Consider the following 94,765-nt stretch of genomic DNA (forward strand, 5'->3'; position numbering starts at 1 on the left):
CGCGCAGGGCCGGCGTGTTCTCGCCCGCCTTCAGCGACGACACGGCGTCGGCGAACGCCGGCGGGACTTCGTCGAGGCGCCGCCAGCCGAGGTCGCCGCCATCGAGGGCGTCGGGGGCATCGGAGTAGCGAATGGCCGCGGCGTTGAAATCCATGCCGCCCTGGATCGCCTTGATCGCTTCCTCGGCCTTCGTCTGCGCCTGCGCGATGTCGCTGGCGCCGCCGCCGGCCGGGGTGCTGATCTGGATATGCGCGAGGTGGACTTCGCCGGCCTTGTAGGTCGGGCTGGCCAGCAGGTTGTTCACTTCGGCGTCGGTGACCGTGACCTGGTCGCGGACGATGCTCTCGTGCAGCTTCTGCGCGACGATCTGGTCGGACAGCTGCTGGCGGAAGGCGGCATAGCTGTAGCCGTCCTGCTCGACCGCCGCGCGCAGCTGGTCGAGGCTCATCTTGTTCTGCTGGGCCACGTTGCCGGCGGCCTGGTCCACGTCCTGGTCGGACACGCGGATGCCCTGGTCGTTGGCACGCTGGACCTGCAGCTTCATGAGGACCAGGCGGTCGAGCACCTGGCGGGCCAGGACGTCCTTGGGCGGAAGCTGGGCCGGATTCGATGCGTACTGCCGCACGATGGCGTTGATCGCCTCGTCGAGCTCGCTCTGCAGGATGACGTCTTCTTCCACGACCGCGACGATGCGGTCGAGCGAGCCGTTGCCGACGCTCGCGCCTTGCGACGGCTGGGCCGAAGGCATCAACTGGGCCTGGGCGGGAGGCACGGCCACGAGCAGGGAAGTGGCGAGCAGGGAGTACGCGAGGATCTGCTTCATCGAATAGGGAGCCCGGGGCGCCTGCCCCATTTATTGATAGCCAAGGATAGCACGCCGCAGGTATTGGCCCGATTGCGGGTTGAGCGAGCCAATGCCCTTGAATTCCACCTCGAACATGATCGCGTTGGCCGTGGAACGGGTGTAGTCGTGTACGTAATGGCGGCCGAGTATGCGGATGGCTACGCAGCAGCTGTCGTATTCGACGCCCGCGGCCGCCTCGAGCGTCCGGTGCGAGAACGTGAAGGTATTGAAGGTGCCGACGCCGGTGACGGTGGTGGGCAGGATGTCGCGACGGGCGTACACCCACCGTGCCAGCGCGCGCCAACGATCGGACACCGGAAAGACCACCGAAGTGTCGAATTGTTCCATCACGTTGCGGCGGTACCGGTACGAGAAGTTGAGGATGCCGTCGCCCTTGATCCGGCGCTGCAGCTGGATCGTCGCCAGGTCCGTGTCACGGCCCTGCTGGAAGGCCTGGCCATCCTCGTTCAGGTACGGGCTGGGCTTCTTGTTCGGGTTCCACTGGTAGGAGCTGTTCAGGCGCCACTTGTCGTTGAACTGGATGCCGAGTTGGGCGATATAGTCCGACCGGCTGAAGTCGGTCGGCAGGACGCCGGGCATCTGCACTTTCTGGTCGCTGAAGTACTTGATCTGGCCGACGCTGGCCGACAACCGCTCCACGCCGTTGTCGTCGAGCAGGCGCGTGGTCAGGGCCGCGGTCAGGTTATTGGCGTCCATCTGGCGGTCGGCGCCGGAGAACCGGTTGGTCGTGAACAGCTGCCAGAAGTCGAACGACATCTCGTTGGTGTCGAACGTCGGCAGGTTGGTCTGGTTCCGGTACGGCACGTACAGGTAGTAGAGGCGCGGCTCGAGCGTCTGTGTATAGGTGTTGCCGAACAGGCTGGTCTGCTTGTCGAAGATCAGGCCGGCGTCGACGCTGCCGATGGGCAGGGAGCGCGACGGGCTCTGTTCGGCATAGTTGAAGTGCTGGTAGTCGGAATCGAGCCGGTACGCCGTGTAGCGATACTCGACGCGCGGCCGGACGAACCACGACGCGCCGGAGAAGTCGGCGGCGAGGAAGGGGGCGATGTCGAGACGGTTGCCGTCGACCTGGCCGGGGAAGCCCGGTGAGATCGGCGCGGGATCGCTCTTGCGGAAAGCCACCGCCTCGGTGTCGACGCCGGCATCGAGCCAGCTGTTGAGCGGCGTGTCCAGGTTGAACGTGGCGCGCGGCCAACGGCGGTACGGCTCGACGTAGTTGGGCAGGCCCGCGTCGACGTTCTGGTAGTCGTCCGCGCCGATGGCGGCACTCCAGTACTTGCCTCCGGTGTGGACGTAGGCGCTGGACGTAAGCAGGCCCGTCGCCGATGAGTAGAGGTCGTTGCTGAAATCGCGGAAGTACTGGTTGTCCGAGGCCCGGTTGATGTTCGCCGACAAGGTCCAGCCCTTCGCGATCGTCGTCGAATTGGCGATCTGCAGCAGCCAGCGCTGGGTCGAGCCGTCGCGGTCGCTGGTACCGCTGATGTCGTCGTCCGGGCCCTTGTCGTGCGGCATGTACTGGAAGTCGAACGTGCCGTTGGACCGCGGCAAGAGATAGCGGAACTCACCGCCGAGCATGGCGCCGCGGTCGGAGTAGTAGCCCGGCGTGATCGTCGCGTCGTAGTTCGGCGCGAGGTTCAAATAATAGGGCAGGTTGAGGAAGGTGCCCGAGTGGCTCGACGAACCGAAGGTCGGATAGAGGAAGCCGCTCTTGCGCCGGTCGTCCAGCGGGAACGTGAAGTAGGGCAGGTACATGAACGGCACGTTCTTGTAGCGCATGGTCGCGCTGCGCGCCGTGCCGACGCCCGTTTCCTTGTTCAGGTTCATCGTCTTCGCACGGAACTCCCACTGGTGGTTGCCCACGTCGCAGGTGGAGTAGGTGGCGAGGGTGAAACGGCCGTGCTGCGGGTCCATCACCTTGGCGTGGTCGGCCACGCCGTTGCCGCGCGATTGCAGCAGCTGGTAGCGGACATGGTCGGCATCGCCCTGGTTGGGCGTGGTCGTACCGGTCATCCGGTCGGCGGACACCAGCATGCCCGCTTCCTGATAGCGGACATTGCCGCGAGCGTCGTAGGCCGTGGAATCGGAGTTGTAGGTGACGTCGTCGGCGCGCATCACCTGGTCGGCGCGCTCCAGGCGCACGCCGCCGGTCATGTGGTAGAGGTTCGGTTCGGGGCTCTCGACCTTGATGCCGCCGGTGTCGCCATCGAGGCCCGAGTGGATGTCGGTGACCGCGGTGTCGCGCAGCGTACTGTCCTTGGTGATGCCCGGCTCGTAGAAATCGAGCATCGCATTGGGACGGCAGAGTACGTAGCTGACCGGCCTCGGCGGGCAGACGAACGAACCCAGGGCGCAGGTTTCCGCCGGCGTCGGCGCGTTAGCGCGGCTTTCCCCCTGGGTTGGCGCGGCCGTCTGGGCCGATGCGTCCCAGGCGGCGCCCGAAACGATGAGGGCGACGGCGGTCGCCAGCAGGCGGCGTTTAGGCAGGATGCTGATGCGTGACGTCACAGGCTCGGTCTTGTCCGTTCGAAAGGCCGCCAACTTAGCAGAATCGCCAACCCCACCGCACGATGGCACGTCGCCCATGAGCATGATCCCTCGAAGGATGCGGCGGCGATCGCCGCACCGGCCGGACGAGCTTACACCGCCGGATCAGCCGCGCGGACGGCGTTCGTGCTGCCAGAGCACCTCACCGTGGCCGCTACGGCGGGCCAACACGCGGGCGATGACGAAGAGCAAGTCTGAAAGCCGGTTCAGGTAGCGCTGCGCTTCTGGACGCACCTCCTCGACCCGGCCGAGGGCGACCACCTCGCGCTCGGCCCGGCGGCAGACCGTGCGGGCCAGGTGACAGGTGGAAGCGGCCATGCCGCCGCCGGGCAGGATGAAGTCCTTGAGCGCGGGAAGGTCGGCGTTGAAGGCATCGAGCACCGTCTCGAGGCGGTCGATGTCCCGTGCCTGGACCATCGCCATGCCCGGAATGCACAGTTCGCCGCCCAGGTCGAACAACTCGTGCTGTATCTGGACGAGGGCCTCCCGGATGTCGTCGTCCACGCCATCGGAGGCCATGACCATGCCGATGGCGCTGTTCAGTTCATCCACGGTGCCATAGGCCGCGACACGGAGGGAGTCCTTGCGGGTGCGGCTGCCATCGCCCAGGCCGGTGCTGCCGTCGTCGCCGGTGCGTGTATAGATCTTCGAAAGTCGATTGCCCATCGGGCCATTCTATCGGGGTGCATCATCGCTGCGGCAGGGGGCCGCAGGATCGGCGCCTTCACCCGGCGAGGGTATGATCCGCGGATGAGCCCGTCCGAACCCATCCTCATCGTCGGCGGCGGCCTGGTCGGCGCCAGCCTCGCCATCGCGCTAGACACCGCCGGCCGGCCCGCTGTCCTCGTCGAAGCATCCGCGCCGCGCGTGGGCGAGCAGCCCAGCTACGACGAGCGCAATCTCGCCCTTGCCCGTGCGACCGTGAACGGCCTGGAGGCCATTGGCGTGTGGGACCTGGCCCGGCACCGGGCCACGCCGATCACGCATATCCACACGAGCCGTGCCGGCGACTTCGGCAGTGTTCGCATGGATGCCGCCGCCGAGGGCGTCGACGCCCTCGGCTGGACCTTGCCGGCACGGGAACTCGGCGCGGCCTTGCTCCAGCGGCTGGAAACATGCCGGCACCTGACTCGCCTGGCGCCCGCAAGGGTCGAGGCCATCGAGCCGGTCGACGGTGGGTGGGCGGTCACCATCGCCTCGGATGGGCAGCGGCGTCGCCTGGAGACACCGTTGCTGGTCGGGGCGGATGGCACGGCGTCCGGCGTTCGCGCGCAGCTGGGCATCGGCACCCGCGAGCACGATTACGGGCAGGCCCTGTTCGTCAGCACGATGACGCCAGGGCGGGACCCTGCGGGCCGCGCATTCGAGCGCTTCACCGACGAGGGGCCCGTCGCGGTCCTGCCGCTCGCCGAGCGGCGCATCGGCGTGGTGCTGACCGTGCCCGCCGAACGCGCCGACGAGGTGTCGGCCATGGATGATGCAGCCTTCCTGGCCCTTGCCCAGGAGCGTTTCGGTTGGCGCCTCGGCCGCCTGGGCCGCCCGGGCAAGCGCTCGCCCTATCCGATTCGCCGGGTCGCCGCGGAATCCCTGACGGCACCCCACGCGGTGCTGGTCGGCAATGCCGCACAGACGGTGCATCCCATCGGGGCACAAGGGTTCAACCTCGGCCTGCGCGATGCGCTGACCCTGGCCGAGTTGGTGGTGGCCGCCGACGACCCCGGTGCCTCCACCCTGCTTGACGAATATGTACGCCGGCGCACGCCGGATCGCGAGGGGACGATGGCGATGAGCCATGGCCTCGTGCGCCTGGCCTGCCTGGACCAGCCCTTGCTGGGGCCGTTGCGTTCGCTCGCCATGCTCGCGCTCGATCGCGTGCCGCCGCTGCGTCACGCCCTGAGCCGGCGCGGCATGGGGTTCCGCGCGAACGCGCCTTTCGCCGTGCGGGAGAAGACGCCGTGAGCGATATCCGGACCAACCCCGTGTCATCGCGCCGGCGTGGCGGTGATCTCCTCGACGTGGCCGTGGTGGGCGGTGGCATGGTCGGCGCGGCGGCGGCGCTGGCCCTGGCTCGCGCCGGTTTCTCGGTGGCGCTGGTCGACGCGCGCGAACCCGCTCCCTGGGCCGCCGCGGACGAGGTGGACCTGCGCGTGGTGGGTCTCGCCCCGTCGTCCATCGGCCTGCTCGATGCGCTGGGGGTATGGACATCCATCCAGGCCGCGCGTGCGTCGGCCTATGAACGCATGGTCGTATGGGATGCGGAGAACGGCGCCACGATCCGTTTCGACGCCGCCGACGAAGGGCGTGACGTGCTCGGCTACATCGTCGAGAACGGGCTCGTGCAGGCGTCGCTCTGGCACGCGTTGGACGATGCCGGGGTGCGCCGTATCGTTCCCGCCGAGGTGGTCGCGTATGCGACGCGCGACGATCGGGCCCAACTGGACCTGGCCGATGGACAAGTCGTTGCCGCCCGCCTGGTCGTCGCCGCGGATGGCGCGGAGTCGCCATTGCGCACGATGGTGGGTATCGGTACGCATGGGCGCGACTATGCCCAGCGCGCGGTGGTCGCGCATGTGGAGACGGCGCGTCCGCATGAGCGGACGGCGTGGCAGCGGTTCCTGCCGACAGGCCCGCTGGCGCTCTTGCCGCTCGCCGATGGGCGCAGTTCCATCGTCTGGTCGTTGCCGGATGCCGAGGCGGCGCATGTGCTGGCGCTCGATGACGACGGCTTCCGCGACGCCCTCGGCGTAGCCAGCGACTTCCGCCTGGGGCCCATCGGCAAGGTCAGCCGCCGTGCCGCCTTTCCCCTGCGCCTGAAGCTCGCCGACCGGTACGAAGCGGAGCGGCTGGTCCTCCTCGGCGATGCCGCCCATGCGGTCCATCCGCTGGCGGGGCAGGGCGTCAACCTCGGCCTGCGCGACGTGGCCGAACTCCGAGACACCCTGGTCGAGGCACGCGAAGCGGGCCGCGATATCGCCGCCGCGCACGTGCTGCGCCGCTACGCACGCCGTCGCCGGAGCGCGGACGGGCTCGATGCCTGGTCGTTCGACGCCCTGGAGCGCGTCTACGGATGGAAGGCGATCCCGCTGGTCGCCGTGCGAGGCGTGGGGGTGCGCCTGCTCGATGCGTTCGGGCCTCTGAAACGAAAGCTGGCCCGGCACGCCGCAGGACTCTGAGGGCGGCTGCCACATTCCCTCGCCCGGGGAGGACGCCTATGCTTGGCGAACCTTCCATGGGAGCCACGCCGATGCGCCGTTCGCTGCTTGCCTTGTCCTTGCTGGTCCTGGGTCACGTCGGTGCCGCCTCGGCGGCGATGGTCGCCAAGCCGGTGCAGTGGACCGACCACGGAGTGACCTACAAGAGTTTCCTCGTGTATGACGATGCGGTCGCGACCAAGCGGCCCGGCCTGCTCATGGTGCCCAACTGGTTCGGGGTGAATGACATGGCGGTGGCTAAGGCCAAGGAGATCGCGGGGAAGGACTACGTGATCCTGTTGACCGATATGTACGGCGGCGGCACGCGGCCGACATCGGAAGCCGAGGCGTTGGCCGCCGTGAAGCCGCTCTATGCGGATCGCAAGGTGATGCGGCTGCGCGTATCGCGGGCATTCGAAGAGTTGAAGGCGCAGGCGAAACACGCGCCCATCGATACGGCGAAGCTCGCCGCGATCGGTTTCTGTTTCGGTGGCTCGGCCGTACTCGACCTCGCCCGTGCCGGCGCGGACGTCGCCGCGGTGGTCAGTTTCCACGGCCTTCTCTCGACCGACGATCCCAAGCTTGCGTCGAACATCCACGCGAAAGTGCTGGCGCTCAATGGGGCCGACGATGCCAACGTCCCCGCCGAACAGCGCGCCGCGTTCGAGGCGGAGATGCGTGACGCGAAGGTGGACTGGGCCTCCGAGGACTTCGGCGGCGCGGTGCACTGCTTCACCGAGAAGGAAGCGACGGCGGCGACGGGCAATTGCCGTTACGACGCGAAAGTCGCCGGCCGTGCGTACGCCGCCATGCGGTCCTGGCTGAGCGAGGCGTTCTAGAAGCGCCTTTCGACCGAGTAATCAGCCAGTGCCGCGAGCGCGTCGCGGTAAGCGGACGCCGGCAACTCGGCGAGCGCCTCGCGTGCCGCCGTGGCGTGTGCCACGGCTTTTTCGTGCGTGCGCTCGATCGCGCCGGAGTCGCGTATGGCGGCGACGATGCGATCCAGTGAATCGAGCCCGCCGTGCTCGATCGCGTGCCGCAGCGATTTCAGCTGGTCGGCGTCCGCCACCTGCATCGCGTAGATCAGCGGCAGGGTGGGCTTGCCTTCGGCGAGATCATCGCCGATGTTCTTGCCGAGCGTCTCCGCATCGGACACGTAGTCGAGCAGGTCGTCGGCGATCTGGAACGCGTAGCCGAGTTCCATGCCGTAGCGGCGCAGCGCGGCGACCTGCGTCTCCGGCAAGCCGCCCAGCACGCCGCCGAGTTCGGTGGCCGCCGCGAACAGCACGGCCGTCTTCCGTTCGATCACGGCGAGGTATGCGTTTTCGTCGACGTCGGCGTTGCCGATATTCAGTAGTTGCAGCACCTCGCCTTCGGCGATGGTGTTGGTGGTGTCGGCGAGGATGCGCATGATCCGCATGTCGTCCAGTTCCACCATCAGCTGGAACGAGCGCGAGTAGAGGAAGTCGCCCACCAGCACACTGGCGGCATTGCCCCAGAGGGCGTTCGCCGTCTTGCGCCCGCGACGCATGTCGGACTCGTCGACGACGTCGTCGTGCAGCAGGGTGGAGGTATGGATGAACTCGACGATCGCCGCCAGCTTGGCGTGCTGCTGCCCGTGGTAGCCCGCGGCGCGCGCCGCCAATACATGGAGCATCGGGCGAAGGCGTTTGCCGCCGCCGGCGATGATGTGATCCGCGATGCGGTTGATCAGGACGACATCCGATGAGAGCCGGTGGCGGATCAGTGCATCGACCTCCTTCATGTCTTCCGCCGCCAGGGCACGGACGCCAGCGAAATCGAGGGGGGTGGAGCGAGCGGCGATGGATGACATGGACCAGGGTCGTGTGTGGCAGGTGGATCGCATTATAGGGGCAGCCCGGTCCATTCCGTGTCCATGGCTCCGTGGCAGCCTCGTTCCAGGTGGGAGGGACATGCATCGTCCTTCACCTTCGCCGGCTGGGGTGGGGCGCTCACGAACGCCGAGGGGCGAGTCCGCGGGATGCCGCTGAAGGGGCATTTTTTTCAGAATTTACGTATCGCAACGGGGGTTTGGGATACGCAGACTTTCTGGGCGCGCCGACGATTCCATCGTTGGCACGCCATCCCTTTTCCAGGAAGCCGCCATGTATAGAAAACGTAGCGCCATCGCCTTGCTCGCCACGGCCCTCATCGTCTCCGCCCCCCGTTCCCATGCGGCGAACGACGGCATCATCGACATCACCGGCCGCATCGTCGCCACGACGTGCCAGGTGGACGGAAAGCCTCCTGGTGGCGGCGCGGTGAAGGCCGTGGCCCTGGGCAGCATCAGTGCGGGTGCGCTGGCCAAACTCGGCGATACGGCCGGAGACCGGGGCTTCGTCATCCGTATCGGCGGCAACGACGAATGCGCCAACGACATCACGGCCAAGATCCGTTTCGACCCCGCGAGCCCGGCGCTGGATCGCACCACGGGCCGTCTCAACGTCGACGCTGGCGACACCGCGGCCACGAACGTACAGATCCAGATGACGAACCAGGACGGGACGCCCATCAACATGTACACCGAGGACTCCCAGGGCGTGAAGGTGACGGACCACGTCGCCGAGATCGGCCTGATCGCACGCTACTACAGCATGGGCGGTGTCACGAGCGGCACGGCCGCCTCCAGGGTCGGCTTCCAGGTGGTCTACAACTAAGCAGCCCGTGCAGTGGTTGCCGGCCGGGCCGTCGTGCCCGGTCGGCTCATGGAAGCGAGACGAAGGATTCCCTCATGTTTCGAACGAAGCCGACGATCCTGGCCATCGTCCTGGCGCTGTGTGGCACATCGACGGCGAATGCAGCCGTCGTCATCGGTGGTACGCGAGTGATCTTTCCCGCACAGGCCCGCGACGTATCGCTGCGCCTGGAAAACAAGGGTGGCGATCCGGCGCTGGTCCAGGTCTGGGTCGACGATGGCGACGAGCGCTCCACGCCCACGAGCGCGCACGCGCCGTTCGCCATCACGCCGCCAGTATTCCGTATCGATCCCGGCAACGGTCATGCCCTGCGTATCGTGCACGTAGGTGACGGCATGCCCAGCGACAAGGAAGTGCTCTACTGGCTCAACGTATTGGAGATCCCACCCAAGGCGTCGGACGTCGAAGGCAAGAACGTGCTGCAATTCGCCTTCCGTCATCGCCTGAAGCTCTTCCACCGGCCGAAGGGTCTTCCGTCGTCTCCGGACCGCGCGGCGGCGGCCTTGCGGTGGTCGATCGAGCGGGGCGCGAATGGGTCGTCGCTAAAAGTCGTGAATCCCTCGCCCTATCACGTCTCCTTCAACGCGGTCGACTTGCATGCAGGAGCCGATTCGCCCGTGTCGCTGGGCGGTGGAATGGTGGCTCCGGGCGCGTCGTTCGGGTTTCCGCTGTCGAAGGACAAGGCCAGCTTCGATACCGCCAAGGTCGCTTTCGTGACCATCAACGATTTCGGAGCCACGGTCCGTGGTTCCGCAGCGGTGGACCGGTGAGCGGGGAACGCGCATGCCGGTTGCCGTCAATGGGCGATGCCATGAGGGATTGCCGTCACGCTTCGTGGTCTCGCGGAGCATCGCCCTTGCCGGATGCCTTGCCATGGGATGCGCGGTTCATGCGCAAGAAACGCCCGAGGTGGAATTCGATGCCGCCTTCCTTCCCGTGGAGGAGCGTTCGACGCTCGACCTGTCGCGTTATTCACATGGCAATCCCGTGCTGCCGGGGAGCTACGAAGTGGACATCTGGATGAACGGCGAATGGCAGGTGCGCAAGAACGTCCGCTTCGAGTCGAAGACAGGTCGCGCGGACGCCACGCCATGTATCGCGCATGACGAACTCTTGTCATTCGGTCTCTCCCTGGATGTACCGGCGATGCCTGTGGATGACCCATGTCGGTCGATCGGCGAGCGCATCGATGCCGCTACGTCGCGGCTCGACATTGGCGAGCAGCGTCTTTACATCGAAGTGCCGCAGGCGGCGATGATGCGTCGTTCGAGTGCTGCGGTTCCGCCCGCTCAATGGGATCAAGGTATCGATGCGGGATTGCTTGCGTGGCGTACGAACGTTCGCCACGTGTCTTCCGCGAACCGCCGCCGTACCTCGGCTTTCGTAGGCGCCGACGCTGGCCTGAACCTAGGCGCCTGGCGCGTGCGCCATGCCGGCGCATGGTCGGGCCGGCGCTATCGCAGCCGATACGGCTTCGTGGAACGGCAGTTGGGAGCGTGGCGATCGCAGCTGCGTGTCGGTGACATCGCGCCGGCCGACGATTTGTTCGCACCTTTGCGGTTGCGCGGGCTCAGTGTCGCCAGCGACGCACGCATGTCCGTCGATGCATCGGCCGGTTATACGCCGCGGGTAACGGGAACGGCAGCCAGCCATGCGACGGTCAGGGTGACGCAGAACGGCATGCTGCTGCGCGAGTTGACTGTTCCGCCGGGAGCCTTCGTGATCGACGATTTGCACGCCGCGGGGCGTGGCGGCGACATCGAGGTGGACGTACTTGAAAGCGATGGTGTCCACCGGACCTTCCGAATACCTTTTTTCCCGGTACCCGAACTTCTGCGCGAAGGGCATACGGGCTACGCGCTCAGTGCCGGCCAGGCCCTGCTGGGGCGCGGACGTGCCGTGTCGCTGGTCCAGGCGAGTTGGCGGCATGGATTTCCACACGACACCACCTTGTATACCGGCTGGCGGCAATGGCCACACCAGGCATCGGTGGTGTTGGGTGGGGCGGTCGATACCCTGGCGGGGGCCCTCGCCATGGATATCACCCATTCCGCATTTCAGAACGGCCGGAATGGACGATTGTGGCGCCTGCGCCACGGCAAACAATGGCGGGACGGGACCCTGGTCTCGCTCAGCTTGGCGCGTGGCCGGGAAACCTCGCTGCCCACGCCGCCCACTGACAGGAGCCGTCTCGCATCGATGCGCCGTACCGATCTGGTTGCCCAGCGGGATCTCGGCGATGAGCGTGGTTCGCTGAGCGCGAGCATCAGTCACGTTTCGCGAAAGCGTGATGGAGGCACGACGGTCGATCATGCGATGTCATGGACCCGCGGTTGGCGGGGCGCCACGATGGATCTCTCCCTGCGCAGATCGCGTCACGATACGACGGGGCAATGGACGCTCTCGGTACCGCTCGGTACGCCGGCGTCGTCGACGAACTTGCATGCATCGCTGCTCGGCGAACGTTCGGGTGGCGCTCGTATCGGTGTCAGCGGAAGCGTGGGTGACGATGGGACGCTTTTGTACGGCGCAGCGCTGGCTGGGCACCGCCACGAAGGGCAGCGGCTCGACGCATCCTTGACCAAGGCGCTGCCGATGGGGGAGGTCTCCGCGAGTATCGAGCGCACCGATTCCGTACGGGGCGGCTCCCTATCGGCAGCGGGAGGCGTCGTGTTCCATGCCGGCGGCATCACGTTGGCACAACGCCTGGGAGAAGCGACCGCCCTGGTTCGGGCCCGGGGAGCCGGCGGAGCCCGTGTGGGAGCCGGCCCGGGTATTCGTATCGATCGCAGCGGCCATGCTGTTGTCTCCCACCTCACCCCCTTCCGCTGGAACAGCGTCGATCTCGATCCTTCGGGCCTGCCGTTGGACGTTGCCCTGGCGTCTACCCATCGGCGCGTGGCACCGACATCGGGTGCCGTGGTCCTCGTTCCATTCGTGACGGACGTGGCTACGACCTTCCTTGTGACCGCGGCTTTCGCCGATGGCACCCCCCTGCCATTCGCGGCTGAAGTGGTCGATGACGGGGGCCGCTCCGTGGGTGTCATCGGCCAGGCGGGCCGTGTCTTCCTGCGCGGGAAGGACGCCGGCGGCCGCTGGACGGTGCGCTGGGAGGGAATCGGGGGCCGGTGCGACCTGCAGTTGCTTACCACGACGAAAACCGCCGCCGGCGACGTCCGGCACATTGGAGTATGTAAATGAACAAGATCAGGACGCACGCCCGGGGACGCCTTTTGACGACCACGGTCCTCGCCATGGGCATGGCCACCATCGTCCACGCCGAAGATAGCCTCGATTTCGAGGTGCAAGGGGCGGTGACCCCTTCCTGCGGCCTCGCGCTCAGCCGCGTCCGAATCGACCTGGATACGGTGGCGGCGTCCGAGTTGGGTGCCGTGGGCGATGGCAGCCGTTGGCGTGAGGCCAGTTTCACCGGGGTGGACTGCATAGGGGCGACCAAAGCCAGCGTCACGATGCGTGCCGCGGCCCACCCGGCCGATCCCCGTTATATCGCTCCCGTGGGTGGGGCCGAGGGGGTGGCCATCGAGATGCGCACGGCGGACGGCCAGTCCCTGCCACCCGACGGCTCTTCGCCGGTGGAATTCAGCTGGATGGGCGGTGTTCCGGCGCTTGCCTTCCAGGCCCGCTATATACGCGTGGGTCCGCTCAAGGCCGGGGACGCCGTTGCCACGGCCCTGGTCCAGATCCAGTGGGAGTGAGCCCCGGCCCTACGGGGCTCGCTGGACTCCGCCGTCACCCTACGGTTTGCCCTCCGCGCGCCCTTCGACCAAACTAGCCGGTCCGACCCGCAGCCCCCCGCCTCCGCGCCGGCTCGCTATCATGGGCGGGAAAGACACGCATACGAGGGAAATCCATGGCACGTGGCATCAACAAGGTCATCATCGTCGGCAATCTCGGCGCGGACCCGGAAACCCGTTACACCGGTAGCGGCACGGCGATCACGTCCTTGCGCATCGCCACGTCCGAAGCCTGGACGGACAAGCAGTCCGGCGAGAAGCAAGAGCGCACCGAATGGCACCGGGTGAAGCTCTTCGGCAAGCTCGCGGAAATCGCGGGCGAATACCTGAAGAAAGGCCGCCAGGTCTACATCGAGGGCTCGCTGCGCACCGACAAGTACACCGACAAGGATGGCGTCGAGCGTTATTCGACCGACATCATCGCCAACGAGATGCAAATGCTCGGTGGTCAGGGCGGCGGTGAAGGCGGCGGTTTCGCCGGTGGCCAGGGCGGCGCTCGCCCGCAGCAGTCGCGCGGCAACTTCGGTGGTGGCGCAGGTGGCGGCGGCGGTGGCCAGCAACGCGGCAACTTCGGTGGTGGTGGTGCGCGTGGCGGCGACGATTATGGTCAGCCGCGAAGCGGCAATGCCCCGCAGCGCTCGGCTCCGCCGGCCAACGAAGGTTTCGACGACGACGATATTCCGTTCTGATTTGCATCATCTTTCATATCGTCGCGTTTGATCAAAAGGCCATGATTCTTCATGGCCTTTTTTTACACGGCTCAAGTTGGGCGAATGGGTATGGGCATTGGAACTATGGATGCCTTGAAAAATGCGAGCGATGCGTCGCCGGATTAGTGCCGAATTGCCGTTGAAAAGCACGGCGAAGCTTCTGTTCGCTGCCATAGCCCGATTGTACGGCGATGGTCTTCAGGGGCAGGTCCGTTTCCTCCAACACGCGGCACACCGCCTCGAGCCGCATCAACTCGACCGTCTTGGCAGGCGTGCGTCCCACCTTGGCAGCATAGATCCGCGCGAAGGTCCGTGGCGCCATGTTCGCGCGCTCCGCCAGCCGCATGACGGACAGGTCCATCGCGAGGTTTGCGGCCATCCATGCGTGAAGCTCGACAAAGCTATGATCTCGTGTCTGCATGGCCAGGGGCGCGCTGAATTGCGACTGGCCGCCCGCGCGTTTCATGAACACGACCATCTGCCGGGCGGCATCGATCGCGACACGAGGGCCATAATCCTGCTCGATCAATGCAAGTGTGAGGTCGATGCCCGAACTCACGCCGGCTGACGTCCAGAGGTTGCCGTCCCGAATGAAGATACTGTTCGAATCGATATCCAGCGCTGGGTGCCGGTGCCGCAGTTTGTCGATCCACGCCCAATGCGTCGCTACCCGTCGGCCGTCCAGCTGGCCAGCCGCCGCGAGCAGGAACGCACCGGTACAAACGGAGCAAAGCCTGCGCACCGAGCCGGCTCGCGCGGCAATGAAATCACGCAACGCAGGCGTGACCTCGAATTCGTCGCCTGGACAACCTCCCGGCGCGATCAGCGTGTCGATCGGTCTGTTCGCCAGTGATGAGACCGGGATGGTGACCACGGGCAAGCCCGATCCGGTAATGACCGGGCCGCCCTGTTCCGACGCCACAACCGTGTCATAACGCGGCGGCGCACCGGGCTCCGTGCTCCGGTTAGCCGTGGTCAGCGCCTGCAGCGGTCCGGCAAGATCAAGCAGGTTCATCCCGTCATAGGCGAGAAGCACCACTGGCAACGGTCGTTGCGGCTGCGCGCCGCTATCGGCGTCGATCGATTCTCCAGCCAGGGTCGGTAAAGCTGTCGAAGTCATCGGTCCGCCTTCAGGTCGCCCCAAGGATATTCCATGCCGAGCGCGGACAGACGCGCGGTGCGGCTTCCATAGCGCTGGGCGATCAGATCAAAGGTAGCAGGCAGCGCCGTGCCGGCAGGGGCGGACTCGGCCAACGCGATGCGTACGTCGGGAGTTACGGACGAAGCTGCCTGTGTCTGCACACGCAGGCCGCCGCGCATCCTTACCGGGCTGGCCGTATCGGAGACAATATGTACCTTGTCGCGCATCGTGCGCGACCAAGCCTCCGCTTGCAGTGACAGCGCCACCTCGTCGTCACCGTCGCGCACCTTCAACGTCACGACATCGGCGTGCTTGAGGCGCATGTTGGCGCTGTGCACGGCGAGGTCCGTCAGACGTACCTTGAACACGTCGCTGTCATGCGCGGCGCTCCATGACTCGACACCCAGGCGGTCGGCGCTCGCACGCGCGACCTGCGGCCCTGCGATCGTCTCGACCAGTGCCAGACTGATCGGCAGCGCGGCCGAAACGCCGGCACTGGACGCGACATCGCCGTCGGCCACGTAGCGCAGGTTCGTGAGCCAAGTGACCTGCGGATAGTGCTTCCGACGATCTTTCAGGGAGGACCAGTGGCCGGTAGCACGGCGGCCATCGAGCGCGCCGATCTCCGCCAGGAGTTCGACGCCGTCGCAGATCGACACCAATGCAGCCCCATGCGCGTGCTGCGTACGCAGCCAGGCCGATTCCTCGGCATGCTTGTCCGCCGTTGCCGGCACGATCACATAGTCGGCGCCGTCGGGATAGGCGCGATCGAACGCGGCGGCGTTCATGTCGGGTAGCAGGGTGACGGCGCCGGCCGTCAGCGGACCGTCCGTCATGTTCACGGCGATCACCTTCGCCGCTCCAGACTGTGACAGCACGCCGTACGGCACGACGAAGTCCGACAGGACGGCCTTGTCCTGGGCGACTACGACCACCACGGGGAGTGTGCCCGGGTGCTTAGGGACATGGGCGATCTGCAAGCCCCCAACCGGAGCATTCTGAGGCTGTGGCGTCGACGACGAGTGAGCGGCGGCGGCCGGTCCGCCAGTGGCCACGAGACTGGCGAAGGTGAGAAGGAGGGTGCGCGAGCTGAGGACCATGGTGAAATCCAGTGTGGTTGTGTGGTCCTCACCATCCACTGGATCACCTTTGGCTCAAAGGTCAATCTTCTTTCATTTTCTGCCAAGCGAGGAGCTTCCTCCTCCGGCCTTCGCAATCGTCTTCCAAAACGCTGCGAGCAATGACGGATTTTTTGCCTTTCGGCGTAAGCTTCGCCAATAACGCCGCGCCGATAAAGCCAAAATCGCCACTACCGGGCAGGCCCGTGTGTCCGGACTCCTTCCCCCGAGGCCCCATCCCGATGAACAGCAAGAAAGGCGCGACCCTGCTCCTCTCCGCCGCGATCCTCTTCGGAGGCGCCCTGGCCGGCGGTTCAGCCCTGGCGGCGACCCCTGTGCGAAACATCGTCCTGGTCCACGGCGCGTGGGCGAACGGGGGTGGCTGGAAGCCGGTCTACGACATCCTGGTGAAGAAGGGCTATCACGTGTCGGTCGCGGAACACCCGCTGACTTCGTTCGCCGATGACGTGACCGCCGTCAAGCGCATCGTCGACATGCAGGACGGCCCGACCATTCTCGTGGGACACAGCTACGGCGGCGCGATCATCACCGATGTCGGCAACGATCCGAAGGTGGTGGGCCTGGTCTACATCGCCGCCCACGCGCTCGACCAGGGAGAGACCGAAGTGGCCAACGGCAAGCGCTTCCCCAGCGCCACCAGCCAGACCAAGGACATCAAGAAGACCGCGGACGGTTTCCTTTATCTCGACCCCGCGAAATACCCCGCCGATTTCGCCGCCGACCTTCCGCCGCAGCAAGCCACCTTCGAAGCGAACGCCCAGGGTTTCACCGCGGCGTCGGTGTTCGACACGCCCGCCGGTCATCCCGCCTGGAAGGACAAGCCGAGCTGGTACGCCGTGGCGACGTCCGACAAGATCATCAATCCCGACCTGGAGCGCATGTACGCCAAGCGTGCGCAGAGCCATACGATCGAGGTGAAGGGCGCCAGTCACTCGGTCTATCAATCACGCCCGAAAGAAGTGGCGGCACTGATCGAGCAGGCCGCCACCCAAGCCACTCCGTGACGGAGTGGCGCTGGATCAGTGCGCGGCGCCGTGCAGGGAGTGCTTAAGGTCGCGCATCTGGTCGTGCCCGCTCTTCACCGTGACGTAGGCTTCGTTGATCAGCGAGCGTGTGCCCGCGGTCACGTCGTTGTCTTCCAGGGCGTGCTCGTACTTCGCCTTGATGTGGTCCTCGCCGCGCTCGACCTCGTCGACGATGGCGGTGTCGTCCCTGGAACTCATCTTCGAGCGAAGTTCCACGAACATGCGATGTGCCTTGGCCAGGACGGAGCCGTCGTCCTCCGGCTTGCCGCCGAGCGAACTGACCTGTTGCTGCAGGCGGCGCGCGAGCTGGCGGCGCTCGGCCGCGCGTTGCTGGAACGAGGCCGCATAGCGGGTATTTCCGGCATCTTTCGCCGCCTCGCCATAGCCTTCGGCGCTGTCGATGGTGGTTTCGATCAGGGTATTGAGAACCTTGATGTCATGGTCGGTGCTTGTCATGGTCGTCGACTCCTCGTGAGCGGCAGGATCGTTCGCAGGGAGCACGAGCTTCGCGGCCCCGGGGTGTACGGAAGCGTGAAAGGCGCGTCGCGCCGGCGACGACGACCGCCTTTCGTTCATGCCCCGCCGGTGCATACTCCTGTTCACACAGGTTGCACGGGAGAGCATCCATGACATCCAATCGTCGCGCCCTGGTCACGGGCGCATCGGCCGGTATCGGCGAGGCTTTCGCCCGCGAACTCGCCCGCCGCGGCCATGACCTCGTGCTGACGGCACGCCGGGCCGACCGCCTAGAAGCGCTGGCCAAGGAACTGCGTGAACGCCATGCCGTCGAGGCGGTCGTCGCACCGCTGGACCTCGCCCGGCCGGACGGTCCGGAGGCGCTGGTGGCGGCGCTCGATGCCCAGGGTTTGTCGATCGACGTGCTGGTGAACAATGCCGGTTACGGCGTCACCGGTTATTTCGACGAGCAGCCGTGGCCGGCGCATGCGGCGTTCATCCAGGTATTGATGACGGCACCCACCGAATTGGCGTATCGCTTATTGCCAGGCATGAAGGCGCGTGGTTATGGCCGGATCGTCAACGTCGCCTCGCTCGCGGGCCACGTGCCCGGTTCCGCAGGCCACACGCTGTATGCGGCGTCGAAGGCCTACCTGATCAAGTTCTCGCAATCGCTGGCGCTGGAAGGCAAGGGCACCGGCGTGCACACCACCGCGGTCTGTCCTGGTTTCACCTATTCCGAATTCCACGATGTCACCGGTTCCAGGGAACTGGTCTCGAAGATGCCCGGCTTCATGTGGATGGATGCGCAGACGGTCGCCCGGCAAGGGCTGGACGCGGTGGAGGCGGGCAAGGCCGTGTACGTGAACGGACGGGTGAACAGGGCCATCAAGGGTCTTTTCAAGCTGATGCCGGACAGCCTGGCCCTGAAGATGGTGGAGCGGCAGGGCCGGCGTTTCCGGGCGGGGCCGCACAACGCCTGACCCACCCATGACCTCTGGCATAGGCCCCAGCGTCCGCCGGGGGCTAGCCTCGTCCGGTTTGCGGCGCTTTCCGCGCCGCCCTGCCGTCACGGGGACCATCGATGTCGATCACACGCAACGCGGCGCTTTCCGGCGCCGTCCTCCTCGGGCTGATCGGGGCCTCCGCCGCCTCGGCCCAGACCGTCACCACGGACGATTACCGGCGCGCGGACTCGTTCCTCGCCAATAACACCATGCCGCTGGTGGACCACTCGGTCCAGCGCGTGACCTGGATCGACGATGGCCATTTCTGGTATCGCGACCACGACAAGGATGGCGACCAGTTCATGAAGGTGGACGCCGCCACCGGCGAGGCCACGCGCGCGTTCGATCGCGACAAGGTGGCCGCGGCCCTCTCCGCCGCCACCGGCAAGAAGGTCGACGCGAGCAAGCTGCCCGTCACCGGTTTCGTCGTCCGCCCGGACGATGGCCTGGACATCACGTCGCACGGCAAGCGGTACGTTTGCGACAAGGCCGTGGGCAAGTGCGAGCTCGCCGCGGTGAAGAAGGACACCAACGGCAAGGCCTATGGCGACGAGCCCGGCCTGAAGTCGCCGGACGGCAAGTCCGAGGCCTTCATCCGCGACTGGAACCTGTGGGTACGCGACATCGCCACGGGTACGGAAACGCAGCTGACCACCGATGGCGTCAAGGATTACGGCTACGCCACCGACAACGCGGGTTGGAAGCACACTGACGAGGCCATCCTGGTCTGGTCGCCTGATTCGAAGAAGATCGCCACCTTCCAGCAGGACCAGCGCAAGACCGGCGAGATGACCCTCGTCGGCGTCAACGTCGGCCATCCGAAGGTCGACACCTGGAAGTACCCGTTGCCTGGCGACAAGGACGTGACGATGATCGAGCGCGTCGTCATCGACGTGCCGACGAAGAAGGTCGTCCGCTTCAAGATGCCACCCGACCAGCACCGCTCGACGATCTGCGACGACGTTTCGTGCAGCCCGGGCGTGTGGGACGACGTGCGTTGGGCCGACGATGGCAAGAGCATCGCTTTCGTTTCCACCGCGCGCGACCACACGCATGAATGGTTCCGCGTGGCCAACCCGGAAACGGGTGATGTCCGCACCGTATTCGACGAAAAGGCGAAGACCTATTTCGAAGGCGGCAACGACATGGCCAACTGGCAGTACGTGCCGGAAACCGACCAGGTGATCTGGTTCTCCGAGCGGAGCAACTGGGGCCACCTGTACATGTACAGCCTCAAGACCGGCAAGCTCGAACAGCAGATCACCAAGGGCGACTGGAACGTCACCCAGGTGCTGCATATCGATCCGAAGACGAAGACGATCTGGTTCCGTGGCGTGGGTCGCGAGAAGGGCGTCGATCCGTACTACCAGCAGTTCTACAAGGTCGGCTTCGATGGCAAGGGCCTGACCCTGCTCACGCCTGAAAACGCGGATCACAGCGTGTCGATGTCGAAGGACGGCACGTACTTCTTCGACTCGTACTCGACGATCGACACGCCGCCGGTCGCCGTGGTGCGCCGCTCCGATACCGGGGCCACGGTGAAGGAGATCGCCCGCGCCGATATCTCGCGCCTGAAGGCCAAGGGCTGGGTGCCGCCCACCGCGTTCACGGTGAAGGCGCGCGACGGCAAGACCGACCTCTACGGCCAGATGTTCAAGCCGACGAACTTCGATCCGTCGAAGAAGTATCCGCTGGTGGTCTACATCTATCCGGGTCCGCAGACCGGCTCGGTGCGTACGCGCAGCTTCATTCCCTCGCATGGCGACAACCAGGCATTGGCCGAACTGGGCTTCGTCGTGGTGGCCGTCGACGGCATGGGTACGCCGTGGCGCTCGAAGGCCTTCCACGACGCCTACTTCAAGAACATCGGCGACAACACGCTGCCCGACCAGGTCGCGGCGGTGAAGCAGCTGGTGCAGAAGTACTCCTGGCTCGACGGCGATCGCGTCGGTATCTGGGGCCATTCCGGCGGCGGCAACGCCACCGCCACCGCCATGTTCCGTTACGCCGACGTGTTCAAGGTCGGCATCTCGGAATCGGGCAATCACGACAACCGCAACTACGAAGACGATTGGGCCGAGAAGTGGCAGGGCCTGCTGGTCACCGACAAGGACGGCAAGTCGAACTACGACGACCAGGCGAACCAGAAGTGGGCATCGGGCCTGAAGGGCCATCTGATGCTCGCCCACGGTACGTCCGACGACAACGTGCCGCCCTACGAGACCCTGCTGGTGGTGGAAGCGCTGATCAAGGCCAACAAGGACTTCGACCTGGTCATGATCCCCAACGCCCACCACGGCTATGGCGCAGCCACGCAGTACATGACGCGCCGCCGCTGGGATTACTTCGTGCGCTACCTGAAGGGCGAAACGCCTCCGAAGGAATTCGAGCTGACACCGATGACGCCCCCGGGCGGTTGAACCAAAAACCCCGCCCGGATGGCGGGGTTTTTTTTTCAGGCCGCGTAGGCCACGAACCGCATCGCCGCCGCGTTCATGCAATAGCGCAGCCCGGTCGGATCGGGGCCATCGTCGAACACGTGGCCCAGGTGCGCATCGCACCGCGCGCAGTTCACGGCGGTCCGCTCCTCGATCAGGCTGCGGTCGCTCTTCCCGGTGATGTTCCGCTTCGAGATCGGCTGGTAGAAGCTCGGCCAGCCGGTGCCCGAATCGAACTTGGTCGCCGAATCGTAGAGGGCCGTGTCGCAACAGATGCACCGGTAGATGCCATTGTCATGGCGATCCCACCCATCACCGGTGTAAGCCGGCTCGGTGCCATCATGGCGGGTGATGTAATACGACTTGCTGCTCAGCTTCGCCTTCCATTGCTCGTCGGTGAGGACGATGCGGGGCTCGACGCAGGTCCCCAGCGGTTTCTTGTCGTTGCCGAAGCAATCCAGCGTCACGTTGCCGCCCTCGGGCATGGGCGCGTCGGCCGCCATCGCGGGCCGGGTGGCGCGCAGGACGAAAGGCAGGGAAATCGACGCGGCCGCCGTGGCGGCCAGCACGCCGAGGAAACGACGACGATCGGGATCGGTACGCATACAGCCTCCGGAAGCGGGAAAAGGCGCCAGGGCGCCCTTTCCATGAGACCGGCGCCACCGCCGTCCGCTTACACCCCCGCGACGCTCAGTCGTCCACCCAGCGGCAACGGCGCTCCGTGGTGTACGAGGCGTTCTTGTCCTGGTGGCTCTTCTGGATGCGGTTGCCGGCGTAGCCGCCGCCTACCGCGCCGGCCACCGTGGCCAGGGTCTTGCCCTTGCCGCCACCGACCTGGTTGCCGATCAGGCCACCGGCCACGGCGCCGACGCCCGTGCCGATCAGGCGATTGTCGTCCTTGGAGTTGATCTGCTTCACCCGGACGTTCTCGCAGACCTGGTGCTGGCTCCGCCGGGCCTGGGCCTCGGCCGGCGGCGTGGAAACGGCGGCCGTGCTGGCGATGGCGATCGCGGCGACGGCGAGCAGGTGGGTCTTCATGTCAGGTCCTCCTTCTCGGTGGCCTTCAGGGATACCGCCGGCTTCGTGACGGACGGGTCAATCCCGGGCGTTTGAAACGCCCGTGTCGACATCGCATATGGCCGCGGTTTAATCGGGGTGCCGCGCTCCTCGGCCACGGCTTCGGTCAGTTCGGCTCCAAGCAGCAGGATCAGGGCCGAGTAGTAGACCCAGACCAGCAGGACGACCACGCCGCCCGCGGGGCCGTAAGGGCCACCCACGTTGCTGCGGTCCAGGTAGATGGCGATGGCGAACTTGCCCACCGCGAAGAGCAGGGCGGTCAGCGTCGCGCCGATCATCGCGTCGCGCCATTCGATGATCGCGTCCGGCAACACCTTGTAGATCGCGCCGAAGATCAGGACGAACACGGCCAGGGAGATCACGATCTCCAGGACCTGCCAGCCGGTGGTTCCGCCGCGCACGAATACGGCGATCAGCGCGCTGGCGGAAAACGAGATCACCAGCAGGAAGGCCAGCGAGAGCAGCAGGCCCAACGCATGCATGCGCGCCCTCAGCCAGCCGAGGATGGCGCCCTTGGTCGATCCGGGGCGGGGCTGGAGGCTCCAGACCCGGTTCAGCGCGCCCTGCAATTGCGCAAAGACCGCGGAAGCGCCGACCAGGGTCACGCCCAACCCGATCACGCCCGCCATGCTGCCGACGCTGGGGCGTTGCCTGGCGTTGTCGATCACCAATCGCACCGCGTCCGAGGCTCGCGGACCGACCAGTCCGTTGAGGCTGTCGATCAACTGCGCCTGCCATTCCGGCCGCAGCGAGGCCACGATCCAGAGCAGCAGGACCAGCAGCGGGGCGAACGACAGCGCCGAGTAGAAGGCCAGCGCCGCGGCGCGCGTCATCAGTTCATCGTCACTGAAACCCTTCGCCGTGGTCCGGACCACGCGCCAGGCCAGGTGCAACCTCGAATCCATGCCGCTACCTCCGTCTCGCCTGGGTGCAAGCTTCGTGCGGGCCGTGCGAAAGAAACGTGGACCGCGGGCTCCGCGACCACGCTTCCATGCCATCACGCCCCGTGCATCTGCTCGATCGCGGCCGCGATACCGGTAGCGTCGGCCACTTCGATCACGCGTTCGGTCATGGCGAACTCCGCCACCAGCTCATGTGCCCAGGTGCTGTGGTAGGGCATGTATACGCCCCATCCCCCAAGCTCGACCACCGGGACGATGTCCGACTTCAAGGAGTTGCCGACCATGGCGAACCGGTCCGGACCCACCTCGAACTCGCCGAACAACCGCGCATACGCCGCCGGGTCCTTTTCCGAAACGATCTCGATGCGATGGAAGATGTCCGCGAGCCCGCTGCGCGCGACCTTGTATTCCTGGTGGAACAGGTCGCCCTTGGTGATCAGGACCACGCGGTGCTTCGCCGCCACGGCTTCGACGGCCTCGCGGATGCCGGGCAGGAGCTCCACGGGATGGGAAAGCACGTCCTTGCCCAGGCGCACGATGCGATGGATGTCGCGTGCCTCGATGCGGCCATCGGTCAGTTCGATCGCCGATTCGATCATCGACAGCGCCATGCCCTTCGCGCCGTAGCCGAAGAGGGCGATGTTGCCGCGCTCGGTGGCGAGCAAGGCGTCGCGGAGGCCCTTGGCGGTGAGGTCCACGTAGCGGCCGAGGATGGCTTCGAACGCCTCCTGGGCCTGGTCGTAGAACTCCTGGCTGCGCCAGAGGGTGTCGTCGCCGTCGAAGCCGACAAGATCGATCATGGGTGCAAGTCTCGTTTGTCGCAGCGGAATAGGATACCGCGAACCGAATCGCCGACAGGGTCGGCTCCCACCAGGGCATCCCATGTTCAATTTCACCGATATCGCGTGTCCTTACTGCGGAGAGACCATCGAAGTCGCCGTCGACACCTCGGCAGGCAGCCAGACCTACATCGAGGACTGCCAGGTGTGCTGCCGCCCCATCGTGATGCGCCTGGTGGTGGATGAAGGCGACGAGAGCTTCGAACTCCATGCGTCGGCGGAAAATGACGGGTGACGAAATCGCCGCTGAAGCGGCTCCCACATGAACCTCGCAGTCCGTGGCCGCCGGGCTTTGTGTGGGAGCCGCTTCAGCGGCGATAACGGGAAACGAAGAAGGCCCGGGTTTCCCCGGGCCTTCTAACTTCCAGCAAACGTCTTGCCAGGATGAACGCGTCGCTTAGAACGCCACGCTCGTCTTCAGGCCCAGCACGAAGGCGTCGTCGTTCTGCTTGCTGCCGCCCGGGTCCTTGATGTACTGAAGGTTCGGACGGATCGCGATCGAGGGAATCGGCGACCAGCTGTAGAACACTTCGGCCACTTTCTCGTAACCGTCGTTGATGATGCCTTCCTGGCCCGGATGCGTCGCGTTGAACAGGCGCTGGTTCTTCGCGGCGTAACCGTTGGCATGCGAACCACCGAGCGCCGCGCCGACGAAGTCGTTCGGGCGGTCGAAGATGCCCTTGTACTCGACGCCGAGCGCGATCTGGTTGTTCGTTGCCGAAGTGGCATGATCGGCCGACGTGACGTTCAGGAACACCGTGGCGCCCTTGCCACCGGCTTCGCCGGTCACCTGCTGCTGGAACGTGATCCACGCGCCCTTGCGCGAATCATGCTGCAACGGATCGCCACCGGCGATCGCCAGCGGCTGGCGATCCTCGTTCAGGTACAGGTCGTCGCCCTTGGAGGTGTTGTACCAGACGCCCGCGCGGTACGAACCCGGCAAGCCGTTCACCATCGGCTTCCAACCGAACTCCAGCGGAATGAGCGCGCCGGTGGTGCCGCTCGGGAAGTTGGGCTTCAGGCCATTATGGCGCTGGTACGAATCGTCCACGTACTTCGGATTCATCTGGTACGCGGCGATCTGTACGAAGGTTTCCTTCGAGGTATCCAGCTTCAGCACCGTGGCCCACTGGCTGGTCGGCCAGTTGACCCAGTAGTCGCCGACGATGTTACCCGGCTGCGCGCCGCAGAAGGTCAGGTTCTGGAAGTCGCACGAGAACTGGTTGATGTCCTCGCCAACCGGCAAGCGGCCGATCTTCCAGGTCAGGCGGTCGTTGAAGAACTTCTGTTCCAGCGAGAACACGGTCAGGTGCCAGGTCTGGCCACGTCCGTACACTTCCTGGATCAGCTGGTTGTTGCCGATGTTCGCGTCGGCACCGATGTTGCGGCCGTTACGGTCGGTGATGACGATCTTGAACGTGGCACCGGTCCAGCCCCACAGCTTCTGCAGGTCGAACGCGCTGCCGAACTTCCACTGGTCGGTATAGCGGGTGATGTTGCGATCACCGCCGGAATAGTTGTGTGCGGCTTCGAAACCATAACCGAAGTCGAACGAGATGCCCTTGTCTTCGAGACGCGTGCGCTCACCGCCCCAATCGCCGAACAGGTATTTGCTGCTCGCCATGGGGCTGGGGTCGGACCTCATCGAATCGTCTTGCGCATGTGCCGCGGTGGCACCGAACGCGATGCACGCGAGCACCAGCCCGGCAAGGGGACGCTTTTTGAATTGATTGCGCATGTACCCTTCTCCCTGAATATAAAAAATTATGCTTTTTCGTACTTGGCTTTTGATTATCTAAGTTGCAACGCACAATGCTCCCCGTGCGTTCAACCGCCGCATCATAGTGTTTTTGTCGTACTAATGGGTGGGCATCGCGAATTCGGCGCCAGCGCTTTCATCGTGGTTCAGCCAACGCTGTGTAACGGCCTTCTGTCTTGTGTAAAAGCGCACAGATTCCGGGCCGTGGGCGTGGTGGTCTCCCATCAGGCTCTTCTTCCATCCACCGAAACTATGGAAGGCCATCGGTACCGGAATGGGAACGTTGATGCCGATCATCCCCACCTGGACACGATGCGCGAATTCACGGGCCACTTGTCCATCGCGCGTGAAGATCGCGGTACCGTTGCCGAATTCGTGTTCATCCACCAGCTTCAACGCACTGGCGAAATCGGGAACGCGCACCACGCACAGCACGGGCCCGAATATCTCTTCCTTGTAGATCCGCATGGACGGCGTCACGCGATCGAACAACGTGCCGCCGACGAAGAAACCCTGTTCGCAACCGGCCACCTGGTAGCCGCGGCCGTCGACGACGAGCTCCGCACCCGACGCCACGCCGTCGTCGATGTAGCCGGTGATGCGATCGCGATGGATGCCGGTGACAACGGGGCCCATGTCCACTTTTTCATCCATGCCATTGCCGATGCGCAGCGCCCGCACGCGCGGCGCGAGCTTCGCGACCAGCGCGTCGGCGGTGGCTTCGCCAACCGCCACGGCCACCGAGATCGCCATGCAACGCTCGCCCGCGGCGCCGTATCCGGCTCCCATCAAGGCATCGGCGGTTTTGTCCAGGTCGGCGTCGGGCATGACGATCATATGATTCTTCGCACCACCCAGGGCTTGTACGCGTTTGCCCTTCGCGCAACCGCGCGCATAAATGTATTCCGCGATAGGAGTGGAGCCGACGAAGCTCACCGCGCGAACGAGGTCATGATCCAGCAGCGCATCCACCGCCGTCTTGTCGCCATGTATCACGTTGAACACGCCGTCCGGCAAGCCGGCTTCCTTGAGCAGCTTCGCCAGTTCGACGGCCAGCGACGGATCGCGCTCGGAGGGCTTGAGCACGAAGGTGTTTCCGCAGGCCACCGCCATGGGGAACATCCACATCGGAACCATCGCGGGAAAATTGAACGGCGTGATGCCGGCGCAGACACCAAGGGCCTGGCGCATCGTCCACGCGTCGATGCCGTTGGCGATCTGCTCGGTGTATTCACCCTTGAGCAACTCGGGTATCCCGCACGCGTACTCCACCACTTCGAGGCCGCGCACCAGTTCGCCCTTGGCATCGGACAGCACCTTGCCATGCTCGGCGACGATCACGCGGGCGAGCCGGTCCATGTCGCGCTCGATCATCTCCTTGAAACGGAACATCACGCGGGCGCGCTTGAGCGGCGGCGTTTGCGACCAGGCGGGGAAGGCCGCGTGCGCGGCGCGCACGGCGGCGTCGACATCGGCGACGGAAGCCAGATCCACTTCGGCGGCGGGAACGCCGCGTGCCGGATCGTAGACGGGCGCGACGCCCGCGGGCGTGCCTGCATAGGGCTTGCCGGCGATGAAGTGGCCGATGCGGGGAAGCGTGTTGCTGGAAGGCTGGGCGGACATGTCTTGGTTACTCCGATCGCGGCGTGTCAGCGCGCGATCATCCATTCGTGGGCGGGATCGTTGCGGAAGTGCCATTCACGGCGGGGGCCGGCCATCACGTTGAGGTAGTAGCCCCGGTAGCCGTGCGGCATCACCACGGGGTGGTAGCCACGCGGCACCATGACCACGTCGTGATCGCCCACGGCCATCGACTCGTCGATGTCGCGGGTGTCGGTGTAGACGCGCTGGAAGGCGAATCCCTGCGATGGGTCGATGCGGTGGTAGTAGGTTTCCTCGAGCACGCTCTCTTCCGGCAGCGCATCGGTGTCGTGCTTGTGTGGCGGGTAGCTCGACGAGTGGCCGGCGGGCGTGAGCACCTCGACGACCAGCAGCGATTCGGCGGGTTCGGTTTCGGGCAGGATGTCGCACACGTACCGCGTGTTCGATCCGCTGCCGCGCACCGAGCGCTTCATCGACTCAGGCGCGAGCAGCCGCACGTCGAGGCGTCCCGAGGCGGGCGCGGAGGCGATGGCGAGCTCGGCGTCGGTCCTCGCGGTGACGCGGAACACCGATGATGGCGGGGCGTACACGGCATGCGGCGAGCGATCCTCGAAGACGCTCGTACGGCCGCCGAGGCTTTCCCATGCGTGTGCTCCGACACGGACGTCGACGGTCCCGGACAGCACGACCAGGCACCCTTCGCGATCGGCAGGCAGCGCGATTTCAGTGTGTTGCCCCGCCGTGAGGCGGCGCGCCTCGAAGCCCACATGTTTCCAGTGCGCGGTCTGTGGCGTCACCTTGACGATGGCCTCGCCCGTGGGCATGGCCTTGACGAGCAGGCTCATGCGACCTCCCTCACCGGTTCCCGGTCGAGCAGTGTGCGGAGTGTGTCGTAACCCTTCTTCGCGAAAGCGTAGCTGGGTGCCACCGCCGGGTCCTGTTCGGCCTCGACGACGAGCCATCCCTTGTAACCGTGCTCCTTCAGCTTGCCGATGATCGTGGCGAAGTCGATCACGCCGTCGCCGGGAACGGTGAACGCCCCGTTGAGCACGGATTCGAGAAAGGTCCACTGGCGGTTGCGTGCAAGGCGCACGATGCCGGGCCGCACGTCCTTGCAGTGCACATGGCAGATGCGTGAGATGTGCCGCTCCAGCACGGCCACGGGATCGCCGCCGCCGAAGTAGGTGTGGCCGCTGTCGAACAACAGTCCCACGTCCTCCCCCGTATGCGCCATGAGCTGGTCGACGTCGTCGGGTGACTCCACATACGCACCCATGTGATGGTGATAGGCCAGGCGAACGCCTTGCGAGAGTGTGAAACGGGCGAACTCCGTCACCTTCTCGCCATAGCGTTTCCAGTCGTCCTCGCCACGGAAGCGTGGACGCTTGTACAACGGCACCGGCTCGCCCTGGATGGCATGGGCCACTTCGCCGTAGACCATGACCTTGCAGCCGTTCTCGGCCAGCAGGCGAAGGTGCTTGCCGACGGCGGCCGTTTCTTCTTTCGCCGAGCGTTCGCCAAGCCGGCCCGAATACCAGCCCGAGACGACATCGAGGCCGTAGCCCGCCATCAACTCTCGCAGTGCCGCCGGTTCTTTCGGAAACTTGTTGCCGAGTTCGAAGCCTTCGTAACCGATGGCCTTGCCTTCCGTGAGCGCGGTGGAAAGCGGTATCTCGCCGCCGAGCGACGGGAGGTCGTCGTTGCTCCAGGAGATCGGGTTGATGCCGATACGGATGGGATCGTTCTTCATGCTGGCGTGATCCTGGCCTTGCGGCCCACGATGGCGGTCTCGTAGTCCGCGCGCGCTTCGCGCACGGCGTCCCGCGTGGAAACTTCCGGCACCGCCACGTCCCACCACACGCCACCCTCGTCGGTCGTGCGTGTGTGGTCGGTGTCGATGCTGATGAGGTAGGTGCGGTCGGCGGCGCGTGCGCGCTCCATGGCGGCCTCGAGCCCGGCGATGTCGGACACGTGCTCGGCGATCGCACCGAGACTGCGGGCGTGGGCCGCGAAGTCGATGCTGGGCGCGCCGTATCGCCCCTGCACGCAGTCCGTGAACATGTTGTTGAACGGTGCGCTACCGGTCGCTTGCTGCAGCCGGTTGATGCAACCGTAACCGCGATTGTCCAGCAGCACGATGATGAGTTTCGCGTCGAGCATCACGGAGGTCGCGATCTCCGAGTTCATCATGAGGTAGCTGCCGTCGCCCACCATCACGATGACCTCGCGCTGGGGATAGGCCAGCTTCACGCCCAGTCCTCCGGCGATCTCGTAACCCATGCACGAGTAGCCGTATTCCATGTGGTAGCCCCCCGGCGTTTCGGTACGCCAGAGCTTTTCCAGTTCGGCGGGCAGGGTGCCGGCGGCGCAGACCACGATGTCGTCCATGGTGGAGCGCGACGACGAACGCTGCACGGCGCCGATCACTTCGCCGTCGTATGGCAAGCGTCCGGCCGGCGGCTCACGCTGGCCGGTGATGCGCGAGACGATGTCCACCCATTCCCTGGCCGCTTCGCGGGCGCGCGTCGTCCAGGCCTCGGGAGCCGCCCAGTCCTCGAGTCCGAAGCTGATGTCGTCGAGCACCTGTGCCGCATCGCCGATCGCCTCCAGGCCGTTGCCCTTGAGCGCGTCGAAGCTGTTCACGTTCACCGAAAGGATCGGCACGTGGCGGAACAGGGCGTTCGAGCCCGTGGTGAAATCCTGTAGCCGCGTTCCCACGGCGATGATCAGGTCCGCCTCGCGGAGCAAGGCGTTCGCGGCGGTCGATCCACTGACGCCGGCCGGACCGAGGTGCAAGGGGTGGTTCCACGGCAGTACACCCTTGCCCGCCTGCGTCTCGCAGACCGGAACGCCGTGCTTGTCCGCGAAGTTGAGCAGGGCCGGCGTGGCCTTGGCGTAGAGGGCGCCGCCGCCGGCGATGATCACCGGGCGCTCGGCGACCTCGATCGCGTCGAGCGCCGCCATCAGCTCGTCGTCGGTGGGCTGCGGGGCGCGGAAGACGATCTCGCGTGGCTCGAAGAACGACAGGGGGTAGTCGTACGCTTCCGCTTGCACGTCCTGGGGCAGGGCGAGCGTGACCGGTCCACACAGGGCGGGATCGGTCAGCACGCGGATGGCGCGAGGGAGGGCGGTCAGCAATTGCTCCGGCCGGACGATACGGTCGAAGTAGCGCGACACTGGCCGGAAGCAATCGTTGACCGAGACCGTGCCGTCGGAAAAATCCTCCAGCTGTTGCAACACGGGATCGGGCTCGCGCGAGACGAAGATGTCGCCGGGCAACAGGAGCACGGGCAGGCGGTTCACATGGGCCAGCGCGGCGGCGGTGACCAGGTTGGTCGCGCCCGGACCGATCGACGTGGTGACGGCCATCATGCGCCGGCGCATGTTCGCCTTGGCGTAGGCGATCGCGGCATGCGCCATCGCCTGTTCATTGTGCGCGCGCAAGGTCGGCAATTCGCCGCGCACCCCATGCAGCGCCTCGCCGATGCCGGCCACGTTGCCATGGCCGAAGATGGCGAACACGCCGCTGAACAACGGTATGGATTCCTCCTGGTCTGCGTCGCGCCCGCGCAACGCCGCGAGGTACCGGACCAGCGCCTGCGCACAGGTGAGTCGGATCGTCTCGCTCATGCGGCGGCGCCTTCTTTCAACGTTTCCGGACTACGCCGGCCGTCACGCCACAAGGCGATCATGCGTTCGAAGGCGGCGCGGGCCTGGGCGACGAGGGCGGCATCGTCGATGTTCCCGGCAAGCCATGCCTTCGCCGGCTCCGCGAAGATCGTGCGGCCCACGGCGAAACCCCGGCAGGTGGCGCTGTCGACAGCGTCGGCGAAGCCGGCCGCAAGGGTCTCCGCCGGTGCGTTGAGGCCGAGCAGGAGCACGCCCCGGCAATGCGGGTCGCGCTCTTGGATCAGGGCGTCGATCGCGGCCCAGGCCTCGCGGCGCGGCGGGCAGAGCTTCCACCATTCGGGCTTGATGCCCAGGTTGTAGATGCGCTTCAGCGAACGCAGCACGAGTTCGTCGCGCTCGGCCTGGCCCTTGCAACCCGGTGGTATCACTTCCAGGAGCAGCTCATGGCCACTGATCCTCGCGGCATCGTACAGCGAGCGCAGCTGGGTTTCCTGCTCCACGCGTTCCATGGGATTCGCATCCGGATCGAACGCGACCAGGCATTTGATGACGTGCTCGCGCGGCCAAGTGATCAGCTGGCTGCCGATGGAGCGGCCGCGCTCCAGTTCCAGCGGGTTCGAACCGGAGACCTCGACGGGCCGGCCGATCCACCAGCCACGGCCCGTGGCGGCATTGAGCGCGTCCTGCCCATAACGATCGTCGGCCAGCAGGCCGACGTGGCCATGGAGCTTCCCGGCACGTTCCGTGGCGGCCACGGCTTCCACCAGCAATGCCTTGAGGCGCGGTATGCGCGCCTCGTCGCCACCGACCTGCCTGGCCAGTTCGAAGAACGGCACGCGGTGGTCGAAGGCGAACACGTAGAGCTCGTCCCACGCTTTCCGCGGCACGGCCGTGCGATGGAGATGGGAAAGTTCGGCGTCGAGGTCGGGCCGGGGGATGCCACCTTCACGCTGGAGGAAGGCATCGAGTTCCGCGCGTCCGGGCATGGCCGGTGCGCAACCGTGACGGGACACCACGATCGCGCCACACGCATTGGCGAAGGCGCACGATCGCTCGATCGACTCGTCACGCAGCCAGCCGGCAAGGAACCCCGAGAGGAAGGCGTCGCCGGCACCGAGCACATTGAGCACCTCCACGCGGCTACCGCGATAGGTGGGCGCGTCGTCGATCGCCGAAGGGATCTCGCCTTCGATCACGCTGCAACCCAACGGCCCGCGCTTGACCACGAGGGTGGCCGCGCTGATGCCGCGCACGGCGCGCAACGCGGCGAGCAGGTCTTCGCTGCCGCCGGCGATGTGGAATTCCTCCTCTGTGCCGACGATCACGTCGAAGCCGGGGAGGATGGCTTGCAGGTGACCGGTGACGTGGTCGGCGGCGACGAAACGCGTTTCGCCTTCACCCCGGCCGGTGAGGCCCCAGAGCACGGGGCGATAGTCGATATCGAGCACGGTGCGCACGTCGTGCTTGCGGGCCAGTTCGATGGCGCGCGTGCTGGCGGCGTGGACGCCGGGTTCGGAGAAATGCGTTCCCGTGATGGCCAGGGCGCGGCAGGAGGCGATGAAGGACTCGTCGATATCCCCGGCGGCCAACGCCATGTCCGCGCAGTTCTCGCGATAGAACAACAGGGGGAAGGTTTCGCGATCCTTGATGCCGAGGATCGCCAGCGCGGTCAGGCGATCGGGGTCGATCCGGACCTGGCTCACGTCGCAGCCTTCCGCATCGAGCGTCTCGGTCAGGAAGCGGCCCATGTGGTCGTCGCCCACGCGCGAGAGCATGGCGGAGCGCAAGCCGAGGCGCGCGGTGCCGAAGGCCACGTTGGCCGACGAGCCGCCAAGGTACTTGGCGAAGCTGGTCACGTCCTCCAGGCGGGCGCCGATCTGCTGGGCGTAGAGATCCACCGCGAGCCTGCCGAGGCAGGCCACGTCGATGGGGCGGGAGGAAGAGCGGGGCAGGGGACTACGCATAGGGGTTCCGTATCAGGCCGCGCGGCCTTCCAGTTCATCGACCAGGCTCTGGATCTCGGTGCCGCCGGCCATCATGTCGAGCACTTCTTCCTTCGTGATGTCGCTCTTGGCGAAGGTGCCCATGGACTGGCCGCGGTTGAGCAGCGTGAAGCTGTCCGCGATGGGGTAGGCGTGGTGCACGTTGTGGGTGATGAAGATCACCGAGATGCCACGCTCGCGCGCGTTGTGGATCAGCTTGAGCACGTTGCAGGACTGCTTCACGCCGAGTGCGGCGGTGGGCTCGTCAAGGATAAGCACCTTGGCGCCGAAATGGATCGCGCGGGCGATCGCCAGGCATTGCCGTTCGCCGCCGGACATCGTGCCCACCGGCTGGCTCGCGTCGCGGACGCGGATACCCATCTCGGCGAGCTTGTCGCGGGCGGTTTCGTTGGCGTAGTTCATGTCGATGACGGGAATGACGCCGAACATCTTGCGGCGCGGTTCACGGCCGGCGAAGAAGTTGCGCGCCACGCTCATCAACGGGACCAGCGCGAGATCCTGGTACACCGTGGCGATGCCGCGATCGAGCGCCTCGCGGGGCGAGTTGAAGCGGACTTCCTCGCCATCGACGCGATACGCGCCGGAGCTGGGCTGGTGCACGCCGGCGAGGGTCTTGATCAGGGTGGACTTGCCCGCGCCGTTGTCGCCGAGCAGGCAGTGCACCTCGCCACGCTTCAGGCGCAGCGTGACGCCCTGGAGGGCGATCACGGTACCGAAATACTTGCTGACGTTGTCGAGCTCGAGGATGTAGTCGTCGGCCATGGTGGCACTCCTCACTTCGTCGCCGCGGCGCGGCTGCGGATGTAGTGGTTGAACAGGACCGCGAGCAGCAACATGCCGCCCAGGAATACGCGGTACCAATCGGAATCGATGTTGGTGTAGGAGATGCCGATCTGCACGACGCCGAAGATCAGCGCGCCGAAGCAGGCTCCGATCACGGAGCCGAAGCCGCCGGTGAGCAGCGTGCCGCCGATGACCACGGCGATGATCGCCTCGAATTCCTTCTGCAGGCCGCGGTCGGCCGCGGCGGAGCCGACGTCGGCCACCTGGAGCACGCCGAACAGGCAGGCGCAGAAGGCGGTGAGGACGAACAGCGAGATCTTCACGCGGCGCACGGGGACGCCGACGTTCTTGGCCGCGTTCGCATCACCGCCGACCGTATAGATCCAGTTGCCGAAACGCGTGCGGGCGAGCACGAAGCCGGCGGCGATCGCCATCACGATCCACCAGACCAGCACCTTGGGCAGGCCCGCCACCACGGGATCGCCGCTGGGCAGCTTCTCGATCAGGTTCATGCCGGCGAGTGCGCTGAACAGCCAGTGCAGGGTGGTGCCCTGGAACAGGGCGGAGACCACCGGATCGTCGGTGAACTTGTCGCCGATGCCGCTGACGATCGTGCTGTTGGCGAAGCCGGTGGAAAGGACCAGGGTCAGGCCACGCAGGATGAACATGAAGGCCAGCGTGACGATGAACGACGGCAACTTCGTGCGAACCACGAGGTAACCATTCAACGCGCCGAGCGCCATGGAGCCGGCGAAGGCGAAGATCACCGACGCCCACAGCGGCCAGCCCAGGTACATGGGCGGGATGGCCACCATGACGCCGGCGAACCCGATCATCGAACCCATCGACAGGTCGAATTCGCCGGCGATCATCAGCAGGCAGGCGCCCACCGCGATGATGCCGAGGTAGCCCGCCACCTGCGCCCAGTTGATCACGCCATCGAGCGCGAACATGCCCGAGCCGCCGGCGAAGATGCCGAAGAAGACGAAGACGAGCACGGTGCCCGCGATGGACCCGAGTTCGGGCCGGTCGAGGAGGATGCGCCACGGAGATATCTTCCGCACGCGTTCGTCCGTGGATGCCGCTTCTTCCGGCGCTTTCGCGCGGTTGCTCTGGATCATGTTCGTGACGCTCTCGTTGATGGCGCTCATGGACTTCTGCTCCTGCCGGTCAGCGGTACTGGCCGGCGTACTTCTCTACGGTGGCGACGTTGTCCTTGGTGACGAAGGCGGGTCCCGAACTGACGCCGGTGGCGGTGTAGATGGGCTTCAGGTCGTACTGTTTCAGGCGCGCCTGGAACTTCGGGTTGGCCTTCAGCGCGGCGATGATCTTGGCCGGGTCCTTGGTGTTCTGGTCGTGCGCGATCACCAGGGCGGCGATGCCCATGTAGCCTTGCAGGTAGGGCTGTTGGTCGATCGCGTATTGGATCGTGCCGGACTTGATACCGTTGATGATCGCGGGCGACAGGTCGAACGTGCCGAAGTTGATCTTGCCGACTAGGTGCATGTCCTGGACCACCTTGATCGACGGCTCGGCCGCGTTGGGTCCCAGGGCCAGGATGGCCTGCGTCCTGGGGTTGCTGCGCAGGTAGGCGCTGAGTTTGCTGGCGACCACGGTCGGGTCCATGCCCGTGTCGATCATCGAGGTCTTGCGCCAGTCCTTCAGGCCGATGGCGTCGGCGAAGCCCTGGCAGCGCTCGAACGAGGCGTTGTTGGTGGCGTAGTGGTTCACGCAGACGAAGCTGGTGACGCCGGCGGCCTTGGCCCGTTCGCCGGCGGCCTTGCCCGCGTCGTATTCACCCTGGCCCACATGCATGATCGCGCCGAGCTTCTTGCTCTCGTCGGGCGTGCCGGAGTTGATGGTGACGATGGGAATGCCCTTCGCGGCGACCTTGGCGGCCGGGGCCTTCAGCACCGCGTAGCTGGCGATGTCGAAGGACACGCCCTTGTAGTTCCGGGCGGCTGCGGATTCGAGCTGGCGGGCCATTTCGCTCAGGTCGCCGTTACCGGACCCGCGATAGTCGACGTCGACACCGAAATCCTCGCCTGCCTGCTTGATCGAGTTCTTGATGGTGTTCCACCAGGAATCCGAATCGGCGGCGTGGGTAACGAGAACGTAACGATCGCCGGGAGCCGCCTGCGAGGCGGGGGCGGCGAGGCCAAGACCGAGGGCTAGGGCTGCCGCCAACGAGGCGTGGAACAGTTTGGATCGCATAGTGCCTCCACAGGTGACCGGCTTTGCGGTCGGATGGATGGATATCGAAGTGCGATGCGGCCTCGCGGCCGCTGTTTTGCCGAAAGCGGGTCGAGCATGGACCCCCTGTTCCACGGTTGCAATTTGCATTGCAGCAAAAAAATAAATGGAAAATATGTTCCATCGCGTGCTTCAATGCGGCCGGTCCCCCGATGGAGCCGTCCATGGCCAAACGCAGCGAAGCCGATGCACTCATGCAGCGCATCGCGGAGGAATTCGAAGCCCTGCCACGCCAGCTGCAGGGGGTCGCCCGTTACCTTGAGGAACATCGCAGTTCGATCATGGTCCAGCGCGTCGGCGAGATCGCCGAAGGCTGCGGCGTGCACGCATCGGCGGTCGTTCGCTTCGCGCAGCGCTTCGGTTATTCCGGCTTTTCTGAAATGCAGGCGGTGTTCCGCGATGCGTGGACGGCACAGTCCGCACCATCGCGCAGTTACCAGCAGCGCATCCGTAGCGTCATCAAGGGCCGTGCTGGCGGCATGCCCGCCGTGGAGATCGCCTCTCGCTTCATCGATGCCAGCCGGGCCGGGCTCGACGAACTCGCCGAGGAACTGGACGAGGCCCGGTTCCAGAAGGCGGTGGACATGCTAGCGGTGGCGGAAAACATCTACGTGATCGGTGTGCGCCGTTCCTTCGCCATCGCGACCTACATCGCCTATGCGTTGCAGCACACGCAGAAGCGCGTGCACCTGGTGAACGGCCTCGGCGGCATGTTCCGCGAGCAGTTGCGCAGCATCGGCAAGGGCGACGCGCTGATCGCCATCAGCTTTCCCCCGTTCGGCAAGGAAACCCTCTATGCCATGCGCGTGGCGCAGCAACACCGGGCGGGCGTGCTCGGCATCACCGAGAGCGATCTGGGCCCGCTGGCGCGGCATTCGGATGTGCTGCTCAAGGTGAAGGAGGGCAGCGCTTTCGCATTCCGCGGCCTCACCAGCACCATGTGCCTGTGCCAGGCGCTGTTCGTCGCGCTGGCCTACAAGCTCGAACTCACTGTCGAAGAAACGATTCCCCGAGGAGAATACGATGATTGAAGTTGCCGTTTTCGGTGCCGGTCGCATCGGCAAGATCCACGCGGGCAATGTCGCCCGCCACCCGGAGGCGCGATTGCGCTACGTGGTGGACGTGCACGCGCCCTCGGCGCAGGAACTTGCGGACAAGCACGGCGCGAAGGTGGCCGGCGTGGACGAGGCGTTGAACGATCCCGCCGTGGGCGCCGTGGTGATCGGTTCGAGCACCGACACCCACGCCGACCTCATCCACCGCGCCGCCGCCGCGGGCAAGGCGATCTTCTGCGAGAAGCCGGTGGACCTCGATGTGGAACGCGCACGTTCGTGCCAGGCCGCCGTGGAAAAGGCGGGCGTCGTCTGCATGATCGCTTTCCAGCGCCGTTTCGATCCCACCTTCTCGTCGCTGAAGAAGCGCCTCGACGAGGGCGAAGTGGGAACGCCGGAATTGCTGATCGTCACCAGCCGTGACCCGGGTGCGCCGCCGGTCAGCTACATCAAGAGTTCGGGGGGCATCTTCAAGGACATGCTCATCCACGATTTCGACATCTTCCGCTGGATACTCGCCGACGAAGCCGTCAGCGTGCACGCCACCGGGAGCTGCCTGACCGATCCGGCGATCCAGGAAGCGGGCGACATCGATACCACGGCCGTCACCATCCGCACGCGGAGCGGCAAGCTCTGCCAGATCAATACCTCGCGGCGTGCGGCCTACGGTTACGACCAGCGCTTCGAGGTGCTCGGTAGCAAGGGCATGCTGCAAGCGGGCAATGTCGCGCCGACCCAGGTCGTGTCGCACACGTCGAAGAACATCGCCCATGACCTTCCGGAGCACTTCTTCCTGGAGCGCTACCGCGAAGCGTACGCCGCCGAGATCGCCCATTTCTTCGACGCGCTGGCCGGCGGCACGCCCGTGCGCACGACCATCGCCGATGGCATCAAGGCATTGGAACTGGCCGAGGCCGCCGCGCGTTCGTGGCGCGAAGGCAAGGTCGTCGAGGTGAGCATCTGACCATGGGCAAGCTCCGTATCGGCCTGGCCGGCCTCGGCAGGCTCGGCCAGCGCTACGCTGAAAACCTCGCCCGCGCCGTGCCGCGCGCCGAACTCGCCGCCGTGTGCAGCCCCGTCGAGGCCGAGCGTGAATGGGCGCGCGGCAACCTCGGTATCGAGACGATTTACCACTCGTACGAGGAGATGCTCGCCGACCCGTCGCTGGACGCAGTGTTCCTCGTCACGCCGACGTCGTTGCATGCGACGCAGATCGAGCAGGCCTTGGATGCGGGCAAGCACGTGTTCTGTGAAAAGCCGCTGTCCTTGGACCTGGAGGACTGCCGTCGTGCCGCCGCGCATGCCGCGAACGCGGGTAAGCGTGCCATGGTCGGTTTCGTCCGCCGCTTCGACGAAAGCTATCGCCACGCCTTCATGCATATCGAGGGTGGCGGCATCGGCCGGCCGTTCCTCGTGTACTCGCAGACGACGGATCTCGCCGACCCGAGCAGCGCGTTCCTGAAGTTCGCGCCGACCAGCGGCGGCATCTTCCTCGACTGCAGCGTGCACGATATCGACCTCGCTCGCTGGCTGCTCGGCCGGCCGAAGGCGACCAAGGTCTATTCCACGGGCACGGTGGCGATGTATCCGCCGCTGGAAGCCATGGGCGACGTCGACAACGGCATCGCCATCGTCGAGTTCGAAGGCGGCCGCATGGCCATGTTCTACGCCTCGCGCACGCAGGCTCACGGGCACGACACGCATACCGACGTCACCGGCACCGCGGGCCGGGTGAGCATCGGGCGCAACCCGCGCGCCGACCGCGTGGAGATCGCCGATGCGAACGGCGTGCGCAATGCGGTCGTCCCCTCGTTCTACGAGCGGTTCGCGCCGGCCTTCGTGACCCAGGCGAAGCACTTCGTCGACGCTGTACTTGATGACGCGCCGTTCGAACTGACCATGGACGACGCGGTGGAAGCGACACGCATCGCCATCGCGTTGCGCGAATCCCTGCAAAGCGGCCAGTCCGTCGAACTCGGCTGATCGTCCTGCCGGGAGCCAGCCCCGGTGGAAGCCGAACTTGTGGGAACCGACCTCGTAGGAGCCGACCTCGTGGGAGCCGACGCTGTGGTGGGAAGCCGCTTCAGCGGCGATGGGTGCTTGCCTCGACCTGACCCGCTGCCGCGGGATCGCCGACAGGGTCGGCTCCCACCAGGCTGCGGTTTCTCCCTGCAAATGGCCGCATGGCGAGCCATGACGCACTGCAACAACAGCGCGCTATAATCCTCCGGCCATGTCTCTTCCCTCCCTCGTCCCCCATCGCGGACGGCGTTTCGCCGTCACGGCCCGGATTCTTTCCGCCGTCGTTTTTTCCTTCGTCTGCTACCTGTGCATCGGCATTCCACTCGCCGTATTGCCGGGATTCGCGCATCTCGACCTGGGTTATTCGACGATCGTCGCCGGACTGGCGGTCAGTGCGCAGTATCTTGCGACGCTGCTGAGCCGCCCACACGCGGGGCGCATGGCCGATGCGATGGGACCGAAGCGGACCGTGGTCGCCGGCCTCATCGTCCTGGCCATCTCCGGACTGTTCCTCGCGCTGGCGGCGCTGGTGCCCAAGATACCCGTGCTTTCGCTGACGCTGATCCTTCTCAGCCGCCTCGGCCTCGGCTTCGCCGAGAGTTGGGTGAGTACAGGATCGATCACGTGGGGTATCGGCGGCATCGGCGGCGAGCACACCGCACGGGTGATTTCCTGGAATGGCATCGCCACCTACGGCGGCATCGCGCTGGGCGCGCCCCTGGGCGTGACGTTGGCGCGAGACCATGGCTTCATCTCGCTGGGTATCCTGACCTTCGCGCTGGGCCTCGTCGCCTTGCCGATGGCGCTGGCGAAGGCCCGCGTGGCGCCGAGCCATGGCGAGCGCCTGCCGTTCAAGAGCGTGCTTTCGCGTGTCATGCCTTACGGCGCGGGCCTGGCGCTGGCGTCCATCGGTTTCGGCTCGCTCTCGACCTTCGTCGCCCTTTACTACGCCAGCCGCGGCTGGGCCGATGCCGCGCTGTCGCTGTCGATCTTCGGTGGCTGCTTCATCGGTATCCGTCTGGTCTTCGGCAACGCCATCGATCGTTTCGGCGGCTACCGCGTGGCGATCGTCTCGTTGTTCGTCGAATGCCTGGGTCTGCTCCTGCTCTGGCAGGGGACGTCGCCGCATGCCGCCCTCGCAGGGGCCGCACTCACGGGCGCGGGTTTCGCCCTGATATTTCCGGCGCTCGGCGTCGAGGCGGTCGGCCGGGTCAGCACGCACAATCGCGGCGCCGCCCTGGGCGCCTATTCGGTGTTCCTCGACGTGGCGCTGGGCCTGACCGGTCCGATCGGTGGCTGGGTCGCAGGCCTTTACGATTACCCCGCGATCTTCCTGCTGGCGGGATTCGCCGCGTTGGCGGCGATGCTCCTGGCCACCTCCCTTTACCTGCGTTTCGGCCGCGACAGGAACATACGCGATAACCGGGCCGACGCACGGGCATAATGCGCTTCCGGTTTCCCTAGAGTCCTTCGCATGCCATACGATCGCAGTTGGACGGGCTTCGGCCTCGTCGGTGCCCTGGAAACGGGCGCCATCGCGCTGGTCGTCGGCATCGTCGTCTTCGGTTTGCTGCACGCCTTCGGCAAGGGCAATGGCTGGAGCGACGGGAAGCGGCTCGCCATCGCCTACGTGTTCGCCGTGGTGCTGGGCGCCGGCCAGGACATGTGGGACCTCTTCTACTTCAACATGGCGCCGCTGCAATCGCTCACCTTGTTGAAGCTGAAACTCGCCGCCGTGCATGACCCCGACGCCATCGGCCTGCGCGTCTTCTTCGAGTTCGTCGGTGCGCTGGTGGGGGTGTGCATCGGCTGGCTGGTATTCGCCGGCGGACTGAAGAAGTTGTCCGCCAGCATGCGCAGTTCCTGACAAGCCAAAGTGAAGCCGCTCTTGTGGGGGCCGCTTCAGCGGCGATGGCTGCTTGCCGCAACCTGGTGGGAAGCCGCTTCAGCGGCGATGGGTGCTTGCGGTGAACTGGCCCGCTGCCGCGGGATCGCCGACAAGGTCGGCTCCCACCAGCTTGATTCGGCTCCCACCAGCTTGATTCGACTCCCACCAGGTTGTTCCCACCTTAAGCGGTTCCTACCTTGGAGCGGTTCTCTACCGGGTGTGGCTGAACATCCAGTCCCACAGGTCGGGCGTCGCATAAGCCTTTTCCCATGAGCCGTGGTTCACGCCGGGGAATTCGCTGTACTTCACTTCCGCACCGCGCTTGACCAGCGCCGCGTTCATCTTGCGCGACTGCTCGGTGGGCACGACGTTGTCGTCGCCGCCATGGAAGATCCACACCGGCAGCTTGCCGATCTTCTTCGCCACCCAGGCGAAGGGATCTTCGCCCTTGTGCGCGCCGTGCACACGGAGCACACGCTCGTCGCTCAACGCGGTGACCCCGCCGCAGATGATGGCGGCCGCGGCGAACGTGTCGGGATGATCCACGGCAAGTTGCCAGGAGCCGTAACCGCCCATGGAGAGGCCGGTGAGGTAGAGGCGCTTACGATCGCCATGGAATTCCTTCACGCTTTTCTCGAGCGCGGCCATCGCCATGTCGGCATCGGCCGGGTCGGTCCACTCCGTATCGTCGGGCGCCTGGGGAATCACCACCACCGCCGGGAAATCCATGTGTTGCTTCAGCCAGGGTGGCAGGCCTTGCGACATCTGCTTCTGGTTGTCGTCGCCGCGTTCGCCGCTGCCGTGAAGGAATAGCACCACGGCGGGGTGCTCCTTGATGTCCGCAGGGACGAACACCTGGTAGCGGTAAGTCTTGCCGTGGATATCGACCGAGCGTTCGACGAAGTGTGCCGGGGCGGCGAAACCCGCCGTGCTGGCGATGGCGGCGGTGAGGAAGGCGAGGGTGCGGAGCATCGTGGCGGTTCCCTGGGGACAGGTAGTCGAGTCAAGCGGAGTAACGGGCGTATCGCAAGGCTCGGGAGTACCTGGCGACAGCCGGCCCTGGTGGAACCGACCCTTGTGACAGCCGGCTTGGTGGGAGCCGACCCTGTCGGCGATAGGTGCTTGCCACAACCTGACCCGCTGCCGCGATCGCCGACAAGGTCGGCTCCCACCGATATCTCCCACCGAGATCTCGCACCAAGGTTTTTTCGGGGGATGTGGGGAGAAACCTACAGAATGGGGTCGAACAGGCGGGCGACATGCAGCGCCACGCGGCGGAAGTACGACAGGCGCCGGTAGTCGTTCGGATTCACCTCCTCGCTGTTGGCGAAGTCCGCCACCAGCATGGCCTCCACCTCGGCCGCGAAGGCCTCGTCCACGTTCAGCGCGGCGATCTCGAAGTTCAGCCGGAAGCTGCGGTTGTCCAGGTTCATGCTGCCGACCACGGCGGTGTCGTCGTCGATGAGCATCACCTTCTGGTGCACGAAGCCCGGCTGGTAACGGAACATGCGGACGCCTGCCAGGGTCGCCTCGTGCGCATAAAGCGTGGAGGCCATGAAGACCGTGCGATGGTCGGGCCGGCATGGAATGAGGATGCGCACGTCCACGCCGCGGAAGACGGCGAGGCGCAAGGCGCCGAACACGGCCTGGTCGGGCACGAAATACGGCGTGGTGATCCATACGCGTTTTCTTGCGGCATGGATGGCTTGCGTGAAGAACAGCGAACAACTTTCCTGGCGGTCGGCCGGGCCCGTGGCGACGATGAGGCTCGCTGCGCGGCCGCATCGCTCCGGTGGCGGCGACGATGGCGGACGTTCGCCGGTGACCCAATACCAGTCCTCGGCGAACACACGTTGCAGGTCGGCCACCGCGGGACCCTCGATCTCCATGTGCGTATCGCGCCAGGGCGATAGCGGCGGCTTCGCGCCGAGGTATTCGTCACCCGCATTGAGGCCACCGACGAAGCCACGAACACCGTCCACGACGAGCACCTTGCGGTGGTTGCGAAAATTCAGCTGGAAACGGTTTCGCCAGCGCCGCGTGGCGAAGCGGTGCACATGCACGCCGCCGGCGCGCAAACGCTCCACGTAGCTGTCGGGAAGCGCATGGCTGCCGATGCTGTCGTACAGCACGCATACCTCCACGCCTGCCGCCGCACGCTCCAGCAGCGCTTCGCTCAGCCGGCGTCCCAGCGCGTCGTCGTGGATGATGAAGAACTGCAGGAGGACGTAGCGTTCCGCGCGCGCGATGGCGGCGAACATGGCGGCGAAGGCCGCCTCGCCGTCGACATGCAGGAACAGCGCGTTGCCACCATGCATGGAGGTATTCAGCATCTTCCCGATGGCGTCGTACCGGGTGTCGCGGATAGGCGCGGCTTGCGGCAACACGCCGGGCCGCGCGGGATGCGCGGCTTCCTCGTGGAGCATGAAGAAGCGCGCCTGGCGCTGCCGGTGCAGGTCCACGTAACCGCCGAAGTGGCTCGCGCCCAGGAACAGGTAGGGGACCAGGGTGACGTAGGGCAGGAGCACCAGTCCCAGCACCCATGCGAACGCGCCTTGCGCCGTCCGGGTGTGCATCACCGCGTGCATGGCCGCGAACACGCCGGCGACGTGCAGGCAGAGCGCCGCGATGGCGATCAGGGTGGCGATCATGCGCGGGCAGTCTCCACTATCAAGTTTTCGGCAACAGTGTTTGGCGCCAGGAGGTGTATTTGCATAAGGGCCGGGGCGGGAGAATGCACGTTATCGCTTTCCTTCGAGCCTATCCTATGAACCTTCCCTCGTCCCGTCTGCCCTTGCTGGCCCTGGCCGTGGCGGCCTTCGCGATCGGAACCACCGAGTTCGTGATCATGGGCCTGCTGCCGGAGGTGGCCGCCGACCTGCGGGTGAGCATTCCTTCGGCTGGCATGCTCGTTTCCGGCTACGCCCTCGGCGTGGCCGTTGGCGCGCCGTTGCTCGCCGCCCTGACCGCCAGACTGGAGCGCAAGCGTGCGCTGCTCCTGCTGATGGGCCTTTTCATCCTCGGCAACCTGCTGTGCGCCATCGCGCCCAATTACGACGTGCTGATGGCGGCCCGCGTGGTGGCGGCGTTCTGCCATGGATCGTTCTTCGGTATCGGCGCCATCGTGGCCGCTCACCTCGTGCCGGCCAACCAGCGCGCACGTGCGATATCCCTCATGTTCGCGGGGCTCACCCTGGCCAACGTGCTGGGCGTGCCGTTCGGCACCTTCCTCGGCCAATGGGCGGGTTGGCGGGCGACGTTCTGGGCGGTGACGGCCCTGGGCGTGGCCGCGTCGCTGGCGGTCGCGCGGTTCGTGCCGGCGTTGCCGCACCTGAAGGCGCCGCACATGGGGCGGGAACTGCGCGTGCTGCGTGAGCCACAGGTGCTCCTTGCCCTGGGCATGACCGTGCTCGGCTTCGGTGGCGTGTTCACCGTGTTCACCTACATCGCACCGATCCTGCAGGAGCAGTCGCACATCGATCCGCACTGGACCGGTGCCGTGCTGGTGCTGTTCGGCCTCGGCACCACGATCGGCAACATCCTGGGCGGGCGTCTCGCGGACTGGAAGCTGATGCCGTCGCTGATGGGCATCCTGGTGGCGCTGACCGTGCTGCTGGTGGTCTTCGCCTGGACGATGCACTCGACCGTGGCCGCCGTCGTCACCGTCTTCGTCTGGGGCATCGCGGCCTTCGCCACCGTGGCGCCGTTGCAGTCGCGCGTGGTGCACGTGGCGGGCGACGCGCCCAACCTCGCCTCCACCCTCAACATCGCCGCGTTCAACCTCGGCAATGCGGGCGGTGCGTGGTTGGGCGGCGCCGTGCTGGCCGCGGGCTATGCCATGCCGGTGGTGAGCCTCGCCGGCGCCGCGGTCACGGTGGCGGGCTTGCTGGCCACGATGGCCAGCGTCGCGCTCGAACGGCGCGCCGTATCGCTCGCCGCCGCGGGGTGCGCCTGATATCCCACTGTTACCGGGTGGCGACGCGCTCCATCTTCTCGGCCAGCAGCATGTTGGCCAGGCTCTGGGCCTGCTTGCGAATCTCGGGAATCGCCGTGGATTCCCAGAGCGCGCCGCGCAGGAGGCTGCCGATCGCGAAGAGGTTCGGGCGCGGCTTGCCGTTGCCGTCGAACAGGTGGCCGTCGGGCAGGGCGGAGAGGCCGAGTCCGAGCGGGTCGGGGATGACCAGGCCGCCGAGCACCAACTGGCGCACCAGGTGGTGTTCGGTGCGCTGCGTGTCGGTGTTGAGACCCACCGTCTGGATGACGACGTCGTAGGAGTCGGTGGAGTCGCCTCCGCCGGGTAATCCGTGCACCACTGCGAGCGCGCCATCGTGCGACAGCTGCACGGAGCGCATGCGTCCGCGGCCCCGGGTGAAACGGCCTTCCGCCTCCAGCGTGGCGATGGTCGCGGCGACCTGCGGCGGCATGCGATGGCGTGCGCGCTCCCACGCCCAGCGGGCATGACGAAGGAAACGCGCGCGCTCGACCTGCGGCAGGTCGCGCCACAGCGATTGCGTGTGCGGGCGCATGCCGTCGACCACGGTGCGCCAGTCTTCGGCACCGGCCGTCGTCTCGCGCAGGCGGCGCAGCCAGACGCGGATGTTGGCGTCGTCGCGCATCGATTCGATCAGTTCGCCGCCATCGTCGTTGGGGGCGGAAGCGGCCGCGAGGTGCGGCTCAGGCAGCTTGCCGTGGCGTGACAGCGCATCGAAATGCGCGTTCGGCCAGCGGGCGGACAGCTCCAGCAGGACGTCGACGGCGGTAAGGCCCAGGCCGATGACGAGGACGCGCAAGGGGCGATCGTCCCGCTCGGCGGAAGCCAGGAACGGCCACGGGTCGGTGATGTAGCGGCCGCTCGCGATCGCGGCTTCTTCCACGCCCGGCAACGGACGGGGCGGGAGCGAACCGATGGCCAGCACGGCCGCCTCGGCCTGCGCCTCTTCATCCCCATAACCGATGGTGACGCCCTCGGCCGAGGGCACCACGGATTCCGCGGCGAACGGCAACACGTTCACGTCATGACCGAACGAGCCCGCGTTCTTCACGGCGTCCTCGACGCGCGACTGCAGGAAGTCGCCGTACATCCGGCGCGGCAGGAAATCCGACCCCTTCACCGAAGGGTCCAGGGCCTGGGCGTACTCGAGGAAACCACCGGGCTTGCTGACGAACATGCCCATGGAGGCGGCGCGCACATTGAGCAGGTGCCGTTCCGACGGCGTGCCATAGGCGACACCGCGGCCGGCCGTCGGGCCGCCCGTATACCAGTCGAGATGAAGCGGGCGCTGCGTGCGCCGCTCCAGCAATTCGCTCACCAGCGTCGCCGCTGCAGCGCCACCGCCGATGATGGCGACTTTATGAAACATGTATTGGTCCTTCGCCCGATGGCTGGGGTGGAGGGCCGTGAGACCGTCAGGCCGTCAGGCGTCCCGCGATGATCGATTGCCTCGGTCGTGCGATCCAGTGTCCGGAAGGACCGGGCTGTTCGTACGCGAGGTACTGTGCCAGATCGCCACCGTACACGTGAAGCGTGAGCGCCGTGTCGTGCCGCGACAAATTGCGGCAGCGGTGCGTGTGGCTCTCCGTGGCGTCGAACCAGGTGGCATCGCCCGGGCCCAGCCAGGTGCGGCCGCTGCTGCGCAGTGAATGGTCGGCGTCGTCCTTGATGAAGGATTCCACTTCGAGCGCGCCGGCGATGGTGGCTTCCAGACCCCACAGGCCGCCGTGGTCGTGTACCGGCGTGGCGTAGCCCGGGGGCCAGGCCATGACCAGCATGCTGACCGGCGGACGTGCGCGCTCGGCGAGTATCCAGCGCTCGAAGCCGCGCCGGCGCTCGCGCAGGGGACCCAGCATGGCGGCCAGGTCGGCGCTGCGGCCGTGGAGGACACTTCCGATCTCCCGCCCCATCGAGGCGAGGTCCGGATGCTCGGCATCCGAGAGGTCGAACGCAATGTCCCGCAAGGTCCTGATGGTGGAAGAACGCTTACCCATGGACGGGGTGCCCGCTAAATCAACTGGCGGGAAGTGGAGCATGTGAGCCGTTAAACCCTCGTAACCTCCGTCTTTCACGATCCGCTTAAACTCTTTGCCCGGAGGTCGCATCCAAGCCCTGACCGCCCCCTTGGGCGGCCACCCGTCCTCGGAGAGCAACGCCATGATCGTCCTTACTTCGCTCGTCGTCCTTGCCGTCGCCTTCTGGCTGGTCTTCGCCTTTGTCGGGATCATCCTGAAGGTGGTTTTCGGCATCATCGGTGGCGTGTTCAGCATCGTCGGCAGCATTCTCGGCGCCGCGATCGGCGGCGTGGTGATGCTGGCCATGGCGCCGGTGGTCGCCCTCGCCCTCTTGCCGGTCCTCCTGCCGGTGGCCCTGCTGGCCCTCATCGTCTGGGCGATCGCCCGCGCCACGCGCAAGCCCGATGTCGTGGTGATGCCGCGCTGAGCGCTTCCTAGCTGTCGCGGAGGTTGAAGGTCACCGGGATTCGCGCCCAGGCGCGCACCGGCTGACCGTTCGCCTTAGCAGGCTGGAATCGCCAGCGCGCCAGGACCTGGTCGCGTGCCGCCCTGTCGAGCACGGGATGGCCGCTGCTGTTCTCCACGATCACGTCCACGGGCTTGCCCGCCTCGTCGACCAGGATGCGCAGCGTCACGGTTCCTTGCATGTGGCCGGTCACCGCTGCGCGGGGATAGGCCGGTGCCGGTGCCGACACATAGGCCAGTGTCGCCTCCACGGGAGCGGAGGGCGTGGTGGGCGGGGCGACAGGTGCGATGTCCAGCGCCACGGGCGGGGACACGGGCGCGCTGCCTTCATCGGTCGGGACGGCTTGTAACGCAGGCGGCGGCACCTGCACCGGCCGGACGGCGTGAGTGGGTTCCATCCGCTTCACGGGCAGGGGCTTCAGGTCGATCGGCGGCGGAGGAACGACCTTCGGTTCGACGGGATGATCGATAAGACGAATCGTCGGTGCCGCCAAGGGCGCGAACGATATCGTCGTCACCATCGGTCGCATCACGGCGATGAGTGCGGCGGCATTGAGGGCGATCGCGGCACTCATGGCCACGATACGGACGGTATCCGGATGCACTCCGGCAAGGGCTTGCGGACGAGCGAACGACATGAGCCACCTCCTGCAACGTGGGGGAAGGTGATGCGCGGTCGGGAACACGGCCGGTGGGGACCGGCGGGGATCGTGTTCAGGTCCGATGGCAGGTTAGGCTGGCTTCGAAAGCATTTGCAATAGGGCCGTCCGGACGGCTATTCCGTCAGCGGTGACCGATAGGCGGACTAATGCGCGACGAGCATCGGCACGTCGGATTGCATGAAGAGGAAACGCGTGGTCCCGCCCAGCACCATTTCCGATAGGCGCGAACGGCCCCAGGCTCCCATGACGATGAGGTCGGCCTGTCCCGCGTGGGCGATGTCCAGCAAGGCCGGGCCGGGAGCGGCAAGTGCCGCCTCGTCGAGCCGCCGGACCTCCGCCTTCACTCCATGCGTATCCAACCAGCCGCAGATATCGGTATCGGGCAGGGCGCATGTGCCGATGTCTTCGTCGCGGCTGCCGTCGATGACGGTCACCTTCGTCGCCTTGCGTAGCAGCGGAAGCGAAGAGCGCACGGCCAGCGCCGACTCGCGGCTGCCACTCCACGCCACCAGCACGTGCTCGCCGAGGGTCGCGACCGGCGATGCTTCCGGTACCACCAGGACGCCGCGGCTGGATGCGAAGACGGTTCGCGAGACGACGCCGAAGCCTACCGGCGCATCGCCGCGCATCGTGGACGAGCGTTCCATGACGATGAGGTCGTATCCCGCCGAGGCATGCGCGAGCAGGGTGACCGTATCGCCGTTGCCGACACGCCAGTTGCCATGAAGGTTGTGCGAGGCGAGCAGGGTGGCCCAGTCACCGGCCACCGCCCGTGCGTCCGTCGACCGTTGGCGCACGGCGTCCAGTTGCATGGGCACGGCCTCGGGGACGGTGAACGCCGCCGCCGGAAGGTCCACCACGTGCAGGGCGTCCAGGCGGGCACCGAGCCGAGAGGCCATGGCCAGCGCGGCACGCAAGCCCGCGCCCTGCGGGGGTAGCCGGCCGATATGCACGAGCAGTTCGTGGGTCATGGCCCATGGAACAACGGAGAGCGTGTCGCGGTCAATGACCGCTTCGCCTCTACCGGGCCGCATCGGTTACCCTCGACCGGCACAGGCCACATCAGCGGAACATCATGGTTTTCGACAGCACACAACCCCGCTATCCCTACGCCGAGGAAGTCGCCAGCAGCGTGATCCACGGTATCGGGCTCGTCTTGAGCATCGCTGGCCTCGCCGTGCTGGTGGCTTTTTCCGCCATGTATGGCGGCGCGCGGGCGGTGGTGGCGAGTTCGGTATTCGGCACCACCCTCATCCTGCTCTACACCGCCTCGACGCTTTATCACTCGATCCCGGGTGACATGGCCAAGCGTGTCCTGCGCACGCTCGATCACATCGCGATCTTCCTGCTCATCGCCGGTACCTACACGCCGTTCACCCTGCTTGCGCTGCCGGGCGCGTGGGGATGGGGCCTCTTCGGCACGATATGGGCGCTGGCGATCATCGGTAGCGCGGCGGAACTGGGCCTGTTGAAGCGCTATCGAAAGGCCGCGGTGGTGATGTACGTCGCCATGGGCTGGGTCGCGGTGGTGGCGATCGAGCCCTTGCGCGACAACGTGCCGACGGGTGGCCTACTACTGCTGTTCGGCGGCGGGCTCGCCTATACCGCCGGCGTGCCGTTCTACATGGCGCGGAAGCTGCCGTATCACCATGCCATCTGGCATTTCTTCGTGCTCGCCGGCAGCGTCCTGCATTACCTGGCGGTGTTGTTCTATGTGATTCCCGGGGCGCCGTCGCAAGGTTGATCCCCCTGCATGTGCCGGGGCTGCTTCTGTGTGGAAGCTGCTTCAGGTTCGCGTGTGAGCCGCTACACGTGTGGGAGCCGCTTCAGCGGCGATGGGTGCTTGCCGTGACCTGGCCCGCTGCCGCGGGATCGCCGACAAGGTCGGCTCCCACCAGGCGATCGCGAGAAGGATCAGCTCCTACCAGGATATCGTCGGTGTGGTGGGAGCCGACCCTGTCGGCGATGCTTTCGGGCCGGCTCCCACACAGTTCGAGGGCTCAGCTCTTCTTCGCCTTCTTCTCCTGCTCCGGAATGAAGCGCGTGCGCACGGCTTCGGCCAGCAGGTCCGGTGGCAGCAGACCCTGGGCGATCAGGAAATCGTTGAACGCCTTGCGGTCGAAGCGATCGCCCAGCTTGGTCTGCGTTTCCGCGCGCAGCTGCAGGATGCGCGTGTAGCCGTAGAAATACGCGGTGGCCTGGCCCGGTGAGTTGAGCGTGTAGCGATCGAGTTCCTGCCGCGCCATCGGCTCGGACAAGCCCACGTCGTGCACGAGGATCTCGCGTGCCCGGTCGCGGTCGATCATGCCGAGGTTGAGCATCGGGTCGAGGAAGGCGCGCGCTGCACGCAGCAGGCGGAACTGCAACGCGATGAACTGCCCCGCGGGTGGTTCATACGGCATCATTTCCGCTTCGGCGTAGAGCGCCCAGCCTTCCACGTTCACGCTGTTGAAGGCGAACAGGCTGCGGGTCAACGACACGCCCTGCTCGACCATCGCCGCGAACTGCAGTTCGTGGCCGGGACGGCCTTCGTGCGCGGTGAGCGTCCATGCGGCGGCTTCGAAGGTGAAGTCGTCGTACATCTGCGTCTTGTCGCCATCGGCCGGCGGATTGCCCGTGGTGAGCACGAAGGTGCCGCGTTGACCGGTGTTGCCGACGAAAGGCGGCGGGTCCATATGCGGTGCCGGCGTGCGCGCGTTCTCGGCTTCGGAAGCGAGGCGCATGGCCATCTGGCGCTTCGGCAGCTCGACGATGCGCTGCTGGCGGATGGTCTCTTCGATCTTGCCGATGACGTCGTGGTAGGTCGGCTCGACCTTGTCCTTCGCGAGCTGCTTCTTCTTCAATGCCTTGAGAACATCGCGATAATCGCCGTTGGGCAGACCTTCCGCCTTCGCGACGACAGGCGCGAGCATCTGCAGCGCATAGGTCGTTTCCATGAACTCCAGCTGCGCGCGGTCGATTAGGTCGTGCGGCGAGATGTCGAGGCCGACCTGCTCGAGGTTATAGGCGTACAGCGGCTCGGGCAGGCGGAAATCCGTGCGCGCATGCGGAAGCACCACCTTCTTCACCCAGGCGTTGTAGTCCTTCAACTGCTGGTCCAGCTTCGCCATCGCCTCGTCGGAGCCGGCGATCTTCTTCTCGGCGAACAGCTTGCGGATGCCGTCGACGTACCGTTGCGTGTTGCCGAGCTTCTGCTCGACATCGGCCTTCACGGGACCGAGCAGGGCCTTGTCACCCAGTTTTTCCGTGGTGCGGGCGCGTGCCTGGTCGACCAGGGCCGTGCAGCCGGCCGTTATGCCGACGTAGCATTTCAGGCGTCCGAGGGCGGCCTTGTTCTGTTCCGGCGTGCTTTCGGCGTTGAGCAAGGAGAACTCACCGCTGAAGACGATCTGCCCGGCGTCGAACCACGGCAGGAGGTACTTGTCGTTGAGGTCGATGCCCTTGATGTTGCCGTCGATCTGCTTGAGCAGAATCTGAAGATCCTGCTTCACATTGGGGTCCTTCTCCTCGGCGAGGCGCTTGTTCACCTTCGTGCGTACGTCGACCAGGGCGGCGCGCTGGCGCTTGTCGACGTCGGGCCCCAGGTCCACCGTCTTTTCATCGAAACCCTTGAGGCCGATGTCGGTGGCGGATTCGGGACTGAAGCGGGCGGTGACATCCAGCAGCGCCTGCGCGTCGGCGTTGCTGCGGGCGATCCAGGCGGGTTGCGCCGTTTCCGCGTGCAGGCCGCCGATGGCGAAGGTCACGGCAGTGGCGAGGATGAGTCGTCGGAACATGCGTATCTCCCCAGTGAAGTCCGGCGAGACTAGCTTCTGCGGACGGCGCGCGCCAATGTGCCTGATGGCCGATCAGCTGAAGAGCAGCGCGAGCCCGGCCATGCCGATCATGAGGAAGGAGATCACCACCTTGGCGAGGATGCCCACCAGCATGCCGATCCAGGTGCCGATGCCCACGTGGGCCGAGCGGAGGATGCTGGTACCCGACCATAGCTCGCCGATCACCGCGCCGGCAAAGGGGCCAATCAACAAGCCGGGAATGCCGAAGAACATCCCCACGGTGGTCCCGATGCCCGCGCCCCACAAGGCGCGCGGGCTGGCGCCGATCCGTTTCGCGCCGAGCGACGCCGAGACGAAATCCAGCGCGATGCCGACCGCGCCCACGATGCCGATCGCCACCAGCCAGCCCCAGCCGAGGTGCTGGTACTCGTCCACGGCGGCGGCCAGCCAGATGCCGCCGAAGATCATGGGGATGCCGGGCAGCACCGGCAGGACGGCACCCACCACGCCACCGACGATCAACGCGGCGGCGAGCAGGTAGAGGACGACCTCCATCAACGGAAGGCCTCTCGGTACTCCGGCTTCAGGTATGCCGAAAACGACTCGCTGGGCACGTCGACCGCCTGGGGGCCAGCGGCGTAGGAAGCCACCTGGTAAGGCGGAAAGATGAAGGTGAGGCCATGCACCTTGTCGTCCGGCCCGGTGAGCAGGCTGAACACCCGATAGTGGTCCTTGCCCGGCGCCGTGCCTTCGTCGATTTGCTCGCTGTCGGAGGCGAGCGGTTCGTCCTGGTCGTCCAGCGCCGTGAGCAACTGGCGGCGAGCTTCCGCGGCGAAGGCATTCTCGGCGGCGTGCGGATCGGCGAAGAGATCGTTTATTCCCACGACCCGCTGGTCGTCGAGGTCATAGGTGAAACTGTCGACGATGGGCGCGGGATGGGCGCCACCGGTGAAGGCCGAGCCGTCGACCTGCACGTTGATGAAGCGGTCGGTACGGGCCGCCACGGCAATGTCCAGGTTGAGGTCCCAGGGCAGTTCGCGCGCCCGGGCCTTGGCGCCGGGCGCATCGAGGCTGGCGAGGAACGATTCCTTTTGCCGCTCCACGTAGCGGTCGATGGCGCCGCGCAACGGTGCCGCTTTTGGTGGCAACTCCGGGAGTTTCAGTTCCATCGTGTACAGGCCCTCCCTTCCGGATTGGGTATCCTTGGCCACGTTCGCCTTTGCGGGCGGTGGCGTATCCCCGTCGTTCGTCCGGTCGGCGCCGTCGCGGCAGGCCACGAGCCCGGCCGTGGCGAAGACCAGCGACAGGATGTGTCGCACCAGCATGTTGCGTCTCTCCCTGCGAGGATCGCATCTTACCGTAGCTCCCCGTTAGCGGAGAGCGCGTCAACGAACCGAAGGACCAGCGTGCATACCGCGATGACGGAGTCCGTCACCCTGCTCAAGGCCGATGAGCTTGGCCGCATCGAACGCGTGGAGCGCGACGGCGTGTTCCTGATCCGTCGCGACATCGGTGCCGCCCGCTGGTGGGCCCGCTGGTTCGCCCGCCGCGCAGCCGCCCGCGAGGCGCGTGCGTTGACCCGGCTGGATGGCATCGACGGCGTGCCGCGCCTGCTCGCATGGGACGGCCGCGTGCTGGAGCGCAGCTACATGGCGGGCCAGCCGATGCAGTTGGGCAAGCCGCTCGACGCGGCTTATTACCGTGACGCCTTGCGCCTGCTGGCCGTGCTGCACCGGCGGGGCATCGTTCATAACGACCTGGCCAAGGAGCCGAACTGGCTCGTCCGCGAGGATGGCTCGCCGGGCCTGGTGGATTTCCAGATCGCCTGGACCCGGGGGAGGCGCGGCCCGCTGTTCCGCCTGCTGGCCCGCGAAGACCTGCGCCACCTGCTCAAGCACAAGCGCACTTATGCGGCGGACCGTCTTTCGGCGCGGCAACACGCGATGCTCGCGCGCCCGGCGGCGCATTCCCGGCTGTGGCGTGCCACCGGAAAGCGCCTGTACAAACTGATCGCGCGGCGGATCTTCGGTTACTGGGATAACGAAGGGCAGGGGCGCATTCGCCGTTGAGCCTGCCTCGCGCCCTTATTTCTCGACGAACGCCCGCTCGATGACATAGTCGCCGGGTTCGCGGGTACGCGGCGATGCCTGGAAGCCCTCACCGTCCAACAGGACGCAGATGTCCTCGAGCATCGACGGGCTGCCACAGAGCATCACGCGATCCTCCACGGGATTCAGCTGGGGCAGGCCGGTGGCGCGAGCCAGTTCGCCGTCGGCGATGGCATCCGTGATGCGGCCACGATTGCGGAATTCCTCGCGGGTCACCGTGGGATAGTAGACGAGCTTCTCGCGCACCAGGTCGCCCAGGTACTCGTGGTTGGGCAGCTCGTTCTCGATGTAGCCGGAGTAGGCCAGATCGTCCACGTGGCGAGCGCCATGGGCAAGCACGATCTTGTCGAAGCGCTCGTAGGTCTCCGGGTCGCGGATGATCGAGAGGAAGGGGGCCAGGCCGGTGCCGGTACCCAGCAGGTACAGCCGCTTGCCCGGCTTGAGGTCGTTGAGGACCAGGGTGCCGGTCGGCTTGCGGCTGACGATGATGGGATCGCCGGGCTTCAGGTGCTGGAGCCGGGACGTGAGCGGGCCGTCCTGCACCTTGATGCTGAAGAACTCCAGGTGCTCTTCGTAATGCGCGCTAGCGATCGAATAGGCACGCATCAGCGGCCGGCCGTCGACCTCCAGCCCGATCATCACGAAATGGCCGCTCTCGAACCGGAAACCGGGATCGCGGGTGGTGCGGAAACTGAAAAGACTGTCATTCCAGTGGTGCACGTCGATGACGTGCTCGGTCGCCAGTGCCACCATGGTTGCTTGAACCTCGAAAAACGAAAAGGACGGGCCATCGCGCCGTGCGCGTAGCCTGGGGATCGGCTGGGGAAGCGGCCCTGGGGCCGCGCTGCCTCGCGCATGGCGTCGCACCCGCGTAGGTGCGCGCCCATGGGGCGTAAGTTTAAATCAAACCGGCGGGGGCCGCCCTGCGGGCGCCTGAACGCGCCCTGGTCTAAGATGCGGGGCCGCCCAGCAGGAGAAAACCCGGTGCCCAAACCCGACTACGCCGCGGGCCAGTCCTGGACCTACCGCACCCGTCCGGGCGAGGAGGCGTCGCGCGTGGCAATCCGCCACATCGACCATGAACCGGAAGATGGCCGGGTTTTCCACGTCTCGATCCTGGACGTGAAGCTGCGCAACCACCGGGTGCCGGGAGGTATGCAGCGTGCCATGAACCACGCCGCCGTATCCCAGGCCACGCTCGATGCGAGCCTGATCGCGTTGGCAGGCGACGCCGATACGGACGAAAGCTGGCGCGACGGATACGGTGTCTGGCGCCAGGCCTACGACAACGGTGACGCGGGCATCTTCGAGATCCCGGTGAGCGATATCCTCGGCTACATCGAGATGGTGGTCGCGGCCTCGGGCGAGGCTCGATAGAAAGTTCTTCGCGACATTTTCGATGGCGGCGGCCCCTCGAAAATCTCTGATGACTTGGCTCCGGTGGGAGCCGACCCTGTCGGCGATGGGTGCTTGCCTCAACTGCTCAACTGCCGAACCCGCTCGCCCGCCGAATCCCCCCGGCGACATCCCCAACGGTCACCGGGCCGTCTGCCGACCTCGCAGACACGGTTGAAGAACCTCGGTTTCAGCCATTTATCTGAGATGTTTCTTGGCCGCATCCCTGGGCAAGCGCCTGCGTGGGCTACTGAAACAGGCTGACGCCGCATCCACTTCATCAATCAATCCGCCCCGGCGCCCGGTCTCGGGCAGCCGCTGAACCTGCGAGTCCGTTTGATCCGCGGCACGCTGCGCTGTGTGGCGTGCCGCACCTGGACGAGGGTGCGGCAACATTCAAGGAATTCTCCATGTCTTTATCCGAAGGCAAGAGCACGCTTCGTCGCGCCAACGATCCGCTCGATCCCGACGCGACACCACATGACCTCCTGAACGGTGCCATCGAGTGGCTGCAATACGCGCGTGGTCTTTCCGAATTTCTCGCCGATCTCGTGCATGAATCCGATGCAGTCGACTGTCGTCGCATGGCGCTTTCATTGGAGGCCATAGCGGCACTGACGAACATGGGCGTGCAATGCACGGCACAGGCGCATGCGCGGATGTCGTGGGAGGAAGTTCAACTCCTTCACGGAGGGCGAGTTGGTGTGGAAGTGCGAGACGTCGACTGAGATCACGAGACGTATGACCACCTCGAACTTGGGGGTAACTTCTCGTTAACTTGTCGAGCTCGTAGTTCGCTGGGTAGACTCGTGTGCCAGATAGGGAGATCGAACGATGCGAGCGGTCACGAAGATGTGCTTTAGCTCGATCATTGTCACTACAGCTCTTGTAGTAGTGCCGGCAACAAGAGCGCAGAGGGCGGTGCCCGCGCCTTATGGCCTGGATGAATTCAGTGCATCCTTGAAACTTCGCGCTTCCTACCAGCATTGCCTTGATGCTTCTGGTGGTGCCACTCCAGGCATGCAGGACTGCATCGACGCGGAGTTTGCTTATCAGGATAAGCGTCTGAATGCTGTCTATAAACGTCTGATGTCTACCGCCTCCGCTTCTGAGCGCATCGTGCTTAGGAATGAAGAGCGGGGATGGATTGTCGCGAAGGAGAAGCGCTGCGCTGTGCCGGAAAGCCCAGGGCAGGGTGACATCATCGACTCGGCCAGTTGTGTCGTTACGGAAACGGCGAAGCGAGCAACCGAACTGGAGTCACGGAAGATCAAGTAGAACGGGACAAAGGAAGGAGAAGTAAATGATGGAACAGAACGAATGGAAGCTTGGCAATACATCACTATGGTTCGAGAGTCAGGGGCGCGGCCCGGGTACGGTATCGTCCGGAGTTGGTGATCACGGAGGGCGGTCATACGGCACCTACCAGCTATCCAGTTCGGTTGGGACGTTGGCAGACTATGTGCGTACATCTTCGTACGGGTCGCGCTTCAAAGACATGAAGGTGAACTCTTCGTCCTTCATCGACACCTGGAAGACGATAGCAGCCGAAGATCCTGCTTTCGGGGCCGATCAGCACGAATATATAGAACGGACCCACTACCAGCCCCTGATGAAAGGCCTGACTCGCGCAGGCGTCGATGTGCACGCACGTGGGCCTGCGGTCCAGGACATGGTCTGGAGCACATCTGTTCAGTACGGTGGCGGAAGCCGCGGAGCGAACGTGGTTATCCGCGGACTCCGCGAAACCCATGGCGAGGCGTATCGTCTTGACGATCTTACCGACGCTCAGATCGTCACTGCTGTTCAGGACTCCAAGCTACGCCATGTACTGACAGACTTTAGGAACTCGATGCCGAACACCCCTGGTATCGAAACGCGAATAGTTACGGAGAAGCATGCCCTCGTCGCGCTCGCCGATACTGGTATGCCTATGAGTCATGCCGAGATCATCGCGCTGCATCGGGAGATATCTCCGCTTCGCATCGGGTCATCTGGCGAGCGTGTTGCCGTGCTCCAGGAAAAGCTGGCTGATCTTGGATTTCATTCAAAAAGTGGCAAATTCATCGAAGCGGACGGTGACTTTGGGAAATCGACGGAAGAGGCGCTCAAGGACTTCCAGTCCTCGAATGGACTTTATCCTCATGGTCAGGCTAGTCCGCTAACGCAGGAGCGCATCGGAGCCCAGATTACCTCCCGCGACCTTGGCATGGAGTCGTTGCGTAACGAAGCGCAACCATCATTAACGTGCCGCGTCGATGGACGTGCCCACGATGACGGGGATGATCAGTTGCGCATGTTGGTTCGGCGGGTGGGGGCCGAAGAACCTGGTTCCTCTGGCATTGGGCGCGGTGCATCGGCCGTCTATGACGCAGTTCGATTCAAAGGCGCGTCCAACTCGTCGGAGTCGATACTCAGGCTAAATGATTCGAGACACCCCGACCACGAGTTTTTTCAACACGTGCGCGGCCATGTTGTGGAACTCGACAAGACGCTTGGCCGAGCACCAGATCATTACACCGACAACATCGCGTCGGCATTGGCCGTCCAGGCACGTGCAGACGGTATGGACCGAATTGATCAGATCGCTCTTTCCAAGGATGGATCTGCACTCTGGGCGAGACAGACGCCGCCTGGGCGAACCGATCACATCTTTGATCTTCAAACGAAGGTCCCGACCGCCGACGCGACCACGCCACTGGACCAAACTGCGGCAAAGTGGCCGGATGCTATGGAACAGTTCCGGGCCTACGAGCAGGAGCAGGTGCTGATCCAGCAGCGGTCACAAGAACGAGCTCAGGCGGAGAGTCAATCGCGGACCGTCTCAGGACCCTCAATGGTGCGCTAGTGGTCAAGCTATTCGGTCAGCATGCTGCGAGAGACGTGCAGCGCGATCTTCCACAAGGAATCCAAAAAAAGGGCGCCCGGTCTCCGGATGGCGGCCGGGGAGTTGCCGGCATCCGGAGGGGGCGCAAGTGTCACACAGGGATCTGGGTTCTTCGTTTAGAAGTCGTAGGTCACCGCGAGGCGGCCGTAGCGAGGGTCCTGGGTGTAGAGCGGTACGCGATAGGTCGTATTGAGCGTGTTAGCCGGGCCTTCGCTGGCTGGGGAACGGAACGTCGCACGCTGCTGGTTCAACACGTTGAAGACGTTGGCCGAGAAGGCAAGCTTTTGGCCGCCCCAGGACGGACGATAGGTCACGCCGAGATCGAGCTGGAAAGTCCAAGGCAGGCGGCCGTGGCTACCCGGAGGCGAGGGCTGTCCATCGCACCAGCGGTACGAACTGCCGTAAGACACTGGGTCGGTATGGTTCGGACCGTAGTAGCCGGTACAGACTTCGGGGGCTCCGGAAATGGCCTGCAGATTGCCCGACAGCTGCCATTCCGGCAGGAACTGCCAGTAACCGTATGCCTTGACAACATGTGTATGGTCGTTACCCTGCGGACCGTTCGAATACTCCATGACATACTTGTTGTCCCAGTCGACGCTGCCGGCTGCGCCGCTCTGGCGCGTGTCGGTACGAGCCTGGCCCTCGGTATTGCCGTAGCTGCGCGAGAACACGTAGTCGAGTTTGCCGTACCACACGCCATCGAAGCTGTGCTCGATGAACGTTTCGAGGCTGTAGTAGCGACGCTTCAGTGCGGGGAAACCGATTTCCTTGCGGCTGAGCGGTACTTCGAACGCATTGCCGTTCGGGTCGAGCAGCGTAAAGGTATTGGACGCGCCGCCATTCACCAGGTAGCAACTGTTGGTCGAGCCGACGGTATATCCAAGTGCCTCCGCTTTGTCGGTCACCAGGGCGACGTCGCAGAAGTCGTCGATGGCGCTGCGCAGGATGCGCTGGGTAGCCTTGGCGCCGTACACCCAGTGATCGCCGAAGGACTTGTCGAAGCCGAGGATGAATTCGTCCTGGTGCTCCGCCTTCAGGTTCTTGCCGGCGACGGTACGCGGGTCGGGTGGTATGCCATACGAATTGTTTGCTGACACAGGTCCGCTGATCTGGGTGAGTCCCGTGGGAGCGCCAGTCGAATCGATGCCCGAGTACGTGTAGTACTGCTGCGTGGAGGTATAACCGGCCGCAGCGCCCGTGGCAGGGTTGAGTGGCAGGCCCAGGTAATAGCGGCCGGCATTGGCGAATACCTTGAACGAACCGTCGCCGTTAACGTCCCACGATGCGCCCAGGCGTGGCGCCCACTGCGGCTTGGTTTGCGTGATGAATTCCTGGCCGAACTGGTTGTAGTCGGTGAACTGGTCGTTGCGCAGGCCGAGAGAGAGCAGCCATGTATCGCTGATCTGCCATTTGTCCTCGATGTACTGCGCTTTCTGGTCCGACCGCACGTTGACCAGGTTGTTCACGACGTTACGGCTGACGTAATAGCCGTCTGCGCCGTTCGCGAAGCCGGCGGTACCAGGAACGAAGTTGATGCCTGGCGCATCCGAAATCGGTTGCGTCGGATCATCTTGCTGCCCGTAGTTCCAGGTATAGCCAGGGCCGGGGCTGTGCGTGCCGAATTCCACGGCCTTCGACTTCACGTTGTCGATACCCACGGAGATCGTGTGGTCGCCCAGCGTGTAGGCGACGTCGAAGCGGAAATTGGTGGCTTTGTTGCCGCGGCCTGGCGCGCTGATATCGTCGACCTGGTTGTTGCGAATCGCAGACCCACCATTGAGTGCCGGATTCTGATTCTGCGAACTGTCGACACGTACCAGGGTGGGATCATAATTGCCTGGCTGGTCGTAGTTCTTCGTGTTCATCTTGCCGTACATGGCACTCACCGTCAGGTTGTCGGTGATGTAGCTCGTGTACTTGGCCACCCACAGGTCGCCACCGGTCTTGGTGTCGTCCACCGGGCCGATGGTGCTGGTTCGGTTGAGATTGACGTAATCGTAGTTGTAACGCGTGCCCGAACCTTCGCGCTTGTCGCCCGCACTGGTCAGTTCGAGGATGTTGCTGTCGTTGATGTTCCAATCGAGCTTGGCGTACCAGCGCGGCGACTTGTAATCGTTGGTGGATGAGGGCGTGTTGCTGCCGACGGAATTGACGTTGCGTTGGCCTTGTTTCTCGAACTCGCCTGCCACAAAGAAGAACAGCTTGTCCTTGATCAGCGGGCCGCCGGCGTACGCACTGACCGTGGTGGTCCAGCGATCGTTCTGGCTCTTCGGTTGGTAGAGATTTCCCGCTGGGGCCGACGAGGGCACTCGGGCATAGTGCAGATCGTCATTGCTGGCGCGCGCCCAGGCAGGCTCCCAGAGAAGCTGGGCGCCGAAGTGCCATTCGTTGGTGCCGCGTTTACCGACCTGACTGATCACGCCGCCATCGGAGCGGCCGTACTGAGCGCTATAGCCGCCGGTGTATACCTCTTGCTGGTCGATAGCACCGTAGGGAAGTTGCAGGCCGCCGACGGCGTTGAGGGGGTCGGTGGTATTGAAGCCGTTGATGTAATAAGCATTCTCGTTGGCTGCGGCGCCGCCGAAGCTGGCGACGGAGCGGCCGGTATCGCTGGTGAAGCCACCACCATTGTTGACCACGCCGGGCGCCAGTCGGGCGATTGCCTCGGCCGTGCGGCCTAACGGCAGCTTTGCGAGTTGCTCCGAGGTGATGACCGTACGCGAGTCCACTGAAGTCACGTCGATATTAGGTAATGCGGTGCCGGTGACGGTCACGCCCTGCAGACTGGTTGCATCGCTGGCGCTGCCTGCGGTAGCCGGAGGGGCGTTGAAGGAAACATCCGTGCTGGCACCGACACGAAGAGCCACATCTCTCCGGGTATCGACGGTGGTGCCGTCGCGAAGGAGGCTCACGGTGTAGGTGCCAAGGGGCAACTGCGCGATTGAGTAGCGGCCACGCTCGTCCACCGGCACTTCGCGGCGGAAGCCGGTGCCACTTTCAATCACGATGGTTTCGTTGCCGCCCGCCGGAACGGAGCCATTGAGTGCGCCCGTAGTGGACTGCGCGTAAACGCTCGAAACGCCGCCCAGGCAGGTACATACCGCCAGTGCGAGTGCGCTCCTGCGAGAGAGAAACTGCTTCTTCATGCCTTCCCCGGAAAGTGATGCCAAAAAAATGAAGACAGCACGGGACCGTGACGCCGGGCCCCCGCCCGGCGCTGAGATGTGGAGTCTCGAAGACCCCTCCCGCGCTCCATTGCTGCACTCCCCATTTGCCTCGATCCAAATGGGTCAAGCCGACGGTTTACAGCACGTCGGCTGCGTTGTCTAGCAGCCAAAACACTCCATGGGATAGCCGTCCAGCCGTCCAAACACGATGTCGCGGCGCAGCAGAAAACGAGGTAACTATGGGGATTTGTGGAGTTTTATGCGTTCGAAAAACCTTGCCGGAAACGTGCCTGGACGGCGCCGGCATGCCGCGTAAAAATTTACGCGGCGACCCTCGGGAACTCCCTTCCCGCACCGGATTCGGGGAGTGGGTTTGGATCGAGGCAAATCTCGTGCCAAGTTCTTGCGGTCGTCCCCTCCCGGCCGGTCGTCACCCATCATCCACCCGGCCTGACCGACATTCCGACGAATGAAGATCGCGACCTATAATGTCAATGGCATCCGCTCTCGTCTCCCCCACCTGATCGAGTGGCTCGAGAGGGAATCGCCCGATATCGCGTACCTGCAGGAACTGAAGGCGGTGGACACGGGATTTCCCATCGGGGCGATCAACGATGCCGGGTACGGTGCGCTCTGGGCGGGCCAGGCCTCATGGAATGGAGTGGCCGTCCTGGCGAAGGGTGTGGACCCGGTGGAAAGCCGCCGGGGGCTGCCGGGCGATGAAAAAGACACGCAGAGCCGTTACCTCGAGGTGGCGGCGCACGGCGTCCTGGTCGGCTGCCTCTATCTCCCCAATGGCAATCCGTGGCCCGGCCCGAAGTTCGAGTACAAGCTGGCATGGTTCGAGCGCTTCATCCGTCATGCCAAGGGGCTGCTCGGCAGTGGGCAGCCCGTGGTGCTGGCGGGCGACTACAACGTGGTGCCCACCGACGAGGACATCTACGACCCGAAGGGCTGGCGCCGCGACGCCCTGTTACAGCCGGAAAGCCGTGAAGCCTATGCACGGTTGCTGGCGCAGGGCTGGACGGATGCCTTGCGCGCTATCCATCCGGACGAACGCATCTACACGTTCTGGGATTATTTTCGCCAGCATTGGCCACGCGACAGGGGGCTGCGCATCGACCATCTGCTGCTGTCGCCGGACCTGGCCAAGCGGCTCAAGGACGCCAACGTCGACCGCTGGGTCCGCGATCTGCCGAAGGCCAGCGATCACGCCCCGGTGTGGGTCGAACTGGGGAAACCCGCCCGGAAGCGCGCGGCGGCGAAGAAGACGGCGACCGCCCGGAAGCCCGCATAGCGCGGCTGGAAACGTTTTCACGAAGGTGAATCCCACGCCGCACTTGCCAGCGGCGACAGAGTTCATAGACTAGGCGGCTATTGGGGGAGGTGGACCAATCGAGCATGAAGATCGATGGCGGTAGCGGCAAGCGCGCCGAACCGGTGATGCTCAGTGAGGTCGCCGAGCGGTTGCATAACCCGCGTATCGATCGCATCGTGGCGAGCTTCCGCGAGTATCACGTCTCGCTGATGCGCACGGTGGTCCTCGGTTTCGTCGTCATCTGGTCCGCCGCCTGGCTCCAGGGCCCCGCGCCCATGGCGGTCGAGGCCCACCGCGTGGTCCCCGTCGCCGCCGCCTTGTTCGTGCTCAGTACCTTCTGGATGCTTGGCATCCGGGCGGGGTCGTTGCGCCAGAACGTGGCGATCGACGCCGTCGGGGGCGTCGCCAACTTCGTCATGGTCGCCGTCCTGCTCAAGTCGGCGTTCATGTTGCTCATCACGCTGACCCCCGTGCTGCCCTTCCTCTCCGTGGCCCTGGGCGTGCGTTACAGCCGTTGGGCCTTCGCCGCCAGTGTGGCTGCGTCGGTGGCCATCCTGGCCGTGGTGGCCCCGGATGGTTTCTGGATCGCCCGACCAGCTTATGCGTTATATGCCCTGGCGCTGGTGATCGTGCTGCCGATGACGCTCTACCGCATGATGGACGCGTTGCGCGAAGTGTCGGCGGAAGCGATCGCTTCGCGCGAAGCGCAGCACCGCTTTATCTCGATGATGAGCCATGAGATGCGGACGCCGCTGGGCACGGTCATACATGCCGCGTCGTTGCTCGACACCTCGGCCATGAATGACGATCAGCGCCGCCTGGTGGCCTTGCTTTCCACCAACGCCAATGCCTTGCTGCACCGGGTGAACGCCGTGCTGGATGTCGCGTCCTTCGCCGGCGGTAGCTTCAACCTGCGTCACCAGGCTTTCGCTTTCGACGAGGTGTTGGCCACGGTGGGAGCGGTTTGCCGTCCCTACGCGGCCGAGAAGCGGATCGCCTTCAGCCTGTCGCGGGACGCCTCGGTCGAGGGCGTGTTCGCGGGCGACCCGGGGCGCATCGAGCAGGTGCTCTCCAACCTCGCCTCCAATGCGTTGAAGTTCACGCCGCCCGGAGGGTCGGTCGACGTGCGCGTGGAACTGCTGGAAGGCATGGCGGGTCGCGATCCGACCATCGTCTGCACCGTGACGGACACCGGTATCGGCATCGCCGACAGCGACAAGCAGCGGATCTTCGATCCCTTCCATCAGTTGAGCGCGGGCGAGAGCCGGCGCCAGGAGGGAGTCGGGCTGGGTCTCTACATCGTGCGCAACGTCTCCGAGCAAATGCAGGGCAGCCTGGACGTGGGCGATAACCCCATGGGCGGTACGGTCTTCAGCTGGCGCTTCAGCTTGCCTCGCGCGGCCGCCGGGGCACGCAGCGTGGCCGACACGCCACTGGTGGACCTGCTCGACGACCACAGGGGGCGGGTCGCTCCGCTGCGCTGCCTGGTGGTGGACGACAATGCCGCCAATCGCGAGATCGTGGGGCGCATCCTGGAGCGCGCCGGTCATCTTCCCGTGTTCAGTGCCAGTGGCGATGAAGCCCTGTCGCGCCTGGCCAACGAAGGCGTCGACCTGATCTTCATGGATCTGCACATGCCCGGCAGTTCCGGTTGGGACGTGCTTGGCCGCATCGAGGTCGCCCGGCGCACGGGCAGCGTGCCGCCGATCGTGATGCTCAGCGCGGATTCCAGCCACGACGCCGTGCGCATCGCCTTCAGGGCGGGTGCGCGGGCTTACCTGACGAAACCGATCGCGGCGCAACGCCTGCTGGATGTGATCGAAGCCGTGGCGGAGGAGCGCGAGCTCGAACATGCCGTGCGGCATTGGCAGCCGGTGATCGATTCACCCGCGGATGGGCGTGGTAATACGGGCACACCGCTGGATGAGATGCGCGCACTCAGCAGCCAGGACGAGTTCGCCAACTTCGTCGATCTCTGCGCCCATACCACCGGCCATCACCTGGACGCGCTTCGCGCCGCGATCGCCTCGCACGATATCGCCGGGGCGTCCGAGGCGGTCCATGCCTTGCGCAACGTGCTGGGCAACCTGGGCGTACCCGGCGCCGGCCGCGTATGCGACGACATCGCCGTGATCGTCGACGCTGGTGGCGACATGCGTGCAGCCGTCGCCGAGGTCGACGCGCTGGGGCGGTCGGTACGGCGCTTCGTGGAGATCCAGCGGCAGCAGGCGGGCGTGGCGGCCGACGCGTGACGACACTGGATGAGCTGGCCAGCGACATCGAGGAGAGGGAGCGCCAGGTAGCGGGTATCAAGCCCGACAACGAGGCACGCATCGTGTTTGGCGCAGGCGTGCCGCACGAGCGCCTGCCACTGTCGGTCGTCTACCTGCACGGTTTCACCGCCAGCCAGGCGGAGGGGGCGCCGGCACATCGTACGATCGCCCACGCCTGTGCGGCCCATCTCTTCCTCGATCGCCTCACCGGACATGGCACGGACGAACCCGAGGCCATGGCCGGCGCTTCGCCGGAACGCTGGCGCGAGGACGCCGACGCGGCGCTGGAGATCGGCTTGCGCCTGGGCGAAAAGATCGTGCTCGTGTGCACGTCGATGGGTGCCTCGCTCGCCCTCGACCTGGCGGTGCGCCGCCCGGATGCCGTCGCGGCCGTGGTGGCCTGGTCGCCGGGTATCCGCGTGCACGATCCCGAGCAGTTGCGCGCGGCGGTCTTGCTGCAAGGCGCCGTGGTGCCGCCGGGGGAGAGGTCGCCATTCCAGCGGCGCTACTGGTCGTCCGTGGTCCATTCCGACGGCTACCGCGCCATCGCGCGGCTCTTCATCGAGTGGATGCGGCCGGAGCGCCTGGGTTCGATCGTTTGCCCGGTGTTCTTCGGCGTATGGGACGGCGGGGAGGGTGATCGGGATACGCTCACGTCGGTGGCGGCGATGCGCGAGGCGTTCACCTGGCTGGGCACCGCGCCATCGCGGCGCAGGCTGGTGGCTTACGATCACGCCGCGCACGTGCTCGCCTCACCCGAGCGTTCCCCCGCCGCCGCACGGGTGCTCGCCGATTCGCTGGCCTTCCTGCGCGATATGGGCGTCGCGCACTGACGGGCCGCGGACGCGCTATCTTTGCCCGTTCCGAAGGAGGTCGACCCGGTGCGTTTCCAACGCGCGATCGCTGCGTGGGTGTTTGTCTGGCTGGCGGTTGCCGGCGGGCTGGCGTTCGCCAGCGACAGCCTGGCAGCGGATAGCCGCGATCGCGATATCGGCCAGTTCTACCACACGGCGTGGACGGTTCGCGAAGGCGCGCCGGGCCAGGTCACGGCCCTGGCGCAGACACGCGACGGTTATCTATGGTTGGGTACGCAAACCGGCCTTTACCGCTTCGATGGCGTGCGCTTCGAACGCTATCGCCCACGCCAGGGCGGAGATTTCCAGGCGTCCAGCGTGGCATCCCTCTATGCGCCCCCCTCCGGCGGCCTGTGGGTCGGGTTCCGCTATGGCGTGGCGAGTTTCGTCGACGGGGACCGCGCCACGCATTACGCGGCATCGTCCGGCCTGCCGACGGGAACGCTTTATGCCATCGGCGGCACCCCCGACGGCAACATCTGGGCGGCGACCTTCAATGGCCTTGTCCGCCTCGATCACGGACGCTGGATGTCGGTGGGTCCTTCGATGGGCTTGCCGGGCGTGCGCGCCCGCAACCTGTTCGTGGATCGCGAAGGTCGCCTGTGGGTGGCGACCGAAGACGCGCTGGCCTGGTTGCCGCGTGACGGTCGCCGCTTCGAAGTGGCGACGCGCGAGGTCGGGCGGGTGAACCGCATCGCCGAGGCCGCCGATGGTTCGATCTGGGTCGCCGAGGCCGATGGCGGCGTGCGTCCCGCGTGGGCGGGCGGGGCCGATCCTTCCGAAGCCGGTCCCGTGCTGAAACTGTCGTCGGCGGGCTTGCTGTTCGACCGCGACGGCGCGTTGTGGATGCCGACATTGGGCGATGGCATCCGCCGCGTACCCCGGGTACGCGATCTTCCCCATCGTGTGATCGGCGCGGAAAGTGCGGAGGCGCAACGTTTCCTGGAGCGCGACGGGCTCAGTTCCGATTACGCCAGCAGCGTGATCCAGGATCGCGAAGGCAATGTCTGGGTGGGTGGCAGCCGGGGACTCGACCGTTTTCGGGTAAGTCGCCTGCTGCCGGCGATGCTTCCTTCCGGCGCCACGGATTTCGCCATGGTGGCGGCGAAGAACCATGGCGTCTGGGTCGGCACCAAGAGCCGGCCACTCAGCCGGGTCGACGCGAACGGCATCGAACCGATTGGATTGACCGAAGCGATCACCGCCGCCAGCCGCGATGCCGACGGCATCTGGCTCGGTGGTCCCGGCGGCCTCTGGCGCCTGCACGAGGGCAAACCCGAGCCGTTCGCTCCCTTGCCCTATCCGGATTACTCCGGTGTGCAGGCGGTGGTGGGCGATGGCAAGGGCGGTGCCTGGGCGTCGGTCAACCGGCCCGGCATCTTTCACTTCACCGAAGGCGGCTGGGAACACGATCCGCTGCCGGCTGTCCCCGTCGACTCGGCCCCCCTGGTCCTGATGAACGACCACCATGGGCGGCTGTGGATGGGATTCGCCCGCAACAACATCCTCGTACGCGCGCAAGGCGGGGACGTCGTGATCGGCTCGGGTGAAGGGTTGGCGGTAGGCAATGTCACGGCGCTGCTGGAAGACGGCGAGGCCGTATGGGTCGGTGGCGAACTCGGCATCGGCGTCGTCGTCGCAGGCCGGGCGAGGATGATCGCGATGGCGGACGATCCGCTGCGCGGTGTCTCCGGCCTGGTCCGCGATCATCGTGGGGACTTCTGGGCCAACGCCGCGCAGGGCGTCGTCCGGATAGCCGCGGCCGACATGGCGCGTGCATTGGAAGATCCGGACTACCGGCTCCCGGGCACCTTGTTCGATTCGCTCGACGGCTTGCCGGGCACGCCCGCGCAATTCAGGCCGCTACCCACCGCTGTCGTGGCCGACGATGGCCGGCTATGGTTCGCCACCACGAGCGGCATCGTTTCCATCGATCCCGCGAACGTGCCCCGCAATGCCCTGGCCCCGCCGGTATCCATTCGTTCCGTTTCCACGGATATCGGCACGTGGCCCGCGGGCCCTCGCATCGACCTGCCCGCGCACACCGAGCGGCTGCGGATCGCGTTCACGGCCACGAGCCTGAGCGTGCCCGAACGCGTGCGCTTCCGCTATCGCATGGAAGGCCTCGACACGCGCTGGCGTGACGCGGGAAACGAGCGCGAGGCCATCTACACCGACCCACCGCCGGGCCAATACGTGTTCCGTGTCACCGCGGCGAACGAAGATGGCGTGGTCAACGAGGAAGGCGCGTCGATCGAGGTCGGCGTGGCGCGTGCGTTCTACCAGATGCCGTGGTTCTTCCTGCTCTGCCTGCTCGCGGTCGTGCTTCTTGCCTGGCTGGCCTTCTTCCTGCGCCTGCGCAGCATGGCCTCGCAACTGCGCGCGCGCTTGCAGGAGCGGCATGCGGAACGCGAACGCATCGCCCGGGAACTGCACGACACCTTGTTGCAGAGCATCCAGGGACTGACGATGCGCTTCCAGGCCATCGCCAACCGCGTGCCGCCTGAAGAGCCCCTGCGTGGAGAGATGGAACGCGCACTGGACCGTGCCGACGAAGCGCTGGTGGAGGCACGCGACCGCGTGCGCGACCTGCGCGCCCACGCGGGGGAGTCGGCCCATATCGATGCGGCGCTGCGGGCCCTGTCGTCGGCTTACGCGGCGGAACACACGGTGCCCGTGGTCGTGACCACCTATGGCGACCTGCGTGACCTGGGCGAACTGGTCCGCGACGAGTTGTATGGCATCGCCCGCGAAGCCGTGCACAACGCCGTCACCCACGCGGAGGGGAGCCGGGTCGACGTGGAGCTCAGGGTCGAAGACACCGAACTGGTGCTTTCGATCCGCGACGACGGCCGGGGGATCGACGAAGCGGTGCTCCGCGACGGTCGCGATGGCCATTGGGGCCTGCGTGGCATCCGCGAGCGCGCCGCCGCCATCGGCGCGCTGGTCTCGATCGCCTCGCGCCTGGACGGCGGCACGGAGGTGTGCGTGCGCCTGCCCGTTGCGCTGGCGTTCCCGCATCGTGCGGGATGGCTGCGCCGGGCCTTGGACAGGTTGCGCTAGCGGTAACAGCCGTTCGCGAACTGTCCCTTGGCCAGCGGGCACAGGATCGCGGCGAACCCACCGTTCGCGGAGACCTCGAACGAGAGCGTGCCATCGGCCGTGACGTTCTCTGCCGTGCGGGCCACATCGCCCCGGCCGATGCCGTCACGAACGATGTCGGCGTGCCACGGCCCGACGCCCAGGGACGCCAGCGGCACGCTGAGCCGGCGCGCGGGCCCGGCCGAGATCGCGCCGATGAACCAGCGGTCGCCGCTACGGCGGGCGAAGATCGCATCCTGCCCCGGCGTGCCGCCGAGGAGCTTCGTCTCGTCCCATACGGTGGGAACCTGGTCGAGGAAGGCGAGGGCTTGCGGCCGGCGCTGGTAGGCTTCCGGCATGTCGGCGAGGTGCGTCCAGCCTGACTCGAAGACGATAGGCAACGCCACCTCATGCGCGATCGAGGCTTCCTTGCGGCCCGCATCGAACGCCACCGGGGTGTAGTCCATGGAACCGACGACATTGCGCGTATACGGTTGGATGGTGTTGCCGGCCGCCGGCGGATCGTTCTCCGCGCCACGTACGCCTTCCATGGTCATCAGGTGCGGCCACGTACGGGCGAGGCCATGGGGAATCGTCGCGCCATGGAAGTTCACCATGAGGTGCAGTTTGGCCGTGTCCGCGAGGGTGTCGTCGTACCAGCGATAGCGCGCCTGCGAGTCGGACTCCATGAAGTCGACCTTCACTCCCTTCACGCCCCAGCCCTTCACCCGCGTGAGCTCCGCCATGCGCTTGGCGGGCGTGTCGAGCTTCGACCAGTGGAACCAGAGCAGGATGTCGACATGCTTCGCGTTCGCGTAGCGGACCAGGGCCGGCACCCAACTCTCGCTCCAGCCTTCGTCGACCAGCACATAGGGGATGCGGTTGCGCGTGGCGAAGTCCACATACGCCTTCTGCCGTTCGGCGTTCGAAGGGCTGTCGTGCCCGCTCAGCCACGACCAGGCGACCTTGCCCGGGCGAATCCACGAGGTATCGGCGAAGCGTGCCGGATCGGCGAGGTCGTCGACCAGCGTGGACTCCGTGACGGTGGCGAGGTCGCCGGCGATCACCGTGCGCCATGGCGTGACACCGGTGCTTTCCACGCGGGCGTCGGCGAGGGTCAAGGCATATGTGCCGCTGTTCGCCGCATGCGTAAGGCGGCTGCCGTCGTAGCGGCCATCGGCGTTGGCTTCGGTGACCAGCACGTAGTTATCGCCGACCTGGAACAGCGAGGGATAGCCGTAATCGCCCGGTGCGGCACTTCCCGCGGTGGTCTCGATGCGCTCTTTTTCATACTGCGGGTTATAGGGAAGCAGCCAGGCTTTCGCCGTCGGGGGAACGGCGAACGCGGTGGCCTCGCCGGTCACCGTCGCCCGCGTCGTTCCTGGAATTTCATAGCGGAATGCCACGCCATCGTTGGCGACGCGCACGACGATGTCGAGCTTCTGTCCCTTGTCGTTCTGCAAGGCATACCGGGTTTCGGAAAGATTGGCGTTGCGTTCCAGGCGCTTGCCGACGGTCATGCGATAGCGCTCGGTGAGCTGTCGCTGCGTGGTACCGACAAGGCGCAGGTCATGGGTGAGATCCGCTTCCGTGGTGCGGAGGCCGAGGGTCTCGTCGACGAGGGCGAGGCCATGGGGATCGGTGATGGTGAGCACCGGCCGGCCGCCGTCGCGAAATACCAGCGTCGCCAGCGGTGGGCTCGCCAAGGCAGGGAAACAGAAGCACGCGGCGAGCATGGCGGCGATGCGGCGAGGGACGAACGAACGGCGTACGGGCTTCATCCGGCGGTTCCTGTCGGCTGCGGAAGGCATGTGCATGACGGTCCGCCGCCGAGGATTCCACACGACACCCCCGTACTCAAGGCATCCTTGGGCAAACTGTGAGGAGACACACCGTTCCATGGAATCGCTGGCCTCCACCGTCGTGCTGCTCGAACAGGAGCAGGCGTGGCGCGACCCTGCCGCCTTCCTGTGGCGCGCCGAAGCCGCCGACCGCCTCGACCTGCTCCTCATCGGCGCGGACGATCCCGCGTGGCGCGAGCGTGCGGTGCGGCTCCTCGATGCCATGGAAAAGCTCGATGCCGAAGGTTTCTCTTCGATCCGGGAGGCGATCCGTCGCGGCGAAGGACGTGCCGCGTTGGCGGCATGGCTCGATGTCGGCTTTCCCTCGGGGCAGCATTACGATGTGCTGGACCATGTCGTCGCGGGTGTGCTCGCGCTGGAGGAGCCGGCGGTTCCACGCGTCTTGCCGGCGGAGATGGTTTTCTATCAACCGAGCCCGGCAAGGCACATCATCGATGGCGTGGCGCGTGCGGGCATCACGGCCGGCGATGTCGTGCTGGACCTCGGCGCGGGCATGGGACACGTGCCGATCCTGGTGGCGATCCTCACGGGCGCGCGCACGCTCGGCGTGGAACGCGAGCCCGTCTACGTCGAACGGGCGGCGGAGGCGGCAGCGCGGCTGGGTCTGGCCGACGTGCATATGCGCGTCGGCGACGCGCGCGACGCCGACTTGTCGGAAGCGACCGTCTTCTATCTGTTCACGCCCTTCATCGGCAGCGTGCTGCGCGATGTCGTGGCCAACATCGAACGCGAGGCCCGGCGGCGACCGATCCGCGTGGTCACGCTCGGCCCCTGTTCGCGCACCTTCGCGCGGATGCCGTGGCTCCATAGCGAGGACCCTGATCCCCAGACGGCCGAGCGTATCGTGGTATTCCGCTCAGCGCTTGGCGAGGGGTAGCCTGCTTATCAGTTTTTCGCGGAAGACGCCCGCGAGTTGGTGGAATCCCGCCTCGGTGGGATGCATCTCGTCGTTCCACTGGGCGTCGCTGGTCAATTGCCCGCGCAGGTCCACGTAGTCGAACATGCCGCCAAAAGCGGCGTTGCGTTTGACCGGCTCGAGTACGCGCTCGACGAAGCCGTCGATCAGGTGGCGGGTGAACTCGCGCCATGCATCGATGCCGCCATCGATCACGGTCTCGATGTTCGGCCCGATCCACGGGCCGACCGATTTCTTCAGCAAGGCGGCGGCACCGAGGTTGCGCAAGCCGAGCTCGGCCGCGCTGCCGATGCGCCGCGGATAGTCGTATGTGTGCGCGATGATCGGCACATCCGGCCGTGCTTCATGGAATGCCCCGACGAAGAACGCGTAAGCCTCGCGTACCTGTTCGTAACGGCCGGTGGCGACGATGGCATCGAACGCCTGGCTGGCGCTCAGGCCACGCCGCCCCGCCAGGGCATCGTGCAGCCATGTATCGACGAAGTCGTTGCCCCCGGCGCTCAGCAACACGGCATCGAACCGATAGCGGGTGAACCAGCCGATGAGATCGTCGACATTGTCCTTGGTGAACATCGATCGCCCGGGATGGGCGGTTTGCGGAGCCGCCTGGTCGCCGCTGCGTTCCACCCGGAAGAACAGGCCGCCCTTGCCGAATTGCGGCACGCCACGCGCCTCGTCTTCCGGCGCGGGAGACACGATCCAGTCGAGCAGGTTCATCGCCAGTGGCGTGGAAAACCAGGAGTCACCCTCGCAGAGGATCACGGGGGTGTGTTCGAGCGCATGCTGGCTCTTAAGGCCCATGTACATGGCACGGAACTGGCCACGCTGGGACAGGGCGGAGGATTGCGGCATGGCGTGTCCTCGTTCGACGAGCCCGCCGATCCTACCACCCCGTCATCCGGGGCTTGCCTTGACGATGGTTTTCCCCGGTCCCAAACTCGCCCGGTCGCGGCAGGGGGTTGCGACCTACCAGGGGATAACCATGAAGGGTTTGGCAAGGAAGTGGGCGACCTTCGTCGCCTTGTCGCTGTTCATATCCATGTCGCATGCATCGGCGCTTTCGGACCTGCCATGGCAGTTCGGACCGGCCAAAGTGCAGGTGGGTCCGCAAGCCACGATCGAGGTGCCGGATGGCTATGCTTTTCTCGATCCGGAAGGCACGAAGCGGCTCAACGTGCTGATGGAGAATCCGCCGGACGAGACCGACACGTACACGCTCGCGCCGACCGACATGCGTTGGACCGCCTTCTTCGACTACGACGACATCGGCTACGTCAAGGACGATGAGAAGCTCGACCCCGACGACATCCTGAAGTCCGTCAAGGAAGGTACCGAGGAGAGCAACAAGGAACGTCGCTCGCGCGGATGGGACACGCTGACCCTCGTTGGCTGGAAGAACCCGCCGCAGTACGACACGCAGTTCAAGTCGTTGGCCTGGTCGTTCCTGGCGCGCAACGACAAGTCGCAGACGGAAGTGGTGAACTACAACGCGCGCATCCTCGGTCGCGGTGGCGTCATGAACGTGGTGCTGGTGTCGGACCCCGAATCGCTCAACGCGTCAGTCGCGGATTTCAAGGGTACGCTGGATGGTTTCGCGTTCACGCCGGGCCAGGCCTATACCGATTTCCACGCGGGCGATCGCGTGGCGGAGTACGGCCTCGCCGCGCTGATCACCGGAGGCGTTGCCGCGGTGGCGGCCAAGAAGGGATTCTTCGCCGTGATAGCCACGTTCTTCGCCGCGGCCTGGAAGTTCATCCTCATCGGTCTCGCCGCGGTCGGCGGCGCGATCAAGCGCCTGTTCGGGCGCAAGTCGTAAACGCCGGGATGTTGCCGCACGCGTGGTGGTTGCTGGCAGGCGTCGTGGGGATGTATCTCTACGACGCCGTGCTGCTCGTCTACCACAACGAGGTGGTGTTCTTCGAACGGAGGGACGGCAGCTGGTCGTTCTCCGTCGGTTCGGACTTCGAACTGGCGGGGCGGCATGTCTACATACCACCCCTGCTCGCACCCGGCCGACTCATGTTGCGCCTGCGCTGGTCGTCCCGCCTCCCTCCGCTCGACGTCGCGTCGCCGCATGGTTTGCGTGCCTGGCGAGTCGGTGTGCGCGCCACGGTGTTGCCGGTCATGCTCGTGGCCTTGCTGTTCGCCGCGATGCCCGCCGTCTTGTTCACCTCGGTGTGGGTGCTCCTGGGCTGGATGGTCGCGTTGTATGTCGCCATCGTCCTGGCCGTGCTTCGAACGTGGCGGATGCGCAAGCTCACGGGACTCGGCGGCAAGAGCTTCGCTTCGTTGGCCTCCGATGCCTTGCTCTGCGCACCCTACGCGTTGAACATCGTGCGGAAACAGGGAATGCATGCCGCGGAGCGCTTCGACCTGGTGGCCGCGGCCCATGCCTTGCTCGACAGCGGCGAACGTGCGCGCCTGACCGCAGCCATCCGTGCGAGGCTGCATCGGCAGATGGGTCTCGAGGACCTCGGCAGCGAGAGGCACGCGCAATTGCAGACCTACCTCCTACAGATCGAAGGTGCGCTGGCATGACCACGCTCGAATTCGTCGTCATCGCCGCCTGCCTGGCGATCGGCTACAAGTACACATCCGCATTACTGGGCAAGCGCGACGAGCCTGCCCCGGACGATCGTCCCCTGGACACCATGCCCCTCTTCGAGCGGCCGTTGCCATGGCACGAGGTGCTGGGAGTGCTTCCGGAAGCGTCGCATGAAGAGATCGTGGCCGCCTACCGCACGCGCATGAGCCAGTACCACCCGGACAAGGTGGCCAACATGGGCGAGGATATCCGCGCGCTCGCCGAGCGCCGTGCGAAGGAGATCAACGCGGCCTACGCGGAGGCGTGCGCCGCCCGGCCCGCCTGAGTGGGCCGACCGAGAAAAGGAATCAGCGGATGCGGCCGCCGCCGAAGTGTCCCGTGCCGCCGCCCACGGAAATGCTGACCCCTCCGGTGGGATGCTCGCAGCTGCCGAAGGCCTGGCTGAGGCTCACCGTGCCCGCCTGGTAGTTGCCGCTGCCGCCGTGGCTGGCGCTGACCACGCCCGTGCTGACGCTGCCGTGTACCTGCGGCTTGTTATAGGTGGCGTCGTCGCAGCGGGGGCCGTCGTCTTCCACGTCGGCACCGGTCATGCGGCCGCTGGTGTCGCCGTAGTAGGTGCCGGGCGGGTCCTTCGGACGGGAAGGGGTCACGGCGACGCTTTCGCCGCTCTTCGTCACCGCCGTACCAGTCGTGCCTTGCCCGGTGGCCGGGGGCGCGGTAGTGCTGGAGGAGGCCGGAACATAGTCCGCCGGCAGCCTGAGGTTGAGCGGCTTTTCCTGCGCCATGGCGGTCGTGGCGAGGAGGGAAAGGGCGGCGAGGGCGAGGATCGGTTTCATGGGACGCTCCGGGTTAGGCCATGGAACGCTTCAGGGCGCGTCCGGTGTACCGGCCTTGGAACACCGGGGTGCCACCGGAGTTCCCGGCCTTTCGCCACCTTACTCCGCCAGCGCCTCGTCGGCGTCCTCGGGCACGCTTTCGCCAAGGCGGGCGCGCAGGCTGTCGATCTCGCGGCGAAGGTTGCGGTTCTCGGCTTCGAGTTCAGCGACCTGCTCGCGCAAGGCCTTCACCTCGTCGGTCGGCTTCTCGCGTGGCTTGCGCTTCGACTCCCGGACGCGCTTGGCCGCTTCCTTCAGTTCCGCGTCGCCGGCGGTGGCCGCGGCGCGCTGCTCTTCCTCGGGCAGGCTGGCCACGGCCGCCGCGGCGCTGATCGACAGGGTGCCGGATTTGACCGCGGCGACCACCTCCGGGGCGGCCTCCTTGCGGATCTTCTCGATCATCCCGACCTGGTTGCTGCTGATCCGGGCTTCGCGCGCGATGTCCTTGCGGGTCTCGGCGGGAGGGGCCTTGGTCGGCTTGCCCTGCGCCGGTTGCGCGCCGGCAGCATCGAAGGGCAGGTCGGACGGCGGCGCGTCGGCGCCCTCGGACGCGGCCGTGCGAGCGCGCCGCTCGGCGAGGATCTCGCGCTTGCGCAGGGCCAGCACGCCTCGCTGGAAGTCCGAGACGCTGCGCCGTCCCAGGTGCTGCTCGATCATCCACAGGTGCACGTCATCCATGGACTGGAAACGCTCGTTCTGCACGGTGGTGAAGGGGATGTCGTGCTTGCGGCAGATGCCGTAGCGGTTGTGGCCGTCGACCAGCGTGTCGCCCCAAAGCACCAGCGCATCGCGGCAGCCTTCAGTGAGCAGGCTGCGCTCCAGCGCCTCGTATTCGTCCGGGGTGAGCGGATCGATGTAGGCCTTGAGGTCTTCGTTGATGACGATATGCATGATGCGGCTACAGGCGGACGCGACGGCGGGGGCGGCATTCTAGTGCCTGCGGCGGAACCGTGCAGGAATCCGGCCTCCGCCCCGCCAGGACCCATGACGGACGGCCGTTGGCGGCCACGAAAGGACATGCGAGTCTTGGCCGACACAGGGGCATCATGGGAGGGGTCGGATGGTCAGTCGTCGCGAGTTCGTGCAGGCCGCGCCGTTGGGTGCGCTTTCCCTGGCAGGCCTGGGCCTGGCCTGGCCCGCGGCACACGCCGCCGCCAAGACGCCACGTTCGATGCAGGACATCCCGGTCGAGAAAATCGTCTCCCTGGCCGGCGACAACGTGCCGAGGAAACCGGCGCAGTATCCCGCCCAATTGGCCGAGATACTCAAGGACGCCAGCGACGTGGGCGACTCGTATCTCGCCGAGGGCGCGGTGGGAAGCCTTGAAGCGCAATTCGCGAAGCTGCTGGGCAAGGAAGACGCGGCTTTCATGCCGACCGGCACCATGGCCAACCAGATCGCCATCCGGCTCCTGAGCGGCGACCGTTCGCGTGTGCTGCTGCAGAAGGAAAGCCACGTCTATCGCGACGAAGCGGACGCGGTCGCCGTGATGAATGCGATCAACCCCGTGCCGGTCGACGGTGGTGCGTCGGACGGCCTCTACGACGCCATGGCCGCGGCCTTCGCGCAAAGCGCCGAGAAGCCTTACCCGGTCGAGATCGGTGCGGTATCGATCGAAAGCCCCGTGCGGCGGTTGGATGGCGCGGCGGTCTCGCAGGAAACGGTGTCGAAGATCGGCGAGCTCGCCCGGACCAAGGGCACGGGCATGCACCTGGATGGCGCCCGCTTGTTATTGATGCATGGCAACAAGGACTTCGACCTCCAGCGCTATTGCGCGCCGTTCGATTCGGTCTATGTGTCGCTCTACAAGTACCTGGGCGCGCCGTTCGGAGCGGTGCTGGTGGGCAGCAAGGACTTCGTCGCGAAAGCACGCCTGGCGCGGCACGTGTTCGGCGGCACGATCTACCATGGCTGGATAGCCGCGGCGATCGCGTCGAAGACATTGACGGGGTTCGACCAGCGGTTCGCTCGCGTGCATGCCGAGGCGGAGAAGTTGCTCGGCTTGCTCGGTGCCATGCCGGGAGTCGAAGTGCAGCGCGTACCGAACGGGAGCAACATCGCCTTCCTCAAGCTCGACGAACGGATGGCCACGGGATTGCGGGAACGCCTGTTGGAGCGGGACATCGTCGTCGGCTCGGTCCATGAAGGCAGGTTGCAACTCACGTTCAACGAAACGATCCTGCGCAAGCCCGTGGCGGCCATCGCGGCTGCCTTTTCGCCCTAGCTCACGGGTGGATAGGAGTCGACATGCGTACTTTCCGCCTCGTAACCCTCACCTTGATGATTCCATTCGTCGCTATCGCCGCGGATAGCGATCGTTCCCCGCAACGGGTGGAACCCTGGACGCCCGCCGGCGTGTCGAGCGACCTGTTCGAGTCGCATGCCGCGTTCGATCCGCGAAACGGCGACCTTTACTTCGTCCGTAGCAGCAAGTCGTTCTCGGGTTGGCGCATCCTCGTGTCACATCGCGAGGGCAAGCGCTGGTCGCCTCCCGTGCCGCCACCCTTCGCCGGTCCCGGCCTCGAGGCCGATCCCTGGTTCACTCCGGACGGTAATCGCCTGTACTACATATCGTCCCGCGCCACCGCCGGCATGAAGAGCAAGGATCTCGATATCTGGCAGGTGGATCGTGGGCCGGACGGGCATTGGGGGATACCGTCGCGCCTGCCGGCTCCGGTCAATTCGAACGAGGCGGAATGGTTTCCCCGGCTCGCACCGGATGGCTGGTTGTATTTCGGATCGAACCGGCCCGGCGGCTTCGGCAAGAACGATATCTGGCGGGCTCGTCAGGGGCCTTCAGGTCGATGGACGGTCGAGAATGCCGGCGCAGGCCTCAACACCGCAGGCGACGAATACGAGGCGCTTCCCTCGCCGGACGGTTCACGGTTGATCCTCAATGCGGATGGCGCTTTCTACGAATCGATGTGGACGGGTACGGCGTGGTCTCCAAGGGTGAAGCTCGGCCCGGACATCAACGTCAACGGCACGGAAATCGGCGCGGTGTTTTCGCCGAGCGGCAAATCGTTGTTGTTCGCCCGCGACGCGGGTGAGCCGAAGTCCGGCGAGTTCTTCGTCTGGCGGCGCGGGGGAACGGAAGATTGGCCGCCCTGAGGCGGCCAATCTTCGAACGCGGATCGGATTCAGGCGGATGTGGTTGGCTTGAGCAGGTCGGACAGGCCCACGCGGTGGAGCATCTCCGCGCGAAGGCGATCGAGTACCGCGAAGCCCACGTCCGCGCCGTCTTGCGTCGGGTCGTAGTGGAAGCGGAACGGGCGTGTACCGAAGGGCATGCCGACGATGTCGACGATACCCTTGGCCACGCCGCCGACATCGGCATCGTCCGGGACGATCTCGGCGAACGCTTTCTGGACCTGCTCGCCAAAACCCTTGTAAGGACCGGCTTCGTAGTCGGCCAAGCGGGCTTCGTCGGCAGGGCGCCCCGAATGGGCGAAGTGGTTGGTGCCCTTGGTGAAGGCCCCCGGCACGACGATCGAGGTCTCGATGCCCCAGCGCGAGAGTTCACGCGCATATTGCACCGCCAGCGCATCCATCGCGGCCTTCGCGGCGAAGTAGGGCGAGAGGTAAGGCGGCGTGCCGCCGGCCGAGCTGCTGCTTGAAATCCATACGAGGAGGCCTTGCTTCGCGGCGCGCATATGCGGAAGCGCGGCGCGGTTGACCCGCTGCGTTCCCAGCACGTTGACGTCGTACTGCTGGGCGAACTGTTCGGGTGTGAAGGCTTCGGCGGGACCGAACATCATGTGGCCGGCATTATGGACGAGGACATCGATGCGTCCGCTCTCTCCGATGATGGCCTCGATGGCGGCCTCGGCCGAGGCCTCCGATTGCACATCGAGTTCGAGTGCCCGCAGGTCGATGTTTTCGGAGGTCGATAGCTGGGCCATCTCGGCCGCGTTTCCAGCGTTGCGCCCGGACACGTCGCGCATCGATGCGTACACGGTATGGCCGGCGCGGGCGAGCGCTTCGGCGGTGATGCGGCCGAAACCGCTGGAGGCGCCGGTGATCAGGATGATTTTCTTGCTCATGACGGGATGTCCTGGTGGGGAATGTCGTTCGAAAGGGGTCAGATGACGCCGCCGTTGGCGCGCAGTACCTGGCCGTTGATCCAGGCGCCGTCGGGGCCGGCGAGAAACGCGACCGCGCTGGCGATGTCTTCGGGCTGGCCAAGGCGTTCCAGCGGCGAGAGCTTCGCCAGCTGGTCGATGACGGCTTGCGGCTTGCCGTCGAGGAAGAGCGCGGTGGCCGTGGGACCGGGGGCCACGGCATTCACTGTGATGTCGCGGCCGCGCAGTTCCTTGGAGAGGACGTGGGTCATGGCTTCCACGCCAGCCTTGGTGGCGGCGTACACGGCGTAGTTGGGCTGGTAGAGGCCGACGACGCTGGAAGACAGGTTGATGATGCGGCCGCCTTCACGCAGTCGCTTCGCCGCTTCGCGAAGCATGTTGAAGCTGCCCTTGAGGTTGATGGCGATGTGGCTGTCGAACAACGCGTCTTCCGTGTCGGCGATGCTGGAGAGCTTCATGATGCCGGCGTTATTGACGATGACGTCCACGCCGCCAAACGCCGCCTGCGCCGCGTCGAACATCCGGGCGACGGCGGCACCATCGCTCACATCGGCCTGCGCGGGAATGGCCCGGCCACCAGCGGCCTCGATCGACGCAACCAGGCGTTCTGCCTCCGCCACGTTGCCTGCGTAATTGACCACGACCGTGAAGCCGTCGGCCGCGAGCCGGCTGGCGATGGCGGCCCCGATGCCGCGCGAGGCACCCGTCACGATGGCAACTTTCTTCGTCTCGTTCATGATTTCGTCTCCAGAAGGGCTACCCGTGGTGGGTGGCGTGGGACGAACTATCCGCGCTTGAGTCAGCCAAATAATCCAGCTAGTTTTGGCAACACAATTCTGTAATTACGAACAATAAGGGCGATGGATGGATCGACTCGAGGCCATGCGGCTGTTCACCCGGGTCGTCGACCGACGGAGCTTCACTCAGGCCGCCAACGACCTGGACATTCCTCGCTCGACGGCTACCCAGGTCATCAAGCAGTTGGAAGACCGGCTAGGGGTGAAGCTGCTGCAGAGGACGACGCGAACCGTTCGTCCCACCCTCGATGGCGAGGCCTATTACCGACGTTGCCTGGTCATCCTCGACGACATCGAAGACGCGGAAGGCGCCTTCAGCGGGGCGGTGCCCAAGGGCATGTTGAGGATCGAAGTTCAGGGGACCCTGGCTCGCCATTTCCTGATGCCGAGCCTTCCGCGCTTCTTCGCCGCGTACCCGCAGATCGAGATCGCCATGAGCGAGAGCGATCGTTGGGTCGACATCATCCGCGAGGGCTGCGATTGCGTACTGCGCTATGGCGCTTTGCCGGACAGCGACCTGATCGCGAGGCCCGTGACGTCGCTTGAGCGGATCACGTGTGCGGCGACCAGCTATCTGGAGAAGTATGGCGTGCCGACGAGCCTCGACGACCTGGCGAATCATCGTGCCGTGTGCCTCCGCTCCATCACCACGGGCGCATTGAGGCCCTTCGAATTCGTCGAGGCGGGCCAGGTTACCAAGGTGGATATGGCGGCACCGCTATCCGTCACGGGAACGGAGAGTTTCCTCGAGGCCGTGCGGCTCGGCTTCGGCCTCGCACAGATGCCGCTGTTCCACATCGAACGGGACCTTGCCGAAGGGCGTTTGCAGCGTGTGCTTGCACCTTACGCGCTGCCACCGGGCCCGGTGTCCATCCTGTATCCGCGGGCTCGCCAGTTGAGCCCGCGCGTGCGGGTGTTCATCGATTGGGTGATCCAGCAGTTCAGCCCCGTGGGGCGATAAACTTCGACGCGGACCATCGATGGGGAGGTATGGAAATGAAGGCTAAGGATGTACCGGGAAACGAGTCGGCCCCGAGACTGATCGACGAACGGATCGCGAGCCTCGGCGACTGGCGCGGCGAGACATTGGCGAGGATGCGCAAGCTCATCCATGAGGCCGACCCGGAGGTCGTCGAAACCTGGAAGTGGATGGGCACGCCGGTATGGGAGCACGGCGGCATCATCTGCACCGGCGAGACGTATAAGGCGAAGGTGAAGCTGACCTTCGCCAAGGGGGCGTCGTTGAAAGACCCCTCGAAGCTGTTCAATTCGAGCCTGGATGGAAACGTGAGGCGCGCTATCGATATCGGCGAAGGCGAGGAGGTCGACGCGGATGCTTTCAAGGCGCTCGTCCGCGCCGCTGTTACGCTCAATGCGTCGGGCGGGAAGGCGAAGATGAATCGGGCTAAGTAGCCCGATTCACGCGAATCGTTCCAAATGGACACCTGAATGGGTGAGGACCGCTTGGAAGGCACTCAGGCGAGGTCGGATGTTCCGATATTATTTCGGACCAAACTTCCACCACCGGTAGCGCCAAAAAGTATGGCATTAGTGTTACCGGTTAACCTGTTCCCCATCAGGCTAAGATTTCGACCATTTCCGTTAACAACACCCAGGCCGGTACCGCACTGGTCGACCTGGCATTGGGATACCGTGATATTGGAAACGCCAGCGCCAATAAGAACGCCATTGCCGTTGGAGAAGCCATTAATCGTTACATTGGAGATGGTAATCATGGATCCTGTCTGCACTAGTATGCCAGTGGCAGAGGTGTTTGCATTCGAGGAAGTAAAATTACCTCCCAAAATCGTAATCCAATTACACGCTGCCATCCATATGCCGGCCACTTGCGGTTGATCGATATCCACACTGGATATAACAGCGAAGCTTGGGACAATAGAGTTCGAAGAAAAATAAATATCTTTGCCGAAAAAGATTCCGCCAGCACAAGCGCCAACACCGCTGTTAGATACCTTGCAGCCCTGGCAATCGCCGTAAAATCCGACTGCGTGAACGTCACCACCCACGTGGCCGTCATTCAGTAGAAATCCATCGATGAGGTTCGCAACGCCTCGATGAACTATGATCGCATGGCCATTGGCAATGCCATTACCTATATTTATCGCATGGTAATTGGTAACTTTTACTTCGTGGATATATTCGGTTACCGTTGCGGAAAACAGTTTGAGCGTACCCGCTTTATTCCACGGACTGCCACGGGATATACAATTCTGTATTTCCACGTACCTGCACCGGTCCAATTGAATGCTGTAACTGCATCCGCTGAAGATTACTTCGGTCACGGATAGGTGATCCGAGAGTCTGCAATTGATCCCTGTGATGTCCGGCACGGAGGTGCAATCCACCTCCAATCCATGGATTGAGATGTTTGCAGGTTGGGATGAATCGGAAAGATACTGTAGAACAGTAATTCCTGTAGTTTTTGGAAGAATTTTTACAGATTTTGATCCAAATCCCGAGAGAGTGAGGTTGGGAATCAGGGCGATGGTAGAACTGACGACGTAAGTGCCAGGCGGAAGATAGACGCCGCCGCCCGTTGCTGAAAGTGAAGATATTGCTGTTTGTATCGCAGCTGTGTCGTCGTGAATCCCGTCACCTACCGCGCCGAAATCCATCACATTCGCGTATCGAGTTGTTGCATTGGTGGCCGATGTGGCCGCCTGGGCGGCCGAAGATATGGCTGTAACTCCTACCGCAACAGCCGGCATCATGCTTACGAAATCACGTCTCTTCATTGAGTTCCCTCCAGTTGGATTCATACGGCAGCTTTGCTCGTCGCTTGTCCTCGGCCAAGGGGCTTTACTTAAGTCAGCGGCCCCTAGCCAGGTGCACCATATCAATTGGCATCCCTGTTGCCGTTGTTCATTGTGAAATGTGCGAGCGCGTTCGCAAGTTGCAGGGGTTTCGGTGACCAAAGCAGGAAATTTGGAAATTTTTGATTTATTTGTCAAAAAATAAGATATATTTCTACGAATTTGCTAAATACATCAAAATGCAAGTAATCAACGAATTGGGTGAAGCAGTAGCCGTGAAAAGGCGTCTCCTAGGTTTGAAGCAAGGAGAGGTGGCAGCGCGGGCGGGTCTTACCCAAGAAACGTTGTCTCGTTTCGAGCGGGGGAGGGCGCCGGAGTTCGGGTCGAGAAAGCTGCTGGCCGTGCTTGCTGTGCTGGGAATGGAATTGCAATTCATCGACACGGAAGCAGCGGGTTCGCTGGACGAGCTTCGTCGAGAGCGTGGAGGCTGACGAGCTTCGCGATCTACAGGTTCGGCCACGAGAAAATAGCCTTCTCATTTGGCGACTGCGAAATCTATGCGATGAAGAGGAGGGCGCAGCACAGTATTTTGTTGATGACCTGTCGAAATCCGGTCCGGTCGTTCGACGATAGGTGAAGGCAGCCAACCGGCGCCTCTCACGGGCTCGGTGAAGCAGCCCCACCGTCAGGAGGAATCCCATGCACAAGGCTAAGCGGACGATCGGTGTCATGAGCTTTACGTTGCTTGCGGTGCTCGGTACATCGCAGCAAGTAGCGGCACAGGGCACGCAGAAGGCCGACGGCGCAGCGCCCTATCCAAAAATGGCCCCCGTCGACCAATACCTCATGACGAATCGGGACGAAGAAATCGCCCTGGCGCGGAGCGCGGCACCGGCCTCCATTTCGCGTGACGCGACGGTGCTGGTTCTGGGACGGAACGGCTACGAAACAGCGGTCGAAGGCAAGAACGGCTTCGTCTGCGTGGTTGGCAGGAGCTGGACGGGGCCGTTCGACTGGCCGGAATTCTGGAACCCGAAGATAAGGGCGGCCGATTGCCTGAATCCCCAGGCCGCCCGGGCGATCGTGCCGATCTTCCATCTGCGCGCCAAGCTGGCGATGGCCGGCCGGTCAAAGGCGGAGATGCTGTCGGCGGTCAAGGCCGCGTATGAAAAGAAGCAACTGCCGGAACTCGAAAGCGGCGCCATGGATTTCATGATGTCGAAATCGTCTTATCTGACCGACGAAGGCGGGCACAACATGCCCCACCTCATGTTCGATACCCTGGTCAAGGACGGCAAGGATTGGGGTTCCGGTGCGGAGGGCTCGCCTGTCATGTCCAGCCCCTATTGGTTCATGTCACCGAACCAGCAGGACCAGACCAAGGGATTGCCGCCCATCCTGGTATTTCTTGTCGGGGTGGGAACGTGGTCGGATGGGACGCCAGCAGACATGCACGGCCACTGATACCGCGCACCTGCGAGGTATCACGGTTAAAACAGCACGTGCATAGGGCAGTTAGAATACGCCCTATGCATCCCACCGCCCCCTCAGCCTTCCGCCTGACCGTCGCCCCGATGATGGACTGGACGGACCGCCACTGCCGGTACTTCCACCGTCTGCTCTCCCCGCACGCCCGCCTTTACACCGAGATGGTCACCAGTGCAGCCCTGGTTCGAGGCAACCAGCTACGTCTGCTCGAGCACAGCCACGAAGAGCATCCGGTGGCCCTGCAGCTGGGCGGAAGCGATCCGGTTGAACTGGCCAAGGCCGCCGTGATGGGCGCGCAGGCAGGCTATGACGAGATCAATCTCAACGTGGGTTGCCCGTCGGACCGGGTGCAATCCGGCAAGTTCGGCGCCTGCCTGATGCGTGAGCCCAGCCTCGTCGGCGAATGCGTCCAGGCGATGGCCGAGGTGGTCGACGTACCGGTGACGGTGAAATGCCGCATCGGCGTGGACGACCAGGACGAATACGCCGACCTGCAACGCTTTACCACGACGATGATCGAGGCGGGCGTACGGATACTGGTGGTCCACGCCCGCAAGGCCTGGCTCGATGGCCTCAGCCCCAAGGAAAACCGGGAGATCCCGCCGTTGGACTACGGGCGGGTGTACCGGCTGAAGCGCGAGTTCCCGGAGTTGACGATCGTCATCAATGGCGGCATCACCACGGTGGAAGCCGTGCGCGAGCACCTGGCTCACGTCGACGGGGTGATGCTCGGCCGGGCCGCCTATCACGACCCCTTCGTCCTGGCGAAGCTGGAAGCCGACCTCTATGGCACACCGCTGCCCGAGCGGTCGGACATCCTGGAGCGGATGCGCATCTATATCGATGCCGAACTGGCTCGTGGCACGCAGCTGAAGCACATCACCCGGCACATTCTCGGGCTGTACCAGGGCGAGCCCGGCGCGCGCGGGTTCCGCCGTCAGCTGTCCGAAGGCGCCCATCTGCCCGGGGCCGACTGGCGCCTGATCGAAACCGCGCTGGCCGCCTTCCGGCAGGCCGCCTGATACCCCCACCCCGACACCTTCCCGAGGCCCGCACCGCATGATCGTCACCGAGCGTCTGATCCTTACCCCGAGCGCCGTCTCCGATTTCGACGACTGCCATGCGATGAGGACGGACCCGGAGGTGATGCACTTCATCGGCGGCAGCGCGCCGGGGGAAGACACCTGGATACGGCTGCTTCGTAACGTGGGGCATTGGACCTCCTTCGGCTACGGGTTATTCACCTTGCGCGAGAAGGACGGTGGCCGATTCGTCGGCGAGGCGGGACTGGCGCATTTCCGCCGGGGCCTGGGGGATCAATTCGATCCCTTTCCGGAAGGTGCCTGGGCGCTGGCCCGCTCGGCGCATGGCAAGGGCTATGGCACCGAGGCACTGCTGGCCGTCCACGACTGGTTCTTCGAGCGTCGCGAGGCTGGCCGGACCGTCTGCCTCATCAATCCGGAGAATCTGGCTTCGGTGCGGCTGGGTGAACGCCTCGGCTACCGGCCGTTCGGGCAGGCCGAATACAAGGGCAAGACGCAGACGATGTTCGAGCGCGTGCCCTAGCCGGGCATCCGGTTCGGAGGGGATGGGCGGTCCACGGAAGGCGCCAGGGCGTACCCCGGCGCGGGGCTACCCGGGTTTCGTTCAGCTTCGGGCTGGGCGGGGCTGGGCATGATCGGTCGACTAGCCAGATCCGGTCGCCTTCCACCAGACATGAAAATCACGTTTCGTCCGCTACTTTTCGCCGCGCTCAGCCTTGCCTTGCCCGTCGCCGCCCTGGCCGACCAGTCGTTGACGCTGGAGCAGGCGGTGAGCAAGGTGCAGAAGGATACCGGGGGAAAGGTGCTGTCGGCGGATACGCGGTTGGTGGAGCGCGGCCGGATTACCGAATACCGGGTCAAGGTGCTCACCCTCGACGGACACGTCAAGGTAGTGCCCGTCCGTACCGAAACCGCCAAGCCCCTGGACGTCAATGCCGGGGATAACAAGGAGAAACATTGATGCGAATCCTGCTGGTAGAGGACGAGGCCCCGCTGCGCGAGACACTCGCCGCGCGCCTCAAGCGCGACGGTTTCGCCGTCGATGCGGCGCAGGACGGCGAAGAGGGCTTGTACCTCGGTCGCGAAGTGCCGTTCGATCTCGCCATCATCGACCTGGGCCTGCCCAAGCTGTCGGGCATGGACCTGGTGAAGGCCCTGCGTGAGCACGGCCAGCGCTACCCGATCCTCATCCTTACCGCCCGTGGCAGTTGGCAGGACAAGGTCGAGGGTCTCAAGTACGGCGCCGACGACTACCTCGTGAAGCCCTTCCACGTCGAGGAACTGCTGGCGCGCATCAACGCGCTGGTGCGCCGTGCCAGCGGCTGGTCGAAGCCGGTGCTGGCCTGCGGACCGATCAAGCTCGACACCACGGCGCAAACGGTGACGGTCGAAGGCCGCCAGGTCGACCTGACCAGCTACGAGTACAAGGTGCTGGAATACCTGATGCTGCACGCGGGCGAGCTGGTCTCCAAGGCCGACCTCACCGAGCACATCTACCAGCAGGATTTCGACCGCGACTCCAACGTGCTGGAAGTCTTCATCGGCCGCCTGCGTCGCAAGCTCGATCCGGAAAGCGCCCTGAAGCCGATCGAAACCGTTCGTGGCCGGGGCTACCGTTTCGCCATCCCGCGCAACGAAGCAGACGAAGACTGATCGCCCGCGGGTGGCGCGGGCAAGCTGCCGCGCCACCCGCAGGTAAGCTCGAAGCATGGACAACGCTTCCCCGATCAAACGCCGGCCCCTCTCGCTGGCCGCGCGCGCGGCGCTGGCGACCGGCTTCGCGCTGGCCGCGTTTCTCGGCCTGACCGGACTTGCCCAGAACAAGGCCAACTACGCCTCCGAGTTGTCGGCCATGCACGACCGGCTGCACAACTACGCCATCGCGTACATCACCGGCACGGATATCACCCGGGCCGGCAAGGTCACCACCCCCGACAGCCAGCCCAATCCGGACTTCTCCCGGCCCGGCTCGGGGCTTTACGCGATCATCGTCGGCAACGATGGGTTCCGTTGGGAGTCGTCGTCCGCGCTGGGACGCGATTTCGACTTCGTGCGCATGCTGTCGCCCGGCGAGACCGCCTTCGAACCGGTGGAAACGCGAAGCGGCAAGCTCTATGTCTTCAGCTACGGTGTCTCGCTGGACAGTACGGACAAGCGCAGTGTGCCGCTGACCTTCGCGGTGGCGCAGACGGAAGACCAGTTCGAGCGCCAGGTGGCGACATACCGGCGCACGCAGTTCCTGTGGCTGGCGATGCTGGGCATGATGCTCATGCTGCTGCAGCTCTTCCTGTTGCGCTGGAGTCTGTTGCCCTTGCGCCGCGTATCCAGCGATCTCGCCCACATCGAACGCGGTACGCGGGATCACCTCGATGGACCGTATCCAGTGGAATTGACGGTGCTTACCCGGCGCCTCAACGCGTTCATCGACAGCGAGCGCGAGCAACGCTCGCGTTACCGCGACACTCTTGCGGATCTCGCGCATAGCTTGAAAACCCCGTTGGCGGTGGTGCGCTCGCAGCTGGAGAGCGGGGGTGACGCCGACACCCTGCGCGGCGACATCCTCGACCAGGTACGCAAGATGGATGAGATCGTGGCGTACCAGCTTTCGCGCGCGGCCACGTCGGGCCGACGCACCATCGCCTCGGTGGAGCCGATCGCCGGGCATGCCGAAGATCTCGTGCAGAGCCTCGAAAAGGTCTATGCGGCGAAGAACGTGCTTTGCGAGTTCGAGTTGGAAGAAGGCGTGAGCTTTCCCGGTGAGCAGGGCGACCTGCTCGAACTCATGGGTAACCTGGTCGAGAACGCGTTCAAGTGGGCATCGCATCGCGTGCTGCTCACCGCGCGATCCGTCGGCAAGGTGCGTGGTCGCAGTGGCCTCGAACTGGTCGTCGAGGATGACGGCCCCGGTATTCCCGACGAGAAGATCGAGAAGATCCTCCAGCGGGGCGTGCGCGGTGATGAACGGGTGCAGGGGCACGGCATCGGCCTGTCCATCGTGCAGGACATCGTGAAGGCCTATCAGGGCGAACTGCATGTGGATCGCTCGGAGGAGCTGGGTGGGGCTCGGTTTAGTGTGAAGCTTCCGCCGCCTTGATGGCTTTATGCCTTGAGGCGGGGCATCGCCGCTTAAGCGGCTTCCCACCAGAGCAGCTTTCCAGCCGGAGTGGTTTTCCACCGGAGCCACCGGCGAGGGGTGTGGGTCAAGTGGTGGGGGAGGGGCCGTAGAAGGCGTCGAGCAGGCGCGCTACGTCGGGCTCGGCTTCGCGGAGCAGGGCGGGTTGCGAGAAATGCAGTTCGCTGGTTACAGCGAAGTATTCTTCCGGCGCTTCGGCGGCGTACGGATCGATCGCCGTCCGGCGGCCTCGCTCCACCGCCTTGGAGAGGCGGTCGTAGCCGCGTTGCATCGTTTCGATCCACTGCCGCCGGTTCATCGACGAGGGTAGCGGCGGCACGCCGTTGGCCGGGCCCGCAAGCATGTCGAGCTTGTGCGCCATCTCGTGGATCACCACGTTGAAACCGTCCCATGGCGCTTCCAGGTCGAGCGCCACGTCGGCGAGCGACAGGATCATCGGGCCCCGTTCCCACGCTTCGCCGATCAAGGTGTCGTCGCTGTCGGTCACCACGCCGGTAGGGGCGTCTCGATGGCTGCGCCGTACGTTGAATTCGCCGGGATAGACCAGGACGTTGGTCCAGCCCTTGAAGGCCTTCGGGCCGTGCGGAAGCGCGGGCAGGCTGGCCTGCATGGCGATTACCAGGCGCCAGAAATCGTCCAGGGGCGCATCGCCCATGGCGTGGAAGCGTTTGTCGTGCAGGAAGATCGCCGCGAGCTGGCGCAGATAATGCGCGCGGGGAGGATCGAGTGCCTTCGCGAGGGGTACGCGCTGGACGGCTTGCCGCCATGCGGCATCGTCGATCGGTGGGACGGGCGCGCGGAATCGCGCGATCAGCGTTTGGATGAAGCCCAAGGTGATCGGCCGGAACGGATCAGAACATCGAGCCAGGGAGCAGCGACTGCCAGCTCGGCGAGGAAGAACGCATGGGCATGCCGTCATCGTGCACGCCATCGCCGGCATCGACCGGGGACGGCACGGGAGTGGGTGTGGCACTGCGCTGTGGCGCGTTCACGGGACGCGACGAACCGATTTCGTTACCGACGCCATCGCGGCCGCCGCCCTGCGGCGATCGCGAGCTGCCTTCGAACGACGACGAGGAAGTGCTGCCCATGGAGAGCAGACCACTGGTCGGGTCGATGTCGGAAGCGGCGGCGGTGCCGGCGGCACCGACGAGGCACAGACATCCGAAGATGTACGGTCTGGCGTTCATCGGTAAACCCTGAGGCCCCTCGGGACGAAAAGGGGGACAACCGATCCTCGCAGAAAATTGACGAGGCTGCCAGTGCTGGAGGTCGCCGTGCGCCGCTCCCGGCCCCGGGCGGGCGAAAAGGGCGCCACTGCCCTAGAATCGCCCGATGTCCCGGCTTTCCCCACCCTCGACAGCGGCCACCTGACGGCCCGACGGCAACCATGCTCGCACGCGATCTCCTCGAAGCCCTTGCCGGCGGCGATGCCGTGTCCGGCGCCGTCCTGGCCAAGAAGGCCGGGGTGACGCGCGCCGCCGTCTGGAAACAGATCGAGGCCTTGCGTCTCAAGGGCGTGCCCGTGGAGGCCAAGGTCGGCGGCGGTTACCGGCTGCCGTGGCCGACCGAACTGCTGGACGGCCAGCGTATCCGCGCGGCCTTGCCGCCCGCGACCTCGGCTGGGGTCGGCATGCTCGAGGTGCACTGGGAGATCGATTCCACATCCAGCGAGTTGGCCCGGCGCATTCCCGTGCTCGACGACCTGGCCTTCGTGATAGCCGAAAGCCAGTCCGCTGGGCGCGGCCGTCGCGGACGCCCGTGGCTGTCGCCGCCGGGGATGAACCTGTACCTGTCGGTGCTCAAGCGGTTCGACGGTGGCTTCGCGTCGTTGTCGGGCTTGTCGCTCGCTGTCGGCGTGATGCTGATCCGCGCGCTGGGCGAGGTCGGCATCCGCACGCCCGGGCTGAAATGGCCCAACGACGTGCTGGCGGGCAACGCCAAGCTGGCGGGAATCCTGGTGGAACTGTCCGGCGAATACTCCGGTCCATGCGCGGCGGTGATCGGCGTGGGCGTCAACATCCGCCTGCCGGACGACCTGCACGAACGCGTCGGCCAGCCGATCACCGACCTCGCCTCGGTGACCGGTGGCGATCCGCCCGGCCGCAACCGGTTCGCGAGCGCGGTCGTGGCGGAACTCACCGAGGGACTGCGCACCTTCGAGCGCCACGGCTTCGCGGCATTCGCCGACGAGTACGCGGCGAACGACCTCTTGCGTGGCGAATCCTTGCGCATCATCGATCCGCGCGGCGAATACATCGCCGTGGGCGAGGGCGTCGACGAACGCGGCGCCTTGCGTGTACGCCTCGCCGATGGAGAACTCGTCACCGTGGACAGTGCCGAAGTCTCGGTGCGCCGGAGCACCACATGATCCTGCTGCTGGACCTGGGCAATACCCGCCTCAAGTTCGCCTTGATGGATGGCGGTGAATTCACGCATCGTGGGGCGTTCGGTTGGGATGCCGACATTGCGCATGAGTTGGCCACGCTCTGGGCATCGTGGCCGACGCCCGAGCGCATCGTCGGCGCGTCCGTGGTCGATTCCGCGCGCGAGACGGCCGTGGCCGTGGCGGCCGACAAAGCCTTCGGTCGCACACCCGCGTGGGTGCGTACGCCCGCCGAGGCCTGCGGCGTCACGAATGCCTATGCCGAACCGCAGCGACTCGGTGTCGATCGCTTCCTGGCGATGGTGGATGCCCTCGCGGCAGGCCGTGCGCCGTGCGTGCTGGCCAGTGTCGGCACAGCACTCACGCTGGACGCGCTGGACGGGGACGGGCGGCACCTGGGCGGATGGATTGCCCCGGGCCCGCTGCTGATGCAGCAGTCGGTGCTCGGCGCCACGGTCCAGGTACGGCCGGGCCATGCCGGTACCGTACGCGACCTCGCCGACAACACCGCCGATGGCCTCGCTTCCGGTTGCTGGCAGGCATGCGCGGCACTCGTCGATCGCTTCGTCGATCGGTCGACGAAGCTTCTTGGGGGGAATCCGACGGTGACGTTGGGTGGCGGCGATGCCGATGTATTGGCGCCCTTGCTGGAACGCGAGGTCGTCCTGGTGCCGGATGCGGTGTTGCGCGGACTCGCCGTGTGGGCGAAGACGCATGCCCGCGCGGACAATATCGCCTAGAATTCCGACGCCGCCGGTTCTTACAGGGGAACGCGCGCAGGCCCCCACCGGAAGCCCAAGGCCACCATGCTGCTGCGTTTGCTGTTCGTCTTGCTGATCGCCCTCAACATCGCGGTGGCCGCGTGGTTGCTGCTGGGTGATTCGTCGACGCACGCCGTCGATCCAACGGATGGCGGCGTGCCGAAGCTGAAGCTCCTCGCCGAACTGCCGGCTCCACCGGTGAGTGCCGCGCCGCCAGCGGCATCCGCAGCCGTGGCAGCACCCGCATCCGTCGCGAGCCTGCCGAAGGCGGCATCCACCGTTGCCCCGGCCACGACGTCGCCAGGCACCCCTCCCGCGAAACCCGCAACGAAGGCCGTGGCAGGTGAGACGCTTCTCGTACCCGCCGAGACCGCGCCGACCAGTCCCCGCCGCAGCTATCGTTGCCTGGCCCTGGGGCCGTTCGCCAACCAGGTCGACCTGCGCGCGGCACGCACCGCCATCGCGCCACGCACCGTGCGCAGCCGCCAGCGCCAGGAGCAGACCAGCGAGTCGCACGGCTGGCGGGTCTTCCTGCCCGCCCTGGCCACGCGCGAGCAGGCGCTCGCCCAGGCCCGCCGCCTGGATGCTAAGGGCATCAAGGACTATTTCGTGGTCACCGCCCAGGGCGACTTGCAGAACTCGGTCGCGCTCGGCCTGTTCCACGACCCCGCCAACGCCCGCAAGCGCCGCGACGAGGTGATCGCCGCCGGCTTCCCGGCGCGCATGAGCGAGCGCACCGAGGTCACGCCGGTCTGGTGGCTCGATGTCGTCGTCCCCGACGAGGCCGGGACCGACATCCGCCGGAGCATCCGCACCCCCGGCATCACGGCTAGAACCACCGGCTGCTTCTGATAAACTCTGTGACTTCGCCGGCATAGCTCAGTTGGTAGAGCAACCGCCTTGTAAGCGGTAGGTCCCCAGTTCGAATCCGGGTGTCGGCACCAGTGGAATCAGGGGCTTGACCGCTGGACGCGGCGCGAGGCCGTTTTTGAGTCAACGGCGAGGCAACGGAAGCAGGGGCATGTCATTTCGAATTCGATTCTTTGCCGGTACGTCGCCGGCTGTCCGTCGCGGACTAAAGAGCGTCGCATGGGCGATGTTTCTGTCGCTTGGTGCGGTGCTGCTCTGTTACGCCGCGGTATGGAAGTTCTACCCAGAAGCCGCAACGTTTTCCCCCAACAGGGTTTCGGCTTTCGTGGATTCGTTGTTGGCAGGCGTAGTCGGCTTCGCGCTGCTGGGTGCGTTCGCCTATTTGGGGTCATTGCGAAAACCGGATGAGGATGCGATCTCTGATCGAATCGCCTACCTCTATTCCGCTCGTCTCGAGGAGAACGATTCCACTCGGGAGTTCCTCACCGAAGAGCTGATGCGGTTAGGCGCTGTAATTCGCAGCGCAGAATCGCGGTACAGCTTCGTTGAGTTTGATGTTCCGAACAATGTAGTCAGAGTAAACGTCCTCATTTCCATGACCATCGTCAACATGATGAGATGGGATGACTATCACCAACGGATGCCTGTTCGTGTGATGTTCGACTCCGTGTCTGGGCATTCCGATCACATTGGAAACCTCATCCGTGTGGAGACGGTCTCGTGTGATAGTTCTGGACATTACGGTCCTAAGAAATCGCATCTGCCGCATCCGGTCCCACTCGTTGGAGATCAGCGACACGAAGGGTCGGTAGAGCTGGAAATTCCACCCCACGGTGAGCTTCGCTACGAATACGAGTACGAAGGTTGGGTGAATACAGACGATAATTTTTGGACGAGCGCAAACCGGTTTGCGGAAAGGTTCACAATCGTGGTCACGAACTTGGTGAGCCAAGTGCTGTCTATTGAGCCCCACCCAGATCCAAAGCGGCCAGCTTTCGTGAACATCATCGGGAACCATCCCTTGAATTCAGGGGAATCGACGGAAATTTTCGTCATAGAGAATCTGCGACCTTCCGTACCAGTCACATTTCGCGCTAAGTTTTGAGTTATAGTTCGTCCACACCAAAGGGGAGTACGACCATGTTCCGCGACAACGATACGCAGGGCGGCTAATCAGCTTCCCGCTGAATTCCAGATAAGAAGCCGGCGAAAGCCGGCTTTTTCGTGGACGCCAGGGAGGCGTGATTGACGCTAGATCACAAAAAATCTTTTTATTTTCAATAAATTGTACAGTTTCCGTCAAAGCGATTGGTGTGTTCGCTGTAAAGTCTCAAGCTCTACTGAGAGCGAAGAATATTTCCTTGCCTCCTCCTACACGTTCTGGTTTCCTAGCGAAGACAGGGGAGGGAGCTTCATGGGGGTAAGGGGAAGTTGACCTACAACGGCGATAAATACGCGCTGTTCCGGCGTCACCGGCCGGCGCTCCGTGCGCCGGCCCTGTGCTTTCTTCGTCGTCATCCTCAAAACGCCTGAAGCCGCGCGCTGGCGACGTTCCGCGAAAAGGTGTTCTTCATCGCTGCCCTTGGCGAGTTGACCAAGCTTAGGGCTCCTCCGCGGCAGTGATGAGTTCGAGAGCCTCTGCGAATATTTCTGCGAGGCAGTGTTCGCAAGGGGCTTCACGACCCATCACGTGTTCTTTGGCCAAACTCCGCGGGAAACTGCGGAGCTTTTCGTTTGAAAAACTAGCTAGGGAGTAGGGATAGATGGCGACATTCTTGACCAGGATAGAACTACATTCGGCTGATGCGGCCGATTACCAGCGGCTACACGAGGAAATGGCGAAGAAGGGATTCTCGCGTGCGATTCCAGATGACAACGGCGTCAAGTACTACCTTCCAACCGCTGAGTACTATTGGGAAGGAAATCTGTCGGCTGAGGCCGTTCGACAATTGGCGGACATCGCGATCGCGGCGACCGGGAAGGCTGGCTGGGTGATCACCGCGCAATGGGCATCGGCGTCCTGGCGCTTACCGCGCGCGTAAAAAGAAAGTCCCCGCCAGCACCCATGACAGGATGGCGGAGCCAACCTATGCGAGGGTAGGCGTGTGGTTCGATAGCCCTTACGGGCTACCGAACGTTGGCGCGCGTGAAGGCAGATTGTCGTCTGTCCATCGCGCTGAGGTCCTCGACACGCTGGCCGTTCGCAAGAACACGCTTCCGGATCCGCCCGCTCCCTGGGGCTCAGGGGCTCGGTGAGTGCCCTCAACAACCGTGGCAGCCTGGGCTCGGGATGAGCCGTGTAGCGGCAGGTAGGTGCCTCGAAGACCGAGGCGTCCGGGGCTTCGTTTTTGCGCGGGCGACGGGGCGATCTCAATCGGTCGATGCAACAGTTTGATTGAGTACCTCGGCAGGGCTCTGGAAGTCCAGCGTCTGCCGAGGT

89 protein-coding genes and 1 tRNA gene (1 of these 90 only partly in view) are annotated in these 94,765 nt (G+C 65.2%); 50 read left to right on the forward strand and 40 right to left on the reverse strand.

All coding sequences use genetic code 11. The features are described from left to right. The 3 genes from AB6730_RS05900 to AB6730_RS05910 all read right to left on the reverse strand — a co-directional run. Positions 1–823, reverse strand: the 5' portion of a protein-coding gene (locus AB6730_RS05900; RefSeq protein ID WP_371022719.1) for a peptidylprolyl isomerase. 545 nt of this gene lie to the left of the window's left edge; the window shows 823 of its 1,368 coding nt (coding positions 1–823); its start codon is at positions 821–823; its stop codon lies beyond the left edge, outside the window. Positions 824–853: 30 nt separating this feature from the next. Beyond that, positions 854–3,370 carry an LPS-assembly protein LptD gene (locus AB6730_RS05905; protein ID WP_371022720.1) on the reverse strand — a complete coding sequence of 839 codons (2,517 nt, stop codon included), beginning with the start codon at positions 3,368–3,370 and terminating at the stop codon, positions 854–856. 144 nt (positions 3,371–3,514) lie between these two features. Further along, a complete protein-coding gene (locus AB6730_RS05910) occupies positions 3,515–4,075 on the reverse strand; it encodes a cob(I)yrinic acid a,c-diamide adenosyltransferase (protein ID WP_371022721.1) in 561 nt (186 codons plus the stop codon). Between the two features lie 84 nt (positions 4,076–4,159). Here AB6730_RS05910 and ubiH point away from each other — a divergent pair, with 84 nt between their 5' ends. The 3 genes from ubiH (at position 4,160) to AB6730_RS05925 (ending at position 7,439) form a co-directional block, all read left to right on the forward strand. Beyond that, positions 4,160–5,368: a 2-octaprenyl-6-methoxyphenyl hydroxylase gene (gene ubiH, locus AB6730_RS05915; protein ID WP_371022722.1), complete on the forward strand. Its 1,209-nt coding sequence runs from the start codon at positions 4,160–4,162 to the stop codon at positions 5,366–5,368. After that, entirely contained in the window at positions 5,365–6,582 is a 1,218-nt protein-coding gene (locus tag AB6730_RS05920) for an FAD-dependent oxidoreductase (RefSeq protein ID WP_371022723.1), read from the forward strand. The genes ubiH and AB6730_RS05920 overlap by 4 nt, the downstream gene beginning before the upstream one ends. 71 nt (positions 6,583–6,653) lie before the next feature. After that, the gene (locus AB6730_RS05925) at positions 6,654–7,439 is read left to right on the forward strand and encodes a dienelactone hydrolase family protein (RefSeq protein ID WP_371022724.1); all 786 of its coding nucleotides are present in this window, start codon (positions 6,654–6,656) and stop codon (positions 7,437–7,439) included. Here AB6730_RS05925 and AB6730_RS05930 read toward each other — a convergent pair. After that, positions 7,436–8,434: a polyprenyl synthetase family protein gene (locus AB6730_RS05930; protein WP_371022725.1), complete on the reverse strand. Its 999-nt coding sequence runs from the start codon at positions 8,432–8,434 to the stop codon at positions 7,436–7,438. The two genes, AB6730_RS05925 and AB6730_RS05930, sit on opposite strands and share 4 nt — an antisense overlap. 292 nt (positions 8,435–8,726) lie before the next feature. On the opposite strand from AB6730_RS05930, the gene AB6730_RS05935 reads away from it, so the two are divergent. The 5 genes from AB6730_RS05935 to ssb all read left to right on the forward strand — a co-directional run bounded on the left by AB6730_RS05935 (position 8,727) and on the right by ssb (position 13,761). Then, a complete protein-coding gene (locus AB6730_RS05935; RefSeq protein WP_371022726.1) occupies positions 8,727–9,278 on the forward strand; it encodes a fimbrial protein in 552 nt (183 codons plus the stop codon). 74 nt (positions 9,279–9,352) lie between these two features. After that, the gene (locus tag AB6730_RS05940; RefSeq protein ID WP_371022727.1) at positions 9,353–10,087 is read left to right on the forward strand and encodes a molecular chaperone; all 735 of its coding nucleotides are present in this window, start codon (positions 9,353–9,355) and stop codon (positions 10,085–10,087) included. Between the two features lie 103 nt (positions 10,088–10,190). Continuing rightward, positions 10,191–12,518 carry a fimbria/pilus outer membrane usher protein gene (locus AB6730_RS05945; protein ID WP_371022728.1) on the forward strand — a complete coding sequence of 776 codons (2,328 nt, stop codon included), beginning with the start codon at positions 10,191–10,193 and terminating at the stop codon, positions 12,516–12,518. Further along, positions 12,515–13,033 carry a fimbrial protein gene (locus AB6730_RS05950; RefSeq protein WP_371022729.1) on the forward strand — a complete coding sequence of 173 codons (519 nt, stop codon included), beginning with the start codon at positions 12,515–12,517 and terminating at the stop codon, positions 13,031–13,033. Before AB6730_RS05945 ends, AB6730_RS05950 begins: the two co-directional genes overlap by 4 nt. Before the next feature lie 155 nt (positions 13,034–13,188). Next, positions 13,189–13,761 (forward strand): single-stranded DNA-binding protein, encoded by a 573-nt coding sequence (ssb, locus tag AB6730_RS05955; RefSeq protein WP_371022730.1) that lies wholly within the window; start codon positions 13,189–13,191, stop codon positions 13,759–13,761. Positions 13,762–13,864: 103 nt separating this feature from the next. Here ssb and AB6730_RS05960 read toward each other — a convergent pair whose 3' ends face one another. Together AB6730_RS05960 and AB6730_RS05965 are read right to left on the reverse strand one after the other, a co-directional pair. Then, the gene (locus AB6730_RS05960) at positions 13,865–14,902 is read right to left on the reverse strand and encodes a GlxA family transcriptional regulator (RefSeq protein ID WP_371022731.1); all 1,038 of its coding nucleotides are present in this window, start codon (positions 14,900–14,902) and stop codon (positions 13,865–13,867) included. Next, a complete protein-coding gene (locus tag AB6730_RS05965) occupies positions 14,899–15,903 on the reverse strand; it encodes a DJ-1/PfpI family protein (protein WP_371022732.1) in 1,005 nt (334 codons plus the stop codon). Before AB6730_RS05965 ends, AB6730_RS05960 begins: the two co-directional genes overlap by 4 nt. 380 nt (positions 15,904–16,283) lie before the next feature. Between AB6730_RS05965 and AB6730_RS05970 the strand changes: the two genes are divergently transcribed. Continuing rightward, complete coding sequence (locus AB6730_RS05970) at positions 16,284–17,066, forward strand: alpha/beta hydrolase (protein ID WP_371022733.1); 783 nt, start codon at positions 16,284–16,286, stop codon at positions 17,064–17,066. Between the two features lie 15 nt (positions 17,067–17,081). Here the strand turns inward: AB6730_RS05970 and AB6730_RS05975 are convergent, their stop codons facing one another. Further along, the gene (locus AB6730_RS05975) at positions 17,082–17,543 is read right to left on the reverse strand and encodes a PA2169 family four-helix-bundle protein (RefSeq protein WP_371022734.1); all 462 of its coding nucleotides are present in this window, start codon (positions 17,541–17,543) and stop codon (positions 17,082–17,084) included. Positions 17,544–17,713: 170 nt separating this feature from the next. Here AB6730_RS05975 and AB6730_RS05980 point away from each other — a divergent pair, with 170 nt between their 5' ends. Further along, entirely contained in the window at positions 17,714–18,526 is an 813-nt protein-coding gene (locus AB6730_RS05980; RefSeq protein WP_371022735.1) for an SDR family NAD(P)-dependent oxidoreductase, read from the forward strand. A gap of 101 nt (positions 18,527–18,627) precedes the next feature. Next, on the forward strand, positions 18,628–20,970 hold the full coding sequence (locus AB6730_RS05985) for a DPP IV N-terminal domain-containing protein (RefSeq protein ID WP_371022736.1): 2,343 nt from the start codon (positions 18,628–18,630) through the stop codon (positions 20,968–20,970). A gap of 35 nt (positions 20,971–21,005) precedes the next feature. Here the strand turns inward: AB6730_RS05985 and msrB are convergent, their stop codons facing one another. The 4 genes from msrB to AB6730_RS06005 all read right to left on the reverse strand — a co-directional run bounded on the left by msrB (position 21,006) and on the right by AB6730_RS06005 (position 23,767). Further along, positions 21,006–21,593 carry a peptide-methionine (R)-S-oxide reductase MsrB gene (msrB, locus tag AB6730_RS05990; protein ID WP_371022737.1) on the reverse strand — a complete coding sequence of 196 codons (588 nt, stop codon included), beginning with the start codon at positions 21,591–21,593 and terminating at the stop codon, positions 21,006–21,008. Between the two features lie 85 nt (positions 21,594–21,678). Then, positions 21,679–22,026: a glycine zipper 2TM domain-containing protein gene (locus AB6730_RS05995; RefSeq protein WP_371022738.1), complete on the reverse strand. Its 348-nt coding sequence runs from the start codon at positions 22,024–22,026 to the stop codon at positions 21,679–21,681. Then, on the reverse strand, positions 22,023–22,970 hold the full coding sequence (locus AB6730_RS06000; RefSeq protein WP_371022739.1) for a YihY/virulence factor BrkB family protein: 948 nt from the start codon (positions 22,968–22,970) through the stop codon (positions 22,023–22,025). The genes AB6730_RS05995 and AB6730_RS06000 overlap by 4 nt, the downstream gene beginning before the upstream one ends. Positions 22,971–23,062: 92 nt before the next feature. Next, on the reverse strand, positions 23,063–23,767 hold the full coding sequence (locus AB6730_RS06005) for an HAD family hydrolase (protein WP_371022740.1): 705 nt from the start codon (positions 23,765–23,767) through the stop codon (positions 23,063–23,065). Between the two features lie 82 nt (positions 23,768–23,849). Here AB6730_RS06005 and AB6730_RS06010 point away from each other — a divergent pair, with 82 nt between their 5' ends. Next, positions 23,850–24,041 carry a CPXCG motif-containing cysteine-rich protein gene (locus tag AB6730_RS06010; protein WP_371022741.1) on the forward strand — a complete coding sequence of 64 codons (192 nt, stop codon included), beginning with the start codon at positions 23,850–23,852 and terminating at the stop codon, positions 24,039–24,041. Between the two features lie 162 nt (positions 24,042–24,203). Here the strand turns inward: AB6730_RS06010 and AB6730_RS06015 are convergent, their stop codons facing one another. The 9 genes from AB6730_RS06015 to AB6730_RS06055 all read right to left on the reverse strand — a co-directional run bounded on the left by AB6730_RS06015 (position 24,204) and on the right by AB6730_RS06055 (position 35,797). Further along, complete coding sequence (locus AB6730_RS06015) at positions 24,204–25,544, reverse strand: carbohydrate porin (RefSeq protein ID WP_371022742.1); 1,341 nt, start codon at positions 25,542–25,544, stop codon at positions 24,204–24,206. A 120-nt stretch (positions 25,545–25,664) separates the two neighbouring features. Beyond that, positions 25,665–27,188, reverse strand: a complete 1,524-nt coding sequence (locus AB6730_RS06020; protein WP_371022743.1) for a CoA-acylating methylmalonate-semialdehyde dehydrogenase — start codon at positions 27,186–27,188, stop codon at positions 25,665–25,667. A gap of 26 nt (positions 27,189–27,214) precedes the next feature. After that, complete coding sequence (gene iolB / locus AB6730_RS06025; protein WP_371022744.1) at positions 27,215–28,012, reverse strand: 5-deoxy-glucuronate isomerase; 798 nt, start codon at positions 28,010–28,012, stop codon at positions 27,215–27,217. Next, on the reverse strand, positions 28,009–28,917 hold the full coding sequence (gene iolE, locus AB6730_RS06030) for a myo-inosose-2 dehydratase (protein ID WP_371022745.1): 909 nt from the start codon (positions 28,915–28,917) through the stop codon (positions 28,009–28,011). Before iolE ends, iolB begins: the two co-directional genes overlap by 4 nt. Beyond that, the gene (gene iolD / locus AB6730_RS06035; RefSeq protein WP_371022746.1) at positions 28,914–30,797 is read right to left on the reverse strand and encodes a 3D-(3,5/4)-trihydroxycyclohexane-1,2-dione acylhydrolase (decyclizing); all 1,884 of its coding nucleotides are present in this window, start codon (positions 30,795–30,797) and stop codon (positions 28,914–28,916) included. Before iolD ends, iolE begins: the two co-directional genes overlap by 4 nt. Continuing rightward, positions 30,794–32,761: a 5-dehydro-2-deoxygluconokinase gene (gene iolC, locus AB6730_RS06040; RefSeq protein ID WP_371022747.1), complete on the reverse strand. Its 1,968-nt coding sequence runs from the start codon at positions 32,759–32,761 to the stop codon at positions 30,794–30,796. Before iolC ends, iolD begins: the two co-directional genes overlap by 4 nt. Positions 32,762–32,773: 12 nt before the next feature. Then, positions 32,774–33,562, reverse strand: a complete 789-nt coding sequence (locus AB6730_RS06045; protein WP_371022748.1) for an ATP-binding cassette domain-containing protein — start codon at positions 33,560–33,562, stop codon at positions 32,774–32,776. Between the two features lie 11 nt (positions 33,563–33,573). After that, complete coding sequence (locus AB6730_RS06050) at positions 33,574–34,734, reverse strand: ABC transporter permease (RefSeq protein WP_371022749.1); 1,161 nt, start codon at positions 34,732–34,734, stop codon at positions 33,574–33,576. Positions 34,735–34,753: 19 nt separating this feature from the next. Then, a complete protein-coding gene (locus tag AB6730_RS06055) occupies positions 34,754–35,797 on the reverse strand; it encodes a sugar ABC transporter substrate-binding protein (protein ID WP_371022750.1) in 1,044 nt (347 codons plus the stop codon). Positions 35,798–36,000: 203 nt separating this feature from the next. On the opposite strand from AB6730_RS06055, the gene AB6730_RS06060 reads away from it, so the two are divergent. From AB6730_RS06060 to AB6730_RS06080, 5 genes are all read left to right on the forward strand, one after another. Further along, the gene (locus tag AB6730_RS06060; protein ID WP_371022751.1) at positions 36,001–36,867 is read left to right on the forward strand and encodes a MurR/RpiR family transcriptional regulator; all 867 of its coding nucleotides are present in this window, start codon (positions 36,001–36,003) and stop codon (positions 36,865–36,867) included. Then, on the forward strand, positions 36,860–37,852 hold the full coding sequence (iolG, locus tag AB6730_RS06065) for an inositol 2-dehydrogenase (protein ID WP_371022752.1): 993 nt from the start codon (positions 36,860–36,862) through the stop codon (positions 37,850–37,852). The genes AB6730_RS06060 and iolG overlap by 8 nt, the downstream gene beginning before the upstream one ends. A gap of 2 nt (positions 37,853–37,854) precedes the next feature. After that, positions 37,855–38,871, forward strand: coding sequence for a Gfo/Idh/MocA family oxidoreductase (locus AB6730_RS06070; RefSeq protein WP_371022753.1), 1,017 nt, complete (start codon positions 37,855–37,857; stop codon positions 38,869–38,871). Between the two features lie 250 nt (positions 38,872–39,121). Further along, entirely contained in the window at positions 39,122–40,354 is a 1,233-nt protein-coding gene (locus AB6730_RS06075) for an MFS transporter (protein WP_371022754.1), read from the forward strand. 30 nt (positions 40,355–40,384) lie between these two features. Further along, on the forward strand, positions 40,385–40,777 hold the full coding sequence (locus AB6730_RS06080; RefSeq protein ID WP_371022755.1) for a hypothetical protein: 393 nt from the start codon (positions 40,385–40,387) through the stop codon (positions 40,775–40,777). A 231-nt stretch (positions 40,778–41,008) separates the two neighbouring features. Here the strand turns inward: AB6730_RS06080 and AB6730_RS06085 are convergent, their stop codons facing one another. After that, positions 41,009–41,770: a prolyl oligopeptidase family serine peptidase gene (locus AB6730_RS06085; RefSeq protein WP_371022756.1), complete on the reverse strand. Its 762-nt coding sequence runs from the start codon at positions 41,768–41,770 to the stop codon at positions 41,009–41,011. Positions 41,771–42,027: 257 nt separating this feature from the next. Further along, a complete protein-coding gene (gene cls, locus AB6730_RS06090; RefSeq protein WP_371022757.1) occupies positions 42,028–43,449 on the reverse strand; it encodes a cardiolipin synthase in 1,422 nt (473 codons plus the stop codon). Between the two features lie 116 nt (positions 43,450–43,565). Between cls and AB6730_RS06095 the strand changes: the two genes are divergently transcribed. Next, positions 43,566–44,753: an MFS transporter gene (locus tag AB6730_RS06095; RefSeq protein ID WP_371022758.1), complete on the forward strand. Its 1,188-nt coding sequence runs from the start codon at positions 43,566–43,568 to the stop codon at positions 44,751–44,753. A 10-nt stretch (positions 44,754–44,763) separates the two neighbouring features. Here AB6730_RS06095 and AB6730_RS06100 read toward each other — a convergent pair whose 3' ends face one another. Together AB6730_RS06100 and AB6730_RS06105 are read right to left on the reverse strand one after the other, a co-directional pair. Then, positions 44,764–46,158: an FAD/NAD(P)-binding protein gene (locus AB6730_RS06100; RefSeq protein WP_371022759.1), complete on the reverse strand. Its 1,395-nt coding sequence runs from the start codon at positions 46,156–46,158 to the stop codon at positions 44,764–44,766. A gap of 46 nt (positions 46,159–46,204) precedes the next feature. After that, positions 46,205–46,783, reverse strand: a complete 579-nt coding sequence (locus tag AB6730_RS06105; RefSeq protein WP_371022760.1) for a cysteine dioxygenase family protein — start codon at positions 46,781–46,783, stop codon at positions 46,205–46,207. A gap of 163 nt (positions 46,784–46,946) precedes the next feature. Here AB6730_RS06105 and AB6730_RS06110 point away from each other — a divergent pair, with 163 nt between their 5' ends. After that, the gene (locus tag AB6730_RS06110) at positions 46,947–47,231 is read left to right on the forward strand and encodes a hypothetical protein (RefSeq protein ID WP_371022761.1); all 285 of its coding nucleotides are present in this window, start codon (positions 46,947–46,949) and stop codon (positions 47,229–47,231) included. A 7-nt stretch (positions 47,232–47,238) separates the two neighbouring features. Here the strand turns inward: AB6730_RS06110 and AB6730_RS06115 are convergent, their stop codons facing one another. After that, entirely contained in the window at positions 47,239–47,907 is a 669-nt protein-coding gene (locus tag AB6730_RS06115; protein WP_371022762.1) for an energy transducer TonB, read from the reverse strand. Between the two features lie 167 nt (positions 47,908–48,074). Beyond that, complete coding sequence (locus AB6730_RS06120; RefSeq protein WP_371022763.1) at positions 48,075–48,902, reverse strand: universal stress protein; 828 nt, start codon at positions 48,900–48,902, stop codon at positions 48,075–48,077. A gap of 104 nt (positions 48,903–49,006) precedes the next feature. On the opposite strand from AB6730_RS06120, the gene AB6730_RS06125 reads away from it, so the two are divergent. Then, complete coding sequence (locus AB6730_RS06125; protein ID WP_371022764.1) at positions 49,007–49,675, forward strand: hemolysin III family protein; 669 nt, start codon at positions 49,007–49,009, stop codon at positions 49,673–49,675. A 256-nt stretch (positions 49,676–49,931) separates the two neighbouring features. On the opposite strand, the gene AB6730_RS06130 is transcribed toward AB6730_RS06125, so the two are convergent. The 3 genes from AB6730_RS06130 to AB6730_RS06140 all read right to left on the reverse strand — a co-directional run bounded on the left by AB6730_RS06130 (position 49,932) and on the right by AB6730_RS06140 (position 53,032). Further along, positions 49,932–51,707 (reverse strand): DUF885 domain-containing protein, encoded by a 1,776-nt coding sequence (locus tag AB6730_RS06130; protein WP_371022765.1) that lies wholly within the window; start codon positions 51,705–51,707, stop codon positions 49,932–49,934. Positions 51,708–51,779: 72 nt separating this feature from the next. Then, on the reverse strand, positions 51,780–52,262 hold the full coding sequence (locus tag AB6730_RS06135; RefSeq protein ID WP_371022766.1) for a DUF456 domain-containing protein: 483 nt from the start codon (positions 52,260–52,262) through the stop codon (positions 51,780–51,782). Further along, positions 52,262–53,032 carry a DUF3298 domain-containing protein gene (locus tag AB6730_RS06140; protein WP_371022767.1) on the reverse strand — a complete coding sequence of 257 codons (771 nt, stop codon included), beginning with the start codon at positions 53,030–53,032 and terminating at the stop codon, positions 52,262–52,264. The genes AB6730_RS06135 and AB6730_RS06140 overlap by 1 nt, the downstream gene beginning before the upstream one ends. A 93-nt stretch (positions 53,033–53,125) precedes the next feature. Between AB6730_RS06140 and AB6730_RS06145 the strand changes: the two genes are divergently transcribed. Then, positions 53,126–53,776 carry a serine/threonine protein kinase gene (locus tag AB6730_RS06145; protein WP_371022814.1) on the forward strand — a complete coding sequence of 217 codons (651 nt, stop codon included), beginning with the start codon at positions 53,126–53,128 and terminating at the stop codon, positions 53,774–53,776. Positions 53,777–53,791: 15 nt separating this feature from the next. Here AB6730_RS06145 and AB6730_RS06150 read toward each other — a convergent pair whose 3' ends face one another. Beyond that, positions 53,792–54,568, reverse strand: a complete 777-nt coding sequence (locus AB6730_RS06150; RefSeq protein WP_371022768.1) for a ferredoxin--NADP reductase — start codon at positions 54,566–54,568, stop codon at positions 53,792–53,794. A gap of 231 nt (positions 54,569–54,799) precedes the next feature. Here AB6730_RS06150 and AB6730_RS06155 point away from each other — a divergent pair, with 231 nt between their 5' ends. The 4 genes from AB6730_RS06155 (at position 54,800) to AB6730_RS06170 (ending at position 58,058) form a co-directional block, all read left to right on the forward strand. After that, complete coding sequence (locus AB6730_RS06155) at positions 54,800–55,192, forward strand: hypothetical protein (protein WP_371022769.1); 393 nt, start codon at positions 54,800–54,802, stop codon at positions 55,190–55,192. Between the two features lie 428 nt (positions 55,193–55,620). Beyond that, positions 55,621–55,938 (forward strand): hypothetical protein, encoded by a 318-nt coding sequence (locus AB6730_RS06160; RefSeq protein WP_371022770.1) that lies wholly within the window; start codon positions 55,621–55,623, stop codon positions 55,936–55,938. A 106-nt stretch (positions 55,939–56,044) separates the two neighbouring features. After that, the gene (locus tag AB6730_RS06165) at positions 56,045–56,488 is read left to right on the forward strand and encodes a lysozyme inhibitor LprI family protein (protein WP_371022771.1); all 444 of its coding nucleotides are present in this window, start codon (positions 56,045–56,047) and stop codon (positions 56,486–56,488) included. 25 nt (positions 56,489–56,513) lie between these two features. Beyond that, positions 56,514–58,058 carry an XVIPCD domain-containing protein gene (locus tag AB6730_RS06170; RefSeq protein ID WP_371022772.1) on the forward strand — a complete coding sequence of 515 codons (1,545 nt, stop codon included), beginning with the start codon at positions 56,514–56,516 and terminating at the stop codon, positions 58,056–58,058. A 155-nt stretch (positions 58,059–58,213) separates the two neighbouring features. Here the strand turns inward: AB6730_RS06170 and AB6730_RS06175 are convergent, their stop codons facing one another. Next, on the reverse strand, positions 58,214–61,246 hold the full coding sequence (locus tag AB6730_RS06175; protein ID WP_371022773.1) for a TonB-dependent receptor plug domain-containing protein: 3,033 nt from the start codon (positions 61,244–61,246) through the stop codon (positions 58,214–58,216). A 490-nt stretch (positions 61,247–61,736) separates the two neighbouring features. Between AB6730_RS06175 and xth the strand changes: the two genes are divergently transcribed. From xth to AB6730_RS06195, 4 genes are all read left to right on the forward strand, one after another. Further along, positions 61,737–62,564: an exodeoxyribonuclease III gene (xth, locus tag AB6730_RS06180; RefSeq protein ID WP_371022774.1), complete on the forward strand. Its 828-nt coding sequence runs from the start codon at positions 61,737–61,739 to the stop codon at positions 62,562–62,564. 104 nt (positions 62,565–62,668) lie between these two features. After that, positions 62,669–64,837 carry an ATP-binding protein gene (locus AB6730_RS06185; RefSeq protein ID WP_371022775.1) on the forward strand — a complete coding sequence of 723 codons (2,169 nt, stop codon included), beginning with the start codon at positions 62,669–62,671 and terminating at the stop codon, positions 64,835–64,837. After that, positions 64,834–65,691: an alpha/beta hydrolase gene (locus tag AB6730_RS06190; RefSeq protein ID WP_371022776.1), complete on the forward strand. Its 858-nt coding sequence runs from the start codon at positions 64,834–64,836 to the stop codon at positions 65,689–65,691. The genes AB6730_RS06185 and AB6730_RS06190 overlap by 4 nt, the downstream gene beginning before the upstream one ends. Before the next feature lie 48 nt (positions 65,692–65,739). Further along, positions 65,740–68,775, forward strand: coding sequence for a two-component regulator propeller domain-containing protein (locus tag AB6730_RS06195; protein ID WP_371022777.1), 3,036 nt, complete (start codon positions 65,740–65,742; stop codon positions 68,773–68,775). On the opposite strand, the gene AB6730_RS06200 is transcribed toward AB6730_RS06195, so the two are convergent. Next, positions 68,772–70,574 carry a glycoside hydrolase family 97 catalytic domain-containing protein gene (locus AB6730_RS06200; protein WP_371022778.1) on the reverse strand — a complete coding sequence of 601 codons (1,803 nt, stop codon included), beginning with the start codon at positions 70,572–70,574 and terminating at the stop codon, positions 68,772–68,774. The genes AB6730_RS06195 and AB6730_RS06200 overlap by 4 nt on opposite strands. Before the next feature lie 118 nt (positions 70,575–70,692). Here AB6730_RS06200 and AB6730_RS06205 point away from each other — a divergent pair, with 118 nt between their 5' ends. After that, a complete protein-coding gene (locus AB6730_RS06205; protein ID WP_371022779.1) occupies positions 70,693–71,532 on the forward strand; it encodes a methyltransferase domain-containing protein in 840 nt (279 codons plus the stop codon). Here AB6730_RS06205 and AB6730_RS06210 read toward each other — a convergent pair. Then, positions 71,512–72,423 (reverse strand): hypothetical protein, encoded by a 912-nt coding sequence (locus AB6730_RS06210; protein ID WP_371022780.1) that lies wholly within the window; start codon positions 72,421–72,423, stop codon positions 71,512–71,514. The two genes, AB6730_RS06205 and AB6730_RS06210, sit on opposite strands and share 21 nt — an antisense overlap. A gap of 130 nt (positions 72,424–72,553) precedes the next feature. On the opposite strand from AB6730_RS06210, the gene AB6730_RS06215 reads away from it, so the two are divergent. Genes AB6730_RS06215 through AB6730_RS06225 form a run of 3 tightly spaced genes read left to right on the forward strand, consistent with a single transcriptional unit; the run spans position 72,554 to position 74,441 of the window. After that, positions 72,554–73,387: a DUF2167 domain-containing protein gene (locus tag AB6730_RS06215; RefSeq protein WP_371022781.1), complete on the forward strand. Its 834-nt coding sequence runs from the start codon at positions 72,554–72,556 to the stop codon at positions 73,385–73,387. A gap of 8 nt (positions 73,388–73,395) precedes the next feature. Further along, on the forward strand, positions 73,396–74,109 hold the full coding sequence (locus tag AB6730_RS06220; protein ID WP_371022782.1) for a hypothetical protein: 714 nt from the start codon (positions 73,396–73,398) through the stop codon (positions 74,107–74,109). Next, positions 74,106–74,441, forward strand: a complete 336-nt coding sequence (locus tag AB6730_RS06225) for a J domain-containing protein (protein WP_371022783.1) — start codon at positions 74,106–74,108, stop codon at positions 74,439–74,441. The genes AB6730_RS06220 and AB6730_RS06225 overlap by 4 nt, the downstream gene beginning before the upstream one ends. Positions 74,442–74,463: 22 nt before the next feature. On the opposite strand, the gene AB6730_RS06230 is transcribed toward AB6730_RS06225, so the two are convergent. Together AB6730_RS06230 and AB6730_RS06235 are read right to left on the reverse strand one after the other, a co-directional pair. Then, complete coding sequence (locus AB6730_RS06230; protein ID WP_371022784.1) at positions 74,464–74,952, reverse strand: hypothetical protein; 489 nt, start codon at positions 74,950–74,952, stop codon at positions 74,464–74,466. Positions 74,953–75,051: 99 nt separating this feature from the next. Then, positions 75,052–75,882 carry a plasmid replication/partition related protein gene (locus AB6730_RS06235; RefSeq protein WP_371022785.1) on the reverse strand — a complete coding sequence of 277 codons (831 nt, stop codon included), beginning with the start codon at positions 75,880–75,882 and terminating at the stop codon, positions 75,052–75,054. Between the two features lie 169 nt (positions 75,883–76,051). On the opposite strand from AB6730_RS06235, the gene AB6730_RS06240 reads away from it, so the two are divergent. Then, the gene (locus AB6730_RS06240; RefSeq protein ID WP_371022786.1) at positions 76,052–77,215 is read left to right on the forward strand and encodes a low specificity L-threonine aldolase; all 1,164 of its coding nucleotides are present in this window, start codon (positions 76,052–76,054) and stop codon (positions 77,213–77,215) included. Between the two features lie 23 nt (positions 77,216–77,238). After that, complete coding sequence (locus AB6730_RS06245; protein WP_371022787.1) at positions 77,239–78,102, forward strand: TolB family protein; 864 nt, start codon at positions 77,239–77,241, stop codon at positions 78,100–78,102. A 29-nt stretch (positions 78,103–78,131) separates the two neighbouring features. Here the strand turns inward: AB6730_RS06245 and AB6730_RS06250 are convergent, their stop codons facing one another. Both AB6730_RS06250 and AB6730_RS06255 read right to left on the reverse strand, forming a co-directional pair. Next, a complete protein-coding gene (locus tag AB6730_RS06250; protein ID WP_371022788.1) occupies positions 78,132–79,034 on the reverse strand; it encodes an SDR family NAD(P)-dependent oxidoreductase in 903 nt (300 codons plus the stop codon). A gap of 38 nt (positions 79,035–79,072) precedes the next feature. Then, positions 79,073–79,810 (reverse strand): SDR family oxidoreductase, encoded by a 738-nt coding sequence (locus AB6730_RS06255; protein WP_371022789.1) that lies wholly within the window; start codon positions 79,808–79,810, stop codon positions 79,073–79,075. A gap of 127 nt (positions 79,811–79,937) precedes the next feature. Here AB6730_RS06255 and AB6730_RS06260 point away from each other — a divergent pair, with 127 nt between their 5' ends. Together AB6730_RS06260 and AB6730_RS06265 are read left to right on the forward strand one after the other, a co-directional pair. Further along, a complete protein-coding gene (locus AB6730_RS06260; RefSeq protein WP_371022790.1) occupies positions 79,938–80,831 on the forward strand; it encodes a LysR substrate-binding domain-containing protein in 894 nt (297 codons plus the stop codon). A 35-nt stretch (positions 80,832–80,866) separates the two neighbouring features. Beyond that, a complete protein-coding gene (locus tag AB6730_RS06265; RefSeq protein WP_371022791.1) occupies positions 80,867–81,283 on the forward strand; it encodes a DUF1801 domain-containing protein in 417 nt (138 codons plus the stop codon). A gap of 62 nt (positions 81,284–81,345) precedes the next feature. On the opposite strand, the gene AB6730_RS06270 is transcribed toward AB6730_RS06265, so the two are convergent. Next, positions 81,346–82,626, reverse strand: a complete 1,281-nt coding sequence (locus AB6730_RS06270) for a glycosyl hydrolase family 28-related protein (protein WP_371022792.1) — start codon at positions 82,624–82,626, stop codon at positions 81,346–81,348. A 200-nt stretch (positions 82,627–82,826) separates the two neighbouring features. Between AB6730_RS06270 and AB6730_RS06275 the strand changes: the two genes are divergently transcribed. From AB6730_RS06275 to AB6730_RS06305, 7 genes are all read left to right on the forward strand, one after another. After that, entirely contained in the window at positions 82,827–83,135 is a 309-nt protein-coding gene (locus tag AB6730_RS06275) for a helix-turn-helix domain-containing protein (RefSeq protein WP_371022793.1), read from the forward strand. Between the two features lie 208 nt (positions 83,136–83,343). Then, complete coding sequence (locus tag AB6730_RS06280) at positions 83,344–84,108, forward strand: hypothetical protein (protein ID WP_371022794.1); 765 nt, start codon at positions 83,344–83,346, stop codon at positions 84,106–84,108. A 65-nt stretch (positions 84,109–84,173) separates the two neighbouring features. Continuing rightward, positions 84,174–85,154: a tRNA dihydrouridine(20/20a) synthase DusA gene (gene dusA / locus AB6730_RS06285; RefSeq protein ID WP_371022795.1), complete on the forward strand. Its 981-nt coding sequence runs from the start codon at positions 84,174–84,176 to the stop codon at positions 85,152–85,154. 37 nt (positions 85,155–85,191) lie between these two features. Then, positions 85,192–85,698 carry a GNAT family N-acetyltransferase gene (locus AB6730_RS06290; RefSeq protein WP_371022796.1) on the forward strand — a complete coding sequence of 169 codons (507 nt, stop codon included), beginning with the start codon at positions 85,192–85,194 and terminating at the stop codon, positions 85,696–85,698. A gap of 150 nt (positions 85,699–85,848) precedes the next feature. Further along, positions 85,849–86,136, forward strand: a complete 288-nt coding sequence (locus tag AB6730_RS06295) for a PepSY domain-containing protein (RefSeq protein WP_371022797.1) — start codon at positions 85,849–85,851, stop codon at positions 86,134–86,136. Further along, positions 86,136–86,828, forward strand: coding sequence for a response regulator transcription factor (locus AB6730_RS06300; RefSeq protein ID WP_072321955.1), 693 nt, complete (start codon positions 86,136–86,138; stop codon positions 86,826–86,828). The genes AB6730_RS06295 and AB6730_RS06300 overlap by 1 nt, the downstream gene beginning before the upstream one ends. A gap of 55 nt (positions 86,829–86,883) precedes the next feature. Then, positions 86,884–88,269, forward strand: a complete 1,386-nt coding sequence (locus AB6730_RS06305) for an ATP-binding protein (protein WP_371022798.1) — start codon at positions 86,884–86,886, stop codon at positions 88,267–88,269. A 106-nt stretch (positions 88,270–88,375) separates the two neighbouring features. Here AB6730_RS06305 and AB6730_RS06310 read toward each other — a convergent pair whose 3' ends face one another. Together AB6730_RS06310 and AB6730_RS06315 are read right to left on the reverse strand one after the other, a co-directional pair. Further along, positions 88,376–89,140, reverse strand: coding sequence for a zinc-dependent peptidase (locus tag AB6730_RS06310; RefSeq protein ID WP_371022799.1), 765 nt, complete (start codon positions 89,138–89,140; stop codon positions 88,376–88,378). A 19-nt stretch (positions 89,141–89,159) separates the two neighbouring features. Continuing rightward, positions 89,160–89,498: a hypothetical protein gene (locus AB6730_RS06315; protein ID WP_371022800.1), complete on the reverse strand. Its 339-nt coding sequence runs from the start codon at positions 89,496–89,498 to the stop codon at positions 89,160–89,162. A 200-nt stretch (positions 89,499–89,698) separates the two neighbouring features. On the opposite strand from AB6730_RS06315, the gene AB6730_RS06320 reads away from it, so the two are divergent. From AB6730_RS06320 to AB6730_RS06345, 6 genes are all read left to right on the forward strand, one after another. After that, entirely contained in the window at positions 89,699–90,679 is a 981-nt protein-coding gene (locus AB6730_RS06320) for a biotin--[acetyl-CoA-carboxylase] ligase (protein WP_371022801.1), read from the forward strand. Further along, positions 90,676–91,434, forward strand: a complete 759-nt coding sequence (locus AB6730_RS06325; protein ID WP_371022802.1) for a type III pantothenate kinase — start codon at positions 90,676–90,678, stop codon at positions 91,432–91,434. The genes AB6730_RS06320 and AB6730_RS06325 overlap by 4 nt, the downstream gene beginning before the upstream one ends. A gap of 66 nt (positions 91,435–91,500) precedes the next feature. Further along, positions 91,501–92,307 carry an SPOR domain-containing protein gene (locus AB6730_RS06330; protein ID WP_371022803.1) on the forward strand — a complete coding sequence of 269 codons (807 nt, stop codon included), beginning with the start codon at positions 91,501–91,503 and terminating at the stop codon, positions 92,305–92,307. Positions 92,308–92,323: 16 nt separating this feature from the next. Further along, positions 92,324–92,399 (forward strand) — tRNA-Thr (locus tag AB6730_RS06335). 77 nt (positions 92,400–92,476) lie between these two features. Continuing rightward, positions 92,477–93,430 (forward strand): hypothetical protein, encoded by a 954-nt coding sequence (locus tag AB6730_RS06340; protein ID WP_371022804.1) that lies wholly within the window; start codon positions 92,477–92,479, stop codon positions 93,428–93,430. 658 nt (positions 93,431–94,088) lie between these two features. Further along, complete coding sequence (locus AB6730_RS06345) at positions 94,089–94,367, forward strand: hypothetical protein (protein WP_371022805.1); 279 nt, start codon at positions 94,089–94,091, stop codon at positions 94,365–94,367. Positions 94,368–94,765 lie beyond the last annotated feature (398 nt).

The organism is Luteibacter sp. RCC_6_2, from assembly GCF_041360655.1.
Taxonomy (GTDB): domain Bacteria; phylum Pseudomonadota; class Gammaproteobacteria; order Xanthomonadales; family Rhodanobacteraceae; genus Luteibacter.

Excerpts from the sequence above, each read along its gene's own strand:
- AB6730_RS06015 (WP_371022742.1), bottom strand. The coding sequence starts at position 25,544 with ATGCGCAATCAATTCAAAAAGCGTCCCCTTGCCGGGCTGGTGCTCGCG.
- msrB (WP_371022737.1), bottom strand. The coding sequence starts at position 21,593 with ATGCGTACCGATCCCGATCGTCGTCGTTTCCTCGGCGTGCTGGCCGCC.
- AB6730_RS06010 (WP_371022741.1), top strand. The coding sequence starts at position 23,850 with ATGTTCAATTTCACCGATATCGCGTGTCCTTACTGCGGAGAGACCATC.
- AB6730_RS06340 (WP_371022804.1), top strand. The coding sequence starts at position 92,477 with ATGTCATTTCGAATTCGATTCTTTGCCGGTACGTCGCCGGCTGTCCGT.
- AB6730_RS06300 (WP_072321955.1), top strand. The coding sequence starts at position 86,136 with ATGCGAATCCTGCTGGTAGAGGACGAGGCCCCGCTGCGCGAGACACTC.
- AB6730_RS06085 (WP_371022756.1), bottom strand. The coding sequence starts at position 41,770 with ATGCTCCGCACCCTCGCCTTCCTCACCGCCGCCATCGCCAGCACGGCG.
- AB6730_RS06145 (WP_371022814.1), top strand. The coding sequence starts at position 53,126 with ATGACGGAGTCCGTCACCCTGCTCAAGGCCGATGAGCTTGGCCGCATC.
- AB6730_RS06050 (WP_371022749.1), bottom strand. The coding sequence starts at position 34,734 with ATGAGCGCCATCAACGAGAGCGTCACGAACATGATCCAGAGCAACCGC.
- AB6730_RS06095 (WP_371022758.1), top strand. The coding sequence starts at position 43,566 with ATGAACCTTCCCTCGTCCCGTCTGCCCTTGCTGGCCCTGGCCGTGGCG.
- iolD (WP_371022746.1), bottom strand. The coding sequence starts at position 30,797 with ATGAGCGAGACGATCCGACTCACCTGTGCGCAGGCGCTGGTCCGGTAC.
- AB6730_RS05940 (WP_371022727.1), top strand. The coding sequence starts at position 9,353 with ATGTTTCGAACGAAGCCGACGATCCTGGCCATCGTCCTGGCGCTGTGT.
- ssb (WP_371022730.1), top strand. The coding sequence starts at position 13,189 with ATGGCACGTGGCATCAACAAGGTCATCATCGTCGGCAATCTCGGCGCG.
- AB6730_RS06215 (WP_371022781.1), top strand. The coding sequence starts at position 72,554 with ATGAAGGGTTTGGCAAGGAAGTGGGCGACCTTCGTCGCCTTGTCGCTG.
- AB6730_RS06115 (WP_371022762.1), bottom strand. The coding sequence starts at position 47,907 with ATGTCGTTCGCTCGTCCGCAAGCCCTTGCCGGAGTGCATCCGGATACC.
- xth (WP_371022774.1), top strand. The coding sequence starts at position 61,737 with ATGAAGATCGCGACCTATAATGTCAATGGCATCCGCTCTCGTCTCCCC.
- AB6730_RS05950 (WP_371022729.1), top strand. The coding sequence starts at position 12,515 with ATGAACAAGATCAGGACGCACGCCCGGGGACGCCTTTTGACGACCACG.
- AB6730_RS06220 (WP_371022782.1), top strand. The coding sequence starts at position 73,396 with ATGTTGCCGCACGCGTGGTGGTTGCTGGCAGGCGTCGTGGGGATGTAT.
- AB6730_RS05995 (WP_371022738.1), bottom strand. The coding sequence starts at position 22,026 with ATGAAGACCCACCTGCTCGCCGTCGCCGCGATCGCCATCGCCAGCACG.
- AB6730_RS06280 (WP_371022794.1), top strand. The coding sequence starts at position 83,344 with ATGCACAAGGCTAAGCGGACGATCGGTGTCATGAGCTTTACGTTGCTT.
- ubiH (WP_371022722.1), top strand. The coding sequence starts at position 4,160 with ATGAGCCCGTCCGAACCCATCCTCATCGTCGGCGGCGGCCTGGTCGGC.
- AB6730_RS06060 (WP_371022751.1), top strand. The coding sequence starts at position 36,001 with ATGGCCAAACGCAGCGAAGCCGATGCACTCATGCAGCGCATCGCGGAG.
- AB6730_RS06125 (WP_371022764.1), top strand. The coding sequence starts at position 49,007 with ATGGTTTTCGACAGCACACAACCCCGCTATCCCTACGCCGAGGAAGTC.
- AB6730_RS05925 (WP_371022724.1), top strand. The coding sequence starts at position 6,654 with ATGCGCCGTTCGCTGCTTGCCTTGTCCTTGCTGGTCCTGGGTCACGTC.
- AB6730_RS06140 (WP_371022767.1), bottom strand. The coding sequence starts at position 53,032 with ATGCTGGTGCGACACATCCTGTCGCTGGTCTTCGCCACGGCCGGGCTC.
- AB6730_RS06080 (WP_371022755.1), top strand. The coding sequence starts at position 40,385 with ATGCCATACGATCGCAGTTGGACGGGCTTCGGCCTCGTCGGTGCCCTG.
- cls (WP_371022757.1), bottom strand. The coding sequence starts at position 43,449 with ATGATCGCCACCCTGATCGCCATCGCGGCGCTCTGCCTGCACGTCGCC.
- AB6730_RS06325 (WP_371022802.1), top strand. The coding sequence starts at position 90,676 with ATGATCCTGCTGCTGGACCTGGGCAATACCCGCCTCAAGTTCGCCTTG.
- AB6730_RS06255 (WP_371022789.1), bottom strand. The coding sequence starts at position 79,810 with ATGAACGAGACGAAGAAAGTTGCCATCGTGACGGGTGCCTCGCGCGGC.
- AB6730_RS06070 (WP_371022753.1), top strand. The coding sequence starts at position 37,855 with ATGGGCAAGCTCCGTATCGGCCTGGCCGGCCTCGGCAGGCTCGGCCAG.
- AB6730_RS06005 (WP_371022740.1), bottom strand. The coding sequence starts at position 23,767 with ATGATCGATCTTGTCGGCTTCGACGGCGACGACACCCTCTGGCGCAGC.
- AB6730_RS06135 (WP_371022766.1), bottom strand. The coding sequence starts at position 52,262 with ATGGAGGTCGTCCTCTACCTGCTCGCCGCCGCGTTGATCGTCGGTGGC.
- AB6730_RS06160 (WP_371022770.1), top strand. The coding sequence starts at position 55,621 with ATGTCTTTATCCGAAGGCAAGAGCACGCTTCGTCGCGCCAACGATCCG.
- AB6730_RS05970 (WP_371022733.1), top strand. The coding sequence starts at position 16,284 with ATGAACAGCAAGAAAGGCGCGACCCTGCTCCTCTCCGCCGCGATCCTC.
- iolG (WP_371022752.1), top strand. The coding sequence starts at position 36,860 with ATGATTGAAGTTGCCGTTTTCGGTGCCGGTCGCATCGGCAAGATCCAC.
- AB6730_RS06290 (WP_371022796.1), top strand. The coding sequence starts at position 85,192 with ATGATCGTCACCGAGCGTCTGATCCTTACCCCGAGCGCCGTCTCCGAT.
- AB6730_RS06000 (WP_371022739.1), bottom strand. The coding sequence starts at position 22,970 with ATGGATTCGAGGTTGCACCTGGCCTGGCGCGTGGTCCGGACCACGGCG.
- AB6730_RS06185 (WP_371022775.1), top strand. The coding sequence starts at position 62,669 with ATGAAGATCGATGGCGGTAGCGGCAAGCGCGCCGAACCGGTGATGCTC.
- AB6730_RS06270 (WP_371022792.1), bottom strand. The coding sequence starts at position 82,626 with ATGAAGAGACGTGATTTCGTAAGCATGATGCCGGCTGTTGCGGTAGGA.
- AB6730_RS06245 (WP_371022787.1), top strand. The coding sequence starts at position 77,239 with ATGCGTACTTTCCGCCTCGTAACCCTCACCTTGATGATTCCATTCGTC.
- AB6730_RS06150 (WP_371022768.1), bottom strand. The coding sequence starts at position 54,568 with ATGGTGGCACTGGCGACCGAGCACGTCATCGACGTGCACCACTGGAAT.
- AB6730_RS06315 (WP_371022800.1), bottom strand. The coding sequence starts at position 89,498 with ATGAACGCCAGACCGTACATCTTCGGATGTCTGTGCCTCGTCGGTGCC.
- iolC (WP_371022747.1), bottom strand. The coding sequence starts at position 32,761 with ATGCGTAGTCCCCTGCCCCGCTCTTCCTCCCGCCCCATCGACGTGGCC.
- AB6730_RS06075 (WP_371022754.1), top strand. The coding sequence starts at position 39,122 with ATGTCTCTTCCCTCCCTCGTCCCCCATCGCGGACGGCGTTTCGCCGTC.
- AB6730_RS06225 (WP_371022783.1), top strand. The coding sequence starts at position 74,106 with ATGACCACGCTCGAATTCGTCGTCATCGCCGCCTGCCTGGCGATCGGC.
- AB6730_RS06130 (WP_371022765.1), bottom strand. The coding sequence starts at position 51,707 with ATGTTCCGACGACTCATCCTCGCCACTGCCGTGACCTTCGCCATCGGC.
- AB6730_RS06120 (WP_371022763.1), bottom strand. The coding sequence starts at position 48,902 with ATGACCCACGAACTGCTCGTGCATATCGGCCGGCTACCCCCGCAGGGC.
- AB6730_RS06200 (WP_371022778.1), bottom strand. The coding sequence starts at position 70,574 with ATGAAGCCCGTACGCCGTTCGTTCGTCCCTCGCCGCATCGCCGCCATG.
- AB6730_RS06105 (WP_371022760.1), bottom strand. The coding sequence starts at position 46,783 with ATGGGTAAGCGTTCTTCCACCATCAGGACCTTGCGGGACATTGCGTTC.
- AB6730_RS06110 (WP_371022761.1), top strand. The coding sequence starts at position 46,947 with ATGATCGTCCTTACTTCGCTCGTCGTCCTTGCCGTCGCCTTCTGGCTG.
- AB6730_RS06235 (WP_371022785.1), bottom strand. The coding sequence starts at position 75,882 with ATGCATATCGTCATCAACGAAGACCTCAAGGCCTACATCGATCCGCTC.
- AB6730_RS06165 (WP_371022771.1), top strand. The coding sequence starts at position 56,045 with ATGCGAGCGGTCACGAAGATGTGCTTTAGCTCGATCATTGTCACTACA.
- AB6730_RS06240 (WP_371022786.1), top strand. The coding sequence starts at position 76,052 with ATGGTCAGTCGTCGCGAGTTCGTGCAGGCCGCGCCGTTGGGTGCGCTT.
- AB6730_RS06170 (WP_371022772.1), top strand. The coding sequence starts at position 56,514 with ATGATGGAACAGAACGAATGGAAGCTTGGCAATACATCACTATGGTTC.
- iolE (WP_371022745.1), bottom strand. The coding sequence starts at position 28,917 with ATGAAGAACGATCCCATCCGTATCGGCATCAACCCGATCTCCTGGAGC.
- dusA (WP_371022795.1), top strand. The coding sequence starts at position 84,174 with ATGCATCCCACCGCCCCCTCAGCCTTCCGCCTGACCGTCGCCCCGATG.
- AB6730_RS06020 (WP_371022743.1), bottom strand. The coding sequence starts at position 27,188 with ATGTCCGCCCAGCCTTCCAGCAACACGCTTCCCCGCATCGGCCACTTC.
- AB6730_RS06055 (WP_371022750.1), bottom strand. The coding sequence starts at position 35,797 with ATGCGATCCAAACTGTTCCACGCCTCGTTGGCGGCAGCCCTAGCCCTC.
- AB6730_RS06045 (WP_371022748.1), bottom strand. The coding sequence starts at position 33,562 with ATGGCCGACGACTACATCCTCGAGCTCGACAACGTCAGCAAGTATTTC.
- AB6730_RS05975 (WP_371022734.1), bottom strand. The coding sequence starts at position 17,543 with ATGACAAGCACCGACCATGACATCAAGGTTCTCAATACCCTGATCGAA.
- AB6730_RS06175 (WP_371022773.1), bottom strand. The coding sequence starts at position 61,246 with ATGAAGAAGCAGTTTCTCTCTCGCAGGAGCGCACTCGCACTGGCGGTA.
- iolB (WP_371022744.1), bottom strand. The coding sequence starts at position 28,012 with ATGAGCCTGCTCGTCAAGGCCATGCCCACGGGCGAGGCCATCGTCAAG.
- AB6730_RS06230 (WP_371022784.1), bottom strand. The coding sequence starts at position 74,952 with ATGAAACCGATCCTCGCCCTCGCCGCCCTTTCCCTCCTCGCCACGACC.
- AB6730_RS05935 (WP_371022726.1), top strand. The coding sequence starts at position 8,727 with ATGTATAGAAAACGTAGCGCCATCGCCTTGCTCGCCACGGCCCTCATC.
- AB6730_RS06260 (WP_371022790.1), top strand. The coding sequence starts at position 79,938 with ATGGATCGACTCGAGGCCATGCGGCTGTTCACCCGGGTCGTCGACCGA.
- AB6730_RS06305 (WP_371022798.1), top strand. The coding sequence starts at position 86,884 with ATGGACAACGCTTCCCCGATCAAACGCCGGCCCCTCTCGCTGGCCGCG.
- AB6730_RS06210 (WP_371022780.1), bottom strand. The coding sequence starts at position 72,423 with ATGCCGCAATCCTCCGCCCTGTCCCAGCGTGGCCAGTTCCGTGCCATG.
- AB6730_RS06265 (WP_371022791.1), top strand. The coding sequence starts at position 80,867 with ATGAAGGCTAAGGATGTACCGGGAAACGAGTCGGCCCCGAGACTGATC.
- AB6730_RS05960 (WP_371022731.1), bottom strand. The coding sequence starts at position 14,902 with ATGACTTCGACAGCTTTACCGACCCTGGCTGGAGAATCGATCGACGCC.
- AB6730_RS05980 (WP_371022735.1), top strand. The coding sequence starts at position 17,714 with ATGACATCCAATCGTCGCGCCCTGGTCACGGGCGCATCGGCCGGTATC.
- AB6730_RS05910 (WP_371022721.1), bottom strand. The coding sequence starts at position 4,075 with ATGGGCAATCGACTTTCGAAGATCTATACACGCACCGGCGACGACGGC.
- AB6730_RS05985 (WP_371022736.1), top strand. The coding sequence starts at position 18,628 with ATGTCGATCACACGCAACGCGGCGCTTTCCGGCGCCGTCCTCCTCGGG.
- AB6730_RS06320 (WP_371022801.1), top strand. The coding sequence starts at position 89,699 with ATGCTCGCACGCGATCTCCTCGAAGCCCTTGCCGGCGGCGATGCCGTG.
- AB6730_RS06295 (WP_371022797.1), top strand. The coding sequence starts at position 85,849 with ATGAAAATCACGTTTCGTCCGCTACTTTTCGCCGCGCTCAGCCTTGCC.
- AB6730_RS06250 (WP_371022788.1), bottom strand. The coding sequence starts at position 79,034 with ATGAGCAAGAAAATCATCCTGATCACCGGCGCCTCCAGCGGTTTCGGC.
- AB6730_RS06100 (WP_371022759.1), bottom strand. The coding sequence starts at position 46,158 with ATGTTTCATAAAGTCGCCATCATCGGCGGTGGCGCTGCAGCGGCGACG.
- AB6730_RS05930 (WP_371022725.1), bottom strand. The coding sequence starts at position 8,434 with ATGTCATCCATCGCCGCTCGCTCCACCCCCCTCGATTTCGCTGGCGTC.
- AB6730_RS05945 (WP_371022728.1), top strand. The coding sequence starts at position 10,191 with ATGGGATGCGCGGTTCATGCGCAAGAAACGCCCGAGGTGGAATTCGAT.
- AB6730_RS06330 (WP_371022803.1), top strand. The coding sequence starts at position 91,501 with ATGCTGCTGCGTTTGCTGTTCGTCTTGCTGATCGCCCTCAACATCGCG.
- AB6730_RS06205 (WP_371022779.1), top strand. The coding sequence starts at position 70,693 with ATGGAATCGCTGGCCTCCACCGTCGTGCTGCTCGAACAGGAGCAGGCG.
- AB6730_RS06345 (WP_371022805.1), top strand. The coding sequence starts at position 94,089 with ATGGCGACATTCTTGACCAGGATAGAACTACATTCGGCTGATGCGGCC.